At 64.2% G+C, this 115,343-nt stretch carries 96 protein-coding genes, 1 tRNA gene and 2 pseudogenes; 36 read left to right on the plus strand and 63 right to left on the minus strand.

Annotated features, from left to right (window positions below; all coding sequences use genetic code 11):
- Positions 1–139: 139 nt before the first annotated feature.
- Genes J2X54_RS23295 through J2X54_RS23320 form a run of 6 tightly spaced genes read right to left on the minus strand, consistent with a single transcriptional unit; the run spans position 140 to position 6,186 of the window.
- Positions 140–886, minus strand: coding sequence for a glycosyltransferase family 2 protein (locus J2X54_RS23295; protein WP_310184219.1), 747 nt, complete (start codon positions 884–886; stop codon positions 140–142).
- The gene (locus tag J2X54_RS23300; RefSeq protein ID WP_310184221.1) at positions 883–2,373 is read right to left on the minus strand and encodes a hypothetical protein; all 1,491 of its coding nucleotides are present in this window, start codon (positions 2,371–2,373) and stop codon (positions 883–885) included. The genes J2X54_RS23295 and J2X54_RS23300 overlap by 4 nt, the downstream gene beginning before the upstream one ends.
- A 1-nt stretch (position 2,374) precedes the next feature.
- Entirely contained in the window at positions 2,375–3,244 is an 870-nt protein-coding gene (locus J2X54_RS23305) for a lysylphosphatidylglycerol synthase domain-containing protein (RefSeq protein WP_310184222.1), read from the minus strand.
- Positions 3,241–4,059, minus strand: coding sequence for a glycosyltransferase family 2 protein (locus tag J2X54_RS23310; RefSeq protein ID WP_310184223.1), 819 nt, complete (start codon positions 4,057–4,059; stop codon positions 3,241–3,243). Before J2X54_RS23310 ends, J2X54_RS23305 begins: the two co-directional genes overlap by 4 nt.
- A gap of 4 nt (positions 4,060–4,063) precedes the next feature.
- Positions 4,064–4,516, minus strand: coding sequence for a GtrA family protein (locus tag J2X54_RS23315; RefSeq protein ID WP_310184224.1), 453 nt, complete (start codon positions 4,514–4,516; stop codon positions 4,064–4,066).
- Complete coding sequence (locus tag J2X54_RS23320; RefSeq protein ID WP_310184226.1) at positions 4,516–6,186, minus strand: hypothetical protein; 1,671 nt, start codon at positions 6,184–6,186, stop codon at positions 4,516–4,518. Before J2X54_RS23320 ends, J2X54_RS23315 begins: the two co-directional genes overlap by 1 nt.
- 139 nt (positions 6,187–6,325) lie before the next feature.
- On the opposite strand from J2X54_RS23320, the gene dnaE reads away from it, so the two are divergent.
- Positions 6,326–9,886: a DNA polymerase III subunit alpha gene (dnaE, locus tag J2X54_RS23325; RefSeq protein WP_310184227.1), complete on the plus strand. Its 3,561-nt coding sequence runs from the start codon at positions 6,326–6,328 to the stop codon at positions 9,884–9,886.
- A gap of 112 nt (positions 9,887–9,998) precedes the next feature.
- Here the strand turns inward: dnaE and J2X54_RS23330 are convergent, their stop codons facing one another.
- The 5 genes from J2X54_RS23330 to J2X54_RS23350 all read right to left on the minus strand — a co-directional run bounded on the left by J2X54_RS23330 (position 9,999) and on the right by J2X54_RS23350 (position 14,426).
- Positions 9,999–10,232, minus strand: a complete 234-nt coding sequence (locus J2X54_RS23330) for a DUF6139 family protein (RefSeq protein WP_070246054.1) — start codon at positions 10,230–10,232, stop codon at positions 9,999–10,001.
- Positions 10,233–10,317: 85 nt separating this feature from the next.
- Positions 10,318–11,406 (minus strand): glycosyltransferase family A protein, encoded by a 1,089-nt coding sequence (locus J2X54_RS23335; RefSeq protein ID WP_310184228.1) that lies wholly within the window; start codon positions 11,404–11,406, stop codon positions 10,318–10,320.
- Positions 11,407–11,408: 2 nt separating this feature from the next.
- Positions 11,409–12,503, minus strand: coding sequence for a glycosyltransferase (locus tag J2X54_RS23340; RefSeq protein WP_310184229.1), 1,095 nt, complete (start codon positions 12,501–12,503; stop codon positions 11,409–11,411).
- Between the two features lies 1 nt (position 12,504).
- Positions 12,505–13,614 carry a glycosyltransferase family A protein gene (locus tag J2X54_RS23345; RefSeq protein ID WP_310184230.1) on the minus strand — a complete coding sequence of 370 codons (1,110 nt, stop codon included), beginning with the start codon at positions 13,612–13,614 and terminating at the stop codon, positions 12,505–12,507.
- Complete coding sequence (locus J2X54_RS23350; RefSeq protein ID WP_310184231.1) at positions 13,611–14,426, minus strand: glycosyltransferase family 2 protein; 816 nt, start codon at positions 14,424–14,426, stop codon at positions 13,611–13,613. The genes J2X54_RS23345 and J2X54_RS23350 overlap by 4 nt, the downstream gene beginning before the upstream one ends.
- Before the next feature lie 51 nt (positions 14,427–14,477).
- On the opposite strand from J2X54_RS23350, the gene J2X54_RS23355 reads away from it, so the two are divergent.
- Positions 14,478–15,725: an O-antigen ligase family protein gene (locus tag J2X54_RS23355; protein WP_310184232.1), complete on the plus strand. Its 1,248-nt coding sequence runs from the start codon at positions 14,478–14,480 to the stop codon at positions 15,723–15,725.
- Here the strand turns inward: J2X54_RS23355 and J2X54_RS23360 are convergent.
- The 14 genes from J2X54_RS23360 to J2X54_RS23425 form a co-directional block, all read right to left on the minus strand.
- Entirely contained in the window at positions 15,707–18,637 is a 2,931-nt protein-coding gene (locus tag J2X54_RS23360; RefSeq protein WP_310184233.1) for a hypothetical protein, read from the minus strand. The genes J2X54_RS23355 and J2X54_RS23360 overlap by 19 nt on opposite strands.
- 51 nt (positions 18,638–18,688) lie before the next feature.
- Positions 18,689–19,618 (minus strand): type II secretion system F family protein, encoded by a 930-nt coding sequence (locus tag J2X54_RS23365; protein WP_310184234.1) that lies wholly within the window; start codon positions 19,616–19,618, stop codon positions 18,689–18,691.
- A 4-nt stretch (positions 19,619–19,622) separates the two neighbouring features.
- Positions 19,623–20,597 (minus strand): type II secretion system F family protein, encoded by a 975-nt coding sequence (locus J2X54_RS23370; protein ID WP_070246046.1) that lies wholly within the window; start codon positions 20,595–20,597, stop codon positions 19,623–19,625.
- Positions 20,598–20,604: 7 nt separating this feature from the next.
- Positions 20,605–21,948 carry a CpaF family protein gene (locus J2X54_RS23375; RefSeq protein ID WP_310184235.1) on the minus strand — a complete coding sequence of 448 codons (1,344 nt, stop codon included), beginning with the start codon at positions 21,946–21,948 and terminating at the stop codon, positions 20,605–20,607.
- A gap of 9 nt (positions 21,949–21,957) precedes the next feature.
- Positions 21,958–23,127, minus strand: a complete 1,170-nt coding sequence (locus J2X54_RS23380) for an AAA family ATPase (RefSeq protein ID WP_070246045.1) — start codon at positions 23,125–23,127, stop codon at positions 21,958–21,960.
- 20 nt (positions 23,128–23,147) lie between these two features.
- Positions 23,148–23,429: a hypothetical protein gene (locus tag J2X54_RS23385; RefSeq protein WP_070246044.1), complete on the minus strand. Its 282-nt coding sequence runs from the start codon at positions 23,427–23,429 to the stop codon at positions 23,148–23,150.
- A gap of 8 nt (positions 23,430–23,437) precedes the next feature.
- Entirely contained in the window at positions 23,438–25,102 is a 1,665-nt protein-coding gene (locus J2X54_RS23390; protein ID WP_310184236.1) for a type II and III secretion system protein family protein, read from the minus strand.
- 44 nt (positions 25,103–25,146) lie between these two features.
- On the minus strand, positions 25,147–26,046 hold the full coding sequence (cpaB, locus tag J2X54_RS23395; protein ID WP_070246042.1) for a Flp pilus assembly protein CpaB: 900 nt from the start codon (positions 26,044–26,046) through the stop codon (positions 25,147–25,149).
- Positions 26,043–27,479 (minus strand): ATP-binding protein, encoded by a 1,437-nt coding sequence (locus J2X54_RS23400; protein ID WP_310184237.1) that lies wholly within the window; start codon positions 27,477–27,479, stop codon positions 26,043–26,045. The genes cpaB and J2X54_RS23400 overlap by 4 nt, the downstream gene beginning before the upstream one ends.
- Positions 27,476–28,051 (minus strand): prepilin peptidase, encoded by a 576-nt coding sequence (locus J2X54_RS23405; RefSeq protein ID WP_070246041.1) that lies wholly within the window; start codon positions 28,049–28,051, stop codon positions 27,476–27,478. The genes J2X54_RS23400 and J2X54_RS23405 overlap by 4 nt, the downstream gene beginning before the upstream one ends.
- An 82-nt stretch (positions 28,052–28,133) precedes the next feature.
- Positions 28,134–28,295: a Flp family type IVb pilin gene (locus J2X54_RS23410; protein WP_310184238.1), complete on the minus strand. Its 162-nt coding sequence runs from the start codon at positions 28,293–28,295 to the stop codon at positions 28,134–28,136.
- Positions 28,296–28,357: 62 nt separating this feature from the next.
- Positions 28,358–28,519, minus strand: coding sequence for a Flp family type IVb pilin (locus J2X54_RS23415; RefSeq protein WP_019924821.1), 162 nt, complete (start codon positions 28,517–28,519; stop codon positions 28,358–28,360).
- A gap of 261 nt (positions 28,520–28,780) precedes the next feature.
- A complete protein-coding gene (locus J2X54_RS23420; RefSeq protein ID WP_229255209.1) occupies positions 28,781–29,455 on the minus strand; it encodes a response regulator transcription factor in 675 nt (224 codons plus the stop codon).
- A gap of 13 nt (positions 29,456–29,468) precedes the next feature.
- Positions 29,469–31,151: a histidine kinase gene (locus J2X54_RS23425; RefSeq protein ID WP_310184239.1), complete on the minus strand. Its 1,683-nt coding sequence runs from the start codon at positions 31,149–31,151 to the stop codon at positions 29,469–29,471.
- Positions 31,152–31,465: 314 nt separating this feature from the next.
- On the opposite strand from J2X54_RS23425, the gene J2X54_RS23430 reads away from it, so the two are divergent.
- The 3 genes from J2X54_RS23430 to J2X54_RS23440 are packed head-to-tail and all read left to right on the plus strand — an operon-like array spanning position 31,466 to position 34,012.
- Positions 31,466–31,987 carry a TadE family protein gene (locus tag J2X54_RS23430; RefSeq protein ID WP_070246037.1) on the plus strand — a complete coding sequence of 174 codons (522 nt, stop codon included), beginning with the start codon at positions 31,466–31,468 and terminating at the stop codon, positions 31,985–31,987.
- Complete coding sequence (locus J2X54_RS23435; protein WP_070246036.1) at positions 31,987–32,616, plus strand: TadE/TadG family type IV pilus assembly protein; 630 nt, start codon at positions 31,987–31,989, stop codon at positions 32,614–32,616. The genes J2X54_RS23430 and J2X54_RS23435 overlap by 1 nt, the downstream gene beginning before the upstream one ends.
- A gap of 1 nt (position 32,617) precedes the next feature.
- Entirely contained in the window at positions 32,618–34,012 is a 1,395-nt protein-coding gene (locus tag J2X54_RS23440) for a VWA domain-containing protein (protein ID WP_310184240.1), read from the plus strand.
- 22 nt (positions 34,013–34,034) lie between these two features.
- Here J2X54_RS23440 and J2X54_RS23445 read toward each other — a convergent pair whose 3' ends face one another.
- The 9 genes from J2X54_RS23445 to J2X54_RS23485 all read right to left on the minus strand — a co-directional run bounded on the left by J2X54_RS23445 (position 34,035) and on the right by J2X54_RS23485 (position 41,884).
- The gene (locus J2X54_RS23445; protein ID WP_310184241.1) at positions 34,035–34,799 is read right to left on the minus strand and encodes a hypothetical protein; all 765 of its coding nucleotides are present in this window, start codon (positions 34,797–34,799) and stop codon (positions 34,035–34,037) included.
- Between the two features lie 143 nt (positions 34,800–34,942).
- A complete protein-coding gene (gene rng / locus J2X54_RS23450; RefSeq protein WP_310184242.1) occupies positions 34,943–36,418 on the minus strand; it encodes a ribonuclease G in 1,476 nt (491 codons plus the stop codon).
- 62 nt (positions 36,419–36,480) lie between these two features.
- Complete coding sequence (locus tag J2X54_RS23455) at positions 36,481–37,107, minus strand: Maf family protein (RefSeq protein ID WP_310184243.1); 627 nt, start codon at positions 37,105–37,107, stop codon at positions 36,481–36,483.
- Between the two features lie 2 nt (positions 37,108–37,109).
- Positions 37,110–37,580: a 23S rRNA (pseudouridine(1915)-N(3))-methyltransferase RlmH gene (rlmH, locus tag J2X54_RS23460; RefSeq protein WP_070246028.1), complete on the minus strand. Its 471-nt coding sequence runs from the start codon at positions 37,578–37,580 to the stop codon at positions 37,110–37,112.
- Positions 37,581–37,586: 6 nt separating this feature from the next.
- Complete coding sequence (gene rsfS, locus J2X54_RS23465; RefSeq protein WP_310184244.1) at positions 37,587–38,270, minus strand: ribosome silencing factor; 684 nt, start codon at positions 38,268–38,270, stop codon at positions 37,587–37,589.
- The gene (nadD, locus tag J2X54_RS23470; RefSeq protein WP_310184245.1) at positions 38,270–38,941 is read right to left on the minus strand and encodes a nicotinate-nucleotide adenylyltransferase; all 672 of its coding nucleotides are present in this window, start codon (positions 38,939–38,941) and stop codon (positions 38,270–38,272) included. Before nadD ends, rsfS begins: the two co-directional genes overlap by 1 nt.
- The gene (gene hemF / locus J2X54_RS23475) at positions 38,938–39,864 is read right to left on the minus strand and encodes an oxygen-dependent coproporphyrinogen oxidase (RefSeq protein ID WP_310184246.1); all 927 of its coding nucleotides are present in this window, start codon (positions 39,862–39,864) and stop codon (positions 38,938–38,940) included. Before hemF ends, nadD begins: the two co-directional genes overlap by 4 nt.
- A gap of 1 nt (position 39,865) precedes the next feature.
- Positions 39,866–41,152, minus strand: a complete 1,287-nt coding sequence (gene purD / locus J2X54_RS23480; RefSeq protein WP_310184247.1) for a phosphoribosylamine--glycine ligase — start codon at positions 41,150–41,152, stop codon at positions 39,866–39,868.
- 6 nt (positions 41,153–41,158) lie between these two features.
- Positions 41,159–41,884 (minus strand): YebC/PmpR family DNA-binding transcriptional regulator, encoded by a 726-nt coding sequence (locus tag J2X54_RS23485; RefSeq protein WP_070246033.1) that lies wholly within the window; start codon positions 41,882–41,884, stop codon positions 41,159–41,161.
- 211 nt (positions 41,885–42,095) lie between these two features.
- Between J2X54_RS23485 and J2X54_RS23490 the strand changes: the two genes are divergently transcribed.
- The 5 genes from J2X54_RS23490 (at position 42,096) to J2X54_RS23510 (ending at position 46,857) form a co-directional block, all read left to right on the plus strand.
- Positions 42,096–44,621, plus strand: coding sequence for an alkaline phosphatase D family protein (locus tag J2X54_RS23490; protein WP_310184248.1), 2,526 nt, complete (start codon positions 42,096–42,098; stop codon positions 44,619–44,621).
- Positions 44,622–44,674: 53 nt separating this feature from the next.
- A complete protein-coding gene (locus tag J2X54_RS23495; protein WP_070250745.1) occupies positions 44,675–45,061 on the plus strand; it encodes a methylglyoxal synthase in 387 nt (128 codons plus the stop codon).
- Between the two features lie 39 nt (positions 45,062–45,100).
- On the plus strand, positions 45,101–46,087 hold the full coding sequence (locus J2X54_RS23500; RefSeq protein ID WP_310184249.1) for a quinone oxidoreductase: 987 nt from the start codon (positions 45,101–45,103) through the stop codon (positions 46,085–46,087).
- Entirely contained in the window at positions 46,084–46,575 is a 492-nt protein-coding gene (locus tag J2X54_RS23505; RefSeq protein ID WP_310184250.1) for a DUF6328 family protein, read from the plus strand. Before J2X54_RS23500 ends, J2X54_RS23505 begins: the two co-directional genes overlap by 4 nt.
- Before the next feature lie 102 nt (positions 46,576–46,677).
- Positions 46,678–46,857: a CsbD family protein gene (locus J2X54_RS23510; RefSeq protein WP_310184251.1), complete on the plus strand. Its 180-nt coding sequence runs from the start codon at positions 46,678–46,680 to the stop codon at positions 46,855–46,857.
- 117 nt (positions 46,858–46,974) lie between these two features.
- On the opposite strand, the gene J2X54_RS23515 is transcribed toward J2X54_RS23510, so the two are convergent.
- A complete protein-coding gene (locus tag J2X54_RS23515) occupies positions 46,975–47,661 on the minus strand; it encodes a DUF4136 domain-containing protein (protein ID WP_070250748.1) in 687 nt (228 codons plus the stop codon).
- Positions 47,662–47,871: 210 nt separating this feature from the next.
- Here J2X54_RS23515 and pepN point away from each other — a divergent pair, with 210 nt between their 5' ends.
- The 4 genes from pepN to J2X54_RS23535 all read left to right on the plus strand — a co-directional run bounded on the left by pepN (position 47,872) and on the right by J2X54_RS23535 (position 53,275).
- Positions 47,872–50,532, plus strand: a complete 2,661-nt coding sequence (pepN, locus tag J2X54_RS23520; RefSeq protein ID WP_310184252.1) for an aminopeptidase N — start codon at positions 47,872–47,874, stop codon at positions 50,530–50,532.
- 123 nt (positions 50,533–50,655) lie between these two features.
- Positions 50,656–51,657: a class 1 fructose-bisphosphatase gene (locus J2X54_RS23525; RefSeq protein WP_310184253.1), complete on the plus strand. Its 1,002-nt coding sequence runs from the start codon at positions 50,656–50,658 to the stop codon at positions 51,655–51,657.
- A 105-nt stretch (positions 51,658–51,762) separates the two neighbouring features.
- Positions 51,763–51,838 (plus strand) — tRNA-Thr (locus J2X54_RS23530).
- A 192-nt stretch (positions 51,839–52,030) separates the two neighbouring features.
- Complete coding sequence (locus tag J2X54_RS23535; RefSeq protein WP_310184254.1) at positions 52,031–53,275, plus strand: phage integrase central domain-containing protein; 1,245 nt, start codon at positions 52,031–52,033, stop codon at positions 53,273–53,275.
- On the opposite strand, the gene J2X54_RS23540 is transcribed toward J2X54_RS23535, so the two are convergent.
- Positions 53,229–53,543, minus strand: a complete 315-nt coding sequence (locus J2X54_RS23540) for an AlpA family transcriptional regulator (RefSeq protein WP_310184255.1) — start codon at positions 53,541–53,543, stop codon at positions 53,229–53,231. The genes J2X54_RS23535 and J2X54_RS23540 overlap by 47 nt on opposite strands.
- Positions 53,544–54,876: 1,333 nt before the next feature.
- Between J2X54_RS23540 and J2X54_RS23545 the strand changes: the two genes are divergently transcribed.
- The gene (locus J2X54_RS23545) at positions 54,877–56,538 is read left to right on the plus strand and encodes a DNA glycosylase AlkZ-like family protein (protein WP_310184256.1); all 1,662 of its coding nucleotides are present in this window, start codon (positions 54,877–54,879) and stop codon (positions 56,536–56,538) included.
- A gap of 558 nt (positions 56,539–57,096) precedes the next feature.
- On the opposite strand, the gene J2X54_RS23550 is transcribed toward J2X54_RS23545, so the two are convergent.
- The 5 genes and pseudogenes from J2X54_RS23550 to J2X54_RS23570 form a co-directional block, all read right to left on the minus strand.
- Positions 57,097–57,975: a restriction endonuclease gene (locus tag J2X54_RS23550; protein ID WP_310184257.1), complete on the minus strand. Its 879-nt coding sequence runs from the start codon at positions 57,973–57,975 to the stop codon at positions 57,097–57,099.
- A gap of 146 nt (positions 57,976–58,121) precedes the next feature.
- Positions 58,122–58,643, minus strand: a pseudogene (locus tag J2X54_RS23555) (IS110 family transposase); the annotation flags it as partial.
- A gap of 206 nt (positions 58,644–58,849) precedes the next feature.
- Positions 58,850–59,773: a DUF4145 domain-containing protein gene (locus J2X54_RS23560; protein WP_310184258.1), complete on the minus strand. Its 924-nt coding sequence runs from the start codon at positions 59,771–59,773 to the stop codon at positions 58,850–58,852.
- A 67-nt stretch (positions 59,774–59,840) separates the two neighbouring features.
- Positions 59,841–60,236 (minus strand): pentapeptide repeat-containing protein, encoded by a 396-nt coding sequence (locus tag J2X54_RS23565; protein ID WP_310184259.1) that lies wholly within the window; start codon positions 60,234–60,236, stop codon positions 59,841–59,843.
- A gap of 1,191 nt (positions 60,237–61,427) precedes the next feature.
- Positions 61,428–61,892, minus strand: a complete 465-nt coding sequence (locus tag J2X54_RS23570) for a GNAT family N-acetyltransferase (RefSeq protein WP_310184260.1) — start codon at positions 61,890–61,892, stop codon at positions 61,428–61,430.
- Between the two features lie 284 nt (positions 61,893–62,176).
- Between J2X54_RS23570 and J2X54_RS23575 the strand changes: the two genes are divergently transcribed.
- Positions 62,177–63,028, plus strand: a complete 852-nt coding sequence (locus J2X54_RS23575; protein WP_310184261.1) for an N-acyl homoserine lactonase family protein — start codon at positions 62,177–62,179, stop codon at positions 63,026–63,028.
- Between the two features lies 1 nt (position 63,029).
- Here the strand turns inward: J2X54_RS23575 and J2X54_RS23580 are convergent.
- Positions 63,030–63,932 (minus strand): annotated as a pseudogene (locus J2X54_RS23580) (LysR family transcriptional regulator).
- Between the two features lie 80 nt (positions 63,933–64,012).
- On the minus strand, positions 64,013–64,417 hold the full coding sequence (locus J2X54_RS23585; protein ID WP_310184262.1) for a hypothetical protein: 405 nt from the start codon (positions 64,415–64,417) through the stop codon (positions 64,013–64,015).
- Between the two features lie 422 nt (positions 64,418–64,839).
- On the opposite strand from J2X54_RS23585, the gene J2X54_RS23590 reads away from it, so the two are divergent.
- Positions 64,840–65,859: an alpha/beta fold hydrolase gene (locus J2X54_RS23590; protein WP_310184263.1), complete on the plus strand. Its 1,020-nt coding sequence runs from the start codon at positions 64,840–64,842 to the stop codon at positions 65,857–65,859.
- Between the two features lie 13 nt (positions 65,860–65,872).
- Here J2X54_RS23590 and J2X54_RS23595 read toward each other — a convergent pair whose 3' ends face one another.
- Positions 65,873–67,453, minus strand: coding sequence for a methyl-accepting chemotaxis protein (locus J2X54_RS23595; protein WP_310184264.1), 1,581 nt, complete (start codon positions 67,451–67,453; stop codon positions 65,873–65,875).
- Positions 67,454–67,606: 153 nt separating this feature from the next.
- Between J2X54_RS23595 and J2X54_RS23600 the strand changes: the two genes are divergently transcribed.
- The gene (locus tag J2X54_RS23600) at positions 67,607–70,648 is read left to right on the plus strand and encodes a triple tyrosine motif-containing protein (protein WP_310184265.1); all 3,042 of its coding nucleotides are present in this window, start codon (positions 67,607–67,609) and stop codon (positions 70,646–70,648) included.
- A gap of 15 nt (positions 70,649–70,663) precedes the next feature.
- Here J2X54_RS23600 and J2X54_RS23605 read toward each other — a convergent pair whose 3' ends face one another.
- Positions 70,664–70,891: a hypothetical protein gene (locus J2X54_RS23605; RefSeq protein ID WP_310184266.1), complete on the minus strand. Its 228-nt coding sequence runs from the start codon at positions 70,889–70,891 to the stop codon at positions 70,664–70,666.
- Between the two features lie 7 nt (positions 70,892–70,898).
- Complete coding sequence (locus tag J2X54_RS23610; protein WP_310184267.1) at positions 70,899–71,243, minus strand: response regulator; 345 nt, start codon at positions 71,241–71,243, stop codon at positions 70,899–70,901.
- A gap of 260 nt (positions 71,244–71,503) precedes the next feature.
- Here J2X54_RS23610 and msrA point away from each other — a divergent pair, with 260 nt between their 5' ends.
- The 4 genes from msrA to J2X54_RS23630 all read left to right on the plus strand — a co-directional run bounded on the left by msrA (position 71,504) and on the right by J2X54_RS23630 (position 75,331).
- Positions 71,504–72,004 carry a peptide-methionine (S)-S-oxide reductase MsrA gene (gene msrA / locus J2X54_RS23615; protein ID WP_310184268.1) on the plus strand — a complete coding sequence of 167 codons (501 nt, stop codon included), beginning with the start codon at positions 71,504–71,506 and terminating at the stop codon, positions 72,002–72,004.
- Between the two features lie 108 nt (positions 72,005–72,112).
- Positions 72,113–72,496 (plus strand): DUF1842 domain-containing protein, encoded by a 384-nt coding sequence (locus J2X54_RS23620; protein ID WP_310184269.1) that lies wholly within the window; start codon positions 72,113–72,115, stop codon positions 72,494–72,496.
- Positions 72,497–72,599: 103 nt separating this feature from the next.
- Complete coding sequence (locus tag J2X54_RS23625; RefSeq protein WP_310184270.1) at positions 72,600–74,861, plus strand: ATP-binding protein; 2,262 nt, start codon at positions 72,600–72,602, stop codon at positions 74,859–74,861.
- Positions 74,862–74,875: 14 nt separating this feature from the next.
- Positions 74,876–75,331, plus strand: a complete 456-nt coding sequence (locus J2X54_RS23630) for a response regulator (protein ID WP_070245875.1) — start codon at positions 74,876–74,878, stop codon at positions 75,329–75,331.
- On the opposite strand, the gene J2X54_RS23635 is transcribed toward J2X54_RS23630, so the two are convergent.
- Entirely contained in the window at positions 75,318–76,961 is a 1,644-nt protein-coding gene (locus J2X54_RS23635; RefSeq protein WP_310184271.1) for a response regulator, read from the minus strand. The two genes, J2X54_RS23630 and J2X54_RS23635, sit on opposite strands and share 14 nt — an antisense overlap.
- Positions 76,962–77,092: 131 nt before the next feature.
- On the opposite strand from J2X54_RS23635, the gene J2X54_RS23640 reads away from it, so the two are divergent.
- Positions 77,093–77,701: a biliverdin-producing heme oxygenase gene (locus tag J2X54_RS23640; RefSeq protein ID WP_310184272.1), complete on the plus strand. Its 609-nt coding sequence runs from the start codon at positions 77,093–77,095 to the stop codon at positions 77,699–77,701.
- Here J2X54_RS23640 and J2X54_RS23645 read toward each other — a convergent pair.
- Together J2X54_RS23645 and J2X54_RS23650 are read right to left on the minus strand one after the other, a co-directional pair.
- On the minus strand, positions 77,698–78,831 hold the full coding sequence (locus tag J2X54_RS23645; protein WP_310184273.1) for a branched-chain amino acid ABC transporter substrate-binding protein: 1,134 nt from the start codon (positions 78,829–78,831) through the stop codon (positions 77,698–77,700). The two genes, J2X54_RS23640 and J2X54_RS23645, sit on opposite strands and share 4 nt — an antisense overlap.
- A gap of 212 nt (positions 78,832–79,043) precedes the next feature.
- Positions 79,044–81,458: a hypothetical protein gene (locus J2X54_RS23650; RefSeq protein ID WP_310184274.1), complete on the minus strand. Its 2,415-nt coding sequence runs from the start codon at positions 81,456–81,458 to the stop codon at positions 79,044–79,046.
- A 183-nt stretch (positions 81,459–81,641) separates the two neighbouring features.
- Here J2X54_RS23650 and J2X54_RS23655 point away from each other — a divergent pair, with 183 nt between their 5' ends.
- The 5 genes from J2X54_RS23655 to J2X54_RS23675 all read left to right on the plus strand — a co-directional run bounded on the left by J2X54_RS23655 (position 81,642) and on the right by J2X54_RS23675 (position 88,996).
- Entirely contained in the window at positions 81,642–82,022 is a 381-nt protein-coding gene (locus J2X54_RS23655; protein ID WP_084640513.1) for a hypothetical protein, read from the plus strand.
- 75 nt (positions 82,023–82,097) lie between these two features.
- A complete protein-coding gene (locus tag J2X54_RS23660) occupies positions 82,098–84,527 on the plus strand; it encodes a catalase (protein ID WP_310184275.1) in 2,430 nt (809 codons plus the stop codon).
- 200 nt (positions 84,528–84,727) lie between these two features.
- Positions 84,728–86,401 carry an MFS transporter gene (locus J2X54_RS23665; RefSeq protein ID WP_310184276.1) on the plus strand — a complete coding sequence of 558 codons (1,674 nt, stop codon included), beginning with the start codon at positions 84,728–84,730 and terminating at the stop codon, positions 86,399–86,401.
- A gap of 10 nt (positions 86,402–86,411) precedes the next feature.
- Positions 86,412–87,590: an HlyD family secretion protein gene (locus J2X54_RS23670; protein ID WP_070246126.1), complete on the plus strand. Its 1,179-nt coding sequence runs from the start codon at positions 86,412–86,414 to the stop codon at positions 87,588–87,590.
- Positions 87,587–88,996, plus strand: a complete 1,410-nt coding sequence (locus tag J2X54_RS23675; protein WP_310184277.1) for an efflux transporter outer membrane subunit — start codon at positions 87,587–87,589, stop codon at positions 88,994–88,996. The genes J2X54_RS23670 and J2X54_RS23675 overlap by 4 nt, the downstream gene beginning before the upstream one ends.
- Before the next feature lie 96 nt (positions 88,997–89,092).
- Here the strand turns inward: J2X54_RS23675 and J2X54_RS23680 are convergent, their stop codons facing one another.
- From J2X54_RS23680 to J2X54_RS23710, 7 genes are all read right to left on the minus strand, one after another.
- Entirely contained in the window at positions 89,093–92,197 is a 3,105-nt protein-coding gene (locus J2X54_RS23680) for an efflux RND transporter permease subunit (protein ID WP_310184278.1), read from the minus strand.
- Positions 92,198–92,206: 9 nt separating this feature from the next.
- Positions 92,207–93,361: an efflux RND transporter periplasmic adaptor subunit gene (locus tag J2X54_RS23685; RefSeq protein ID WP_310184279.1), complete on the minus strand. Its 1,155-nt coding sequence runs from the start codon at positions 93,359–93,361 to the stop codon at positions 92,207–92,209.
- 31 nt (positions 93,362–93,392) lie between these two features.
- Entirely contained in the window at positions 93,393–94,805 is a 1,413-nt protein-coding gene (locus J2X54_RS23690) for an efflux transporter outer membrane subunit (RefSeq protein WP_310184280.1), read from the minus strand.
- The gene (locus J2X54_RS23695; protein WP_310184281.1) at positions 94,802–95,488 is read right to left on the minus strand and encodes a CerR family C-terminal domain-containing protein; all 687 of its coding nucleotides are present in this window, start codon (positions 95,486–95,488) and stop codon (positions 94,802–94,804) included. The genes J2X54_RS23690 and J2X54_RS23695 overlap by 4 nt, the downstream gene beginning before the upstream one ends.
- Positions 95,489–95,745: 257 nt before the next feature.
- The gene (locus J2X54_RS23700) at positions 95,746–97,098 is read right to left on the minus strand and encodes a response regulator (RefSeq protein WP_310184282.1); all 1,353 of its coding nucleotides are present in this window, start codon (positions 97,096–97,098) and stop codon (positions 95,746–95,748) included.
- A 56-nt stretch (positions 97,099–97,154) separates the two neighbouring features.
- Positions 97,155–97,901, minus strand: a complete 747-nt coding sequence (locus tag J2X54_RS23705; protein WP_070249576.1) for a 2OG-Fe dioxygenase family protein — start codon at positions 97,899–97,901, stop codon at positions 97,155–97,157.
- 34 nt (positions 97,902–97,935) lie between these two features.
- Complete coding sequence (locus tag J2X54_RS23710; RefSeq protein ID WP_229255405.1) at positions 97,936–98,424, minus strand: MarR family winged helix-turn-helix transcriptional regulator; 489 nt, start codon at positions 98,422–98,424, stop codon at positions 97,936–97,938.
- A 118-nt stretch (positions 98,425–98,542) separates the two neighbouring features.
- On the opposite strand from J2X54_RS23710, the gene J2X54_RS23715 reads away from it, so the two are divergent.
- Entirely contained in the window at positions 98,543–99,670 is a 1,128-nt protein-coding gene (locus J2X54_RS23715) for an HD domain-containing phosphohydrolase (protein ID WP_310184283.1), read from the plus strand.
- A gap of 3 nt (positions 99,671–99,673) precedes the next feature.
- Positions 99,674–100,732, plus strand: a complete 1,059-nt coding sequence (locus J2X54_RS23720) for a CHASE domain-containing protein (protein WP_310184284.1) — start codon at positions 99,674–99,676, stop codon at positions 100,730–100,732.
- Here the strand turns inward: J2X54_RS23720 and J2X54_RS23725 are convergent.
- Positions 100,723–101,538, minus strand: coding sequence for a TIM barrel protein (locus J2X54_RS23725; protein WP_310184285.1), 816 nt, complete (start codon positions 101,536–101,538; stop codon positions 100,723–100,725). The two genes, J2X54_RS23720 and J2X54_RS23725, sit on opposite strands and share 10 nt — an antisense overlap.
- Positions 101,538–102,377 carry a phytanoyl-CoA dioxygenase family protein gene (locus tag J2X54_RS23730; RefSeq protein WP_310184286.1) on the minus strand — a complete coding sequence of 280 codons (840 nt, stop codon included), beginning with the start codon at positions 102,375–102,377 and terminating at the stop codon, positions 101,538–101,540. The genes J2X54_RS23725 and J2X54_RS23730 overlap by 1 nt, the downstream gene beginning before the upstream one ends.
- Before the next feature lie 107 nt (positions 102,378–102,484).
- Here J2X54_RS23730 and J2X54_RS23735 point away from each other — a divergent pair, with 107 nt between their 5' ends.
- Positions 102,485–103,420, plus strand: coding sequence for a LysR family transcriptional regulator (locus J2X54_RS23735; RefSeq protein ID WP_310184287.1), 936 nt, complete (start codon positions 102,485–102,487; stop codon positions 103,418–103,420).
- A gap of 3 nt (positions 103,421–103,423) precedes the next feature.
- On the opposite strand, the gene J2X54_RS23740 is transcribed toward J2X54_RS23735, so the two are convergent.
- Positions 103,424–104,467 (minus strand): hypothetical protein, encoded by a 1,044-nt coding sequence (locus tag J2X54_RS23740; protein ID WP_310184309.1) that lies wholly within the window; start codon positions 104,465–104,467, stop codon positions 103,424–103,426.
- Between the two features lie 269 nt (positions 104,468–104,736).
- On the opposite strand from J2X54_RS23740, the gene J2X54_RS23745 reads away from it, so the two are divergent.
- Positions 104,737–105,189, plus strand: a complete 453-nt coding sequence (locus tag J2X54_RS23745; RefSeq protein ID WP_310184288.1) for a hypothetical protein — start codon at positions 104,737–104,739, stop codon at positions 105,187–105,189.
- A 76-nt stretch (positions 105,190–105,265) separates the two neighbouring features.
- A complete protein-coding gene (locus tag J2X54_RS23750) occupies positions 105,266–105,637 on the plus strand; it encodes an apolipophorin (RefSeq protein ID WP_310184289.1) in 372 nt (123 codons plus the stop codon).
- Here J2X54_RS23750 and J2X54_RS23755 read toward each other — a convergent pair whose 3' ends face one another.
- The 4 genes from J2X54_RS23755 to J2X54_RS23770 form a co-directional block, all read right to left on the minus strand.
- On the minus strand, positions 105,638–107,743 hold the full coding sequence (locus tag J2X54_RS23755) for a diguanylate cyclase (RefSeq protein WP_310184290.1): 2,106 nt from the start codon (positions 107,741–107,743) through the stop codon (positions 105,638–105,640).
- A 196-nt stretch (positions 107,744–107,939) separates the two neighbouring features.
- Positions 107,940–109,769 (minus strand): ATP-binding cassette domain-containing protein, encoded by a 1,830-nt coding sequence (locus J2X54_RS23760; RefSeq protein ID WP_310184291.1) that lies wholly within the window; start codon positions 109,767–109,769, stop codon positions 107,940–107,942.
- Entirely contained in the window at positions 109,759–111,513 is a 1,755-nt protein-coding gene (locus tag J2X54_RS23765; RefSeq protein WP_310184292.1) for an ABC transporter transmembrane domain-containing protein, read from the minus strand. Before J2X54_RS23765 ends, J2X54_RS23760 begins: the two co-directional genes overlap by 11 nt.
- Before the next feature lie 173 nt (positions 111,514–111,686).
- The gene (locus J2X54_RS23770; RefSeq protein ID WP_310184293.1) at positions 111,687–112,532 is read right to left on the minus strand and encodes a phasin family protein; all 846 of its coding nucleotides are present in this window, start codon (positions 112,530–112,532) and stop codon (positions 111,687–111,689) included.
- A gap of 260 nt (positions 112,533–112,792) precedes the next feature.
- Here J2X54_RS23770 and J2X54_RS23775 point away from each other — a divergent pair, with 260 nt between their 5' ends.
- The 3 genes from J2X54_RS23775 to J2X54_RS23785 all read left to right on the plus strand — a co-directional run bounded on the left by J2X54_RS23775 (position 112,793) and on the right by J2X54_RS23785 (position 115,176).
- Positions 112,793–114,067, plus strand: coding sequence for an amidohydrolase family protein (locus tag J2X54_RS23775; RefSeq protein ID WP_310184294.1), 1,275 nt, complete (start codon positions 112,793–112,795; stop codon positions 114,065–114,067).
- Positions 114,068–114,148: 81 nt separating this feature from the next.
- Positions 114,149–114,670: a GNAT family N-acetyltransferase gene (locus J2X54_RS23780; protein WP_070249563.1), complete on the plus strand. Its 522-nt coding sequence runs from the start codon at positions 114,149–114,151 to the stop codon at positions 114,668–114,670.
- Positions 114,667–115,176 carry a GNAT family N-acetyltransferase gene (locus J2X54_RS23785; RefSeq protein WP_310184295.1) on the plus strand — a complete coding sequence of 170 codons (510 nt, stop codon included), beginning with the start codon at positions 114,667–114,669 and terminating at the stop codon, positions 115,174–115,176. The genes J2X54_RS23780 and J2X54_RS23785 overlap by 4 nt, the downstream gene beginning before the upstream one ends.
- Positions 115,177–115,343 lie beyond the last annotated feature (167 nt).

Below are 115,343 nucleotides of genomic sequence, written 5' to 3' on the forward strand. Positions count from 1 at the left end.
TGGGGGGCAAGATCGGTAGCGATAGCGGCAGCGGCGACAGGAGCGCCAGCATGCGCTTCAGCTTGTAAAGCAGTATTAGCGGACATGGTGGTTAAAGTTCAAAAAGAGGGAAGGCGACATTATACGCATTCCCGCCGGCTTAGCCGGGAAGCTGGGGGGAAGCCGCCAAGAATACCGCCAGTTCTGCCGGTGTGCCAAGCACGTGCACATGCTCGGGTGGCAGGTCGGTGATGGCCACTTTCAGGCCGTCGCGCAGCAGTTGCTGGTACAGCGGCGCTACGTAGCGTTCGCCGCCTACGAGGTGCACCGGATCGGCAAAATAGCGGTCGTAGGCGGTGACGAAGTCGGCGCCCGAGCCAAACCAGTAGAGCCCGACGGATGCGTGGTCGGAAATGCGGCGTTTTTCCGCCACCTCCACCGCCCAGCCGTCATCCCCGAGCCGCACAAAGCTCCAGTGCGTGCCAGGCGCCTGGAAGCACGGCACCCAGCCGTCGGCGTTGGCGCGGATTGCATCCGGGCGCAATGCGTCCGGTTCCACGTAAGTGTCGATGTTATAGACCAGCAGCGGTCCATGTGTATGCCACAGTGTGCGCGACAGGTAGGCGCTGGTGGCCTGGCCGTCGGTCAGCTCGTCAAGTTCGACGATATGCACATCGCCGATACCCAGTACCTCGCACTGGCTGCGCACATAATCGCCAGAATCGTTCTCCTTCAAGCACACAAATATTAGCCGGGTATCGGCAGCGATGAAATGCCGGAGCGAGCACAAGGACCATTGGAACAGGCTGTGGCCGTGTGCCTCGATCTGGTACTTGGGGACCGTGTAACCGGCTGCAGTGAAGCGCGAGCCGCGCCCGGCCATGGTGATGACGATGGTGGTGCTCATGGTTGTCCTTTTGCTTGCAGGTCCGCCATGCCGAATTCCACTTCGTCCAAGATGGCATGGGCCTTGAGCAGGAAGGCCATCACCTTGTTAGGATGATCGAGGTGTAACGGCAACATGGAAAGGAACAGCGAAGCTTCACCCAGCCGCACCGTGCGTAACTGGAAGCCTGCGTGCGCCAGCTGGTGCACGAACATCGGCTTGAGCGCGGATTGGCGGCCCAGGGCCAGTTGCAGCCTCAGCCGGTTGTCGTCGTGAAATCCGACCTGATACAGGCCGTTATTGATGAAATCATAGTCGCCCAGCACGCTGTGCGAAATCTTGCACAGGTCGTACAGGGGGTGGGTCCACAGCGCGCTCTCGTCCAGTGCGCCCTTGGGGTCGATTAGCTTGAGCAACTGGCGCTGTTGGTCGTACAGGATGTTCGAGAAGCAAGGGTCGCCATGGCCCACCACCTGGTGGTCGGCACTGAAGTCCCCCTCATGCTGAGCGTACAGGCGCAGGTAGCGTTGCACCTGCGCAGCCAGCCCCAGTGCCGGTGTGGCGGCGATGGCCAGGGCGTCGATGCGGCGGCCCTCGGCGTGCGCCAGGAACGCTTGCGCGCGCTGCTCGACCTTGTCCACGAACAGCGCACGCGCTTGCGCCTGCGCGATGGCGACCGTGCACGCCCTGCGCGGTCGCCGCGCGATAAAGAACAGCAGGCGTGCGAGGAAAGGCTCGAATGTGTCGGCTTCGAAGGCGTCGTGTACCCATTGTAGCGCCGCGTCGGCCAGGTAGTAGCGCATCATTTTGTACGAGGCGCGACCGTCTTGCTCGCGATAGTCGAATGGCTGGACCAGCCACGACCGCATGGCTTCCGGCGCCAGGTCGTGGAACGCGTATTCGGCGCGTATTTTCTGTACGTCGTTGGAGCTCTTAGTATAAAAATAATCGTCGGCCTCCACCTGGTTGAAGTGACGCGAGGCGGTCGAGCCGTTGGTCAACGTCAGGAATTGCTGCAACCGGCCCAGGTCGAGCGGCCGCAGCGTCTGCAGGCGCTGGCATTGTTGCCAAGGGCTGGGCCAGGTATGAACCGGGGCCGCCTCCAGTTGCGGCCAGTGCGCGACCAGCCAGTGAGCGTTGCGAAGGAACACCAGCAGCGGTTGATACAGGCGGTCGCTGAAGCTGTCGTGCGCATACGGCAGGCGCTCTATCACCTGGGACAGCTGGCCGGTATCGGCAAAGCCGGCGCGTCCGGCGACCAGGCAGACGGCGGCGTCGTCGCCACTGGCTTCGAGGGTGGAGCGCACAGCTGCCAGTTGTTCGGTGGAGCGCACATGCACGAGGCGCGCCGCCGCCCACGCCGGCAAGCTGGCGCGAAAACGTTCGATCAGCGTCCGGCGCTGGAACACAATGTCGCCGTAGCGGCGCGCACCGACCACGCCGCGCACCTCGCCGGAGGCCAACTCACGGTCATCGACCATGATCAGGATATGTTGATGGGGCTGCATGTCAGGGCTTTCTGTGGTGGAGGCCGCGTGCCAGCGTCAGCGTCGCCAACGACAGCAGCGCCAGCGCGGCCAGGACCAGCGGCTGGTACTGGTGCACCGCTGCCGCTGCCTGTGCCGCGCCCAGGTTGGCCAGCAGGCCGTTGGCGAACATCGCGGCGAAGCTGTTGCCACTGGGCGCCAGGTGTTCGATGAATAGCGCAAGCGCCGAAATTTCCAGCAGCCAGATCAAGGCCGAGAGCAACAGCATGCCGGTCAGGCGCCCCTCCAGAGTACGCAGCAAGGCAAGTTCAAGCTGACGCAGCGCGTGGCTGGCGCGTAGCAGCGCCAGGCCGCGCGCGCTGCTGCTGTTAAGGACCAGGTGGCGGTTCAGGTACACCGAGGTTTTTGCCGCTGCAAACAGGCCCAGCAGCCCAAATACGCTCACCATCAGGAACAGCAGGAACACGGTGCGCGCCTGACCCGGCAATCTCACGTCGAACAGCGACACGGCCAGCATCAGCAAGGAGAGCACCAGCACGTCCGCGCAGCGCTCTGCCAGCCAAACGGCAAACGCCTTGCGGCGGTCGGCGTAGACCCGCATAAATGCCCCCAGACGTACGATTTCGCCGATCTTGAAGGGCAGCAGGCTGGCCGGAAAGGCGGTCAGGCCGTGCGCCAGCATCAAGGCCGGCACTCGTGCGCGCTGGTCCAGGCTCAGCATGGCCAGCCGCAGCAGGCGGCACAGGTGCGAGGCGCTGTACAGCGCCAATGCCGGCAGCAGCGCAGCCGCACCGATCTGGGGCAGCGCGTCGTAGGGATACAGCACCAGCCAGGCGGCCAGCAGCGCGGCCAGCAGGACCAGGCCCAGCTGCAGGCTCAGCACACGTCTCATGGCCGCTCACGCGCAGCCTGGTGCACGACGATCTTGCCGCTATACGCGGCAAACGGTTTGCCGCGCAACTCGCGCGCCAGAAATCGGCCCCGCTGCAGGCAATAAGCGCCGAGCAGCCCAAGCACCTTGAACGCCTGGCGCAACAGCCGCACATTGGAAACCTGGTCGTCCTCGCGCCAGCTGATCGGGAAGTAGCGCACCCGCTGGCCGGCATGGTAGCTGCCCAGCAACATCACGTAATTGAAGGTCAGGTCATCCGGAAATGTCTTGTAATAGAACGGCTTGAGCGGTGCCAGCCGGTAGAGATTCAGGCCCGAACCAAGATCGTGGATGCGGCGCCCTGTGCCGAGCGAGAACAGCAGGTTATACAAGCGGTTGCCGAAGGTGCGCAGCGCGGAGTAGCCGAGCAGGCGGCTGCCGGGCATGAAGCGCGCGCCGAGCAGACAATCGGCCTGGTGATGGTCACCGTGCGCCAGATGCGGCAGCAGATCGCGGATGTCGGCCTGGTCGTCGCCGTGCAACACCACCAGGTAATCGAAGCCCTGTTCCAGCGCGTAGCGCAGCGCCGCCTTGTGCGATCCGCCCAGGCCATAGTTGTCGTCGTTGGTCCAGGCGATGAAATGGCACTGCGTCAGACGCGTGGCGGCACGGTCGATGGCCGCTTGCAGGGTGTGGTCTGGCGAGCGGTTGTCAACCACCATCACGGTATCGACCAGACGTTGTACTGAGTCGTCGAACTGGTCGATCACGCGCACGATCTGGGGTGCGCAGCGGTAGGCGGGAATGAAGACAAGGATGCGTGAGGACTGGGCCATGGTATCAGGAGGCGCGTATGGCACGCGTCAGCACTTTCATAAACAGGAAGTTGGTCACCAGGTTGACGGGGGTGACAAGTAGCTTGGCAATGATCGCGCTGTGGCCGGCCACGCTGCCAGCACCTGCTGCCAGCGTGGTGGCGGCCAGGTGCAGCAGCTGCGAGTATGCCATGATCGAAAGAAATTGATAACACCAGTAAATCAGCAGGTAGCGCCCACCGTGCCTGGCGCCACCGGCGCTACCGTCGCCATCGTGTCGGAACAGGGTGCCGACCGCCGTCAACCAAACGAAGGTCACGCCCACGTAAGACGAGATGACGTTGGCGCCGAACGGCGACATGCCGGCCAGCCGTACCAGCGCTGTAAAGCTCAGCATGTCGCACAACCAGCCCAGCCCCGACAACAACACAAAGCCGAGGAATGTCCGCCAGTTGGACCGCACCTGGCTGGCGGCCATCAGCGGCGTTTCCGGCCGGCCAGGTAGGCTGCGCCAGCCTGTTTGACTGCGCGGTCCAGGCTGGCGTCCTGGTAGAGCCAGATCTCCAGCCGGCCATCGCCGCACGCTTCAATGCGGACCGGTGGCGGCAGCACATCGCGCATGGTCGCTGCCGTGTATTCGGGGTCGACCGGCTGCGCTGCACCGTAGAGGACGGCGAAGTTGTAGAAATGCCCAGGATAGTCCTGCGGCCGTTGCACCGGGCCGAGCGTGGCCATGTGGAAAAACGGCGCCAGGCGGTTGTCGGTCACCAGCATGGGATTGTGATGGGGCAGCGCATATTGCAAGCCGCGTCCATTCCAGAAGCTGGCGATGCCCGCGCGCAGGGGAAAGCCCGCGTGCCCGATGCGGGTCAGGCAGTTGGCGGCGATCGCCGAGGCATCGATGAACGGGGGGGGCGCGCGCAGCACCAGGCGCGCTCCATCGGCCACCAGCATGGTACCGAGCACGACCAATCCCCATGGTGCCAGCACTGCCAGCGGCCTCCGTCGCGTCGGTGCGGACGGGCCTGCGGACGCCGCAGCGGCCAGCGTGCGATCGCCATGTACCACGCACAGCAGCAATGCCAGCGCGAACGGGAACGCCAGGTAGCGCATGGCGTACTGGTCGGCGAAGCCGCCCGACAGGATCACGCCCGGCAAATGTACCAGCATGCCTGCCGCAAGGACGGCGGCGGCAGCGCCAAAGCGCCAGTCGGGTTTGGCGATCACCAGGCCGTTGTGGCCGAGTTTCGCAGCGCGCAGCAGCCGCCAGGCCAGCAACAGCAACGCCAACAGCACCAGCACGGCGCAAGCCAGCGTCAGCGGATTGTCGGGCGCAAACGCGGTCTTGATCGCCTGCAGGAAGTTGCGCAGCGCGGTGCCGGCAGTCTCGGGCGACGTTTGGACCTTGCCCTCACGGGCGACGTTGGCAACGAGCAACTTGCCCAGCAACCGGCCCAGCACCTGGGCACCCGCGACCATGGCCGCCAGGTGCAGCACGCGACGGCGCTGCTCACGCAGCGGACCATCGGCATCGCCCAGCGCCAGCCATGCTAGTCCCAGCAGGAGCAGCACCGGCACCGTAAAACTGAGCATGAACAGTCCGGTGGAGACCGCCCCGAAGGCACCACCGGCCACCAGCAGCGCAGCGCTGAGCTTCTGCGGTCGCGCCAAGTAGCGCAGTATCAGGCCCACGCCGGTCAAACCGAACAATACCGACGCCAGATGGTTGTTGGTGCTGTAAAAATAGAGCCACATTCTGGAATTGGCCGACGTGAGCGTAAACAGGGCCAGCAGCAGCAGGATGGCATTGGCACCGGTGACACTAAGCGTGGGGCGAATCTGGTGCGCGCACCACAGCAGCGCCCCTGCCAGCAGGAATACCTGGATAACCGAGACCGCAAGGATACGGCTGGCGGCATCGGGCAACAGCGGGAAGGCCAGCAGATACAGCAGCATGTCTGGCATGAAAGCTGGCGCGGTGGAAAATTTCCACTCGGCCCAGCGGCCACCCTGCGTAAACAGGTCGGTGAACAAATGATCGAGCAGCAAGGTATCACTGTTGAGATCAATGCGGAAACGCAGCAGCGTTGCTGTAAAGGCTAGTATCAGCCAGGCCGGCAAGGTTTTAAGGTGGCTTAGTTTTCCCATGATGAAATTATACGGCAATGGAAACCAGGTATTCCGGCAATCTCGGCATGTTGCCGCAGATCGGCACCGGTGCGCCGGCCACCGGCCGCCGCCGCAGCACTGTAAAATAGCAGGTTACTGAACCAGCATCGAGCAGCGTATGAACATGGTAGCAAACGAACAAGTGGCAGGAACTGTCATCTCGCCCGACGAAGGCGCGGTCGTACCGGTCGGGCCGGCTTTTGTCCACCTGCGGGTCCACTCCGAGTACTCGATCGTCGATGGCCTGGTGCGTATCGACGACCTGGTCAAGACGGCTGCCAAGGACAAGCAGGTGGCGCTGGCCGTCACCGACCTGTCCAATATGTTCGGCATGGTCAAGTTCTACAAGGCCGCGCGCGGCAAGGGCGTCAAGCCGGTGGTCGGCGTCGACGTGTGGATCACCAATGACGACAACCGCGACAAGCCATCGCGCCTGATGCTGCTGGCCAAGAACCGCATGGGCTACTTGCAGCTGTGCGAACTGCTGTCGCAGGCCTGGCTCACCAACCAGTACAAGGGCCGCGCCGAGATCCGCACCGAGTGGCTGGTCAACCTGGTCAACCAGCAATACGCGCTGCTGCCCAATGACTCGCCAGCCAACGGCCTGATTGCGCTGTCCGGCGCCCACTTCGGCGACGTCGGCCAGGCCATCGAAAACGGCAACCCGGAGCTGGCCGAGCAGAATGCGCAAAAATGGGCGGCGATTTTCCCCGGCCATTTTTATATCGAAATCCAGCGTGCCGGCCAGGCCAACCAGGAAGCGCAGGTGCGCCACGCGGTGTCGCTGGCGTCCAAGCTGGGCTTGCCCGTGGTGGCCACCCACCCGGTGCAGTTCATTTCCAAGGACGAGTTCATCGCCCACGAAGCGCGCGTGTGTATCGCCGAGGGCGAGATGCTCGCCAACGGCAAGCGCGTGCGCAAGTTCAACGAGCAGATGCGTTTTCTCACGCAGGCCGAGATGCGCGAGCTGTTCCACGATCTGCCGGCCGCGCTGCACAACTCGGTGGAAATCGCCAAGCGCTGCAACCTCACGCTCACGCTGGGCAAGCCGCAACTGCCCAACTTCCCCACGCCGGGCATGACCATCGACGAGTTCCTGATCGCCGAAACGAAAAAAGGCCTGGAAGAGCGGCTCGAGCAGCTGTACCCGGACCCGGTGCGGCGCGAGAAGGAGCGGCCGCGCTACGAAGAGCGGCTCGACTTCGAGAACAAGACCATCATCAACATGAAGTTCCCCGGCTACTTCCTGATCGTGGCCGAGTTCATCCAGTGGGGCAAGAACAACGACGTGCCGATCGGGCCGGGCCGGGGGTCGGGCGCCGGTTCGCTGGTCGCGTATGCACTGAAGATTACCGACCTTGATCCACTGAAATACAACCTGCTGTTCGAACGTTTTCTGAACCCGGAACGGGTTTCGATGCCCGACTTCGATATCGACTTTTGCCAGGAAAAGCGCGAGCTGGTGATCCAGCACGTGAAAGACCTGTACGGGCGCGACGCGGTCTCGCAGATCGCCACGTTCGGTACCATGGCGGCCAAGGGCGCGATCCGCGACGTGGGCCGCGTGATGGACTTCGGCTACAACTTCTGCGATGGCGTCTCCAAGCTGATTCCGTTCAAACCGGGCAAGCCGGTGTCGATCGCCGAGGCCATCGAAGAAGAACCGATGCTCAAGGAACGCCAGCAGAACGAGGAAGAAGTGTCGCAACTGCTGGACCTGGCGCAACAGGTCGAGGGCATCACCCGTAACATCGGCATGCACGCCGGTGGCGTGCTGATCGCCCCGGGCAAGCTCACCGACTTCTGCCCGCTGTACACCCAGGGCGGCGACGGCGGCGTGGTCTCCCAGTACGACAAGGACGACGTCGAGGCCGTGGGCCTGGTCAAGTTCGACTTCCTGGGCCTGACCACGCTGACCATTCTCGATCGCGCGGTACGCTACATCAAGGCGCTCGACCCGGTCGAAAAAGATTTCGATCTGTCCAAGCTGCCGCTGAACGACCGGCCGTCGTACGACCTGCTCACCAAGGCCAAGACGGTCGCGGTATTCCAGCTCGAGTCGCGCGGCATGCAGGGCATGTTGAAGGATGCGCGGCCCGACCGCTTCGAGGATATTATCGCGCTGGTGGCCTTGTATCGCCCGGGCCCGATGGACCTGATCCCGGACTTCTGCAAGCGCAAGCACGGCGAAAAATTCGACTATCCCGATCCGCGTACCGAGTCCATTTTGTCCGAAACCTACGGCATCATGGTGTACCAGGAGCAGGTGATGCAGATGGCGCAGATCGTCGGCGGCTACTCGCTGGGCGGCGCCGACATGCTGCGCCGCGCGATGGGTAAAAAGAAGGCCGAAGAGATGGCCGAGCACCGCGAGATTTTCCGCGCGGGCGCCGCCAAGGACGGCCTGTCGGCACAGAAGGCCGACGAGATCTTCGACTTGATGGAAAAGTTCGCGGGCTACGGTTTCAATAAATCGCACGCCGCCGCGTACGCGCTGCTGTCGTACCACACCGCATACCTGAAGGCGCACCATCCGGCCGCGTTCATGGCAGCCAATATGTCGCTGGCGATGGAAGACACGGAAAAGGTCAAAATCCTGGTCGAGGATGCGATCGACATCTGCGGTCTCACCATCCTGCCGCCCGATATCAACAAGTCCGAGTACCGCTTCGTGCCGGACGGCCCGGCGCCGTCGGTCACCGGCAAGAAAGTCACGCAGATCCGTTACGGCCTGGGCGCCTGCAAGGGCGCGGGCCAGAACGCCATCGAGGCAATTATTGCCGCGCGCAATGCCGACGGACCGTTTGTCAGCCTGTTCGACTTCTGCAAACGCGTCGACAAAAAACAGATCAACCGCCGCACCATCGAGTCCCTGATCCGCGCCGGCGCGTTCGACTGCCTGGGTGTCGACCGCGCGATCCTGCTGGCATCGGTCAGCTTCGCGATGGAATACGCCGACCAGCAACTCAAGTCCGCCAACCAGGTCAGCCTGTTCGGCGGCGACGACAGCGACCTCGAACCGCCACCGGACTACGTCAAAGCCGAAATCTTCACCGACCGCCAGCGCCTGGCCGAAGAGAAGATGGCGCTGGGCTTTTACCTGTCGGGCCACATGTTCGATTCGTTCGCACCCGAGGCACGGCGCTTCTCGCGCACCAAGCTCGCCGACCTCGAGCCGTCGCGCGATCCGCGCATCCTGTGCGGCGTCATCACCGGCATCCGCCCGCAGATGACACAGCGCGGTAAACTCCTGATCGTCACGCTCGACGACAAGAGCGCAGTGGTGGAAGTGACGGTGTACGCCGAGGTGTTCGAGGAGTGCAAGCACATGATCAAGGAAGACGAGTTTCTGGCCGTGATCGGCAAGGTCTCGGAAGACCGGTTCTCGGGCGGGCTGCGCATCTCGGCCGAAAAGGTGTTCGACATCGTCAGCGCCCGCGTCAAGCACGGCAAGCAACTGGCGATGGCGCTGCCCACCACGCTCGACGTGCGCAAGATGGCCGAAGTGCTGGCGCCATACCGCCATGCCGACGGCTTGCCGGTGTCGGCGCGCATCATGCCGCAGGGCGTGGCCTGCACGGTGCAACTGGGAGAAGGGTGGCGCGTGGCGCCGTCGGACGACTTGCAGCAAGCCCTGCGCCAACAGCTAGGAGCGCAGGACGTCCTTATCGAGTATTAACGGGCAAAGCCTACTGGGCGTCCCGCTACCGCCTCTCCGTTGCTCAGCGTACCTCCGTACGCTTGCGCTACTCAAGACGGTATCGGGCCGCTCGCTACGGCTTTAGTTAACGTTAGCACTGAGCGGCTACGCTCGTGATGGCATAGCCTTTTGCGCCGATCTGGGCAATCGGATCGGCGATATGGTAACGCGACAGGTCGCCGTTGTTGTCGTCGATTTCGACCTTGTGGGCTTCCACATGCCAGTCGGTGCTGGTCGCTTCTTCCGGAATGGTCTTGCCTTCCGGCACAGCCAGGTAGGTGTGCTTGCCAGCTGCTTCGTCTCGGTAATAAATATCTACACGCATGGGGTGCCTCCTTAAGCGAAAAACCCATGGTAACGGAATTCTCCTACCCGGCGCGCCCTCTTAAAGTATAGGTTCGCACAGGAAACTACGCTTTCCGCAGCGCCCGCACCTTGGCCTGGCGCTGCCACAGCTTGACCTTGCGGCTCAGCGTCTGCTTGAAGCGGAACATCAGGCTGTTGGCCAGCGCCTGCCGTACCTGGCGCGCTGCACGCAGGTCGTCGCGGCGGCTGGTCGAGCGCAGGCTGCCTTGTTCCATCTTGCCCAGCACATTGTCCGGCGTGCCGAACAGCGTGGCGCGGTAAATCTCTTGCAGCTCGCGCCGCACCGTGCGGCCGGTTGCCCCCGGCAGCTGGTACGAGTTCTTCACCGCGCCGATATAGAAATAGCTGACCACCGCATCGAAGTGGTCGCGCACGCTGGCGCTCACGCCGGCCTGTTCCAGGGCCGGCTTGGTCAACCCGAGCGCCGCCGTAAAATCGCGGCAATAGTCGGCGCTGACCGACTTGGTGATGCTGACCGGATGCTGGCGATAGGCCAGCAGCTGGTGCGGCAGGTAGTACAGCGAATGGCAGCGCGCCAGCAGGCGCGGCGTCACCGCCACGTCCTCGAACAGGCGGTTGGTGGGATACAGCGGCTGCTCGAAGCTGGCATAGATCTCGCGCCGTATCACGCGCGCCCACGCATACAGGTGGCGGTCGGCAAAAAACACGTCGAGAATGGTGTCGGCATCGGTCACCAGGGTGTCGGGCGCGTAGCCCATGTGTACGGCGCGATTCTTGTCGGGCCGGTCCGGGTGCCACATCGAAAAATCGAGCGCGATGGCGTCGGGCCGGTGGCTGGCGATCACCGCGTCCAGCCGCGCCAGGATGCCGGCTTGCAGCAGGTCGTCGCTGTCGATGAACAGGATGTAGTCGCCGCGCGCTTCCTGCAGACCCACGTTGCGCACCTGGGCCAGGCCCTGGTTGGCTTGCCGTATCAGCCGCAGCGCGCACTGCGGCGCTGCGGCCGCTTGCGCCTGCACGCGCGCGGCGGTGTCGTCGCGCGAGCCGTCGTCGATGACGATCAGTTCGTGGGCCGGTGTCATGTGCGGCAGGATGTGGGCCAGGCACTCGTCGATGAAGCCGCCCGCGTTATAGGCCGGAACGATGATGCTGATGGAAAACGGTGCAGGCATGGTCAGTTGCTTTTGCTAAGGCGTTTTTGCCTGGCCAGTTGCCAGGTTTCGTAGGCGCGGTTGATGGTCTGGCGGATCTGGAACACGGTGCTGTCGGTCAGCGCCTGTTTCACCTGGTACGCAACGCGGCGGCCGGAGCGCAGGTTGAGCGAGGTGATCTTGCCGCTTTCCAGGTTGTGCAGCGACTGTTCGATGCTCCCGAACAGGCCGCCGAGAAAAATCGCCCGTACCTCGGCGCGCAGCTGCCGGGTCTCGCTGCAGGTCGGCAGTCCGAACGAGGTCTTGATCGAACACAGGTAGAACAGGCAGGACGCGCCGTCGAACTCGGCGCGCACCATGGCGCTAACGCCGGCCCGCTCGAGGTGCGGTTTGAGCGAGGCCAGTGCCAGCACGTAATCGATACACCAGCTTGGCGAAGTCAGGTGCGTGATGCTGACCGCGTGCTGGCGGTAATGCAGCAGCACCAGCGGCAGGTACACCAGCGTGTTGCAGGCAGCGAGCACGCGTGGCACCGTCGCCATGTCCTCGAACAGGCGACCGGACGGGAACAGTGGCATGCCCAGGTCGAGGTAGATCTGGCGCCGAATGATCTTGCTCCACGCATACATGCGGCGGTCGGCGAAATAAGGCACCAGGATGGCGTCGTGGCCGTGCACGACCACGTCGGCGGGGTAGCTCAGGCGCGTAAGTTCGAGCGGCTGGTCGGTGCGGTGCGGATGCCAGAAACAAAAATCGGTGGCGATGGCATCGGGCGCGTGGGTGGCGATGGCCGCTTCGAGACATTCCAGCATGCCGGGTTGCAGCAGGTCGTCACTATCGACGAACAGGATGTAGTCGCCGCGTGCTTGCTGCAGTCCCGCGTTGCGCGCCACCGCCACGCCCTGGTTGGCTTGCCGGACCAGGCGCACCGCGCAATGTGGCGCAGCGGCGGCCTGGGCCTCTACGCGCGCGGCGGTATCGTCGTGCGAGCCATCGTCGATCACGATCAGCTCATGCGCCGTCCCCATTTGCCGCAAGATATGCGCCAGGCATTCGTCGATAAATTCGGTGGCATTGTGGGCCGGAACGATGATGCTGATGGCAAGCTGGGCGGGCATGTCAGCTAACACCACTGCGTTGTTGACGGCGTTGTTGCCTGCCTATTTGCCACACCTTGTAGGCCCGGTTGACGGTCTGGCGGATCCGGAAGATGGTGCTGTCGTTCAGGGCCTGGCGTATTTGGTGTGCAACGCGGCGGCCCTTGCGCACTGAGACCGAGGCGATTTGACCGGTTTCCAGTTGATGCAGCGTCTGCTCCACCGTGCCGAACAGGCTGGCCAGGAAGATGGTGCGCACCTCGGCGCGTACCTGGTCCGGTTGCGTCGAGGCAGGCAGCTCGAACGAGGTCTTGATTGCGCACAGGTAGAACAGGCTGGCGGCGGCGTCGAATTCGGTGCGCACGCTCGCGCTGGCACTGGCGCCGGCAGCTTCGAGGTACGGCCTGGCCGAGGCCAGCGCGCGCACGAAGTCGGTGCACCAGCGCGGCGTGATCACCCGCGTGATGCTGCGCGGATGCTGGCGGTAATGCAGCAGCACCAGTGGCACGTAGACCAGCGTGCGGCATGCCGCCAGCAGGCGCGGCACCACGGCCATGTCCTCGAACAGCCGGCCCGACGGGAACAGCGGCAGGCCCAGTTGCAGATAGATGTCGCGCCGGATGATCTTGCACCACACGTACATGTGGCGGTCGGCGAAATAGGTCGACAGGATCGCTTCCTGGCCCTGCACCAGCACGTTCTGCGGATAGCTCAGGTGGTGGTATTCGAGCGGCCTGGCGGTGCGGCCCGGGTACCAGATGCAGAAATCGGTGGCGATCACGTCCGGCGCATGGCTGGCAATGGCGGCGTCGATGCCATCCAGCGCGCCCGGTTGCAGCAGGTCGTCGCTGTCGACGAACAGGATGTAGTCGCCCTGCGCCTGCGCCACGCCGTTGTTGCGGGCGTCGGCCACGCCGGCATTGGTCTGCTCGATCACGCGCACCAGGCACTGCGGCCACGCGGCAAAGACCGCGCGGGCGCGGTCCACGGTGGCGTCGGTGGAACCGTCGTCGATCAGCACCAGTTCGTGGCCGTCGCGCATTTGCGGCAGGATGCAGTCGAGCGTCTGGGCGATGAAGTCCTGCACATTGTAGGCAGGCACCACGATGCTGAGCCGCAGCCCGCCGCTCATGGCGCCAGCCCCACGGTGGCGCGCACGGTCTTGTCGTGGATGCGCGCTTCCACCCGCGCCTTGTTGCTGCTGGCCTGGTCGCGCACCGCTTCGCGGTGCCACAGGTGCAGCACCTCGGTGGCGAATGCGCCATCCTTGCGCAGGACGCCGGCGTTAAACAGGCGCAGCACGATGTCGGCATCTTCGTGGCCCCAGCCGGTAAAGCTTTCATCGAAACCGTTGATGCGCTCGATGTCGCTGCGCCACGCCGCCATATTGCAGCCCTTGATGCGGCGCCAGGTAAACCGCTCGGATGTGCGTTTTACGTCCGGAAAGTGCCACCAAAGTTGTAACAATTTGTTCAATCCGCCGTTCAACCGCAGCTTCAATTGTCCCCACGGCGACAATTGCAACGGGTGGATCGCGCCGCTGAGCACCTGCGCAGTCAGCGCTTCGCTGAGCAAAATACGACTGCCAGTTACCATGCAGCCCGGCTCGGCCAGGCGCCTGTGCTGGCTGATAAAGCTGCTCTGCGGGATACAGTCGCCGTCGAGGAAGATCAGGTAGTCGCCGGTGGCCGCCGCAATGCCGAGGTTGCGCACCCGCGCCAGGCGGAAACCGAGGTCTTCCTGCCAGATGTGCCGCAGGGGCACGGGCGAGCGCGCTTGCAGCTCCGCCACGCAGGCACGTGTGTTGTCGGTCGAGCCGTCATCGGCGACAATGAGCTCGAAATTTTTCTCGTCCTGGAGAAAGAACGCCTCGATGACTGCGCGCAGTGCATCGGGGCGATTGTAGGTCGCAATGACGACTGAAATATTGATTGTTTGTTGCATGAATGGCGGCGGGAACGGTGACTTCTCGCGGAAAGAACCCCAAGAAGAATGATGCATAATACCCTATCGCAAAAGTCCCACGGCACTGTCTTTTTCAACAGCCTGTTGTTTGCTCCACCGTTCCTGTTCCTGATCGCGCGCGGCGGTACCGGCTTGTTCAGCCTGGTCTACTTGCTCGCTGCGATCACCTGCTGGCGCGCCGTCCGCGCGGCCGCCGCACCGCACTGGCGCGACATGGCGCCGCTGCTGCTGGCCTTCGCTTTTCCCTTGCTGCTGGCGCTCGGTTACTACCTGTTCGATCCCGAAGTGCGGCTGCGCGACCTCGAGCGCCCGGTACGCTCGCTGGCGGCCGTCGCCGCGCTGGTGGTGGTGGTGGCGATGCGGCCGTCGCGGCGCTTCCTGTGGTGGGGCCTGATCGCCGGCGCCGTGGCCGGCGCGCTGTTCATCAGCTACCAGCGCTGGGTGCTGGGCATGGACCGCCCCGGCGGCTTGATCAACGCGATTACTTTCGGCGATATCTCGCTGTGCATGGGCCTGATGTGCCTGGCCGCTTCGCGCGATTTCCACGGCCGCGCCGTGCTGTGGCCGGTGCTGGGGGCAGTGGCCGGCCTGGTGGGCTCAGTCGCTACCGGCACCCGTGGCGGCTGGGTGGCGGCAGTCCTGGCCGTGGTGCTGCTGCTGCGCTATGGCAATGTCCTCGGCGGCCGCTACCGCAAGGGCGCGGCGCTGCTGGTACCGGTGCTGCTGGCGCTGTCGTTCCTGGTGCCGCAAACCGGGGCGCGCGAACGGGCCATGCAGGGCGTGGCCGATGTCGAGCAATATTTCGCCGGAGGCAATACCTATACCAATATGGGCATACGGCTCGAGCTGTGGCACACCGCCACCGTACTGATCGCCGAGCGTCCTTGGCTGGGCCGCAGCGTGGCGGCCGTGGTGCGCGCCAAGCAGGCCATGGTGGACCGCGGCGAGGCGCCGGCCTACGTGCTCGAACTCGACCATTTCCATAACGACGCACTGCACGCCACCGTGTTCGGCGGCGTGGTCGGGCTACTGGCCTGGGCCGGCACGCTGCTGCTGCCGTTCCTGTTTTTCCGCCGTCAACTGCACCAGGGCAGGGCCCGGCGCCGCGACGTCACGGCGCCGGCGCTGGCCGGCATGTTGCTGGTGGTCTGCTACTTCGGCTTCGGCCTGACCGAAGTGATTTTCTGGACCATCCACAGCAGCGTGTTCTATGCGCTCACGGTGTTCATGCTGGCCGGGCTGTGCCTGACCGCGCCGCCTCAATCGGTGACCGGGTAAGCAACGCTGGTGGCCACGCCGTTCAGCGTGGTGACCGTGATGGTCAGGGCGCCGCTGGTGACCTCGTTGATGCAGGCGTTCGAGCCGAGCGCGCTGGACGCATCGCTGACCATCTGCACGCTGTAGATCCAGCCGGCCGCATCGGGCGACACGGTGTTCTGCACCACGGCGTTGGCGGCCGACAGCAGCCGGCCGTTGGACGTGGAGAAGTTGATGCGGGTACCGGCCGGCAGCGGATTGCCGGGCAGGTCGAACAGCCAGTCCGGGTGGGCCGCGCGCACGTTGGCAGCGAAGACGGTCGGATTGTTGTCGCGGATGGCGAAGCGGAAGGTGCGGGTCTGGTTGACGAACGGCTGGCCACTGACGCACTGGCTCAGCGCCAGCGTGCCGATGGTCGGCGCGCCATTCAATGCCTGGTCGAGCAGGCTCACCGCCGGTGTGCTGTTCGACAGTACCATCACCATCGCCTGGCGCAGGTGCACGGTGGCGCCGCTGCCCGCGCCCGGTGCACGCAGCACGCCGTTGTAGACGCCATTGCCGGCGGTGGTCCAGGCGCCGTTGCCATCGGTGTCGATGAACGGCTCACCGGCCACGCGGGTGGCGCTGTTGCTGGCGTAGGCGTCGTTGCTGCCGGCGGCGTTGGCGTCGGTGACGGCGCGGTCGTTGCGGAACGGCTCGCCCAGGTCGGTGAACACTTCGCCGGCGTCATAACGGTTGTTGCCGTTGGCATCGACAAAACTCTCTTCTCCCAGCGCATAGGCGAGCACCGTCACGCGGCCATCGACCGGCCGCGGGCTGGCTGCGCAGAAGCGTACCGTGCATTCGCCGGGCGTGCCTTTTTGCTTGATCACGGTGCCGTCGGTGAGCGTGGTCGAGGTTTCGCCGGTCAGGCACGAGGCATCGACCGTGCCGCCTTCGGCCGTGAAGCTCACTGCGGTGCCGTCCGGCGCCGGATTGTGGAAGCGGTCGGCCAGTCGCGCGGTCAGCGTGGTGCCCGCTGGCGCAGTACAACCGTTGAACGAGCCGCCTTCGACATTGCGCACCAGCGCGCTGAGCGAAAAACTCGCTTGCTCCGGCACACCGGTGGACACCACCAGCTGGTCCGAGACGGTGCTGATGCCACCGCCCGGCAACAGCGCCGACACCCGCACCGGCGTATTGATGGTACCGGAGGAGACGACGGTCGAGACGGTGCCGTCGGCGCCGGTGGTGGCGGTGGCCGGGCTCAGGGCCAGGCCGCCCACGCTGGTGTCCAACGCGAAGTTGACCACCTGGCCGGCGAACGGCTTGCCGGCGCCGTCGAGCACCTTGAAGGTGACGGTGGCGGTTTCCTGGCGGCCGGCGCCGCCGGTGCCCTTGAGCGCGATGTTCTGCGGCAGTGCCGAGACGAACAGCAACTGGCCGGCGGTAGCCAGGCGCACGGCCAGCGTGGCGCTGGTGGTGAGCGTGCTGCCGTTGTAGGCGACGCTGGCAGTGACCGGATCGCTGGCGCCGCAACCGAGGTCGGTGTACGACGTGGTGGCCACGCCGTTGACGGTGTTGACCGGCGTGACCAGGCGCGCCTTGCCGGCGGCAGCGCACGGCGAACTGAAGGCCACCGACTGCACCGGCAGGTACGGCGTGCCGCCGTTGAACAGGGTGGCGCTCACACTGGCGGTGCCGCCGGCGGCAAGCGAGGCAGGCGCCAGCGCTGGCGTGGACAAGGTCAGCGTCGGGAAGGTGACGGCGTAATTGGTGCTGGCGCTGAGTGACAGGCCGGCCACGGTGGCGCCGGCGGTGGCGCTGTAGCCGCCCGGGCTGGTGCCGGCGTTGACGGCCAGCGTGGCGCGGCCGTTGGCGTCGGTCAGGGCGGTGCCGCTGACCGGTGTGAGGCTGGCGGTGCGGTCGTTGCTGGTGAAGGTGACCAGCGCGTTGGCCACCGGCGCGCTGGCGGTGTCGCGCACGGTCGCCACCAGCGTGCCTGGGCTGTCCGGGGCCACGTTGATGGTGCTGGCGCCGGCCGGGTTGATGAGCGTGAGTGTCAGTGTTGGCGGCGGTGGCGTCGGCACCGGCGCCACCGGCGGAATGGTTGCCGTGTAATTGGCGCTGGCCGTCAGCGCGCGGCCACCGACCGTGATGCTGGCAGTGGCGGCATAGGCGCCGGTAACGCTGCCGGCCGGTACGGCCACCTGGGCCACCCCGGCTGCATTGGTCAGCGCGGTGCCGGTCGATGGCACCAGCGTGGCGGTGGTGTCGGTGGTCACGAAGCGTACCAGCGCATTCGGGATCACGGCGCCAGCGGCGTCGCGCACGGTGGCGGCCAGGCTGCCCGGCCCGGCCGGCGTGACCGCATTGGTGGGCACGCCGTTGACGTCACTCAAGGCCAGCACCAGCGAGGCGCTGCCCGCCGCTGGCGGCAAGCTGACGTTGTAGTTGACGGTGGCGGTGGCGGTTTTGCCATCGACGCTGGCGCTGGCCGTCACGCCGAAGGCGCCGGCCGTCGCGCCGATCTGCAGGCTGATGCTGGCCACGCCGGCGGCGTTGGTGATCGCCGTGCCGGCGCCGGGCAGGAACACGGCGGTGCGGTCGGTACTGGTGAAGGTGACCAGGGTGTTGGCGACAGCCACGTTGGCGCCGGTCTTGAACAGCGCCACCAGGGTGCCGGGACGCTCGCTGGTGATGGTGCTCAAGGCAGCGCCGGTGCTGTCGGTCAGCGCCAGCGTCATCACGGGGGCGGGGGCGACGGGCGTGACCGGCGCGGTGGTGGCGCAGCCGGGCAGCGCCGGATCGCGGTTCGGATCGAGCGTGGTGCAGCCCTTGTCGCCGCTGGCGCCGCCACCGCCGCAGGCGGCCAGCATGGCGGCCAGTGCGAATGCCAGGAACACCTGCAACAGGTAGCCGCTGGAACGTCGGCTGGACGTGGTTCGTTTCATGGAGACTCCTGGTTGAAAACTGGGCTGGCTTAATCGCATGCAGGTTTCCGTTTAAAGATTGGCGGCGCCCAGGCCCTGGTACAGCTGCAACAGCGCCGGGCCCAGCAACACCACCAGCAGGCTGGGGAAGATGAAGAAAATCAGCGGGAACAGCAGCTTCAGGGCGATCTTGGCGGCCTGCTCCTCGGCGCGCTGGCGGCGCTTGGTGCGCAGCAGTTCCGACTGCACCCGCAGCGAGTCGGCCACGCTGGTGCCGAAGCGGTCGGCCTGGATCAGCATCGTCACCAGCGCATCGACGTCTTCCACGCCGGTGCGCAGCGACAGGTTGCGCAGCGCCTTTTCCTTGGCGCTGCCGGCGCGCAGTTCCAGCGTCACCAGTTGCAGTTCCTCGGCCAGGATCACGCTTTTCAGGCCGATCTCCTGCGCCACCCGCGCCAGCGCCGCATCCATCGCCAGGCCCGCTTCCACGCACACCGTCATGAGGTCGAGCGCATCGGGAAAACTCTCGAAAATGTCGCGCTGGCGGCGCTTGATCACGTGGTTGAGCACCAGGCCGGGCACGTAGTAGCCGATGGCGGCGCCCACCAGCAGGTAACTGAGCTTGGTCATGCCCTCGGCCTGGCTGCCGGTGCTGCTCAGGTACAGGAATACCAGCAGCGGCAGCAGCAGCGCCAGTCCGGTCTTGGCGGCATAGAACAGGCCTGGTGCGGCCGGCGTGCGCCAGCCGGCGTTGATGAAGCGGCGCCGCACGGCCGAGGTTTCCCAGCCTTCGGCCGGCACCGACAGCTTGGCCAGCGGCGAAGCGATGTTGACCAGCTGCTGCAGCCAGCGGCCCTTGTCGAAGCTGGACTCGTGCTGCTCGGACAGGGCGTCGAGGCGGTCGCGCACGGCGTTGTTGGTCAGCAGGCGCGCGGCCACCAGCGCGGCGCCGAACACGCCGATGAAGATCACCGCCAGGAAAATCAGTTGAACCGGTGTCATGGGCTTAAATCCTGATCTTGGTGATCTTGCGGATCACCAGGAAACCGAGCAGCATCATTCCCGCCGCGCCCATCAACAGGCGCTGGCCCTGCGGATCGACGAACAGGATGGTGAGAAATTCGCGGTTGAGCGCGAACATGATGCCGCCCACGCCGAACGGCAAGAGGCCCAGCACCCAGGCCGACATCTTGCCCTCGGCCGACATCACGCGCACCTGCGCCAGCAGTCGCAGGCGGTCGCGGATGATGGCGCTGATCGACGCCAGCAGCTCGGTCAGATTGCCGCCGGTCTCGCGCTGGATCAGCACCGCCACCACGAAGTAGCGCAGGTCGGCGCTGGGCACGCGCTGCGCCATGCCCATCAGCGCATCCGGCATGCTGATGCCGAAATTGACTTCGTCGAACACGGCGCGAAACTCCGCCGACAGCGGCATCGGCATTTCGTCGGCCACCATCTTGAGCGCGGTGGGAAACGCGTGGCCGGCGCGCATGGCGCGGCTCATCATGTCGAGCGCCTCGGGCAGCAGCAGTTCGATGCGGGTGATGCGGCGGCGCTTGGCGCGATTGAGTTCCCACCACGGCAGGCCGGCGCCGCACAGGCCCAGCACCAGCGCCCCGCTGGTGGGCAGGCGCAGCACCATCGCCAGCACCACGCCGGTGGCCGCCGCTACGGCGATGATCGCCAGCATGCGCGCGGCGGTCCAGCTGCGGCCCGACTGCAGCAGCACCTGGTCGAGCAGCAGCATGCCGGGCACCCGCAGCAGCATGCGGTGGGTGGCGGGATCGCGGCTGAGCATGCGGTCCTTGGTGATGGACACAGCCAGTTCCACGCTGTCGTCGCCAATCGCAGTGCGCAGGCGCCGCGCCACGCGCTTGGCCTGCTCGCCCTTGACGTTATGCACGCTGCTGTAGATGCCCCATACGAGCAGCGCCACGGCGCCGAATACGCACAGACCGAAGACGATCAAACGGGTGTCCATGACGTCCTCAGGAAGGCTCGAACACGGTGTTCGACACCGTCACGCCGAAATTGCGCAGGCGGTCGATGAAGCGCGGCCGGATGCCGCTCGGGCTGTGGTGGCCGTGCACGGTGCCATCGTCGCCCAGGCCGGTCTGCTTGTAGCTGAAAATCTCCTGCATGGTGATCATCTCGCCCTCCATGCCGGTCACTTCCTGGATCGACATCACCTTGCGCTTGCCGTCGGGCAGGCGCGAGACCTGCACCACCACGCCCACAGCGGAACTGATCTGCTGGCGCATGGCCTTGGTGGGCAGGTTGGCGGCGGCCATGCTGATCATGTTTTCCAGGCGGGTGAGCGCGTCGCGCGGCGTGTTGGCGTGGATGGTCGCCATCGAGCCTTCGTGGCCGGTGTTCATCGCGCCCAGCATGTCGAGCGCTTCGGCGCCGCGCACCTCGCCGAGGATGATGCGGTCGGGACGCATGCGCAGCGCATTGCGCACCAGCGCGCGCTGGGTCACTTCGCCCTTGCCCTCGATATTCGGTGGCCGGGTTTCCAGCCGCACCACGTGCGGCTGTTGCAGTTGCAGCTCGGCCGCATCTTCCACCGTGACGATGCGCTCGGTCTGGCCGATGAAGCCGGAGATCACGTTGAGCATGGTGGTCTTGCCGGAGCCGGTACCGCCCGAGATCAGGATGTTGATTTTGGCGCGGCCCAGGCCTTGCAGCACCTCGGCCATGTCGGCCGTCATCGAACCGTAGGCCACCAGGTCGGCCAGGCGCAGCGGGTCGGCAGAAAAGCGCCGGATCGACACGATCGGACCGTCGATCGCCAGCGGCGGAATGATGGCGTTCACGCGCGAGCCGTCGGGCAGGCGGGCATCGACCATCGGACTCGATTCGTCGATGCGGCGGCCCACGCGCGAGACGATCTTGTCGATGATCTTCATCAGGTGGGCGCTGTCGGTAAAGGTGACGTCGGTCAGCTCCAGCTTGCCGCGCCGCTCGACGTAAATCTGGCGGTGGGTATTGACCAGGATGTCGGAGACGGTGGGGTCTTCCAGCAGCGGCTCCAGCGGGCCAAAGCCGAGCATCTCGTTCTGGATGTCGCGCGTGAGATTCTTGCGCTCGGCGTCGTTGATCACCACCGCTTCTTCTTCCAGCAGCCGTTCGACCAGCGTGCGCAACTCGAGCTTGATCTGGTCCTGGGTCAGGCGCTGGATGCTTTCCAGGTCCACCCGGTCGAGCAGGGTCTGGTGCAGCCGGTGCTTGAGGTCCTGGTAGGCGCGGTTGTCGATGCCGGTCACGCGCTGGGCCACCACGCGGGTGGTGCCGGTTTCGAGCCGCTCGCGCAGCGAGATAGGGGTGTTCATGGTGGCTCCTTATTCCTTGCGGCCGCGCAGCTTGTCGATCCAGCTGGCCGGTTTGACGGCAGCCGCTTCGCCACTGAGGCTGCGCGCGAATTCTTCCAGGGCTTTACTCAGTGGACTGACAGGCGCCAGCTTCATCACCGGCACGCCCTGGTTGACCGAGGCGGCAGCGGCATCGTAGTGGTTGGGAATGGTCTGCATCTGGTCGGTGTCGAACGCGGCCTCGAGGTCTTTCAAACGTATCTCTCCGCCCTTGTCGTGGCGGTTGACGATCAGCTGGATTTTCTCTTTCGCGTATTCGAGCGAACGGAATACCGTCAGCAGGCGCTTGCTGTCACGGATGTACGGCAAGGTGGTTTGCAGGATCGGGAAAATCAGGTCGGCGTGGTCGAGCGCGCGGATGGTTACCGCGTCCAGGCTGCGGCCGACGTCGAGGATGATGAAGTCGTACTGCTGGCGCGCCAGCTTGATGATGGCGTCGATATGATCGGGCTTGACGTCGCTGGTGTGGGCCGGGTCGGACGGCGCCGCCAGCACGCCGTAGTTGGGCAGGATGCTCAGCATGCTCGAGGCCAGGAACGACGGATCGAGCCGGTGGATCTGGCTGGCCACGTCCGACAGGGTGGCCAGCGGCTTGTGGTCGGAGACGAACAGCGAGGCATCGCCGAACTGCAGATTCATGTCGATCAGCGCGACCCGCTTGGCGCCGCTGGCGGCCAGCGCGTAGCCAAGGTTAGTTGCCAAAAACGTGGCGCCGCTGCCGCCCTTGCAGGAAATGAACGCCAGCACCTTGCCGCTGGCGTGGTGGCGCCGGCCCAGCTTTTCGGCGATACGGTCGAGCACCGGGTACAGCGTGGCGGACGTGACCGGGACCGGCAGCACTTCGCGCACGCCGGCGCGCATGGCGTGCAGCAGGAACTCGGACGAACTCTCGCTGCTCAGGGCGATGAAGGCCATGGCCGGATGCAGGCCGCTGAGGCGTTCGACCTGTACCAGGTCGCCGTCCTCGACCGAAGGCTGGTCGATGATCAGCACGTCGGGCAGCTGTTCGTCGGCCATGCCGGCCAGCCGTATCAGGCCGCCCGACAGCAGGTCCACTTCGTCGCCAGTCGGGCGCGCGCGCAGCAGGCGGCCCAGGTCCAGCAGGTGGCGTTCATCCTTGGAAATGACGGCGATTTTCAATGGTTGTCCTTGGCGTTGGTTCAGCGCGTGCCCGAGCTGGCGCCCGTGCCCGTGGTCAGCGAACTGCCCTGGGCTTCCGGCGTGCGGTACGACTTCTGATAGTTTTCATAGACCGACTCGGCGGCCTTGCCGTCCATGCCGTTGACCGGCGAGCGGTTGGCGCCGGCCTGCGGGTTCAGCGTCTGCTGCGCCAGTGCCTGCTGCACGCTGGCGCCGAACTGGCGGTCCAGCCGGGGCGACTGCGCGCAGCCGCCAAGCAGCAGCGTGGCGCAGAGCGTAGCGTAAAAAAGTATGCGGGCCATGCGGTCTCCTATTTGACGTCGAAGCCGGCAGCGGCGGGTTTCGGTTCAGCCGGTGCCGGTGCCGGTGCAGGCGCAGGCGCGCGGCCTTCCAGCTTGCCCATGCCGAAAAAGTCGAGACGGTTCGGCGGCACGTAGTCGTCGGTCGGCAGCTTGGGGTTTGGCGCCAGCGGGCGCGCCAGGTGCGGCGTGACGATGAATACCAGCTCGGTGCGGTCGCTCTGGAAATCGCTGCTGCGAAACAGCGCACCGAGGATCGGAATCTCGCCCAGGCCCGGGAAGGCCTTGATGCTGGTGGTGACGTTATTCTTGATCAGGCCACCGATGGCGAAACTCTGGCCGTCGTACAGCTGCACCGTGGTGCTGGCGCGGCGCGTGGTAAACGCCGGCAGGATGGCGGTGGCAGTGCTGCCGGTGGCGCTGATGCCGATGCCTTCGCGGTTGATCTCGGAGACCTCGGGCGCCACGCGCAGGTTGATGCGGCCGCCTTCGAGCACGGTGGGCGTGAATTTGACGGCCACGCCGTATTCCTTTTCCTCGAGCGTGATGCGGGTGGAGCCGCCGGAGCCGTCCTGCGCCACCGGGATGTAGATCTTGCCGCCAGCCAGGAAGCTGGCCTCCTGGCCGCTGATCGCCAGCAAGGTCGGCTCGGCCAGGATCTTGACCAGGCCATCGCGTTTCTGGGCGTCGAGCGTGGCGAAGTTGCCGTTCCTGCCGTTGAATGCATCGAGCTTGCCGCTGTTGCCGGTCAGCAGATTCGACAGCAGGCTGTAGGTCCAGTTGCCGGCGGTGCCGGCCACGCCGATGCTCGCGCCCAGCTGGTCCACCAGGCTTTTCGACACTTCGGCAATTTTCACTTCCAGCATCACCTGCTGCGGCGCCGCCACCGACAGCATGTTGACCACGCGGCTGGCGGCACTGCCGACGGCGCTGCCGCCCACCAGCAGGCTGGCGCCGGAATCTACCGCCGTCAACGGTGCGCCGGCAGTGCCGGGGCCGCCGTTGCCGGCGTTGTTGGCTGTACCCGCACCGGCACCGGCACCAGCCTGGACCGGCGCCTGGCTCATGGCGCCGCGCGCGCCGCGTTGCAGGTAGGCGGTGGCGACTGCCACCACCTGGCCGGCGCGGATGGTGTCGGCCACGCTGCCCGACAGGATCAGGGCATTGCCGGAGACGGTGACCACGATGTCGCGCTCGGTCGGGAACAGCGCGGCGAACTGCTGGCGCAAGGGCGCCGCGTCGATGCCCACGCTGATGTCGATGATGGTGGCCTGGTTGGCCTTGTTCCACAGGATCAGGTTGGTGGTGCCGGTGGCCTTGCCCAGCATGTACACCTCGCTGGGATTGATCAGGATGACGTCGGCCACGCGCGCATCGCCCACCGCCAGCCGCGCCGCCGGGTAGGGCAGGTGCATCAGCGTCGATTTGCCTTCGGACAGCTCGATCTGCTGCGCCATCTGCACGCTGCTGGCGTTGCCGGCCGGGGTGCCTGCCAGGCCCGGGGGCGTGGTGGCAATTGCGGCAGAGGCAGCGGGAGCGGCGGTAGCAGGCGCCTTGGCCTTGCCCTGCGCGTGGGCCACGGTTGCCGCAAGCGGCATTGCTGCCAGTGCGGCCAGCACGGCCAGCGTCATCATTGCAGCGGGCGCCGGCTTGGCAGTCATGCTAAAAACGGTCATCGATGGCATCCTTGTGCGTGGTTGAGCGAAGCGTAGCGCGGACATCAGAATTGCTGGATGCTGCGGTCGAGGCCCTTGATCACTTCCACCTTGTCGCCGTGCGGCGTGGCCGGGCGTGGCGCCGGCGCTGGTGCTGGGGCTTGTGTTGGCGCCGCTGCCGTGGCCTTGGCCACCGACTGCTGCGGCTGCGGGCGATTGCGGCCCAGCAGTGCGGCGCGCGCGCCGTCGGGGTCGAGCAGGGTGTCCTTGGTGGCGCCGGCGGTGTCGGCGGTCTTGGGATCGATCTGGTTGCGCAGCACCAGCGACAGCGTGCCCACGCTGCGCGCCAGGTCGAGCTTTTCCACCTGGTCCGGCGTCAGCTCCAGCGTGACGGCGTTGACCACCTTGGGCTTGGTGTCGTCGCGGTTCGATTCCTGCGCCACGGCCAGCACCAGTATCCGTTCCAGCACGATCTTGGAAATCGCCTGTTCGCGTGCGCGGTCGTTACCGAAGTCGCCGCGCGCTTCTTCCTGGGTGTTGACCAGGATGTCGACGAAATTGCCGGGCAGGGCGAAGCCGGCCACGCCGACCACGTCATTGACGCGCACCGTCATTGCGCGCTTGCCTTGCGCCACCACGGCCGACAGGCCGCCGGTGGTGCCGGCCGGCGCCAGCTTGCTTTCCATGATGGGTTCGCCGTGTTCGATGGCGCTGCGCGAGACACGGTTGTCGAGCTGCTTGATGTCGGTAATGGCGCCGGGCGGCATGGCGTTGCCGGGCCACTCGATCAGGTTGAGCATCTCGGGCGTGATGCGCGCGCCCATCGGAATATCGACCAGCGCCACCGCCACCTTCTTGTTGCCGGCGGCGCCCTGGTCGTTGATCCACTGCGCCGCCACCACCACCGCCACCAGCGCCAGTACCAGCGCAACGGCAATCATCACCAGGGCCCGTGTATTTCTCATGAATTCGCTTTCATCGGATTGAACGGCGCGCCGCTGTCACGGCGCTCCCGGTCGGCAGCGCCGGCGCCGGGTTGTTGCTGATGCTGTTGCTGGACTGCGGCCATGCGGCGCACGCCGGCGCCGGCGAAATAGTTATGCCAGGCCCAGTCGAGCGCGGCGCGCGTCATCACTGGCGGCGCTGATTCGTAGCGGGCCAGGTCCAGCAGTTGTCGTATCAGGTCGCGTGGATAGCATGCGAGGAGTGGCACATCTTCGCGGCGGTGTTTTTCCTGGAGCAGGTAGTGGTAGGTGTCGGGATCGAAGTCGAGGTCCGCTTGCTGACAGACTTGACGGAAAATGCGTTCATATTCAGCCTCTGTTTGCGGCGGCACTTCGATCTTGTAACCGAGGCGGCGCAGGAAAGCGCCATCGGACAAGCGCTCGGGTAAGAAGTTCGATGAGAATACCACGACTACATCAAACGGAACTTCGAAAACGTGGCCTGTATGCAACGAAAGATAGTCGATTCCACGATCCATCGGCACGATCCAGCGGTTCATCAGTTCCAGCGGCGAGCAGCGCTGCCGACCGAGGTCGTCGATGATGAAGATGCCGTTATTGGCTTTCAAATGGGGAGGCGCTTGGTACAGGCGCGTATTGGGATCGAAGCGCAGGTCGAGCATTTCCAGCGTCAGTTCGCCGCCGGTCAGGGTGGCCGGGCGCTGCACGCCGCGCACCCAGCGCAGGTCGATGCTGCGCAGCTTGTCGATGGCGGCGTGGTCCGCTGGCTCCTGGTTTTCGTGGCTGGCGCGGTGCTGTACCGGATCGTAAAACGGCACCACTTCGCCGTCGATCATGATGGCGTAGGGCAGGGCGATATCGCCGTGCAGCAGGCCGCGCAGGCGTTCGGCAAGATAGGTCTTGCCGCTGCCGGCCAGGCCGTGGATGAAGATCGCACGGCCCGAGTTCATGGCCGCACCCAGCTGGTCGAGCACGTGCTGGTTGACGACGATGTCGTCGAACACGCGCGTGACATCGGCGCGCGTGACATGCAGGTCAGCCACGCTTTGCAGCGCCACCTGGCGCCGGTAGTCGGCCAGCGTGACCGGCGCCGGACCGGCATAGGCATTGCGCGCCAGGCACTGCTGCGCGCGTTCGCGACCGAGTTCGGTCAGATGATATGCAAGGTCGGCGTCGGTGCCGCTGACGCCCCGGCGCGTGACTTCGCACAGTTTTTCCGTGCGCATGAAAGCGATGAGCGGATCGATCACGCCCACTGCCAGCTTGATGTGGCCCGCCAGTTCCGGCAGCTTGAGCTGGCCGCGCTGGGCCAGCACCTTGATCAGCAATTCGACCAGGAACAGGAACGGCAAACCGGTCTCGTCCACCGTGCGCGGCGCGCGCATGAAGGCTGGCGCCATCGCCGTGGCGTCGAGGGCGGCAGGCCCGCTCACGCGAACAGGCTCGCGCCGTTGAGCGCAGCGTAGACCAGGTAGGGCGCGGCCCCGGCCGCAATCGCAATCGCGTACGGCAGCTTGCCGCTGGGTGCGGCCGGCGCTTCGATTGCCGCCGACTGGCCGTTGAGGGCGCCGAACACGCTATGGGTGACCAGGTGCATGGAGTTGCCGAGCATGCGCTTAAGCGTGCCCAGGTACAGCGACACCACCAGCGCCAGCATGCCTCCAGCGAGCAAGGTGCAGGCGGCGATGCCGATCACCGCGCCGGGACCGACAAAGGCGCCGATCATGGCCAGCAGTTTTACATCACCGGCGCCCAGCGCACGCAGCGCATACATGGGCAACAGCAGCGCCAGCCCGGTTGCCACGCCTGCCAGCGACCACAGCAGACCAATGCTGCCGAACGGCGCCAGGAACAGGCCGTCACCTTCGGGCAGCACCGCCTGCAAGGCGAAAGCGAGGACCAGGCCCACCAGCACCAGCACGTTGGGAATGCGGCGGCTGCGCACGTCCTGCCAGACAGCGCCAGCGAGCAACAGCGACAACACGATGAAGGGCAACCATTTCATGGCCAGGGCTCGTCTCGGTGAGGAAATAAAAAAATGCCCGGCCGGTGTGAACCGTACCGGACATCCGGGGTAGAGCAGTTGCTTAGGCGGTGGCGGTAACGACTTTGCCGAACAGCGTCTGGATCTGGGTGCCCAGGGTTTTGACGGCGGTCAGGCCAACCACGGCGACCAGTGCGGCGATCATGGCGTATTCGATAGCGGTAACACCGGATTCGTCGTTGAAGAAGTTTTTGATGGCGTTCATGATGTTTTCCTTGAAAAATTATTCGTTAAGTATCAGGTGGAGCGTGTGCGATGCTGCAGTGATCAGGCGGTCGCGGTAACGACTTTGCCGAACAGCGTCTGGATCTGGGTGCCCAGGGTTTTCACGGCGGTCAGGCCGACCACGGCGACCAGCGCGGCGATCATGGCGTATTCGATAGCGGTGACACCGGATTCGTCGGCGATGAAGTTTTTGATGGCGTTCATGTTGGTTTCCTTGAGTGGGTTAATGTTGCCTGCCCTGGTGGGCTTCAGCTACTTAACAACACCTGAGCTGATGTAATGAATTATAGAGACGCGCCTTTCCCGCCACATCGGACAATGCTCCTGAAATGACTGTGACAAAGCGGTGGATTTGACCGTGACATTTGTCACGGTGGGGGAAAGGGGGAGCGCTTAACAAAGCCTGCAGGGCAAGGCGCGGCGAGGCGTTGCAACGCAGCCATGGAGGTTTTGTTGAGCGCTCTGTCAGCCCAGGCGGTTCTTGGTGGCGTAGACATAGAGCTCGAGCCGGTTGGCGACGTCGAGCTTCTGGTAGATCGAGGTGAGGTAGTTGCGCAGCGTGGGTTCGGCGATGAACAGCTGCTGGGCCAGGTCCTTGTTGGCGGCGCCGTTGCTGTGCACGACCGCCTGGACGATCTTGCGCTCCTTGAGCGTGAGCGAGGCGATCTTCTCCGCTTCGAGATTGCGGTAGTCGGCGGCAGCCGGGTTGATGAAGGCGCCCAGCATGGCCGACATCATGGTTTGCGACATCCACATCTCGCCGCCGTGGACCTTGCGCACGGCCGCCAGCACCACTTCGGCGTCGGCATCCTTGCCCACCACGCCGCGCGCGCCCAGCCGCATGGCCTGGCCCAGCAGGGCCTCGTCGCGGTTGCCGGACAGGATCAGCACGCGCGCGGCGCGTCCCGTCAGCAGGTCGGGCAGGATTTCAAGCGAGCTGCGCCCGCCCAGGTCGAGGTCGAGCAGCACGATGTCGGGCCGGGTGCGCGCCGCCTCGACCAGGGCCTGGTCGGGGTCGCCAGCGGTGGCCACCAGCTCCATCTCGGGCGCGGTACCCTCGATCAGCTTGCGCAAGCCCCAGAGCAGGGTGGCGTGGTCATCGACCAGCATCACGCGGATCGGTGCGGCGGGACTACTCACTGTGGTTCCTTTCTTACAAGGGAATGCTGACCCGGACCCGGGTGGTGCCGTCGGGATGCGTGATCTCGATTCCGCCACCGAGCGCGGCCGCCCGCTCGGCAATCGAACCAGGCAGGAATGCACCCGGCGTACCGTCCGGGTTCTCGTTGTCGATATCGATCTGCAGGCAACGGCTGACAGTCGCTAGTGTAACCGCACCGACCCGCGCACGTGTGTGCTTGCGGATATTGCTCATGCCTTCGTTAACAATCTGGAACACTTCCGCCGCCAGGCGATCGCTGATATCGACTTCGGGCACGATGCGCAGTTCGATGTCCAGACCATAGAATTCGCGGATTTGCCGTGCCTGGCGGCGCAGCGCGGTCATCAGCTCCGGTTCGCCGCTGCCGTCGTTCTTGCGCACGTTGCGGGCAAAGTTGCGCATGTCGCCGATCACTTCGCCGCTCATCGCGATCAGCTTGTCGAGGTCGTCGAGCAGCGGGTTGTCCGGGGTGGCGCCGTGGCGCATGGCGGACAAGGCGTGGCGCAGGCCGATGTACGGCTGAATCGTGGTGTCGTGCAGGTCGCGGGCGATTTTCTGGCGCTCGCGGAAGGCCGCCTCCGAGGCCATGCTGTCGAGCAGTGCGATATTTTCGATCACGGGAAAGGCCTGGCCCACCACCTGCGCCAGGAAGGCGGCGTCGCTGCGGTTGAAGCGGCGGCTGGCCGAGACCACGTAGATACGCCCGGCGCCGCGGCGCAGGGGCAGCGGCGCGCTGATGAACGAGCAGGCCTCGAACAGGTCGGCCAGCTGTTCACAAGGCGCGGCGTCGATGGTCTCCCACCGGCCGTCGCTGGCGCGCGAACGCGCTTCGCCGCTCCACGGCAGGCGCGCATCGAGCGGCTGGTTGTACAGCACCTTGTGGCCGGCCGGGAAACCCAGCAGCGGCGCAGCAGCCGCATCGGACATGCGCGCCACGGTGGCGGCGCGGCCCGCGTGCTGCGCGCTGACCGAGCGCAGCAGCCAGTTGGCGTCGTCGTCCTCGCGCATCAGGAGGATGCAGGTGCTGGCCTGGTAAAAGGCGCGGGTTTCCTCAAGCAGCGACGTCAGCGTTTGCGCCACGCCGAAGCGCGGATTGAACATCCGGCTCACGTGGCGCAGCAGGCCCAGCCGGCGGCGCTGGACGATGCCCATCTCGCCCCAGTAGGCGATCATGTAGCCGAGCACCAGCACGAAGGTGATGCGCAACAGCAGGTGAGCCAGGTCGGTATCGGGATTGACGGTCAGCGCGGCGACGGCCAGCACGGCGGCCGAGGCCAGCGACATGCGTGCGCCTTCCTCGAAGCCCCACTGGAACGACGTGGTCAGGATCACGAAGAAGAAAAACGGCACGAAGAAGCTGTTGTTGCCGCCGCTGAAATACACCATCAGCGCATACCAGCCCAGGTCCAGCCAGTACACCGTCCTGCCATGCCAGAACGGGTTGCGGTGCAGGCGCGCGGCCAGGTAGAGCATTGCGCTGTGGATCGCGTAAGCGGAGAAGATCACCGCGCCAAGCCCGGACTTGAAGTCGAGGTCGGCAGGTGCGATGTACAGCGTCAGCAATGCGGAAATGGCCAGCACCAGGCGCATGCCGAACACCATGGTCGCGCTGGTGGCGTCGGCAGCCGGGTCTGCCGTGCTGGAGCCTTTCGCTGGCTTGCTGGTTGTTACCACCGTGTCTCCCGGCTGTTAAGCAGTGTTGCATTGTACAAAAAAATACGTGACTTCAATAAGCTAAGCTGTTGTTTATTCACGCATCTTATCAGGCGGGAAATGTCAAATGGTCACAAGGTACGGTATCGTCATGGCGTGAGCTTGCCCGGATAATTACGCAACAAAAACATTAAATTGCTACCTGAAATATTTTGACCGGGCTACAATGCGGCCATCGGCACCCTCGATCCGTCGCCGATATCCCCGGGCCGCCCAAGCACAGCGCCATAGCAAGCATGCAACCGCCACAGTTGCTTTTTCACCCAGAAGATGACATGACAGCTTTTCGTTCGACAGACCGATTGCGCCAGTGCGTTCCTGCGCGCGTGGGGCAACGCCAGGGCGGCGCCACCGTGGTCGAAATGGCGCTGGTGATGCCGGTATTTTTGCTGCTGCTGGTCGGCGTGATCGAGCTGAGCCTGATGTTTTTCGCCAACCTCACCATGCAGTACGCGGTGCGCGAAGGCGGCCGCTACGCCATTACCGGCCTGTCCGACGCCGACCCCAATGTCTCCAACCAGCAACGCTATCAGGCCATCCTGGCGCGCATGAAAACCAGCTCGGTCGGCATGTACGCCAAGACGTCGCCGGTGATCACCACCAACAACGTCACCTATACCGACAGCAGCTCGTACAACGCCGCCATGTTCGGCCAGGCCGGCGACATCCTGGTGATCAAGCTCGACTGTTCGTGGCCGCTGGCCACGCCGTTGCTCAAGCCGTTCTTCAAGGACGGCAAATACCGGTTCACGGTGGCAGTCACCATGCTCAACGAAAATTATGCGGGGGTGAACTGATGCTGTCCGATTGCAAAGGCTGGCGCCAGCAGCGCGGCATCGCCGCCCTCGAATTCGCCTTATTGCTGCCGCTGCTGGTGTTCCTGATCATGGCGGTGACCGACTTCGCCCGTGGCCTGCAAGCGAGTTCCGTGCTGATCAACCTGAGCCGCGAGTCTGCCAACCTGGCCGCGCGCAGCAAGCTGCAACTGACCGACAACAGCCAGGCCATCATGCGCGCAGTGGCGGCCTCGGCGCCGCCATTGGACATGAATGCGCGCGGCATGCTCTACATCACCAAGCTGATGGGCTACAAGGACAGTTCCGGCGCCATCACCACCGTGGTGCTGGAACAGTACCGCTGGGACGACAGCGTCAACCGGCTTGGCTTCCGCGTGAGCGGCTATGCGCCGCCCAGCCGCCTGTGGAGCTGCCCCAGCTGGAACAGCACCACCGGCGCCTGCAACAACATCGCCACCGGCGCTGCCGCGCCGCGCATTGCGCTGATGAGCGGCGTGCTGTTCGAGGGCGAAATCATTTACGCAGCCGAGAGCTTTTATAAATTTAATGTGTTGTTCGGCAATGTTTCGCTGGGCCCGCTGACCGTGCCGAGTTTCGGCACCAATCTCTATTCGATGACGGTGTTCTGATATGGGTTATAAACGTTCCAGGCAACAGGGCAGCGTGGTGGTCATGATGGCGCTGTCGATGGCGGTGCTGGTGGCCGCGGTGGGCCTGGTGGTCGATACCGGCGTCACCTACATGGTGCGCGACAAGCTCAACGCGGCCACCGACGCCGCCAGCCTGGCGGCCGCGCGCGCGGTCTCGCAGGGCAAGGACGAAGCCACCCAGCGCGCCAATGCGCAGGCGGCGGCGATCCGCTTTTTCAATGCCAATTACCCGACCAACTACATGGGCTCCACAGCCAAGCTCAACGCCCCGAGCGTGGTGTTCAACAACGGCATGGTGACGGTGTCGGTGAGCGCCAGCGCGACGCTGCCGGTCTCGTTCCTGGGCTTGCTGGGCGTGTCGCCGCTGACGCCGGCCGTGGCCTCGCAGGCGGTACGCAAGGATCTCGACATGGCGGTGGTGCTCGATACCTCGGGCTCGCTTTACAACCAGGGCAACAACGTGATCGCCTCGGCCAAGACCTTTCTCAACCAGTTCAACGCCGACCAGGACCGCGTGGGGCTGATCCATTTTTCGTACGGCGCGGTGATCGATGATCCGATCCGGCCGGTGGCGCGCGGCTTCGACCGCGCCTCGATGGTCAGGCACATCAACGACTTCGACTTCAGCGGCTCCACGGCCTCGCCGGAAGGCATGTTCTGGGCGCGCCAGCAGCTCAACAGCGTACCGACCTCCAATAACAATCGCTCCAACCTGCGCGTGATCGTATTCTTCTCGGACGGTGCGCCGAACTCGTTTGCCAGCTACCTGACCTGGAAAACCCCGACCGATTGCACCAAGGCCGGCGTGATCACCACCGACGACGACAGTTCCGGCACCCCGGGCGGCATGTACCGCACCGACGTCCAGTCCGCCGTGCTGACCGAGCAGCGATGCAATCCCAACTACGCCTATGGTTACGACCGCTACGGCCGCTACTACTACGACCTCGACGACAAGGCCAGCACCTTGCCCGACTGGTACAACGGCCACAATCTTGAGAGCAAGCCCAACGATATCAATGCGCGCGAGTTCGCGGTGGTGACCGATACGCCGCGCAAGGTCACCAATGCCGTCACCTTCACCAACATCAATCGCGCCGCGCGCAACATCGTCGAAGCGATGGCGCGCAAGTCGCAGGACGAGGGGATTTACGTGTTTACGCTGGGACTCGGCGCGGCGCTCAAGTCGGGCACCGGCGTGGACGGGGAGAAGGGCGAAGACACCCTCAAGTGCATGGCCAATTCGACCGACGCCCCGGCGCGCTGCTTCAACGCAGCCAAGCCCGTCGGTCTGTACTGTTACGCTGCTACCACCAGTGACCTCACCCCCTGTTTTTCCAAGTTGGCGTCGGCCATCATGCGCATCTCCCGCTAGCGCTTGATACTGTAGTGGCTGGTTAGCGGGTGGTGCTGGCTACTGGCGGGGCTGCCAGCGGGGCCGGTGCTGCCGGGGCGGCAGGTGCTGCCGGGGGCATCGGGGCAGGTGGCTTGTGGCCGTACGATACCAATTCCCAGCCGTCGCGGTTGACGGTGCGGCCTTGCCAGTCGGTGTCGCGGTAGTCGAGCTTGACGAAGTTGTTGATCTCGGGGACGAACCACACGGTTTCCACCAGGTTGCCGTTGCCGCTGTCGGGGCCGGTATCCTTGCCGCGATATTCAGCTTCCACGATCACCTTGAGCGCGTGGAATTCGCCGGCCGGTACCTTCACTTTTTCCCAGTCCACCACCTTGCCACGGATGGCGTAGCGCCACTGCTTGCCGAGCTTGGTATTGTCGGCCACGGCTTCGCTGCTCCATTCCTTGCCGGGCGCCAGCGGGAAGGCGTAGCGCGCGAACGACGGCGCGAAGTGCATGCTGCCGCGGTCGATCGGATTCATGTCTGCGCTGAACAATTGCTTGCCGATCGGCGCGGTGTTGCCCGGCCGATGGATGTCCACGTGCACGCCGGCGTTATCGATGGCCGACACTTCTAGGCGGCTGATATTGCCTTTGACGCCGTTGCGGGCGTCGGTGTACTGGTAGGTCCAGTTGTCGCCGAGGGCGGGGGTGGGTGCGGTAGCGGGCGGGGGCTGCTCGGCGGCCAGGGCGGACGCGCCGGTGAAGGTGAAGGACAAGCTGAGTGCCAGGGGCAGGCAGCGGCGGGCAAGGCGAGTTTGGTACATTTCGTCTCCTTCTCGTTATATTTGCGATGTCAACATTATCACAACGATTCCGGAGTGCACGACTTCTGTCCAAATAGTCCCGGGTTTGCCCCGCTTTGTTGCGTAAACCTTGATTGCAAGCTGAAACTACGAATGTGCCCGCATCACATCAAAATGATGTCGTACTGCTCCTGGTGATACGCCGTCTCCACCTGCAGCGAAATCTTCTTGCCGATAAAATCGCCCAGCATCGCCAGGTGCTGCGACTCTTCTTCGAGGAACATATCGACCACCTCCTGCGACGCCAGGATGCGGAATTCGCGCGGGTTGAACTGCTTGGCTTCGCGCAGCAGTTCGCGCAGGATTTCGTAGCAGATGGTGCGCGAGGTTTTGACTTGTCCCTTGCCGCTGCACGCCGGGCACGGTTCGCACAGGATGTGGGCCAGCGACTCGCGGGTGCGCTTGCGCGTCATTTCCACCAGGCCCAGCGCCGAGAAGTTCGATACCGACACCTTGGTGCGGTCGCGTGACAGCGCCTTTTTCAATTCCGACAGCACGGCCGCGCGGTGCTCGGTGTTGTCCATGTCGATGAAGTCGAGGATGATGATGCCGCCCAGGTTGCGCAGGCGCAGCTGGCGGGCGATCGCGTGCGCCGCTTCCAGGTTGGTCTTGAAAATCGTGTCGGCGAAATTGCGGCCACCGACAAAACCGCCGGTGTTGACGTCGATGGTGGTCATCGCCTCGGTCTGGTCGACGATCAGGTAGCCGCCGGACTTGAGGTCCACGCGGCGGCCCAGCGCGCGCAGGATTTCTTCTTCCACGCCGTACAGGTCGAACAGCGGGCGCTCACCCGTGTAGTGCTGCAAGCGCGGCAGCACGCCGGGCGTGTAGGCTTGGCCGAATTCCTGCAGCATCAGGTGGTTCTCGCGCGAGTCCACCTGGATGGTGGCGGTGTGTTCGTGGACGAAGTCGCGCAGCACGCGCTGGGCCAGGCTCAAGTCCTGGTGCAGCAGCGTGGTGGCGGGCAGGGTGCGCGCGCCGTGCGTGATCGCGCCCCAGGTCTTGCGCAGGTACTCGACGTCGGCGGCGATGTCGGCGTCGGACGCGTCCTCGGCCTGGGTGCGGACGATGTAACCGCCTTTTTCGTCGGCAGGCAGCAGCTTTTGCAGGCGCGTGCGCAGCGCTTCGCGCTCGGACTCTTTTTCGATCTTTTGCGAGATGCCGATGTGGTTATCCTGCGGCAGGTACACCAGCATGCGGCCGGCGATGGAAATTTGCGTGGACAGCCGCGCGCCCTTGGTGCCGATCGGGTCCTTGATCACTTGTACCGTCAGCACCTGGCCGTCGAACAGGATTTTTTCGATCGGGGTAGGGACCACGCTGGCGGAACTGGCGGGGGCATCGTGCGGACGCGCTTCCCAGATGTCGGCCACGTGCAGGAACGCTGCGCGTTCCAGGCCGATGTCGACGAACGCCGACTGCATGCCGGGCAGTACCCGCACCACCTTGCCGGAATAGACATTGCCCGCCAGGCCGCGCGTGAGCGTGCGCTCGATGTGCAGTTCCTGCACTGCGCCCTGCAATATCAGGGCGACACGGGTCTCTTGCGGGGTGATGTTGATCAGGATGTCTTCGTTCATGTGTCTCCGCGGGTTGCGCTGGCTATTTGAACGCCGATCATACACGCCCATCTGGGCGCCCGCTAGGGCAGCGGCAAACCCGCCTGGCGCAGCAGTTGCGCGGTTTCGTACAGGGGCAGGCCCATGATGCCGGAGTGGCTGCCGGCGATGTGTTCGATGAATTGCGCGGCCGGGCCCTGGATGCCGTAGCCGCCGGCCTTGTCGTACGGTTCGGAGCTGGCGCAGTAGGCGGCAATCGCCTCGGGCGTGAGCACGCCGAAGCGCACTTCCGACACCTGCGTTACCTGGTCCTGGAAGCCGGCGCTGCACACCGCAATGGACGTGAGCACCTGGTGGGTGCGGCCCGACAGCTGTTCGAGCATGGCGGCCGCTTCCTGGGCGTTGGCGGGCTTGCCGAGAATGTGGCCGTCGATGGTGACGGTGGTGTCGGCGGTGAGCACGGGGCGCGGCGTCAGGTGGCGGCGTTTGACCAGGTTGTGCGCGAACACGGCCTTTTCCAGCGCCACGCGCGCCACGTAGTCGAGTGGCGCTTCGCCGGGCAGCACTGCTTCGGTGACGTCGGCGCCGCGCGGGCCGTCGGCGCGCAGCAGCAGCAGTTCGAAGTCGATGCCGATCTGGCGCAGCAGTTCGCGCCGGCGCGGACTCTTGGAGGCGAGGTAGATTTTTTTATCAGCCGGTTTGGTGGCCATGGTCACACCCGGTGGTAGGGATGGTTTTGCGTGATGGTCCAGGCGCGATACAGCTGCTCGGCGAGCAGCACGCGCACCATGCCGTGGGGGAGGGTCATGCTGGAGATGCGGATCAGGCCCTCGGCCCGCGCCTTGAGCGCGGGATCGAGGCCGTCGGCGCCGCCGATCAGGAAGGCCGTGTCGCGGCCATCCTGCTGCCATGCTTCGAGCTGCTGCGACAAACCCACCGAGGTGAGGTCCTTGCCGCGTTCGTCGAGCGCGATGATACGCACCGACTTCGGCAAGGCCGCTTCGATGCGTTCGCGCTCGAGCGCCATCGCGGTGGCGGCGGTCTTGCTGCCCGAACGTTCGACCGGCTTGATTTCCTTGAGCACGATCTTCAGTTCAGGCGGCATGCGCTTGACGTATTCGGCATAGCCGTTTTCGATCCAGGCCGGCATTTTGTGGCCGACCGCAGCGATGATCAGCTGCATACGGCGTTATTCCGCTGCTGGTTTCTTGATGCGCTTGATGACGGTCTTGGCCGGCGCTTCTTCGGCTTTCGGCTTGACGGCGCGTGGCTTCGGCGTGGCTTTCAACGCTTTCACGGCAGCGACGGTAGCTTTCGGCTGGGCGACCTTGATCTTCTTGCCGGCCGGGACGGCTGCCGGCTTGGCGGCTTTCTTCTCGCCGGTAGCGGAGGCTTTAGCAGCAGCAGGCTTGCGCGCAGGCGTCTTCTTCTCGACCACAGGCGACGCATCGACCGCTTTTTTGCCGGCGGCCAGGTGGCTGCTGACTTTCTTCGGTGCTGCCTCGTCGGCTTCGGCGGTACCCTTGCGCTTGGCGGCGCCCAGTTTCACCGGCTTGTCGCCCCAGATTTCTTCCAGGCGGTAGTAGGCGCGGATCGGCGCCTGCATGATGTGGACGATCATGTCGCCCAGGTCGACCAGCACCCATTCACCGGTGTCCTCGCCTTCCATGCCGTAGACGTCGCCGCCGGCGGCTTTGACCTTGTCGCGTACCGAAGCGGCCAGCGCCTTGGTCTGGCGGTTGGAAGTACCGGAGGCGATGGCGATGCGGTCGAACAGGCTGGTCAGGTGAACGGTGTCGAACACCGTGATGTCTTGTGCCTTGACGTCTTCGAGGGCGTCAACGACGAGGGCTTGCAGTTTTTTGATGTCCATTAGCTTCTGTATAAATTATGTTGTTCAATATAGTCTAGCACTAGCGGCGGGATAAGCGAATTTGCCTGCTCCCCCCGTTGTAATGCCGCACGTATCTGAGTGGCGGAAATATCCACCGCGAAGTCTTGTGCCAGATACGTCAGACCGTGCGGCGTGTTGCGGATGTTGTCGGGCGTTCCCAGTCGGCTGGAAAACGCTTCGGCGACGGCGGCTGGTAGCCCTGCGCCGTCAATACTGAAACCTGGTCGCGCGGCCACGCAGATATGGGCGTGGTCGAACAGCGCGTGCCATTGGTGCCAGGTGTCGAGCCGCTGCAACTGGTCGGCTCCCATCAGAAAAGTAATCGAGGCCTGCGGGCCCAGTTCTGCGCGCACGGCGCGCAGGGTGTCGATGGTGTAGGTCGGCTGGCCCAGTGCGGACCGCTCGATTTCCTGCAGGTCCACCACCACCGGGAACGGCTGTCCTGCAAACGCCAGCGTCACCATCTCGGCGCGCTGTTCGGGCGTGGCCTTGAGCGTGGATTTTTGCCACGGCAAACCGGCAGGCACCACGCGTAAGTGGTCCACTTGCAGCAACAGCGCGAAATGCGCGCCAAGTGCTACATGGCCCAAGTGAACCGGATCGTAGCTGCCGCCCAGCAGAGCGATCCGCTGTGCGTGCGGCCCGGTCACGCAGCGAGCCAGTCGCGATGCGGCAGGAAGTCGGTGTACAGCGCCGCCTCGGGCGTGCCGTCGGCCGGCTCCCAGCGATAGCGCCACTTGACCACCGGCGGCATCGACATCAGGATCGCCTCGGTACGGCCACCGGACTGCAGGCCGAACAGGGTGCCGCGGTCGAACACCAGGTTGAACTCCACGTACCGGCCGCGCCGGTACGCCTGGAAGTCGCGTTCGCGTTCGCCGTACGGCGTATCCTTGCGGCGTTCGAGCAGCGGCAGGTAGGCTGCCAGGAAGGCGTCGCCCACGCTGCGCTCCATGGCGAAGCATTCGTCGAAACTGCCTTCGTTGACATCGTCAAAGAAGATGCCGCCCACGCCGCGCGCTTCCTGGCGGTGCTTCAGGTAAAAATACTCGTCGCACCATTTCTTGAAGCGCGCATGCAGGTCGGCGCCAAAAGGCGCCAGCGCATCGTGGCAGGTCTGGTGGAAGTGTTTGGCGTCTTCCACGAAGCCGTAGTACGGCGTCAAATCCATGCCGCCGCCAAACCACCATACGGGCTCGCCTTCGGCGGTGGTGGTGCTGAAAAAGCGCACATTCATGTGCACGGTCGGTGCATACGGATTGCGCGGATGGATCACCAGCGACACGCCCATCGCCTGCCACGGCTGGCCGCCCAGGTGCGGACGCAGGGCGCTGGCCGAGGGCGGCAGCTTGGAACCCATCACGTGCGAAAAATTCACGCCGCCGCGCTCGATCACCGGACCGTCTTCCACCAGGCGCGAAATGCCGCCACCACCTTCGGGCCGGTCCCATGCGTCGCGCAGGAACGGCGTGCCGTCCACCGTCTCGAGCGCGGCAACGATGCGCTCCTGCAGGTCGAGCAGCCAGGCCTTGACGGCGGCGGTGTCGGGTGCGTCGGCGAGTATGGCAGACATATCAGTGCTTCAGGCCGCGCCAGCCGATGTCGCGGCGGCACTGCATGCCGTCAAACGAGATCTGGTCCACCACGTCGTACGCCTGGCGCTGCGCCAGCTTGACGCTGTCGCCCAGGCCCACGGAACACAGCACGCGGCCACCGGTGACCAACAGCTGGTTACCGCCGTTGTTACCTTCGCCACCCAACGCAGTACCGGCGTGGAAGGTGACCGACTCCGGCGTTTCGGCCGGAATTGCGCTGATCACGGCGCCTTTCACAGGCGCATCCGGGTAGCCGGCAGCGGCGAGCACCACGCCCACGGCGGTGCGGCGGTCCCATTCCAGTTCTACCTGGTTCAGGGTGCCGTTGACGGCATGTTCCATCACGGAGAGCAGGTCGGTTTTCAGGCGCGCCATGATCGGCTGGGTTTCCGGGTCGCCCATGCGGCAGTTGAATTCCAGCGTGCGCGGATTGCCTTCGGCGTCGATCATCAGGCCGGCGTAGAGGAAGCCGGTAAACACGATGCCGTCGCGGGTCATGCCGGCAATCGTCGGGTTGATGATCTCGCGCATCACGCGTGCATGCATGGCAGGGGTGACGATCGGCGCAGGGGAGTAGGCGCCCATGCCGCCCGTGTTCGGGCCTTCGTCGTGATCTTTCAGGCGCTTGTGGTCCTGGCTGGTGGCCAGCGGCAGCACGTTTTTACCGTCGCACATGACGATGAAGCTCGCTTCTTCGCCGGCCAGGAATTCTTCGATGACGATGCGCGCGCCGGCGTCGCCGAAGCGGTTATCAGCCAGCATGTCGTCCACGGCGCGGTGCGCTTCTTCGAGCGACAGGGCCACGACCACGCCTTTGCCGGCAGCCAGGCCGTCGGCCTTGATGACGATCGGCGCGCCGTTGGCGTCGATGTAGGCGTGCGCCTGCGCCAGGTCCGAGAAGGTCTGGTACTTGGCAGTCGGGATGCCGTGGCGCTGCATGAACGCCTTGGCGAAGTCTTTCGAGGACTCGAGCTGCGCCGCTTCCTTGGTAGGGCCGAAGATCTTCAGGCCACGGGCGCGGAACAGGTTGACGATGCCGCCGGCCAGCGGGGTTTCCGGGCCGACCACGGTGAGGCCGATGTGCTCTTTTTCGACGAAGTTGGCCAGCTCGTGCAGGTCGGTGATGTTGACATTGACCAGGCGCGAGTCGTGCGCGGTGCCGCCGTTACCGGGGGCCACGTACACCATCTGGATGCGTTCGGACTGCGCCAGTTTCCAGGCCAGCGCGTGCTCACGGCCACCGGAGCCGACTACCAAAATTTTCATAAGTCCTCAGTCTTCAATCAGTGCGTTGGAATACACTTCCTGCACGTCGTCCAGGTTTTCCAGGGCGTCGAGCAGCTTTTGCATCTTGAGCGCATCGTCGCCGGTGAATACCGTCTCGGTGGCAGGCTTCATGATGATTTCGGCCACTTCGGCCTTGAACCCGGCCGCTTCCAGCGCGTCTTTCACGCCGGCGAAGTCGTGCGGGCCGCACAGCACTTCGATACCGCCTTCGTCGTCGGTGAGCACGTCTTCGGCGCCGGCTTCCAGCGCCGCTTCCATCAGCGCATCTTCATTGGTGCCCGGTGCGAACAGGAATTGGCCGCAGTGCTTGAACATGAACGAGACCGAGTTCTCGGTGCCCATGTTGCCGCCGTTCTTGTTGAACGCGTGGCGTACTTCCGCCACCGTGCGCACGCGGTTGTCGGTCATGCAGTCAACGATGATGGCGGCGCCGCCGATGCCGTAGCCTTCGTAGCGGACTTCTTCGTAGCTGGCGCCGTCTTCGCCGCCGGTGCCGCGCGTGATCGCGCGTTGCACGTTATCTTTCGGCATATTGGCGTCGGCCGCCTTGTCGATGGCCAGGCGCAGGCGCGGGTTGGCCGCGATGTCGCCGCCGCCCATGCGGGCGGCAACGGTGATTTCCTTGATCAAGCGCGTCCAGATCTTGCCCCGTTTTGCGTCGGTGGCAGCCTTTTTATGCTTGATATTGGCCCATTTGCTGTGTCCAGCCATGTTCGGTCGTCCTTTGGCGGTAGATTTGAGGTATCCGGTGAGGGCGGTATTCTAGCACAAGACCCCTGGCCAAAACCGCCGGCAGGGCAGGGTAGCCGCCGCTGCCGTTTACTAATGGGAACCACGAAAAATCGTCAAGTTCTTGTAGAGATGCTGTCATATAACGGTGTTAGCCTTTATTTTTTAACACTGTTGTAGAGGCGGAGCGGACATGGACAGAAGGCGGTTTTTGAAGTGGGGCGGTTTTATTACGGCGTCGGTGGCGACCGGTGCGGGCCTGGCCGGCTGCGGCGGCAGCGATAACACGGTGGTAGTCGGCGACGCCGGCGCGTCGCTGGTCACGGGCGCCTGGAAGTTCCCGCAGAGCGTGGCGTCGGGCGATCCGCGCGCCGACAGCATCCTGCTGTGGACCCGCGCCGTGCCGTCCAGCGCCGACAACGTGGCCACCGCACCTGCGGGCCAGGACGGCGCCATCCGACTGCTGGTCACCGCTGCCGACAACAACGCTGCACTCGGTTCGAACGCCGTGCTGGCCGGCGCCCCGGTGGTGGACGTGCACCTGCCTTTGCTCAGCCAGTACGACAACACCGTGCGCCATAAGGTCAGTGGCCTGGCGCCCGGCGCCGTCTATTTCTACCAGTTCGTCGCCGGCGACACCCGCTCCAACGTGGGGCGCTTCAAGACCGCGCCTGCCGCCACCGCCGATGTGGCGCAACTGCAGTTTGCCTACATGACCTGCCAGGACTGGAGCGTGAACCACTGGGGTGCGATGACGTCGATCGCCGCCGAGCCGCTCGACTTCATCGTTCACCTGGGCGACTACATCTACGAGACCGTGGGCGAAGATTTTCAGTCGGGCGCAGTGGAAAGCCGCCACGGCGCGCTCACCCTGCCGGACGGCGCGGCCAAGGCCGGATCGAGCAAAGCCAAGTACGCCAACACCCTGGCCGACTATCGCTACCTGTATAAACAGTACCGCACCGACCCGCGTTTGCAGGCGCTGCACGAGCGCTTTGCCTTTATCGCCGTTTGGGATGACCACGAGTTCACCGACGACGCCTGGCAAGATGCGCAAACCTACGACGGCAGCACCAACGCCGACGGCACCGACCTGCACCAATCAAACCGCCGCCGCAATGCCAACCAGGCGTGGTTCGAGTTCATGCCGGCCGACGTGTCGTTCGACGCGGCCGACGCCTCGTTCCAGAACATCCGCATCTACCGCGATTTCCAGTTCGGCAAACTGATGCAGCTGGTGATGACTGACCAGCGCCTGTACCGCTCCGACCACATCATTCCCGAATCGACCATCAACCCGGCCACCGGCAAGCCGCTGGGGCGCATCGGCGCGCGCTACCTGGTGCCGCAGCAAACCCTGGCGGCCGTCGAAGCGCAAAAGATCGGCGCCACCACGGCTGCCGGCCAGCCGCCGCTGACCAACGTCTCCATCCTCGGCAACACCCAGCGCCAGTGGTGGATGGACAAGATGAAGGCTGCCACGTCCACCTGGAAGTTGTGGGGCAATGAAGTGTCCCTGCTGCGCATGGGCATGAACGGCATCGATGCGATTGCCACGCTGCTGGCGTTGAACGCCGTGCCCACGGTGGCCGCGCAGGTGGGCACGACCGCCGGCGCCACCGGCGGCAACGTGGCGCTGGCCGGGGCGATCGTCGCTGCCGCCGTTGCCGGTGCCGCGTCGGCCACCGCGCAAGCTGGCGCCAGCGCCATCGTGCGCACGGCTGCGGGTGGCGGCGCCGCGCAGGCGCAGGCGGCAGCCGGGGTAGGGGCGGGCCTGAGCGCTACGCAGGCGGGTCTGGCGGTGGCGGTGACGGCGGCAGTGTCCACGGCGCCCGCTGGCGCCACCACCACCGCGCTGGCCGGGGTGGCCGCGCAGACCATCGCCTTCGGCTTCATCAAGGCCGACGTGCAGACCAACGGCGCGGCGTCGAGCTTCGTGGCGGCATCGGGCAAGCAGCAGGCGCTGGCGCCGTTCTTTGCGCGCTTCCTGCTCAACTGCGACCAGTGGGACGGCTACAACGGCGAGCGCAAGGCCTTGATGGCGCACCTGAAGTCCAACAACATCGGCAACGTGGTGGCGCTCACCGGCGACATCCACGCTTTCTTTGCCGGCACCGTCAACGACGACTTCGACGCGGCCGGCGGCGGCACGCCGGTGATGGTGGACCTGGTCTCGGCCGGCATCAGCTCCGATTCGTTCTTCAGCTACCTGCGCGATGCGGCGTCCGCGCTGGGCGACATCGGCACGCTGGTGTCGTACCCGCTGGCCATCCCGGTGCCGGGCGTGGGCACGGTAAGCCTCAACTTCAACCTGCTCGACTACACCATGGGCAAGGCCGCGCCAACGCTGACGCAGTTGCTCGAACAGTTGCGGGTGCAGCTGCGCGGCGCGCTGGCCGCAAAAGGCGTGGCGGAAAGCGCGCTGGAGGCCACCGTCACCGCCGTGATGGCGGGCCTGCAGGCGAGCAGCGACTTCAATACCAGCTTGCTGGCGCTGGCGCAGCAGCTCTCCGCGCTGGGCAATAACAACTGGCTCAAGCACGTCAATACCGACGCGCAGGGCTACACGCTGGTGACGCTCACGCCGGGCAAGCTGGTGGCGCAGTTCCGCCAGGTGAACAAGCTGGTGGGCGCCAGCGCGCCGGCCACGCTGCTCGCACGCACCACCACCGCCACCGTGACGGCCGGCGTGGCAGCGGTGGTGGTCAGCCAAGTGTAAAAACGGGCAATGCGGGCTGGTATCATCCGTCCATCATATCAACGGATGAACTCATGAAAACCCGCATTGCCCTCATCGCGCACGACAAGAAAAAAGACGACATGATCCTGCTGGCCGGCCAGTACCGCGACTTTCTGGCCTCCTGCGACCTGGTCGCCACCGGCACCACCGGCGGGCGCCTGGCCAACGAACTGGGGCTTACCGTGGACCGCAAGCATTCGGGCCCGTTCGGCGGCGACCTGCAGATCGGCGCCATGCTGGTGCAGGGCGAGATCGACTGCGTGATCTTCCTGCGCGACCCGATGACGCCGCAGCCGCACGAGCCGGACATCAACGCCCTGGTACGCGCCTGCGACGTCCACAACACGCCGTGCGCGACCAACGTGTCGTCGGCGCACCTGGTACTGTCGCAATTGCAGTTGCGCGCTACGGCCGCCTGAGCCGCGCTACACTGAGCAATTATGTCACCGGAGGTAGCAATGACGCAGTCAACAACCAAGGCAATCCGCATCGCCCGCAACGGCGGCCCTGAAGTAATGGAACTGGTGGACGTGGACCTGCCAGCACCCGGCCCCGGCGAGGCGCAAGTGCGCCACGAAGCCATCGGCCTGAACTTCATCGATGTCTATCACCGCACCGGCCTGTATGCGCAGCCGTTGCCAGCCGGGCTGGGCATGGAAGGCGCCGGCGTGGTCGAAGCGGTGGGCGAGGGCGTGACCGAAGTCAAGGTCGGCGACCGCGTGGCCTATGCCGGCGGCCCGATCGGCGCTTACGCCCTGGCGCGCAATATGCCGGCATCCAAATTGCTGGTGCTGCCCGAGAACATCGCTTTCGACACCGCCGCCGCCATGATGCTGCAAGGCCTCACCGTGCAGTACCTGCTGCACCGCACGGTGGCGCTCAAGGCCGGCGACACCATCGTCTTCCACGCTGCTGCCGGCGGCGTGGGCCTGATTGCGTGCCAGTGGGCCAAGGTGCTGGGCGTCACGCTGATCGGTACGGTCGGATCAGGCGAAAAAGCCGCGCTGGCCCTCGAACACGGCGCCGCCCACGTCATCAACTACAACACCGAGAACTTTACCGAGCGGGTGCGCGAGATCACCGGTGGCAAGGGTGTGCGCGCCGTGTACGACTCGATCGGCAAGGACACCTTCATCGGCTCGCTCGACTGCCTGGCGCCGCTGGGCACCATGGTCAGCTTCGGCAATGCGTCCGGCCCGGTGGAATCGTTCGCGCTGGCCGAACTGGCCAAGCGCGGCTCGCTGTACGTCACCCGGCCGTCGATGGCGGCCTACCTGTCCACCCGCGAAGAGCTGGATGCGGCAGCCCGCTCGCTGTTCGGCGTGGTGTCCAGCGGCGAAGTGAAGGTGGACGTGCGCCAGCGCTATGCCCTGGCCGACGTGGCCCAGGCCCACCGCGACCTCGAAGGACGCAAGACCACGGGCTCGACCATCCTGCTGCCATGAGCAAGCAGATGTTCGACGAGCAGGAGCAGCGCCGCATCCAGGCCGACGAAGACCAGGACGACGGCGATTTCTCCGACATGCTCAGCGAAATGCGCATCCTGCTGCCGGGGGCGCAGATGCTCACGGCGTTCCTGATCATCCTGCCCTTCAACGGCGGTTTTGCGCGCATCGTGCATACCGAGAAGCTGCTGTTTCTAGCGACTTTTGTGTTCTCGCTTGCCAGTCTTGTGTTGCTGAGCGCACCGGCGGTGCAGCACCGCATTATTCGGCCATTAAAGGACCGCGCACGTTTCAAGCGCGTGGCCACCAAGCTCATGGTCAGTGGTTCGCTCACGCTGGCCATTGCCCTGGTGCTCGGCACCAACCTGGTGATCTCTGAAGTGTTTGGCGGCACCGTGGGGCTGGTTACGTCCGGCCTGGTGGCGCTGCTGATCCTGGTGGTGTGGTGGTGGATGCCGAGGTACCTGAAAAAGCATGCAGGTGTATAGCATGGATTTTTGTACGGAAGCGTACAGACGCGTTTGCTAGTGGGAAGTATTCTGATCTCAATGCAAAGCCATTCCGGCTGTTGCCCAGACAGGAGTCACATCATGAACAAAGACCAAATCGAAGGCAAACTGAAAAACGTTGGCGGCAAAATTCAAGAAGGCGTTGGCGATCTGATCGACAGCCCTGAGCAGGAAGCCAAAGGCCTGGCCAAGCAAGGCGAAGGCAAGGTCCAGGAAAAAGTGGGCGACCTGAAAGAAGCCGCCAAAATCGCTACCAAGTAATTGGTCGGCAAAAAGAAAAAGCGCCGGTGTGCAAACACCGGCGCTTTTTCTATTGTGGGCCCAAAACCGTCATCCCGCATCGGCGGACCGCCGCGCAGGCGGGGATCCAATCCAACCTCAATTCGCCTTGACCGCAGGCTGCCCCGCCACCACCGTATCCACCTTCGGATCGATGGTCACTTCCACCCGGCGCGGCACACCACTCTGGCCAGGGAAGCCAGTAAAGGCGCTCTGCACCAGCGCCGGCATCACGTGCGGTGTGGCAGCGACGGTGCTGGTGTTTTGCACCGTCACGTCATACAGCTTGCGCCCGCTGGTGGTGTTGATGGTTACGCGCAGCTGGCGCTGGTACTGGTGGCGAATCCGTTCTTCCACGCCGAACGTGTTGTAGCGGAACGGATCGTAGAACGGGCTGTAAGCCCAGCGCGAATAGCCCCAGCCGTAACGGCCATAGCCCGGACGGCCCCAGTACGGGCTGCCCCACGGCGCGCCCATGAACGGATCTTCGCGGATCACGCGCACAGGCTGGTCGATGGTCAGGTATTTCATGCCGACCAGGAGGTTGGGCTGCTGGCCTTCGTCGGCCTGCTGGAAGCCCAGCTTGCTCAATTCATTGCTCACCAGAACCTGGTAGCTGCGGTACTCCAGCGTATCGTCCACGCCGCGTGGCGCTTCGAAGGCATAGGTTTTGGCTTGCAGGTCCGCCGGCCAGGCGTTAAAAGCCGTAACGTCGCTGCGAATGGTGGTGGCGCAACCGGTCAACAGCATGACGGCGGCAGTCGCCAGGATGGCGAGATATCTCATGATAGGCCTCTTAGAAACAGGAAAAACGCGGGGAAGACGGTATGTCCAGAACTACAGTTTACGTCGCGCATACAGACTGCGCATCATTATTACAGAATGTTACGGCAGCGTGGAAATCAGCAACTTTCGACCTTCCTTGAGGAAAATCAAGCGTCGGCCTGGCGCTGGTATTGGTAAAATAGACTTTTGCCTAACGTCCAACACCATCCCATGCGCACCGATAGCAGCCCACTGAGCAGCCCACTGACGATTTACCGCAAAGATTACACCCCTCCGGCGTTCCTGGTCGATACGGTTGAACTGGGCTTCGACCTGGACCCGCACCGCACCATCGTGGCCAACCGCATCACCATGCAGCGCAACCCGGACGGCACCAATTGCGACATCGTGCTGCACGGCGAGGAAATTGAGCTGGTGCAACTGCGGATGAACGGCAAGGTGCTGCAAGCCGGCGAATATTCGATCGAGGGCGTGCTACTGACGATCAAGAATGCCCCGGACCAGGTCGTGCTGGAAATCGAAACCGTGTGCGTGCCGGTGGAAAACACCACCTTGTCGGGCTTGTACGTATCGAACGGCAACTTCTTCACCCAGTGCGAAGCCGAAGGCTTCCGCCGCATTACTTATTTCCCTGATCGCCCGGACGTGATGGCCAAGTACACCGTGATGCTGCGCGCCGACAAGGCGACGTACCCGGTGCTGCTGTCGAACGGCAACCTGATCGAAGAGGGCGACCTCGGCGATGGCCGCCATTACGCCAAGTGGGAAGATCCGTTCAAGAAGCCGTCGTACCTTTTCGCCCTGGTCGCGGCCAAGCTGGTGTGCCAGGAAGAGACCTATACCCTGAACTCGGGCCGCGACGTGCTGCTGCAAGTGTGGGTGGAAGACGGCAACCTCGACAAGACCGACTACGCCATGCAGTCGCTGAAAAACTCGATCCGCTGGGACGAGGAGCGCTTCGGCCTCGAGCTCGACCTGGACCGCTTCATGATCGTTGCCGTGGGCGACTTCAACATGGGCGCGATGGAAAACAAGGGTCTCAATATCTTCAACACCAAGTTCGTGCTGGCCAACCCGCGCGTGGCCACCGACATCGACTACGCCGGCATCGAAGCCGTGGTGGGCCACGAGTACTTCCACAACTGGACCGGCAACCGCGTGACGTGCCGCGACTGGTTCCAGCTGTCGCTCAAGGAAGGCCTGACCGTGTTCCGCGACCAGGAATTCTCGGCCGACATGATCGGCAGCGACAGCGGTCGCGCCGTCACCCGCATCGACCAGGTGCGCACCTTGCGCCAGGCGCAGTTCCCGGAAGACGCCGGCCCGATGTCGCACCCGGTGCGTCCCGACTCGTTCGTCGAGATCAATAATTTTTATACCGTGACCGTGTACGAAAAAGGCGCGGAAGTGGTGCGTATGTACCAGACCCTGGTGGGCCGCGACGGCTTCCGCAAGGGCATGGACCTGTACTTCGAGCGCCATGACGGCCAGGCCGTGACCTGCGACGACTTCCGCGCCGCCATGGCCGATGCCAACGGCCGCGACCTGCGCCAGTTCGAACGCTGGTACAGCCAGGCCGGCACGCCGGTAGTGACCGCGCGCACCCGCTACGACGCCGTCAAGCGCAACTTCGACATCATCCTGTCCCAGCGCAGCAACCACCCGGACCAGCTGCCGTTCCATATTCCCGTGGCCGTCGGCCTGCTGGGAGAAGATGGCCGCGACCTGCCGCTCACGCTCGACGGTGGAACCCAAGAACAGGGCGCCACCACCGTGGTGCTGGAACTGACCGAGCAGGAGCAGATTTTCCGCTTCCGCAATATCGACGAGCGCCCGACGCCGTCGATCCTGCGCGATTTTTCGGCGCCGGTGATCCTGGAGTACGACTACACCGACGACGAGCTGCTGCACCTGTTCCGCCACGACAGCGACCCGGTGAACCGCTGGGAAGCGGGCCAGCGCCTGGCCATGGCGCGCCTGCTCAAGCTCACCGCGCAGGTGGCGGCCAAGCAGGACAAGCCACTCAAGCTCGATACGACCTTCCTCGACGCCCAGCGCGCGCTGCTCATCGACGACACGCTCGATCCGGCCTTCCGCGAACTGGCCCTGATCCTGCCATCGGAAGGCATCATCGCCGAGCAGATGGATGTCGTCGATCCGCACGCGATCCACGCCGCGCGCCAGTTCATGCGCCGTACCATCGGCACCGAGTTGCGGGCCGAACTGCTGGCGCAGTACCACGCCAACCAGACCCCGGGCGAGTACAGCCCGGACGCTCTGTCGGCCGGCAAGCGCGCACTGAAAAACCTGTGCCTGTCGTACCTGCTGGTGACGCCCGACGCGGTCACGCTGTCGCTGGCGCAGCACCAGTGCGAACAGGCCGGTAACATGACCGACCGCTTCGCCGCGCTGGTGGCGCTGATCCACAGCGGCGCTGACGCCAGCGCCTACCTGCAGCGCTTCTACGATGATTTTTCCAGCGAAGCGCTGGTGATCGACAAGTGGTTCGCCATGCAGGCCGCCACGCCGGCCACCGACGTCGCCGCCGTGCGCAAGCTGATGGAGCACCCGGCCTTTACGCTGAAGAACCCGAACCGCGCGCGCAGCCTGCTGTTCAACTTCACCAACGCCAACCCGTCGCAGTTCCACGCGGCCGACGGCAGCGCCTACGCCTTCTGGGCCGAACACGTGATCAAGCTCGACGCCATCAACCCGCAAGTGGCCGCCCGCTTTGCGCGCAGCATGGACCGCTGGCGCCGTTACGCCCCGGCGCTGCAAGCGAAGATGAAGGCCGCGCTGGAGCAGGTAGCCGCCCAAACCAAACTCTCGAACGACGTGCTGGAAGTGATCACCAAGGCACTCGCCAATTAAACAAGAACCCGAAAGCCGGCCCGCGCCCGCCGCTCCGTCATCCTCGCGCACGCGGGGATCCATGGAGCGCCTGCGCAGCCCACACCCTCATCCAGTTTAGAATTTCCACCAAAAAGGAACCCCATGAAACGCATCAGCCTCACCCAATACCTGGTCGAAGAACAGCGCCAGAACAATTCCATCCCCGCCGAACTGCGCCTGCTGATCGAAGTCGTGGCCCGCGCCTGCAAGACCATCAGCCACGCCGTGGGCAAGGGCGCGCTCGGTGAAGTGCTGGGCACGGCCACCACCGAGAACGTGCAGGGCGAAGTCCAGAAAAAACTCGACATCATCTCCAACGAGATCCTGCTCGAAGCGAACGAATGGGGCGGTCACCTAGCCGCAATGGCGTCGGAAGAAATGGAAACCATCCATAAGATCCCGAACCGCTATCCGAAAGGCGAATACCTGCTGACGTTCGACCCGCTGGACGGCTCGTCGAACATCGACGTCAACGTTTCGATCGGCACCATCTTCTCGGTGCTGAAAGCACCGGAAGGCATGACCGAACCGACCGAACAGGACTTCCTGCAGCCAGGCAGCCGCCAGGTCGCCGCCGGCTACGCCGTGTACGGCCCGCAGACCATGCTGGTGCTCACCACCGGCAACGGCGTCAACTGTTTCACCCTGGACCGCGAAATGGGTTCGTGGGTACTGACCCAGCGCGACATGCAGATCCCGGTCAAGACCCGCGAGTTCTCGATCAACGCCTCCAACGCGCGCCACTGGCACGCACCGGTGCAGCGCTACGTGAACGAACTGCTGGCCGGCGAAACCGGCCCGCGCGGTTCGAACTTCAACATGCGCTGGGTCGCCTCGATGGTAGCCGACGTGCACCGCATCCTGAACCGCGGCGGCATCTTCATGTACCCGGCCGACACCCGCGACACCTCGATGCCAGGCAAGCTGCGCCTGATGTACGAAGCGAACCCGATGGCCTTCATCGTCGAGCAGGCAGGCGGCGTCGCCACCGACGGCCAGCAGCGCATCCTCGACATCCAGCCGACCAAGCTGCACCAGCGCGTGCCAGTCTTCCTCGGCTCGCGCGAGGAAGTGGAAGTGGTGACCGGCTACCACCAGGGCTGATAGCGCCTGATCCGTACATGGCAAGGCTATTTTTACATCACGGCCAAAATTTATTGGTTTTAGACTAGCGTGGTGCGAAGGTTCTTTGTTAGAATGCGGGTCGTCGCCGCTTTAGCTCAGTTGGTAGAGCAGTTCATTCGTAATGAAAAGGTCGCCAGTTCGATTCCGGCAAGCGGCACCAGAACTCAGCAGTAAAAAGTGTCAAGAAGTCTCGAAACCCGCCTCTCTCATAGGGAGCGCGGGTTTTTTGTTGTCTCGTGGTTTACCGAGGTGTAGCATGAAATCCAGGACCGGTGAGGGACAAATTGGCGCTTGTCCCTCACGAAAAAATTTGGTCCCTCAATCGGCGCCGCACTCGGAATGGGATTGCGACATGACACTCACCGACCTTTTTATCCGGAAACTCAAGCACTCCGGCAAGCCCAGTGGCGATAAATACAGCGACGGCCGCGCGCTGTACCTGCTGGTCAAGGAGTCCAACAAGTACTGGCGGATGAACTACCGCTTCGACGGCCGGCACAAGACGCTGGCCCTTGGCATCTACCCGGAGGTGTCGCTGGCCGAGGCGCGCGAATTATGCGCCGACGCCCGCAAGCTGCTGCGCGCCGGTGTCGATCCGAGGGCGCCGGCAATCGATCCGTACGAGCAGCAACGGCGCGAAGACGCGCAGAACACCTTTCGTGCACTGGCGCTCCTGTGGCTGGCGAAGATGGACGCCAGCCGCAGCACCGCCACCCAGGAGAAGGTGCTGGCGTGGCTCGAGCACGACGTCTTTCCCTACATCGGCAGTCTGCCCGTATCAAGCATCAAGCCGCGCGACGTGCTGGGCGTGCTGCAGCGGGTGGAGGCGCGCGGCGCCGTCGATTCGGCCCACCGCATCAAGCAGCTGTGCGGCCAGGTGCTGCGTCATGGCGTGGCGATCGGCTGGTCGGAGCGCGACGTGACGCCCGATTTGAAGGGCGCGCTGATCGCCGTCCCGCGCACCAATTTCGCCGCGATCACGGAGCCGAAGGAACTGGCGGTGCTGCTGCGCGCGATCCACGCCTACAACGGCCATATCGTGGCCGTGTCGGCGTTAAAACTGACGCCGCTGCTGTTTGTACGTCCCGGCGAATTGCGCGCCGCAGAATGGCGCGAATTCGATCTCGATGGCGCCGCGTGGCGCATCCCTGCCGCCAAGATGAAAATGCGCATGGAGCACATGGTGCCGCTGTCCACGCAGGCGCTGGAGATCCTGCGCCAGCTGCGCCGCATCACGGGCCACGGCAAATACGTGTTCCCCAGCCTGCGCACCGAGCAGGCCTGCATGAGCGAGAACACCATCAACGCGGCCTTGCGCGGCATGGGCTTTGCCAAAGAAGTGATGACGGCGCACGGCTTCCGCGCCACGGCGCGCACGATCATGGACGAAGTATTGGGCGAGCGGGTGGACCTGATCGAGCACCAGCTGGCGCACCGCGTAATCGACCCGAATGGCCGCGCCTACAACCGCACCGCGCACCTGCCGGCACGCGCCGCGATGATGCAGCGCTGGGCCGATTACCTCGACAAGCTGCGCACCGGCGCCGACGTCATTCCGCTTCGCGCCGCGACCGGTCCCGGTCCCGGTCCGCAGTAGCAGCAGTCTCCTTCGCCGCGCGCAGGTTACGGCGCGGCGCAGCGTCATACGCCGGTCCGCGCTGGGCAATGCGCGCCTCGAGCCACTGCGCCACATCCTCCTGCAACCACCCCACCGACCGCGCCGACAGCTTGACCGGGGCAGGGAAGGTGTGCAGCTTGATCTCGCGGTACAGCGTGGCGCGCGACAGTCCGCACAGTTGCAGCACCTCGCGGATGCGCAGCAGGCGCGAGGTGCTGGGCGGGCTATCGGTGTGGCTGGTGTTCATGCGGTGTCTCCTCGTCTCGGCAGGTCTAGCGACAAAGTAGGGCGCCGACCGCCAGCGGGGTTTGTCGCAGTGCCAGCTTGCGGCGACTTGCGCCGGAAAGATGACGCATGCTTGAGTTTGCCCAATGCTGCGGAAAGGAAACTGGTGTTTTAACCTCCTGCCTGAATCTTTTACGCGCGGCATGATTGGCTGACCTTCCTGCGCTGACGTCTTTACGGGACGTTGCGTTATCTTTCCGTGAGTCAGTCCTCAATGATCTTGCATCCATGCCTGCGGATTTATCGGTGGCCTGGGTTACGGCCAGAACACTGTCCAAACTGTGCTTAAAACCCGATCAAACCGGCCAACCTACCGGACACTTTCGTGAATCAATCGACGCTGAGAGCCGGGCAGGATAGGTGATGTAGGCCTACACGCGAGCGTGTATTCCTCCATCACAACTCCTTATTCGCACTTCGTGCTCAACGGAATCCTGCTCTGCGAGGCCAGGTGGCAGGAACGGCAGCAACGCTCAACGCTTGCGCGACTGGATGCCGATCGTCACCGGCATGGTGGGCGGTGATCAGCATGTACCGGCCAGTACCGATCGCGGCAAGGGGCTGTGACCACAGTAACTCCCGCGCCTTGCCGACGAAGGCCAGTGCGGTGCGTGACCAGTGCGGGCGGTTTGCTCGAGCAGCTGTAGGCCTGTAGCCGTCGCAGCTGATTTTCCGTGGCGTCAATCCGTTTCGTTGCGGACCGGTGCGTTTTAACGCTCAAATCTGCCGCAAAGCGAGTGCTGGTGCGGCTTTACGGTTCAATCGGGGGAGGCTTGTTTGACAGAGAGCTGAGACACGTAAACGCTCAAAGCCAGCGCTGGCGCGGCTTTGCGACCCAACCGGAGGTTGCGTGATGTGTGATAGATCGGCAGGGGCGCGGGGACTCCCCGCACCAGGCCAGGATGACGGTCACTAGCGGGTGTAATGCCTCCTGCGGCTTTTCGGCAGGGCACGAACGGGCTGCAAATGAGCTACGAACAGTCTACGAATGAGCTACGAATGAGCTACGAATGAGCTACGAACAGGATACGAGCAGGTTGCAAATAGAATATTTTGGCCGGGGAACCTCAGCTGTGGTCCTTTAATGTTGCCCCCCTTGGACCAAGCGCGCATCGCCCTGCGCCTGATGCTGCTGATTAATCACTCGCTGAGGATTTGACGGTTGCCGCCATGTCAACGATACTTGGGCATGTCTAAATGCTAAATTGCATAAGCCAAAAAAACGGATTGATGGATGACCTCTTGACCGGTCGCATCCGCATCGCCCCATCTGCCCGACTCCATAATGTGTAGCCATGACCCCAACCCTGCCCCAGCACGAATCCCTCATCGTCGAGTTCAAGAGCGACCGCAAGCGCCTGTCCGACAACGATCTGGTCGAGGCCATCATTTGCCTGGCTAACGCTGACGGTGGCGAACTGTGGCTGGGTGTGGAAGACGACGGCACGCCAACGGGCCTGCATGCCGAACATATGCAACTGGCAGGACTGGCTGGACTGGTGGCCGCGCGCACATCGCCGTCGCTGGCGGTCGTGGTCACGCCGGTCGCGCTGGGCGCTGTGCATGTGGCGCACATTGCCATACCTAAGTCGCATGGCGAAGTGGCGACCACCGGCGGCGTGTATCTGCGCCGGCGCCTGAAGGCCGACGGCCAGCCCGAATGCGTGGCGATGTTGCCGCATGAGCGTGCCAGCCGCGCCACCACCTTCGGTCTGGTGGATGCTTCCGCCCAGGCGGTGGCCGGCGCCAAGCTCAGTGACCTGGATCCGCTGGAGCGCGAACGGCTGCGCCAGAGCGTGCAGCAATATGGCGGCGACCGCGTGTTGCTTGAACTCGATGACGAAGCGCTCGATGGCGCGCTTGGATTGACCGCGCGCCAGAGCGATGGCACCCGCGTGCCCACGCTGACTGGGCTGCTGTTGCTGGGCAAGGAGCTGGCGCTGCGCGAACTGGTTGGCACGCATGAATTCGCGTTTCAGGTGCTGGCGCGCGAGGCGGTCGGCTTCAATGAATTTCGCCGCTTCCCGCTGCTCAAGGCGCTGGACTGGCTGGAGACGAATTTCCGCCCTTACAATCCCGAGCGTGAAATACAGGTCGGTCTGTTCCGCGTGCCCGTGCCCAAGGTGGACCTGGGCGCGTTCCGCGAGGCGGTCGCCAACGCGCTGGTGCATCGTGACTATCACCGCATGGGCGCGGTGCATGTGCGGATGGACGACGAAGGGCTGACGATCAGCAACCCGGGTGGCCTGATGGATGGCGTGACTCTGGCGAACTTGTTGACCACCGAACCGCGCCCGCGCAATCGCACACTGGCCGACGCGATGAAGCGCATCGGCGTGGTCGAGCGCTCGGGGCGTGGCGTCGATAAAATCTATCGCGGCATGTTGCGCTTCGGACGTCCCGAGCCGGACTACCGGCGCACCGATGCCACCAGCGTCATCCTGCGCCTGGCCACGACCGATGCCGACGAGGCTTTCCTGAAGCGCGTGGTCGAGGAAGAGGGGCGGCGCGGCAGTGCATTGCCGATCGACAGCCTGATCGCTCTGGCGGCGCTGCGTGGCCTGAAGCGCCTGACGACCGAGGAACTGGCCATCCATATCCAGCGCGAGCCGGCGCAAGCAAAGCGCACCCTGGAGGCTTTGGTTGAAGCTGGCCTTGCGCAAGCCCATGGCACGACGCGTAGCCGCACTTATACGCTTGCAGCCGGCGTTTATCAGGCTGAAGGGGACAAGGCTGCTTACACGCGGCAGATGGGTTTTAGCAATCTCCAGCATGAGCAGATGGTGCTGAGCTATGTACGACAGCATGGATCGGTGCGTCGTAGCGACGTAGCTGATTTATGTCGCCTGACCTCAATTCAGGCAAGGGATCTATTGAAGCGCCTCAGGCAGTCTGGGCGCCTGCAACAGCATGGCGAAAGGCGGGCTGCATTTTACGTTCTGGGTGAAGCTGAGTAGCTTGGATTTATAGACGGTTTAGACGTCTTTGGACGTGGTTTTGGACGTGCTTTAGATGTCTTCCAGTGATTTTTTTCATTGAAATCAACGAACTATAGAACTGAACGGATACCTATGCATTGGGAATTGGACGACTTTGAACGTCCGTTTGATGAGCAGTTGACCGCGATGGGCTGGCGCTATGGGGTATGTGACCTGGACTAGCCTGCCAAACCGGCCGTGCCAGTTTCGCCGAGGTGGTGCAGGAAGGCACGCTGCACCGCCAGTTCGACGCCCTGAATTTTCGCAATGTGGCCCGGAGGGGGGGGGGGGGGCAGACCTGGCTGGACGGCGAACGCCTTTCGCAAGCAGTCGGAGCCATTATGCGCATCCCCGCGCACCGCTTGATGGAGGCAAACCGCATGGCCACCTAGCTGCTGCATGGTGGTATCACTGTAGACGGCATGCCGGAATGGGGTGGCGGCGGCATCCAGACCATTCACTATTTGCTGGGCTACGCGCGAGCGATGAACTATGAGTAGGCTACAAACAAACTACGAACAAGAAAATGCTACTTGTTCAAATTGGGAAAAGATCCCTCACCCGAGAAAATGGATACCCGGTCTCGGCGGCCCTTCTAACCTTTCGGTCGAGGACATGATTTAGAGGTATTTCACGACTCATCACATCGTGAAGGTCAAGTCCGTCCATGCAGATTACTCGCTTGCCGCGCCCGAAAGCTGCCAGCCCATCCTCTGTGAAACCGCTGTTGCTGATGAATAGGCCGCGAGTCCAGGCCGCCTTTTGTTCGAGCTTGCCATGGAAAGTGTGTAGGTCGGCAACTCCAGTTTGCTCTCCCTGCCACTTCGCCTCAAGCAGGTAGGTTTCATTCGAGAGTTGGAAGCTGCCGTCGATTTGCTCTCCTCGCAGTCGGAACGGTTCACGAGCCTCCAGTCCATAGGCGTTGAAAACGTCGCAGAGCAGCTTTTCGAAAGCATAGCCGCGCGTCTGTGGAGCTAGCTGGTGAAGAGCCAGAAGTTCGGCTTTGAGCCGCATGAGGCGTGGGCGATCAAATGCTGGCGCTGGCGCTGGCGCCTGGCCGAGCGGAGTGGACATCTCTGGCTTTCCCTCCAGTCGATTGATCAACGCCAAAAGCCTTCTTTCGGCATTTTCGACTGTCTCAGGCTCATGATCGCGAGTCCGCACCGCCTCGCGGTATTCCCACAAAGCTTTGAGTGCGCGGACGACCATGGACATATCTACCGTCTGCAGGAAACATCGAAGCCGCTTACCCTTCGACCGGCCGCCCGACGCGTAAGACGGGTCGTCAATGTCGCAGTTGAGCTCTTCGGCAAAAAATTGCGAGAAGGTCCGGTCTGAGAAATTGAGAACATAACCACCGCCCATGGCAAACAAGTCGTCAAGGAAGAACATATCGACGGAACGAATATTTGGCATGATTGATTTTCCTCCCTTATCGCTTGTTGTTGCCGCCAACCTGCCGCCATGTAGATACTGCCCACGCGAACAGATCGGTACAATGCGTTTGGCGGCGTTTAAGCAAGCCTCGCCTACTTGAATATCTAAGCAGCGCATAGGCGATGCAGACTGGTCTCCAGATTATCCAGCCACAACGGAGTTGCCGCTCGCAGTTGAATCATTTCCCTTGGCGCCACCAGGCCATACGCACCGCACAGCCCACGGATGTGGTTGCCCTTGGCGGAGCGCTGACCGACCAGCTCAGCTCTGATCCGGTGGATCGCCTGCAGGTCCTGCTGCTCCACCGATTTGACCGCAACGAAACGCATACTCGGCCGGCTCATCGCCTCGCAAATCGCCTCGGCATCGTTGGCGTCGTTTTTATTGCTTTTCACGTAAGGCTTGACGAACTGCGGCGCGATGAGCTTTACCGTGAAGCCGCGTTTCTGCAATTGCCGGGCCCAATGATGCGCGCCGCCACAAGCTTCCATACCAATCTCGCAGCCAGGTTCTATTTTCTCCAGCAATGCCGGCAGCCATTCTGCCCGACTTAGCTTCTTGCGCCATACAAATTTTTCGCTGCGATCAACCCCGTGGACTTGAAAGACACTCTTGGCGAGATCAACGCCGACGCAGATAATCTTCATGGTGGACTACTTCTTTCAACTGGTTGTGTCGAAACTCCAGTTTAGGCGCTCAGACGCCGACAGGTGAGAAGGAGTCCATCCCATTGCTCCTGGCCGCTTGCTACCGTCAGCGGGTTCCGCCCATGCTCGGACCTTACTTTCATCATCGATTTACCACTACGCCTAGGCGAATGCAATAGTAAATATATTATTATATAAATTGGTAGCTAAAATAAATCATCGGTTGAGTCATCGTTCGGTTTTGTTTCGTCTACGTTCAGGGTGTAAAGCTGAACTTCTTTACCACCTACAGTTTCATTTTGAGCTAAAGAAAGCTTTGCAACCCTTCCTTCTTGAATATCACTTTTTAGTTGATTCTCAAAAGAATCAATATTACTGCTAACAAGACGACGTTTAGCTCCTAATAATGCGCCTAAGCTAATCGCTTGTGCTGAAGGAGCACTCCCAGCGCAGCTATTAATAAGTCTCAAGAATTCCGGATAACTTTCAACCACAGTTTCTAGGCGAGTTGCTTTCTTTTCTAGGATGAAAACAGAATTAATTAGGTGCTCTATTATCTCAAGCGCAACTCTAAGTTCAGCTTCCTTTGGTTCTTTTATATCATGAGCAGCATCGTTTCCTAAAAACCGAATAGCATGCAGACGCTTTTTATCTGCGTTGGAGATATAGCCTCCTTTAAAAAGAAGGTCAATCCGCTTTTCCAAATTATTGCCTGATATCTGCAAGTGATTACAAACCGCCTCAATATTTGCCCGTAGTCCGATACTAGCAAGAACGTAAGCTTGTTCTCCGTATGCGGCTAAAGTCTGCAAATACACCTTGCGAATAAGTGGAGGAATAAAATGGCGGAAAGATAGTCCTTGATGGTTCCGCAAAACACGCGGATATAGCTCTATCGAGACAGTATGTCTTACATCACCATCGCCAATCTCATAGACTTGCTCATAGTCATCATTGCGATGTCTAAAACCAGTAGTGAGACAGCCCATGCATTGAATAATTTGCCATGTGTCTTTCTCATGATAAGACTCTGGGTCGGTTTCCTCTTCCAGTTCCTGGATAACAGAATGTCTTGTACGACGTTTACAGGCTCTGCAATCGGACGTAATAATTTCTTCGGAGTCACTCATAATTTATTTTATTTAAAATTTTTTTGCGATAACGAATGGCGGCTAATTGCCGAACTCGGGCGTCAGCTTACCACTCCCAAGACGGAAGTTCATCGTTCTCGCTGAGTTCACAGCCGTAGAAGCTTGCGCCATGGACTTTAACTCCCTCTAATTTCGCGCCATTTGTCTTTATCGACTCGATTGTGGCAAGTTCGAGTATTGCGCCAGCTAGGTCGGCAGCTGAAAAATTAACGCATTTAAGATTGCATTCTCTAAAGCTCACGCCGCGCAAGCTCGCTCCGGAAAAATCAGCATCAAAAAACCAAGAATGCTTTTCGAAGTCAGCACCATCCAGTTTGATTCCAACAAGGTACTCACCGCTCAGGTCGGTATTCGGAAAGTGGCGTTCTCCAGCAGCATATCGCAGTTCAAGTTCGGCTCGGTTTTCAGGTGGCTTGTAGCCTTCGGTTGAACGTGAATTCATATAAGAAATTTCTACAACGACAGGCCGCTCTTGGCCGAACGCGGCCGTCGCTGTATACTGTAGCATCTTGCCTAAAATGCAAAACGCTCCAATTCCACAGCCGAACGATTTCGAGACAAAAGGGATCCTCGCCCATCAGTAGTGGTCGGCGATTCTGTCTAAGGCCGAAACCTTGCATCCCTTGGGACAAAATATTGTCAGAGTCTCCGAGTGTTGGTTCACCGAACCCCATTCACGCGTCATTTTCCAGCTTGGTAGTTCCTCGGAATCTTCGCTACCCGGACTGACAGCAAACGACCAGTGCCCTGAGTAAAATGCATGGAGTAAAAGAGCTGGTTCACTCTGAGCATTTTTAATTTCTAACGTGGCTACATATCCTTGCTGTGCCAACTTTGGATGACTGGTTGTGTTGAACTCAAGCGTCTCCCCTCCAATGCCTCTGCAGCAGATCATCCTGTCGCTTGCCCCCCAGAAGACTGCAGCAACGGTATCGTCGGACGATTCTACATTCTTGCTTTTCTTGAAAAACACTTCATTCCTCTCAAACTAGCAGCATTTCTGTGATGACCGCTGGTGGCAGGTCGTGGCCGACACCGGTCACGTCATACTTCGTAGTTATTTTTCTTTTGTTTGTGCCGTGCCCAGTATGCCCCAATCATCAAAATCGGAGTCTGCATTACACTCACAATCACAAACATCACAGCGTCAGGAAGCTGTACCCCTTCTGACGAAAAGGCCGTTAGGACAATTTTGGTGATTAGGTAGACTAATGCGCTTACGGGCAAGCAAAGGACGAAAGGACGCCATTTTCCGGTTACGAACATGCCCAACGCGTATCCCGCAGCAAATGCAAACAATAACGAAATCAAACAATTTCTCTCTTTTTTCTAGTTGTTAACCGACGACTCTTCGACGTCTGCGGCAGGTAGGAATGGGCTAGCTCTCAGGATATCATCTTTGCATCTAAGAAATATCCACCAAATGTCACACCATGTAAGCCCAGACGAAAAAGATTGAACTTTCCCTCAGTCCCCCAGTCCAACGCCCAAGCAGCTCGGGAATTGGCCACGTTCAATTGCTCCAGAGCACGCCGGGAACCATACTGGCGAACAAGAGTCCGCCTGAGGGACAAGCGAGGGACATTTGGTCTCTGGGAGAGGTGCGCCATAGAGGAATGTGATTCCGGCAAGCCTACGGCACCATGAGCATCCCAACGCGCCGATACAGCCGCACAGCCGGATTGTCCGCGTATACCTTCAGATCGATCGATGCATCACCGCGCTGGTGAAAATGCACGAAAGCCTGCTGCAGGAGGGCCTCGCCCAGGCCCTGCATTCGCCAATGCGGTGCCACCGCGAGATCTTTTACGAAGGGCAGGCGCCAGCACAAGGCAATGCCGACCAGTTTGCCGGTAGTGTCGGTAGCGGAAAAGATGGTGGCTGGGTCGTATTCCGGATCGCACGCTAGTGCGGGCCACCATTTGTCGAAATTGGTAACGCAGCCGCCGCCGGAACGGTAAGCCAGTTCCAGTAATTCCCACACGGCTCGCGCGTGCTTTGCAGCGACGAATGATACCGGCTGTATACCAGCCGGAAACTGCGGCTGTTTTGCAGGCACCGTTAGGTCTTTGCGCAAGCGGAGAGTCGATGGATGCATGATGATGCCGTCTTCAGTTAAATCCGGTCAGCGCAGATGCCTGTCTCACATGCCAGCCTTCCTACGAAGCGAATCACAGACCACTGTCCGCCGAGGCGAACTTCCATGGCCATCAGGATAACATTTTGGGCACATGAAACATAAAAAGCTGCGCCGCCGGCACACTGTCTCTCCTACAGCAACAAATAGTCGCCACGCAGGTGGTTTATCCGGGACCTTCTCACGGCAATACTGCCGAGTCGGTTTCCGACACTTTCACCTTACGCGTCTCCAGGAGAACAAACATGCAACGCTCACTTTCCGCACTCGCCTTTTCGCTTCTGGCAATGTCCGCCACCACGCCGTCGCAGGCGGCTGCGCCTGACGTCAGGATGTACCGGCTCGACTGCGGCCACATCACGCTCGGCGACAAGGCGGTGCTCTCCGACGCCGGCTTGTACCAGGGGCAGTCGCAGGATCTCGTCGTGTCGTGTTACCTGATCAAGCATGGTGGGGACTGGGTGTTGTGGGATGCCGGTCTGCCGAAAAAATATCTAGCCAATCCGGTCGCGGAAGGCAGTTCGACATTCAAGCTTGACCGCACGATCGTGGCGCAGCTTGCCGACCTCGGGCTGCGTGCCGACGACATCAAGTACATCGCTGTCTCGCATGCCCACTTCGACCATTCCGGCCAAGTCAACGATTTTCCAAATGCGACCCTGATCATCCAGCGCAGCGAACTCGTTGCCATGGCCGATACCGCAAAAGCGACGGCGAAAGGCATCGACGCGCTCCTGTTCAGCAGCCATATAACCGGTAACAAGCGGCAGCGGGTACGGGTGATCGATGGCGATGTGGACCTGTTTGGCGACGGCACACTGACGGCCGTCCAGACCCCCGGCCACACCCCGGGCAGCATGGCGCTGCTGCTCAGGCTTGGCAAGGCCGGCGCCTACGTGCTGTCCGGCGACCAGTGGCATCTGGCGGAAAACCATCAGCGGCGACAGGTCCCAACCTGGAACTACGATCATGACCAGACCATCACGTCCGGCAAAAAACTCGATGACGTGATCGCGGCCAACCGTGCCACCCTGGTCATCCAGCACGAGCCTGCCGACAATCAGAAGCTGCCGACGTTGCCGCGCTTTCTCGACTGAGTCATCGCTGCAGCGTCGCCACCAGGTGGTCGAGCACCACCCGGGTTTTTGCGGTCATCTTGCGGCCCACGGGTATCAGCGCATGGACCGGTGGCGCTGCGACGTCCGCCTGCGGCAGCACGTGCACCAGGCGGCCGCTTGCCACCAGGGGCGCGGCAAAGCCTTCGATGAGCTGCCCGAGGCCGAAGCCGCAAGCAGTTGCCTCCACCAGCGTGTGGCCGTCCGCCATGATCAGCACGGGGGAGGGCGCGAGCTCGCGTCGCACGCCGTTGTCGTTGAGGGACCAGCCATGCAGCTGCCCCGAACTGCTGCGAAACAGCACAGCGTCGTGTCCTTACAGATCTGCGACCGAGGCGATGGCAGGGCGCTTCTGCAGATACGATGGCGATGCGTAGAGGCCCATTTGCAGGTCGCAGATCTTCCGCACGGTCATGTCGCTGTCGACCGGCAGATGGCCGATCCGCACCACCAGATCCCAGCCGTCGCCCACCGGATCGGACCGGCGGTCGCTGAGCGACATTTCCACGACCACCTTCGGATAACGCTCTCGTAGCGCACCCAGGGTGGGCAGTACCACGCGTCCGAAGCCGGCCGGCAGATCGACGCGTACGCGTCCTATTGGTTCTGCGCGATTGACTGCCAGCGCCTGTTCGGCCTCGCGCAGGTGCTCGAGCGCGGTGCGCGCGGCCGCCAGGTAGATCTGGCCGTCCTCGGTGATGTGCACGGCGCGCGTGGTCCGCTGGAACAGCAGGGTGGCCAGGTGCTTTTCCAGGCGCTGGATGGCCTTGCCCACGCTCGACTTGTTGGTGCCGAGACGCTCGGCGGCCAGCGTAAAACTGCCTGTTTGCGCCACGGCGACGAACGCGGTGATGTCCTGCAGCGAGGCGCCTGTCATTTCCTGCATGGTGACTCCGGTGCGGCAAAGGTCCTAGTCTGCCACATGCGGCGCCACAGCACAGTGCCGCCAGCTGTGACGAACCCCGGCTATTCGTCGTACAGATCCTCTTCACTGATCCATTCTTCAACGTCGTCCATGACAATGTCACGCAGCCATGCGGTAAATCCTTGCGATACCTGTTCGTAGCGCAGGGGACTGGAGAGTTCGCGCTTGCTGGCAAAGCTCAGATGGATGGTAACGACCTTGTCCTCGATTTTTCCGTCGCGTACGACAAAGAAGGCAAAGTCATCCCTGTCCTGCCGGCGCGCGAACAGATACACGTCGAAATCGGCGCCGGTCTCCTGCTGGAAGGCGGTCTTGGCGAATTGATTGGCTGCGAAATCAGGTGTGGCTCGGGCGGTCACATCCGTATCCTGGAAATACCAGGGCTGCCAGTCGGTCAGGCCTTTGGCGAGGAACCAGCGGTAGGGGAGAGGGAGATGGTTTTTCATCGGGTATTCATTCTGGACGATCGCTTGTCATTAACACCTGCATCGGGACGAACCACTCGGGCGCCATCATTGCTGGTGAAGGAAACTCGTTTATTCTGGCTCAGGCATCAGGAAGAATGTAACTGAGCAGTACCAGGCACCAGACTATCGCTCCCAGAGCGATCCAGGTGTAGTTGTCAGCCCTAAATTTTGATGCTCGGAAAGGGCTTCCTGATTCATGTGGCTTCCAAAATAGCGGTTTCCCTCGTGCTTTCACAAAGATTGCTAACAGAATATCATCTTGCTTATATGAAATAAACAGTCGCCTAGCAAACTTTTACCAGCGGCTGCTTCTGGCACGCGGTCGTCGTCAACCTGGCCGCTACTTTGCCCCCACGGATGATTTTCCGGCAAAATGAACGTTTCGGCCAACAAAGACCTCGATGCCCAACTTTACAACGCGCGTCGCCATATCCTGCACCAGGCTGCTATTGGTCTGCACCCTGTCAGGTGGCGCAGCCAGCGCCGCTCCGGCGGCCGTCAAGGAAGAACACTTCAACTTCCAGACCTTCTCGTTCGCGCGCATCTCGCTGCAGGAAGTCGAGAGCGCCCCGGTGCGCTATTACCTCTCCAAACCCGCGCAAAAGGCGCCGCTGGTGCTGTACATCCAGGGCTCGGGGTGCGTGCCGCCGTTCTCCGGGCTGGGCACGGCCAACCGCTCGTCGAACATCTATTCGTGGATACCGCTCGCGGCCGAGAAGCGCTACGCCGTCATGGCCGTCGAGAAGCCATTCCAGTCGGAGCAGCCGCAACAGGGCGAACCCGGTTCGGCCGTGGGCTGCGCCGGTGACTTCAACCGGCACTTCTCCTACGATACGTGGCTTTCCACGCTCAAGCAGGCGGTGCGCCATGCCCTGGCGCGGCCCGAAGTCGATGCGCGGCGGGTGCTGGTGATCGGCATGTCGGAAGGCTCGCCGATGGCCGCCGGACTGGCGCGCGAACTGGCCGAAGTGACGGACGTGGTACTCATCGCGGCCAACGGTCCCACCCAGCTCTACGACTTCGCCGCCAACATCTACCGTGCCAACGGCAGCGACGACGACAAGCTCAAACTGCTGCAGGAGCTGGACCGGACCTACAGCGCAATCGCTGCCGATCCGGCCAGCACCAGCAAGTTCGCCTGGGGCCACTCGTACCTGCGCTGGAGCAGTTTCTTTGCGCAGTCCACGGCGACTAACCTGGCGCACTCGAAGGCGCGCGTGTACCTCGCCAGCGGCATGCAGGACGACAGCGTGCCGATCCTGTCGACCGAAGTGCTGTATGCCCAGCTGCGCACCCAGGGCCGGGACGTGACGTTCCGCCGCATTCCATTGGCTGGACACGAGTTGGTGCCGGAAGGCCGGCCGGTGCCCGAGGCGCAGCAGGAATACGACGCCTTCATGGCCTGGTTCGAACGGCGCTGACGGATCAAGCGCCTTAGCGCAGCAGCGCGACCTTGCGCTCGGCCTGGTCGAGCCGGAAGCGCAGCACCAGTTGCGCCAGCATGCCTGCCTGGTCCTGCATGCTGGCCGAGGCGGATGCCGCTTCTTCCACCAGCGCGGCGTTCTGCTGGGTCACCGCGTCCATCTCGGTAATGGCCTGGTTGACGTGGCCGATGCCGATGCTTTGCTCGTGCGAGGCGGCGGTAATCGCGGTCATGATGCTGGTCACGCGCGAAACGCTGGCCACGATCTGGTCCATCGTGGCGCCAGCTTCGGCCACCAGTTCGCTGCCTACCTTGATGCTTTCGACCGAATCGCCGATCAGGGTCTTGATCTCCTTGGCGGCGGCAGCGCTGCGCTGCGCCAGGTTGCGCACTTCGCTCGCAACCACTGCGAAGCCGCGGCCTTGCTCGCCGGCGCGGGCCGCTTCGACGGCTGCGTTCAGGGCCAGGATGTTGGTCTGGAAGGCGATGCCGTCGATCACGCTGATGATGTCGACGATGCGCGTGGCCGAGGTGTTGATGGCGTCCATGGTCTGCACCACCTTGGCGACCACGGCGCCACCCTTGCCGGCCACGTCGGCGGCCGAGATCACCATGTCGTTGGCCTGCCGGGCGTTGACGGCGTTCTGGTTGACGGTGGCGGTCAGCTCTTCCATCGAGGCGGCGGTCTGTTCGAGCGAACTGGCTTGCGACTCGGTGCGGGCCGACAGGTCCATATTGCCGCTGGCGATTTCGGAGGAGGCCAGGGCGATGGTGTCGGCGCTGCGGCGGATTTCGCCGATGGTGTTGGCCAACTGGGTTTGCATGCTCTTCATGCCGAAGAAGATGCTGCTGTCGTCGCGCGCATCGACGTGAATCGGCACGCTGAAGTCGCCGCTGGCGATGCGGCCGGCCGCCTCGCGCACCAGTGCCGGTTCGCCGCCGATGGTGTGGCGCAGGCTCTGGTTGATGCGGGTGACGATAAAGCCCAGCAGCAGCGTCACGCCCAGCAGCACGCTGCCCGACTTGAGCAGCTCGGCCTTGAAGGCGCGGTCGATGTCGTCCATGTACACGCCGGTAATCAGGTCCCAGCCCCACGGGCCGTAGCGGTCCACGCGGCTGGTTTTCGGCAGCGGCTCCTTGCCGCCCGGACGCGGCCATACGTAGCGCACGTAGCCCGACCCGGCGCTGCTGGCGCCGGCGGCGGCGATTTCGCGGTACAGGTAGTAGTTGTTGACGTCCTTGAAGCCGCTCATGTCCTTGCCGTTGTTTTTCGGCGCGAAGGGATTCATCAGCGAGATCATGTCCTTGCTGGCGATGGCGGTGTAGCCGTCCTCGCCGAAACGCAGCGCGCTCACGACGTCGATGGCGCGGCGCTGGGCTTCTTCTTTGGTGATCTGGCCGGCAGTAACCTGCGCGTCAAAATGCTTGACGATGCTCAGGCCCACCTGGTTCACGTTGGTGAGGTCCTTCTGCCGCTCTTCCAGCCGCAGGTCGCGCGTCTGGATCGCGCCGTGAACGAAAATCACCAAGATGCAGAGCAGGCTCAGGATCAGGGGCAGCCATAGTTTTTGCTTGAACGATAAATTCTTCATTGATTATATTTTTTGTACATTTTTCGGGAAACTAATAGTAATTGAATATTTATTATTGGAAAAGTAATTTCCATGTGGAATTTATTAATTAGAGGATGGATTCTAATTTCCCTTCCGGTCTATAATGCATAGCCTTCCCCGTCACAACATCACATGCTTCACATCACACTACGCGCACTGCGGCTGGCCGCTCGCCCCGTGCTGCTCCTGCTGGCGCTCGCGCCGGCCATCGGCCGCTCAGCTCCTGCTCCAACACCACCGCCACCGCAGGTCTTCGAACGATCGCAGGTGGAAGTGCAAGTCGCGCCGTATCGGCAGAGCACCTTGCAGCATGTCGCTTGGCGCAAGCGCGATGGGGCGCCGTCGGCGGCGATCGCGATCACCCAGGACAGTCGGGGCATGCTGTGGTTTGCCAATTACGAAGGGCTCCATCGCTTCGACGGAGCGCGCTTCGACCGTGTCGATGCGATCGATGGTAACAAGCTGCTCGCCATCGATGTGTCGGCGGTAGCTGCCTATGGCGAGGCGTTATGGGTGGGTTACCGCTTCGGTGGCGTGAGCGTGTTCGAGCACGGCGCGGTGACGCATTACCGCGAGGCGCAGGGCCTGCCGGCGCGTACCACGCAGGAACTGGCACGTACCCAGGACGGCGTGATGTGGGCGGCGACCTTTGTCGGGTTGTTTCGCCGCGATGGCCAGCGGTGGACTGCGGTGGGGCCCAGCGACGGCGTCGAGCGGGGGAGTTTCAACCACTTTACCGTGGCGCCCAATGGCGCGTTGCTGGCCTATGGAGACTCGGGGCTGTATATCAAGCAAGCGGTCAGCCAGCGGTTCCGGCGCCTGTCCGGCATCCCTGGCTTGCAAAGCATCGATAGCGGCGACATCCGCCCGGACGGCACCATCCTGCTCAAGACAGCTGACCGGGAGCTATTCGTGCTGGACCCCGTGACCGAAGTGGTGCGGCCGCTGGCACTGCCACATTTCAAGCAGCAGCGGCTCGACGTTTACCAGGAAAAGCAGGGCCGGTTGTGGATCATGACGCCGCAGGGTTTGTACCTGGTCGATCCGTCGCATGCGACCGGCAGCGCGTACTCGATTGAAGGCGGCTTCAGTGGCCGTAATGTGCATACCCAGCTGACCGATCGTGAAGGTAACGCATGGTTCAGCACGGAGGCGGGCGTGGATCGCCTCAGCCATGGCCGCATCAATACGCTGGAGTCGGATGGCGCCCAGGCCATGTACATGAGCGTATTGGCCGGCACGGATGGCGAGATCTGGGTGGGCAGTAACGCCGCGCCGATGATCGGCTATGACGAAACCCTGTACCGCGTCAGCAAGGACGGCAATCGCATTGCCACGCCTGTCCGCAATCCCACTGCCAGTACCCGCGCAGCCGATGACAGCCTGTGGTTTGCCGGTAGCGGCATGCTGTGGCAGGTGCAGGGGGCACAATACCGGCGCTGGACATTACCGGCCGAGGTGTCCGGCGCGGCGGTCCAGGCCATGGCCACCGATGCCAGCGGCAAGCTGTGGCTATCGATTATCGGCAAAGGCATCCACACTTTCAGCGGCGGTGTCTGGGGCCGGCCGGCGTTGCCGAAACTGGCAGCGCGCACCGCGATCTCGCTGCACCGCGACGTTCAGGACAGGCTCTGGTTCGGTTACCCGGAAAACGCTGTCGCCATACTGTCAGCCGATGGCGTGCTGCGGCAGTTGGGAACCGCCGAGGGTCTCGCCGCCGGTAATATTTTGGCGATCAAGAGCCACGGCGGTCATGTATGGATTGGTGGCGACTACGGCCTGGCATGGTGGAACGGTGAGCGCTTTCGCAGTCTGCGCGATGCGGATGGCGCCGATACCGTCGGCGTATCGGGCATCGTGGAAAATGCCGCCGGCGAGCTCTGGCTGCACGGCGCCGGTGGCCTGACGCACATTGCGGCATCCGACGTGGCCGCTGTAATCGAGCACGGCGTCCAGTCGGTGCGCATGGAGCGCTTCAATCACCTCGATGGCTACGGTGGAGTGGCCGCCCAATTGCGCCCGATCCCCACGCTCACCGAAAGCAGCGATGGCCATATCTGGTATGCGTCGAGCGCGTACGTCGGCTGGATCGATCCCAGGAACATCACCCATAACCCGCTGATGCCCACGCCGCAGATCACCGGCCTGCGCGCCGAGGGCCGGCCACACCTGGCCAACGGCGCCGTGCGTCTGCCTGCCGGCACCGAAAACATCGAACTCGATTTCACCGCCGCCGTGCTGACCATCCCCGAACGCGCGCGCTTCCGCTATCGCCTGGCGGGGTTCGAAGATGGCTGGCGCGACGCCGGCACCCGGCGCCAGGCCTTCTATACCAACATGGGACCCGGCGATTACCGCTTCGAGGTGCTGGCCTCGAACGAAGACGGCGTGTGGAGCACGCAGCCGGCCACGCTTGATGTATCGATCGCGCCCGCCTTCGTGCAGACGCTGTGGTTCAAGCTGCTGTGTGCGCTGGTGCTGGCGCTGGCCGGCTATGGCCTGTTCCGCTGGCGCGTGCAGCTGGCCACGGCGCGCGTGGCCGAGCGCATGCAGGAGCGCCTCGACGAGCGCACCCGCATCGCCCGCACCCTGCACGACAGCTTCCTGCAAAGTGTGCAGGCGCTGATCATGCGTTTCGATCGCATCAAGCGCGGCATTGCCGCCGACGATCCGCTGCAACGCGAAATCGACAGCGCGCTCGATACCGCCGACGCGGTGCTGCTGGAAGGCCGCGAGCAAGTGTGGGCGCTGCGCTCGGGCGATGAAGCGCAGACCGGCCTGCAACCGGCGCTGGAAGAGGCGGCCGCCGCCTGCGGCCAGCAGTACGGTATAGCCGTGCGCGTGGAGCAGAACGGTCTGCCTGTACCGCTGCCCGACAGCGTGCAGCGCGAGGTGCACGCCATCGCGCTCGAAGCGCTGCACAACGCCTGCCGCCATTCCGGCGCGGCGTCTGTGCAGGTCGCGCTGCGCTATGCGAAAGACGGCGTGGAATTGCGCGTGCTCGATGGCGGTTGCGGCATCGACGACCAGGTACTGGCCCACGGCGCGCCGCACGGCCACTGGGGACTGGCCGGCATGCGCGAGCGCGCACACCTGATCAACGCCAGCCTGCGCATCAGCCGCCCCGCTGGTGGCGGCACCGAGGTACGTCTGCACGTGCCCCTGAGCTCATAGAAATGAGAACTGGCGTCAGCCGCCAGGCAGCTCGTCCGCGGCCGGCAGCCGTCGCCGTTCCGGCTCGTTGAGCACGCGGGCGATCACCGCCAGCGGTACGCCGGCGTCCTCCATGAAGGCGGCGGCGGCTGCCCGGCCCTCGGTTTTCAGCAGGTCGAGCCCCGCTTCGACGGCGATGGCCTTGCTGCGGTCTGGTCGTGAACCTGCGTCCGGGTCGGTCATGGGGGCTCCAGGTGGCGTCAAGGATACGTCAGGCGTGGCAAGCGGCGATGGTGGTGACGATTTCGTCCAGGCTGGCCGGCTTGGTCAGGTGATCGTTGAAGCCGGCGGCGTGGGTGCGCTGGCGGGTGCCCTTGTCGCCCCAGGCGGAAAACGCCACGATCGCCACGTCGCGCAAGTCGGGTCGTGCGCGCAGCGCGGCAGCGACCTGGAAGCCATCCATGCCGGGCATGCCCAGGTCGAGCAGGATCACATCGGGTGCGAACACCTCGGCTGCTTGCAGACCCTGCGCGCCGCCGTAGGCGACTGCGGTCTGGTAGCCGTAGAGTTCGAGCAGCTCCGAGGCGACATCGGCGGCTTGTTCGTTGTCATCCACGATCAAGATGCGTTTATTAATTGGTACAAGGGACGGTTCCATGGCGGGCATTCGAAGCGTTGGCGACCTGCGAGGTCGCTTCTTTCGGCTGGGTCCGGGCCAAAATGGTGGAAGCGGGCGGGGTAGTGGCGCGCAAACTGTTAAATTTTTCCTGTTGGCAAATTATAGTTGGGAATGGATTTGTTTGCCGGCTCCTGTTGATAAAACACCACAGCGTCGCCACATGGGTGACCTGACCCGAACAACGAAAAGGAATGATGATGAGCGCAACTGACAAGGCAATCCTGGCTGGCGGCTGTTTCTGGGGCATGCAGGATCTGATCCGCAAAATGCCCGGCGTGGTGGCCACCCGCGTGGGCTACAGCGGCGGCGACGTGCCCAACGCCACCTACCGCAACCACGGCACCCATGCCGAGGCGATCGAGATCGAATACGATCCGGCGGTCATTTCTTATCGCCAACTGCTGGAATTTTTCTTCCAGATTCACGATCCGAGCACCGCCAACCGCCAGGGCAATGACCTCGGCACGAGTTATCGTTCCGCCATTTACTATGCTGATGAGCAACAGAAGGCGGTGGCGCTCGAGACCATCGCCGATGTCGATGCGTCCGGCCTGTGGCCCGGCAAAGTGGTCACCGAACTGGCGCCGGCCGGCCCGTTCTGGCAGGCCGAGCCCGAACACCAGGACTACCTCGAGCGCATTCCCAACGGCTACACCTGCCATTATGTGCGGCCCGGCTGGCAATTGCCCAAGCGTTAACTTGTTATAAATCAGTCACTTGCCGCTCGGAAGGTATACGGAAGGACGGCAGTGATGTGCACGACTACAGTTCGATCCTGTTTTAAGCATACTAAAAAAGGAAAGAACATGAGTCAGCTCTTCACCGCCGTCTACGACATCAGCAGCGCCATCGAAGGCCATCCCAACCTGCGCCTGAACCTGGTCGTTGACGGCTGCAACGATACTGTCGTCGGCAACGCCCAGCTCGACGGTGAGCGCGGTATCGCGGTGCGCGGCCACCATGTTCAAATTGATGGAGAGCAACCCATGCAGGCCATTTTGCTGGCAGGCACTACGCCGGTCTTCGTTACCGAAGGGCAACCCTCGGCGTTCCAGTTGCTGATGGTCCTGCCCACCGCGTGGAAGGCCGGCCAGGTGTGTTACAAGATGAGCTTTGGCCAGCGCCAGGCGCGTGTGCTCGAAATCCGCGACGGCGTGGCGCACGCGGTGCTGCCTGCATTGATGCACTGAAGTCGCAGCAAGTCATAAAATATCACCCAAGTGGGCCGTGCCGGGCGTCGGCGGCAGGTAAAAGTTGCTATCATGCGCTTTTGCGCAACCATGTTCGTTCACCATGCCTGAGGCCACCTCCGCCGACATCGCCACCTGCGAAAGCGAGCCGATCCGCATACCCGGGGCGGTGCAGCCGCACGGTTTCCTGCTGTCGCTCGATTTATCGGACGTCCCCGACGCAGCGGACGCTTCCGCCGCGCGGGTGGTGCAGGTGAGCGACAACCTGGCCGACTTTACCGGCATGGCGCCCGCCGCCGCGCTGGGCCAGCAGTTGCGCGCCGTGATCGGCGCCGCTGCCGACCAGCTGGCGCCGCTGTTGCGCCTCGATCCTGCGCGCGACCGCGCCAGCTTTTTGACCACGCTAACGCTGGAGTCCGGACCCACCCAGTACGACGTGTTGGCCCACGTGTGCGACGGCTTGCTGGTGCTCGAGTTCGAACCGGCCGCCGGCAACCTGGAGGCCAGCCTGCACCGCCTGTACCCGGTGGTGGGCGACTTCCTCAACAAGATCAACGATGCCGACTCGATTACCGAGATGGGCCAGCTGGCGGTCAACGAGATCGCCGCACTCACCGGTTTCGGTCGGGTGATGATCTACAGTTTCGACAAGGATGGTCACGGCACGGTGCTGGCCGAGGCGCTGCAAGACGGCTACGAGGGCTATGTCGGCCAGCGCTTCCCGGCCAGCGACATTCCGCGCCAGGCGCGCGAACTGTACCTGCTCAACCGCATCCGCCTGATCCAGGACGCCAACTACACCCCGGCCGCACTGTTGCCGGTCAATCATCCACTGACCGGCCGGCCCACCGACCTGTCACTGGCGGCGCTGCGCAGCGTCTCGCCCGTGCACCTGCAATACATGCGCAACATGGGCACGCTGGCGTCGATGTCGATCTCGCTGGTGGTGGAGGGCAAGCTGTGGGGGCTGGTGTCGTGCCACCACGCCACGTCGCGCCGGTTGAGCTACCACCAGCGCACCGTCTGTGAACAGCTGGGACAAATCCTGGCGCTGCGCATCCGCAACCGCGCCGACGCCGACGAACTGCAATTCCGGCTCGAGGTGCGGCGCGTGATGGTCAATCTGCTCGGTGGCCTTACCCAGGGATCCGACTTTATCGAAAACCTGCGCAGCGTGATGCCGGAACTGCTGCGCTTCGCGCGCGCCGGCGGCGTGGCGATCGTCATCGACGACCGCCTGATCAGTTTTGGCGACACCCCCGGCGACGACCAGATCCGCGACCTGGCCGACTGGATCAGCCTGCATTCGCACGAAGACCTGTTCCATACAGCCAACCTGGGCGCGCTCTATCCGCCGGCAGCCGCCTATGCCGACCGCGCCAGCGGCTTGCTGGCGATGCCGATTTCGCGTATCCACCAGCATTATTTGCTGTGGTTCCGGCCCGAACGCGTGTACACCATCGACTGGGCCGGCCGTCCGCAGGACAAGCAGGGCGCAGGTGCGCTGTCGCCGCGCACCAGTTTCGAGACCTGGCGCGAGGCCGTGCACGGCACCAGCGCCCCCTGGCACGATGCCGAACTGGAGCTGGCGCTGGAATTTCGCACCACCTTGCTCGGCATTGCGCTTGAACGCGCCGAGCAGATGGCTGACCTGGCCGGCGAACTGGGCCGCGCCAACAAGGAACTGGAAGCGTTTTCGTATTCGGTCTCGCACGACCTGCGCGCGCCGCTGCGCCACATTGTCGGTTTTTCCGACCTGTTGATGGAAACCGCCGGCAACGACAACCCCGAGCGGCGCCTGCGCTTCCTCACCAATATCAAGACCTCGGCCCGGCTGGCCGGCAAGCTGGTCGACGATTTGCTCAGTTTTTCGCAAATGGGCAGGTCTGCGCTGCGCCCCGTGCGCATCCGCATGGGCGAGATGGTCAACGGCTGCATCGAACGGCTGGCCACGGAAACAGCGGGCCGCAAGCTGGAGTGGAAGGTGGAAACCTTGCCCGATGTGATCGCCGATCCGGCGTTCCTGCAGCTGGCGTTGTACAATCTGCTCTCGAACGCGGTGAAATTCACGGCGCAGAGCGATCCTGCCGTGATCCGTGTTACCAGCGAGACATTGCGCGACGAAGTGCTGTTCCATATCGCTGACAATGGCGTCGGCTTCAACATGGAATACGTCCACAAGCTGTTTGGCGTGTTCCAGCGCCTGCACCGCATGGAAGACTTCAGCGGCACCGGCATCGGCCTGGCCAATGTGCGCCGCATTGTCGAGCGCCATGGCGGCCGGGTCTGGGCCCGTTCCGCCCCCGGCGAAGGCGCGACGTTCTCTTTCAGTATTCCCAACACTCCCCCACCTGATAAAGAATGACAGAGGTACCCCGCATGCTAAAACCCATCCTGCTCGTCGAAGACAATCCGCACGACCTGGAACTGACCTTGATTGCGCTCGAGCGCAGCCAGCTGGCCAACGAAGTGATCGTGGTACGGGATGGCGCCGACGCGCTCGACTACCTGCACGTGCGCGGCGCGTTTGCCGAGCGCGAACACGGCAACCCGGCGGTGGTGCTGCTGGACCTGAAATTGCCGAAGGTGGACGGGCTGGAAGTGCTGGGATCGATCCGCGAGAATCCGTCACTGAAGAGCTTGCCGGTGGTCATGCTGACGTCGTCGCGGGAAGAGCAGGACCTGGTCCGCAGCTACGAGCTGGGCGTGAATGCCTACGTGGTCAAGCCGGTCGATTTCAAGGAATTCGTGCGCGCCATTTCCGACCTGGGCATTTTCTGGGCGGTCCTCAACGAACCGCCCCCAGGTTCGCAGCGCTACATCAAGCCGCAGTAATCGTGGTTGCTGCGCGCTGGCGCAGCATCTGGCGGATGCGGGTACTCAGGGTTTCCACCGTATAGGGCTTGGCCAGCAGGTTGACCCCTTGCGGCAGCTTGCCGTCGTGGGTCAGTACGCCTTCGGCGTAGCCGGAGGTAAACAGGACCTGGGCGTGCGGCTGATCGCGTTTGACCAGCTCGGACAGTTCCAGGCTGGTGAGCTTGCCCGGCATGATCACATCGGTAAACAGCAGGTCGATGCGCGCGCCGCCCTCGAGCAATTGGGCGGCATGGTCGGCGTCGGGACTGGCCAGCACCTGGTAGCCGAGGTCGGCCAGCATGGCCACGGTGGCCGTGCGGACCGCTTCCTCGTCTTCCACCACCAGGATCGTTTCGGCGCCACCGGCCATGGTGTCGGATTCGGACGGACTGTCGGCTGCCGCCACGGCTTCGTTGCGCGGCAGGTAGATTTGCACGCAAGTGCCTTCGCCGGGGCGGCTTTGCAGGGTGATCTCGCCACCGGACTGCTTGACGAAGCCATACGCCATCGACAGCCCCAGTCCGGTGCCCTGGCCGGTGGGCTTGGTGGTGAAGAACGGCTCGAAGGCGCGCTGCATCACCGCCTCGCTCATGCCCACGCCGGTATCGGCGATTTCGATCAGCACGTAGTCGGCATGCGGCACGTGCTCGCCGGCAGCAGCGTTGACCTGGTGCAGGCGCGCAGCGTCGGCGTCGAGGTTGCGGGCGCGGATGGTGAGCGTGCCTTCGCCGTTCATGGCGTCGCGCGCGTTGATGGCCAGGTTGAGGATCACGTTGTTGAGCTGGCCAACGTCGACTTCGATATTCCACAGCTGCGGGCCGATGTCGGTGACCACCTGCGCGCGCGGACCGAGCACGTGGCCCAGCATGTCGTCCATGTCGGTCAACATCGGCGTGAGATCGACCACCGCGCTTTGCAGCGGCTGGCGGCGCGCGAATGCCAGCAAGTGCGAGGCGAGGCGGGCGCCGCGTTCCACGCCGGCCAGGGCATTTTCGACCCGGACCAGGCCTTGCGGGCTGACCAGCGCCAGCATCTTGAGCAGGTGCAGGTTGCCGCTGATAATTTGCAGCACGTTGTTGAAGTCGTGCGCCACGCCGCCGGTAAGCTGGCCGATCGCTTCCATTTTTTGCGCCTGGTGCAGCGCGGCCTGGCTGGCGCGCAGTTCTTCCTCGCGCTGGCGCAGTTCGACAAATGCGGCATCGCGCTGGCGGCGTGCGTGATAGGCGGCGCAGTGGTAGCGGATGCGCGCTTCGAGCTCGCGCGCTTCGGGCCACTTGACCAGGTAATCGTTGGCGCCCAGCGCAAACGCGCGCGCCTTGGTCTCGGCATCGTCTTCGGACGACAGCAGGATGATGGGGACGTGGGCGGTATCGGCGTTGGCGCGCAACATGCGGATCACGTCGAAGCCGTCGGCGCCGGGCATGCGCAAATCGACCAGGACCACGTTGGCTTCGGTTTCCTGGCACAGGTCGACCGCGCGCTCGGCGTGCTGGTCGTAGCGCAGGCGAATGCCGGGTTGGCGGCTGAGATGGTCTCCGATCAGGTCTTGCGCGATGAGCTCGTCATCAATCAGCAGCACGGAACAGTTGTGGGAAAGGTTGTCGCTCATGGGGCACGGTAGGACGTCAGTTGGCAGATTCTACCTCAGCACAAGACGTGCCACTACGGCAATTCCTACAGTGTGCGTGTTGCCGCACGCCTGTGTAAAATCATTGCATCACACAAAAGGGAGTTGATTTGTTGGAAACCCAGGAACAAGACGTACTGGCCGCCCTGCGCGCCGCCACTGCGGCCCGCCACGCCGAGCTCGATGCGAACACGCCGCTGGCCGCGCCGCACGTCGATCTGGCCGCCTATGGCGCGCACCTGCGCCTGCTCGAGCGCTGGCTGGCGCCCGTGCCCGCCTGGCTCGCCGGTTTTGACGATGGCCCGCACTTGCCCGATTACCTCGGCGCGATCCGCGCCGACCTGGCGCATGGCGCGCTGGCGGCGGCAGCGGCCAGGCTGGAGCGGGCCACGGCGGGGCCGGCGGACCAGGCGGGACAGGCGGAGCAGCCATTTTCCTGGCCGGCGCAGGCCGGTGCCGCCTATCGCTGGGGCGTGTGCTACGTGGTGGAAGGATCGCAACTGGGCGGCGCGGTGCTGTACAAGCGGCTGGCGCCGGCGCTGGCGCCGCATCCGCTCGCTTACCTGCGCGGCAACGGTTCACCCGGGCCGCGCTGGCAGCAGTTTCTCGCCGCGCTGCGCACGCACGTGGTGGAACCAGCCCAGATCGAGGACGCCTGCGCCGGCGCGCGCGACGCCTTCGACCGGCTGATCGCGCTCAACCGGGCCGAAGCGCGCGGTTAGTAGCTGCTCAGCGGCACCGGCTGGCCACCTTTGAAGGTATAGATGGTGACCGGCGATTCTTTCATGTCGCCGCGCGCATCGAAGGCGTAATTGCCGGCCACGCCCTGGTACGTGCCGGCGCTGATCGCCGCTGCCACTTTTTGCGGATCGACCGAGCCCGACTTCTGCATGCCCTGGGCGTACAGCATGGTGGCGTCGTAGTAGGCTGCTGCGTACACGTCCGGGTCTTTCTTGAAACGGGCCTTGAAGCGGGCCTTGAAGGCCGGACCGGCGCTGGCTTTGTCGAGCACGGCGCCGCCTTGCGAGCACAGCACGTTGTCGCCCACCGACTCGCCGCCCAGCTTGCCCATTTCGGCGGTGCAGATGGTGTCGCCGCCCAGCAGCTTGGCGGTGATGCCCAGCTGTTTCATCTGGCGCGCCATCGGTGCGGCCTGCGGCGCATAGCCGCCGAAGAAAATCGCCTCGACCTTCTTGTTTTTCAGCTTGGTGAGGATGGCGTTGAAGTCGAACGCGCGGTCGGTGGTGAATTCGTGGCCGGCCACGGTCATGCCCGAGGCGCGCGCCTGCTTCTTGAATTCCTCGGCCACGCCCTGGCCGAAGGCGGTGCGGTCGTCGATGACGGCGACATTTTTAAATTTCAGCACATTGGCTGCGTACAACGCCATCTTCGAGCCCAGCTGGCTGTCGCTGGCATTCACGCGGAACAGGCCCTTGTAACCCTGCTGGGTAATCTTGGGATTGGTGGCGACCGTGGCCACCAGCGCACCGGCGTCGTTGTAGGCGCGCGAAGCGGGAATGGTTACGCCTGAATTATAGGGGCCGACGATGAAGCGCACCCCGTTGTCGATCAGTTTCTGGGCCGCTGCCACGCCGGCCTTGGGATCGCCCTGGTCGTCTTCGGACAACAGTTCGAACTTGAGTTTTTTGCCGGCCACGGTGATCGGCTTGGCGTTCAGTTCCTCGACCGCCAGGCGGGCGCCGCTTTCGTTGTCCTTGCCCGAAAACGCCTGGGCGCCGGAGAGCGGGCCGCTATGGCCGATTTTTATCACGGTGTCCTGCGCCTGCGCTGCGGTGGCTGCCATGACGGCGATGGCGACTGCCACGAACTTCACGTTGTGCTTCAAACCCATGCGAACTCCCGATGTAGTGATCAAAAAGCGATCGCTGATTATCGCCAATTACCGGGCATATTATCGTGCGAGTTGTGCCGTGATGCGGCGGGTTTTGATGCCAAGGCAGGCGCAGCCACGCCCCAGACCCGAATTTAATTCGGGCTGCACCGTAGCGATGCAGGTGTGCAGGCCGGCCGGCAGCGTGCACCACTGCCGGCGCGGCCGCTCAATTATGCGCCGATGCCACGCGCGCGGTCAGCCGCCGTTACCGCCGTCACCCGGCCCACGGCGGGGGCATTGGACTGGACGGCGCGGGGCGTGTTGTTGCCCAGCGTGGGGTCGTTGATGTTGTAGGCGGCAATCGCCGCTGCCAGCGCCGGGTTGCCTTGCAGCGGATTGGCCTGCATGGCGGCGGCCTGCGCCGCTGCTGCCTGGGCGGCGCGCGCCTGCTGGGCGGCATCGGCCGCTGCCGCGTTGGCTGCCGCCGAGTTGGCGGCGGCGGTGTCGGCCGCAGCGCTTTGTTGCGCCGCTGCTGCCGCTGCGGCTGGCGAGTTGCCGCCCTGGGCCAGCACGGCGCGGGCCGCATCGGCGGCGGCTGCTGCCTCGGCGCTTTGCGCGGCCAGGGCGTCGGCCGAACTTTGCGCCGCCTGGGCCTGGGCCAGCGCGCTCGATGCGGCCGATGTGGCGGCGGCCAGGCTGGCTGCTGCCACTTGCGCCGCCTGCTCCGGGTTGGCCGCAGTGGCAGGATTGTTGGCGGCTGCCGTGGCAGCAGCGTTTTGCGCTGCCTGGGCCTGCGCCGCTGCCTGGGTGCTGGCGGCGGTGGCAGCATTCAGGCCGGCGGTGGTTTGCTGGCGGGCAGCCTGGGCCTGGGCGCTGGTCTGTGCCGCCTCGGCAGCGGCCTGGCTGGCGCTGGTCTGCTGGGCCGCCTCGGTATCCTGGTCGGCCTGCTGCGTTGCTTGCAGCTGGTTGGCCTGCTGCGCTTGTGCAGCTGCCGATGTCTCGGTGGCTTGCTCAGTTGCTTGCTGAGTTGCCTGCTCGGTGGCCTGACGTGCGGCCTCGGCGGCAGCCAGTTGCGCTTGCAGCAGGTTGGCCGATTGCACATCCTGCTGCACCTGGGCCGCATTGACGGTCTGGGTGTTCTGCTGCGCCTGCGCCAGCTGGGCGTCGGCGACTTGCTGCTGTGCTTGCAGCGCCTGTTGGGCCAGGGCTTGCTGCGCCTGCGCGCCCTGCTGTGATTGCACGGTGTTGTCGGACTGCAGGTCTTGCTGGGTACGAGCCGCTTGCTGCGCCTGCGCGGCCTGCTGCGCTTGCACGGTGTTGTCGGTTTGCGGGTCTTGCTGCGCCTGCGTGGTTTGGCGGGCGCTCAGATTGGCGGCCTCGGCCAGTGCTGCCTGTTGTAGCTGCGCGTAGTTGAGACCGTCCAGCGACTGCTGTGGCTGCGCCGCGTTGATGGCTTGCGCAGCCTGTTGCGCTTGCAGTGTCCGCTGCGCCTGGTCTGCCTGCTGCGCTTGTTGTGCTTGCAACGCATTGGCGGCCTGTGCTGCCTGTGTTGCCTGCTGTGCCTGCGTGGCGTTCTGGCCGAGGGCCAGGTTGTTGGCCTGGATCTCGCTGGCTTGCTGTGCCGCCAGCGCGGCCTGGTCCAGGCGGGTGGCCTGGGTGTTCAGGTTGGCTTGGTTGGCTTGCTGCAATTGTGCAGCGGCTTGCACGTCTTGCGCCGGCTGTTGCGCGGCCACCAGGTTCGCTTGCAGCGTTTGCGCATTCTGGGCGTTTTGCGCCGCGATGGCGTCGGTGGTCGAAGTAAACAGCGGGTTGACGATGGGCGAGGGCGGCACGAGGGACGTTGGCGTCAGTGGCTGCTCCAGCGCTGCGCGCTGCGCCGCCAGGCGGTCGGCGGCGGTGTCGGACAGCGGGTTTTGCGACAGCAGGTCGAGCTGGGCGCGGGCGAAATCGAGGCGGGCATTTTGCGCCAGGTCGGCCGGCGTGAGCGCGGCCTGGTCGCCGGGCAGCAGCTGGCTGAACGAGGTGGTGGCGGTGGCGCTCAGTTGCTCGGCGTATTCGGTGGCCAGGTTGCGGAAATTGGTCAGCGTGTCCTGCAAGGTGCTGGTGGTGTTTTGCTCGTTGGTATTGAAAGCGGCGCGCAGGATCTCATTGTCGAGCGACAGGCCGCCGGTGGGATCGGACAGCAGCGCCGGCTGCAGTGTGACGCCCAGCCGGGCCAGGCTCTCGGCACCCGTTTGCTGGCCCTGCACCTGCTGGTTCAGGTTGTTGACCAGGTTGTTGAGCAGGGTGGAGCCCAGCGGCTGCGACTGGTTGAAATCCACGCCCGGCAACAGGTTGAAAGCATCGACCACTTGCTGGGTGGCGTCGTTGAGCAGGTTGGCGCGCAAGGCGCCTTCCTGCGTGGCCTGGCTGCCCCCGCTGCCCCCTGCTTGCAGCTGGGCGATTTGCTGTTGCGAGCGTGACACCGCCAACAGAAAACCGGCCACCGGCGACAGGTCGATGGTGACGGACGCCAGCGGCGCATCGGTGGCGGTGCCGACGGCCTGGGTGGACGAGTTGACCGAATTGACCGCCGAGGTTTGCAGCGTGGGGTTTACCGTCGGGAAGTTGACCGGCGTGGTCAGTGCAGACGAGATCGGAAACATGGCGCGCTCCTGGAGACAAAACAATACGGGGAGAGTCTAGCATCCTCCTGCGCAGCCCGCCCGTCCGTGTGCCAGTACACATAAGGCCGCAAATTCGCCGATGGTTAGATTCCGCACGGTGGCGTGTCACAAATTAACATATCGTTCACTTCGCAGCTTCGCAAACTAACGAAAGGAACGATCATGGATAACAATATGCAGAACAAGGTTGAGAACAAAATCGACAGCGCCCGTGACGGTATCACCAAGATCAACCGTGACGTACGTGCCGATGCTCATGCAACCATCGACCGCGTGGCCGACAAGGTGCCGCCAACCGCTGACCGCCTGGCGCAAAGCGCCCACAACGGCGTCGATAAAGTGGCCGACACCGTCAACCGCGTCAACACCAAGTGGGACGGCACCGTTGAGCGCCTGTCCACCGGCACCAAGCAACTGAGCGAAAACGCCAAGGTCTGGGCAGAAACCGGCCGCACCCAGGTGCGTTCGCATCCAGCGCTGTCGGTGCTGATCGCCGCTGCCGCCGGCTATGGCATTTCCAAGCTGCTGAGCTCGCGCAAGTAAAACCAGGCTGCCTTGCCGGTTTGCTGCCGGTATGTCCGGCAGCCCGCGCGGGCGCCACACACCAAGGGACATACAATGAGCAATGCTAAAAAAACGCCGGCTTCCGTCATGGGAGCCGGTTCCGTTTTGAGTACCGTGTCAACACCATCATCCGCGCCGCCGCCAGGAAGTCTCGGTGGCGCGCCTCAGGAAGCAGCTTTGCTCGACAAGGTGGCTGGCGCCCAGGAAGTGGCTGCCGGCATGCCATTCAATCCCAACAAGGCCGGTGAACACGGGGACGCCTCGCGCACTCCGCAAGCGGGCGCCACCTGCCCGATGAAACACCTGTTCGGCGGCGCCAGCACCACTGGCGAAACCACTGCGTCTGACAAAGTCGGCGCCGGTATCCAACCGCAGGGCGTCAACCCTACCGTCGATCCGCTCGACCGGGTACGGGTAGACGCCACCGGCCAGCGCCTGACCTCCAACCAGGGCGTGCCGGTAGCCGACAACCAGAATTCGCTCAAGGTGGGCCTGCGCGGACCGACCGCGATGGAAGACTTCATCCTGCGCGAAAAGATCACGCACTTCGACCACGAGCGCATTCCGGAACGCGTGGTCCATGCGCGCGGTTCGGCCGCCCACGGCTACTTCGAAAGCTACGACAATTACTCGGACCTCACGCGCGCTGCGCCGTTTGCCGACAAGGGCAAACGCACGCCGGTGTTCGTGCGCTTCTCCACTGTCGCCGGCGAACGCGGTTCGGCCGACACCGTGCGCGATGTGCGCGGCTTTGCCGTCAAGTTCTATACCGACGAAGGCAACTGGGACCTGGTGGGTAACAACATGCCGGTGTTCTTCATCCAGGACGCCATGAAGTTCCCGGACCTGATCCACGCCGTCAAACCGGAGCCGCATAACGGCATTCCGCAGGCGGCCAGTGCGCACGACACCTTCTGGGATTTCGTCACGCTGATGCCGGAATCGACCCACATGCTGATGTGGCACCTGTCCGACCGCGCCATTCCGCGCAGCTACCGCACCATGCAGGGCTTCGGTGTGCACACGTTCCGCCTGGTGAACGCCGAGGGCAAATCGGTATTCTGCAAATTCCACTGGAATCCGGTCGGTGGCACGCACTCGCTGGTGTGGGACGAAGCGGCCAAGATTGCCGGTGCCGACGCCGACTTCCATCGCCGCGACCTGTGGGAAGCGATCGAAGCGGGCAACTACCCGGAATGGGAACTCGGTGTGCAGGTCTTCACCGAAGAACAGGCCGACCAGTTCCCGTTCGACGTGCTCGATGCGACCAAGATCGTCCCCGAAGAACTGGTACCGGTTCAACCGATCGGCAAGATGGTCCTGAACCGCAATCCGGACAACTTCTTTGCCGAGACCGAGCAGGTGGCCTTCTGCACCGCGCACGTGGTGCCGGGCATCGACTTCACCAATGACCCGCTGCTGCAAGGCCGCATCCACTCGTACGTCGACACCCAGATCAGCCGCTTGGGTGGCCCGAACTTCCACGAACTGCCGATCAATGCGCCGGTGGCGCCCGTGCACAACAACCAGCGCGACGGCATGCACCGCCAGGCCATCCACCGTGGCCGCGTGGCGTACGAGCCCAATTCGCTGGCGGGTGGCTGCCCGTTCCAGGCTGGCATGGCCGGCTTTACCACGGCGTTTTCCAGCATCGACCAGAAGCTGCAAAAGCCCGAGGATAAAGTGCGCGGCAAGCCGGAACTGTTCGCCGACCACTACTCGCAGGCGCGCCTGTTCTGGATCAGCCAGACGCCGTCCGAGCAAACCCACATCATCAACGCCTACCGCTTCGAATTGAGCCGGGTGACGGTGCCCGCCATTCGCGTGCGCCTGCTGTCGATGCTGGCCAACGTCGATGCCGCACTGGCAGAAGGCGTGGCCAAGGGCCTGGGCCTGGACGTGCCAGCGCCGATGCCGCTGGCGACCGACGCCAAGGCGCCGGAGTACGCACCATCGCCAGCGCTGTCGCTGCTGGCGCGTCCCGGTTCGGCCGGCGTGAAGGGCCGCAAGGTCGCGATCATCGCCTCGCACGGCGTCGATGCGGCCGGGGTGCAGGCCGTGTATGCAGACCTGCTCAAGGCGGGTGCGGTGCCACGCGTGGTCGGTCCTTACCTCGGTCAGCTGAAAGGTGTTGACGGCGCCATGCTCGACGTGGAAATCTCGTTCGAGGCCGGTCCGGCCGTGCTGTACGACGCAGTCGTCATTGCCGACGGCGAGGACAGCGCCAAGTCGCTGCAGATGGAAGCGATCGCGCTCGACTTCGTGCGCCAGCAGTACAACCACTGCAAGCCGATCCTGGCGATTGGCGCCGGCGCCAGTGTGCTGAAAAAGCTGGGCGTGCAGGACAAGCTGCCAAGCGGCCAGGGCGATCCGTCGCTGTGGCTCGTCGATGCCGGTGGCGTGACCGCTGCGCTGGCCGAGTTCAAGGGCGCGCTGGCTGCGCACCGCAACTTCCAGCGTGAAGCCGAAGGTTCGATGGTCTAAGCGCGTGTGACCCACGAGGCGCCGCCGCAGCGATGTGGCGGCGCCTTTTTTTGTACCTTGTTTTTGTGTAGCCCCTCACTTCCGGCCAGTCCCCAAATCGCGCGCGAGCGGCCATCATAGTAATATGCAAAATACTGGGCTGCTGCTGTTGAGCGGCAGTTCAACATATTCCGTCAAAAATACTAAAAGAACTGGCCCCGATGGACGTTTACGCCCCTCAAGTCTGGCAACCGCATGAGCGTCCCACCTTGCCCGGGTCGCCTTCCAGCCCGCACCATTCGTTCCCGCGCCGGGTGGCGTTTTTCGTCATCGGCTTCATCGTCGCCATCACCGGTGGCTTGGGCAACGCGCTGGTGATCGTCAACCTGCCATACCTGCAAGGCTCGCTGGGCGTGTTCTCGGCCGAAATCCAATGGCTGCCGGCCGCCTACGTGATGACCAACGTCTCGATGAACCTGCTGCTGGTGAAGTTCCGCCAGCAGTACGGCCTGCGGCTGTTTACCGAGTTGTTCCTGGTGCTGTACGCGCTGGCCACGGTTGCCCACCTGTTCGTGCACGGGCTGGCGTCGGCCATTTTTGTGCGCGCTGCCCACGGCATGAGCGGCGCGGCGCTGACCACTTTGGGCCTGTACTACGTGCTGCAGGCATTCCCCGCCCAGCATCGCCTGAAAGGCGTGGTGCTCGGTATCGGCTTCTCGCAACTGGCCACGCCCATGGCGCGGCTGTTTTCCACCAACCTGATGGAAATCGCCGAATGGCGCGGCCTGTACTTTTTCGAACTGGGCATGGCGCTGCTGTCGCTCGGCTGCGTGTTGTACCTCAAGCTGCCGCCGGGTGACCGTTACAAGGTGTTCGAGAAAATGGACTTCGTCACCTTCAGCCTGTTCGCGCCGGGCGTGGCGCTGCTGTCGGCCGTGCTGGCGCTGGGGCGCACCGTGTGGTGGTTCGAGTCGCGCTGGCTGGGCCTGTGCCTGGCGGGCGCCATCGTGCTCATTTCGGCCGCGCTGCTCATCGAGCATAACCGCAAGCGGCCCTTGATCAATACGCGCTGGCTCACTACCGGCAACATGACGCGCCTGGCGCTGTCGGTACTGCTGATCCGCATCGTGCAGTCGGAGGCCAATGGCACGGTGGGCTTTTTGCAGACCTTGGGTCTGAACAACGACCAGATGCAGATGCTGTGGATCGTGGTGATGGCCGGCGCGGTGTCGGGCATGCTGGTGAGCGCATGGACCATCACGCCGGCGCGCATCCCGTTCCAGCTGATGTTCTCGCTGGTGGTGATGGCGATCGGCGCGTACATGGATTCGCGCGCCACCAACCTCACGCGGCCGGCCGAGATGTACGTGAGCCAGTTTTTGCTGGGCTTTGGCGGGGCGTTCTTCATCGGCCCCACCTTCGTCTCCGGCTTCGGGGCGGTGGTGGCCGCGCCCAACAACCTGGTGAGTTTTGCGGTTATGTTCTCGATCACGCAAACCCTGGGCAGCCTGCTGGGCAGCGCCATCGTGGGCACGTTCCAGGTGGTGCGCGAAAAATACCATTCCAGTTTGCTGACCGAGCACCTGACCCTGTTGAATCCGCTGGTGGCCGCGCGCATCCAGAACGGCGGCGCGACGCTTGGCGGCGTGCTGGGAGACCCGGCGCTGCGCAGTGCGCAGGGCGTGGCTTCGCTGGCCGCCGCCGCCACGCGCGAGGCCAATATCCTCGCCTACAACGACGTGTTCCTGATGGTGACCGTGGTCGCGCTGCTCACGCTGGCGTGGATGCTGGGGCGCTACCTGTGGAGCATTTGCGTGATATGCCCGCCCAACCTGTTCCAGGGCGCCCAGACCGGCATTGCCGCTGTTTCTCTGACCAATTCCGAATCTCGATGAACTAAACACCATGGCCGACAATACTCCCGACAATCCAACGCCTTCCGACAAACACGTGGCAGAAGTCGCGGCTGCTGCCGCCACGGCCGCCGTGGCCAGCACCAGGGCCGAACCGGTGCCGGACCGGCGCATCCAGATCTTTTCCACCATCGCCTTTGCCCTGATCGCCCTGGTTGGCGTGCTGGTGGTGCTGTACGCGTGGCGCCTGCCGCCGTTTACCACGCCGATCGTCTCGACCGAGAATGCGCTCGTGCGCGGCCAGGTCACCTTGATCGGCACCCAGATTGCCGGCTATGTCACGGAAGTGAACGTGCAGGATTTCCAGTTCGTCAAGAAGGACGACCTGCTGGCGAAGATCGACGACCGCATCTACCAGCAGCGCTACGACCAGGCGCAGGCGCAACTGGCCGCGCAAAAGGCCGCGCTGGCCAACTGGGAGCAGTCGCACCGCACCGCCGAAGCGGGCGTGGTACTGAACCAGGCGGTGCTGGCCAACGCCCAGGCCCAGGCCATGAAGTCGCTGGCCGACGTCAGGCGGGTGGACTCGCTGGCCGAAGACGGCTCGCTGTCGCTGCGCGAGCAGGACGCCTCGCGCGCGGCGCAGGCGCAAACTGCCGCTGCCGTGGCGCAGGCGCGCGCCAATCTCGACATCGCCAAACAGCAGGTGCGCTCGGTCACCGTCAACAAGCAGTCGCTGGAAGCTGCCGTGGACAACGCCGCCGCCGCACTCAAGGCAGCCAAGGTGGACCTGGAGAATACCCGCATCGTCGCGCCGGAAGACGGCCAGCTGGGCCAGGTCACGGTGCGCAAGGGCGCCTACGTGAACACCGGCGCCCAGCTGATGGGACTTGTGCCGCGCCAGCTGTGGGTGATCGCCAACCTCAAGGAAACCCAGATGAACCACGTGCGCGTGGGCCAGAGCGTGACCTTCAAGGTCGATGCGCTCGACGGCGCGCAGTTGACCGGGCAGGTGGAACGGATCTCGCCGGCGACCGGCTCCGAATTCTCGGTGCTGCCGGCCGATAACGCCACCGGCAACTACGTCAAGATCGCCCAGCGCATCCCGGTGCGCATCCGCATCGATGCCGGCCAGGCCCGCGCCCAGCGGCTGGCGCCCGGCATGTCGGTGATCGTCAGCATCGACACCTCGGCGGTGCTCAACGATGCCGACGAGGGAGGGCAGCCATGAGGCGCAGTGTTTTGCGGCCGCCGGCGCTCGCCTCTGTCCTGACGGTAGCACTGGTGCTGGCCGGCTGCGCGGCCACCGTCACACCGCCACCGGCATCGACCCTGCAGACGCCGGCGGCCTGGCGCACGCCTGCTGCGGGGCCGGGCCAGCATGCTGGCCCGGTGGAACAGCAGTGGTGGCAGGCGTTCGGCGATCCGGTCCTGAGCACGCTGGTAACCCAAGCGCTGGAACACAACGGCGACGTGCGCGTGGCACGCGCCCGCGTGGCGCAGTACCGCGCGCTGGTGGGCGTGGCTGGCGCCGGGCAGAAGCCGGTGGTGTCGGTCGATACCGCGCCTACCCGCGCGCGCCAGTTGTCGAGCGCCGGCGTGCCGTACGTGACCAATATCTACCAGGCCGAATTCCAGGCCAGCTACGAGGTGGACCTGTGGGGCCGGCTGGCCGCCGCCACCGACGCTGCTACCGCAACTTACCAGGCGGAGCAGGCCAATGCCGACGCGGTGGCCCTGTCGATTGCCGCCACCGTGGCGACCGGATACCTGAACCTGCGCGGGCTCGACGCCCAGCTGGCGCTGACCGAAGCGACGCTCAAACTGCGCGAACAATCGCGCGACCTGGCCAAGCGCCAGTTCGACGTCGGCTACAGCTCGCGCCTGGAATGGTTGCAGGCGCAGGCCGAGTACCAGACCACGGCCGAGACCATCCCGCAACTGAAACGCCAGATCTTCGAGCAGGAAAACGCGTTATCGATTCTCGCTGGCGGCAACCCGGGACCGGTCGCGCGCGGCGAGGAACTGACGGCCTTGCAGTCACCGGCCGTGCCGGAAGGCTTGCCGTCGGAGCTGCTGCGCCGGCGCCCGGACATCGCCCGTGCCGAATACAACCTGGTGGCGATCAACGCCAACTTGCAGGCCACGCGCGACCAGCTGCTGCCGTCGTTCAAGCTCACTGCCGTCGGTGGCATACAAAGCCTGAAGATGCATGATTTTCTGAACGCGCCCACGCGGCTGTGGCATCTGACCGGCGCGCTGGCCGCGCCCATCTTCGATGGCGGCAGGGTACAGAGCCAGACCGACTCGGTGGCGGCGCAGCGCGATCAGGTGATCGTGGCGTACGAAAGCGCGGTGCGCAATGCGTTTGCCGAAACCGACAACGGCCTGGGTGCGATCGCCCGGTTGAAAGAGCAGGCGGTGCAAAACGACGCACGCCGGGCGACAGCAGCGGAAACCCTGCGTATCGCCCACAACCGCTACCGCAACGGTTACGCGTCATACCTGGAAGAACTCGATGCGCAGCGCACGCTGTACAGCGCCGACGTGGGAAGCCTGCAACTGCGCACGCGCATCCTCACCGCCTCGGTGGACCTGTACCGCGCCATGGGCGGCGGCTGGAGTGCTGGTCGCTAACCCCACTTCGCACTTCGGGGTCAGTGCCGACATTCGGACAGGAACTCATCCGTAAGTAGTTGAGCTCGTGTCCAAATGTCGGCACTGACCCTGAACTTACGGTAGCGCTTTAACTGCGTCGGGTTCGGGCTCGGGGGGCGATTTTCGCATCATATTCCGCAACCAGTGCTCGAAATCGTCCACGTACGTAAACACCGCCGGCACCACCAGCAAGCTCAGTAACGTCGAGGTGATCAAGCCGCCGATCACGGTGATCGCCATCGGCGAGCGGAAGCTCGGGTCGGCGCCCCAGCCCAGCGCCAGCGGCATCATGCCGGCGCCCATGGCGATGGTCGTCATCAGGATCGGGCGGCTGCGCTTGTGGCAGGCGTCCACCAGCGCGTCAAAGCGGTTCATGCCGGCCTGGCGCGCCAGGATGGCGTAATCGACCAGCAGGATCGAGTTCTTGGTGACGATCCCCATCAGCATGATCAGGCCGATCATCGACGGCATCGACAAAGCGCGGCCCGTGATCAAGAGCGCGACAAACGCGCCGCCGATCGACAGCGGCAAGGCTGCCAGAATCGTCAATGGCTGCATGAAGTCCTTGAACAGCAGCACCAGCACGCAGTAGATGCACAGCACCCCGATCAGCATGGCGATGCCGAAGCTGTTGAACAGCGCCGCCATCTCCTGGGCGTCGCCCAGTTCCGCGATCTTGACCGACTTGGGCAGGTTCTGCATGGTAGGCAGGGCGCGCGCCTCGGCGTTGACCTCCCCGAGGGTGCGCCTGCCCAGTTCCACTTCGAACGTCACGTTGCGGCTGCGATTCAAACGGTTGATCTGCGCCGGGCCGCTTTCCATGGTGATGGTGGCCACCGTGGCCAGCAGCACCGGGCCGTTCTTGCCCGGCACCGTCAGGCGGCCGATGGCGTCGAGGTCGGCGCGCACGGCGTCGGGCAGCTTGACGCGGATCGGCACCTGGCGCTCGGGCAGGTTCATCTTGGTCAGATCGGTGTCATAGTCGCCGGCCGTGGCCACGCGCACGGTCTGTCCGATCGATGACGCGGTGACGCCCAGGTCGGCCGCCTTGGCGAAGTCCGGCGTGACGATGATTTCGGGGCGCACCAGCGACGCGGTGGAGCGTACATTGCCCACGCCTTGCAGCGTGCGCATTTCGCGCTCGACCTTTTGCGCGGTCTCGCGCAAGGCGACCGGGTCGTCGCTGCGCAGCACCAGCTGCATCTTGACGCCGCTGTCGGGCGGGCCCACCTTGAAGCGGGCGCCAGGCACGTTGTTCAACTGTTCGCGGATATGCGACTCCAGGTCGGCCATCGATTCCTTGCGGTCGGTGCGGTGCACGGTGGTGAGGGTGAGTACCGCGCTACGCGCCTCGGCCGCCGCGCCGGGAGCAAAGGCGTCGCCGCTGGAGCCCCCGCCGATCGAGCTGAATACTGCCTTGATGCCGGGGACCTTCATTGCCGCGACGCGTGCGCGCTCGGCCACCACGAGCGTCTCCGCCAGCGTGGAGCCGGGCGGCAGTTCCAGGTTGATCTGGGTTTGCGAGCGGTCGGCCGCCGGCACGAAGCCGGTCGGCAGCAGCCCCACCAGCGCGATGGAACCGGCAAAGAACACCAGCGAGGCAATCGCCGTAATGCCGCGATTGGTGAGACACCAGCGCATGGTGTTCATGTACCGCGTCATGAGCCAGCCGTCCTGTTCCTCCTTGTGGACGGCGGGTTTCAACAGGTATGCCGCCATCATCGGCGTCAACAACCGCGCCACCACCAGCGAGGCCAGCACCGCGATCACGGCGGTCCAGCCGAACTGCTTGAAGAACAGGCCCGGCACGCCGCTCATGAACGCGGTGGGCAGGAATACCGCCACCAGCGCGAACGTGGTGGCGATCACCGCCATGCCGATTTCGTCGGCCGCTTCCAGCGCCGCTTCCATCGGCGTTTTACCCATGCGCAGGTGGCGCTCGATGTTTTCGATTTCGACGATGGCGTCATCGACCAGCACGCCCACGACCAGCGCCAGCGAGAGCAGGGTGACGATGTTGAGCGTGTAGCCGAACAGCCAGATGCCGAGGAACGCCGGCATCACCGACAGCGGCAGCGCGGCGGCGGCCACCAGCGTGGCGCGCCAGTCGCGCAGGAACCACCACACCACCAGTACCGCCAGCAGCGCGCCTTCGTACAGCAGGTGCATCGAGCCGTCGAAGTCATCTTCGACCGGGATCGCATTATCGATCACCTGTTGCAGCACCACCTTCGGGTTGTCGAGGTTGAGCTGTTTGATCGCCTCGCGCGCGCCGCGCGCCACGGCCACTTCGCTGGCGCCCTTGGTGCGGAAGATTTCAAAACCCACCACCTCGCGCCCGTCCTGCATGGCGATCGCGCGCGGTTCGGCGACGGTGTCGGTAATGGTGGCCACCTGGTCGAGGCGCACGCGGCGCCCGTCGGTCAGCGGCAGTTCGATGGCGGCCAGTTCGGCCGCGCTCTTGACGGTGGCAATGGTGCGTACCGACTGCTCGGCGCCACTGACATCGCCGCGCCCACCCGGCGCCTCGCGCTGCACCAGCCGCAGCTGGCGCGAGACGTCGAGCGCCGAAACCCGCAATGCCGCCATGCGCGCATCGTCGAGTTCCACCCGGATCTCGCGGTACACGCCGCCCACGCGCTTGACCGCACCGAGGCCCGGCACCGCCAGCAGGCGCTTGGCCACGGTGTTGTCGACGAACCAGCTCAGCTCCTGTTTGTCCATCTTCTCGCCGGGGACATTGGCTGCCGTCGCGGTGAAGGTCTGCACCACCCGCCCGGCGGTGGCAGCCTTGGTCACCGACGGATCGCGCAGCTCGGCCGGCATGTCGGCTTTCACCCGCGCGACCGCATCGCGCACGTCGTTGACGGCGTCCGAGAGCGGCTTTTCCAGGATGAATTCGACGGTGGTGGTCGAGACGCCGTCGAGCACCGTGGAATAGATGTTTTTCACGCCCTGCAGCGTGGCCACCGAATCCTCGATCTTGCGCGTGACTTCGGTTTCCAGCTGCGCCGGCGCCGTGCCTTCGAGCGTGGCGGTGACGGTGACGATGGGCAGCTCGATGTCCGGGAAGTCCTGCACCGGGTTGGCTTTATAGGCCATCAGGCCCGCCAGCGAGAGCAGCACGAACAGCATGATCGCCGGGATCGGGTTCTTGATCGATAACGCGGAAAAATTCATGGTGTTCCCTTACTTGGCCGCAGCCGCAGCGGCAGCGGCGGGCTGCTCGGCCACCACGTGCACCAGGTCGCCATCATTGAGGAAGCCGGCGCCGCGCAGCACCACCGGCGTGTCGGCCTGCAGGCCGCCCACCACTTCGATGCGGTCGCCCGCGCGCCGGCCCGGCTGCACCTTGACTTGCGCCACGTGGTTGTCTGGCGTGAGGCGGAACACGAAGCTGAAGCCGTCGCGCACCACGATCGACTGCTGCGGCACGGTCAATGCCTGCGACGCACCGAGTTCGAATTTGCCGCTGGCGAACATGCCGGCCTTGAACGGCGCCTCTTTCGAGCCGGCGTTCTGCGGCAGGTCCACGTACACCAGCGCCGAGCGGGTTTGCTGGTCCACGGTCGGCGCGATCATGCGCACCTTGCCGGTGGTCTCGCTGCCGTTGGCCGCTTTCACCAGCGCGGTGGCGCCGGGCACGATGCTGCGCAGGTCCTGCGCTACCACCTCGGCGCGCCATTCCAGGCGGCCCTGGCGGATCATGCGGAACAGCTCCGTGCCGGGCGCCGATACCGCGCCCACGGTGGCCGTGCGCGCTGAGATCACGCCGCTGTCGGGCGCCACCACTTTGGTGTACTTCAGGCGCAGCTGCTGGGTGGCCAGCGCTGCCTGGGCCGAGGCAATGCGCGCATTGGCGGTCTGCTCGGCGGTGTTGTACTGGCTGATCTGCTGGGCGCTCAGCGCTCCCGAGTCCTTGAGCGTACGCGCGCGCGCGGCGTTGGCTACCGCGTCGGCGGCGGTGGCTTGCGCTTCGAGCAGGGCGGCCCTGGCTTGCGCCACGTCGGCGTTGACGGTATCGGCCGAGAACACCGCCAGCACGTCGCCGGCCTTGACGGTGTCGCCGACGTTGACGCGCACTTCGGTCAGGCGCAAGCCGTTCGATTCGCTGCTCACGCTGGCCTCCTGCCAGGCCGCCACGTTACCGTTGGCGGTGAGCGTGAGCGGCAGGCTGGCGGTGGAGGGCTTGACCACGGTGACGGTCAGCGCCGGCTTGGGGGCGGCGGTCTTCTTGTCGTCGACCGCTTTGTGGGACGTGGCGTACCAGGCGATGCCGCCGATGACCAATACCGCCAACAGGGCCAGGGCGACAGGCTTCAGATTCGATTTCAGAGTTTTCATAAGTCCGGGATCAGGTATCAGGTATCAGGTATCAGTTATTCGTCGCGGGAGCGGTCCAGCCGCCACCGGCAGCGCGGTACAGCGCCACCCAGGCTGCGTTACGTTCGCGCGCCAGCGTGACTTGGTTCTGCTCTGCGGCCAGCCGGGTGCGGCGCGCGTCTTCCAGCTCGAACAGGCTGGCCATGCCGTTCTGGTAGCGCTGCTCGACGGCGTTGAAATTGGCGCGGTAGCCTTGCGTGGCGGTGCTGGCGTCGGTCGCGCGCTGTGCGGTGCTGTCGAGGTTGACCATCGCCTGCTCGACGTCGCTTACGGCCTGGCGCACGGTGGCGCGGTAGCTGACCACGGCGGCGTCGTAGCGGGCGCTGGCCGCATCTTCGTTGGCGCGGCGGCGGCCGGCATCGAAGATCGGCACCGAGACCGAGACCGGGCCGATATTCCAGGTGTCGGTCTTGGTGTTGACGCCGCCGCTGTGGAAATTGGCGATGCCGACCGCGCCGGAAATGGTCAGGCGCGGATACCGTTGCGCCCTGGCGCTGCCCACTTCCGCGCTGGCGGCAGCCACTTCGCGTTCGGCGGTGAACACGTCCGGCCGCTGGGCCAGCGTTTGCGCCGGCAGTTCGGTCACGCTGAACGCTGGCATGACGGCCGGTGCACCGGCCCCCGGATTTGCATTGCCGGCCAGCCGTCGCCGCAGTTCCGGCTCCGCCATCGCAGTCAACGCCACCAGCGCCTTGACGTTGACGTCGCAGCTGGCGCGCTGGGCCAGGTAACGGCTGTTGCCGTCGGCGGCGCTGGCGCGCGCCAGCGCCAGGTTGGCGGGCGACTCGAAGCCGGCGCCAGCCGACAGTTCGGTCAGGCGCGCGGTGTCGGCGCGCGAGGCGGCGTCCTGCCGGGCCACCTCCATCAACTGCTCGCAGGCGCGCAGGGCGAAATACTGGTTGGCGGTTTCCGCCGCCACCGACACGCGGGCGTCGTGCCAGCCGGCCTGCGCGCTCTGGTAGCGCGCCTGCGCGGCGTCGCGCGCGGCGCGGTTGGCGCCGAACAGGTCCACTTCCCACGACGCCTGCAGCGCTACCTGCGAGGTGGTGCCCATCGGCGTCAGCGACTGCTGGTTGGCGCGGCTGACGCTGCCGGTGCCGTCCAGGTTGGGCACCAGCGCGGCGCCGGCCGCCACCTGGTCGGCGCGCGACTGGGCAATGCGCGAGGCGGCCGACGACACGGTGGGGCTCACCGTCTGCGCCGCGTCGATCAGGTCGGCCAGCAGTGTGTCGGTCTGCTCGCGCCACCAGGTGGCGAGGTTGGCGCGGCTGCCGTTGTGGGGCAGGGGCGCCTGCCACTGCGCGGGCGCTTGCGCAGCGACCTGCGGCGCCGGCGCCTTGACCGCACACGCACCCAAGCCCGCAGCCATGGCGCACGCCACGGCAACCCGTAAAGTCCTGTTCATGCTGTCCTTTGTTGAAGTTTGATTTGTTCGACCTGCACCAGCGCCTCGGCATAATCGACCAGCTGTTCGGCCCATGCGGCAAAGGCGGCGGGCGACGCCACCAGCTGCGGCGAGACGGCCGCAATCACGTCGCGCCCGATCATCAGCGTGACCGCCAGGCTCGGAATCGCGTGGGCCAGGCGCTGCAGGTCATCGGTGACGTCTCGCGTGCCCAGGTGGCGGCACAGCACCCGCAGCAGCGCTGCGTGTTCGGGCTTGATGTTGTCCTCGATCTCGCGCTGCCACAGGCCGGTGGGTTCGAGCATTTCGCGGTAAAACAGGCGCAGCAGAATCTCGGCGTCCTCGTGCTGCAACAGGGGCGCCAGCATTTGCCGGTAATAGCCCTGCAGCGACTCGCGCAGCGAGAAGTGCGGCTGCTCGAACGCGGCGACGTTGCCGCCGGGCGTGGCGCACATGAAGCCGAAACAGGCCTGGTACAGCCCGGACTTGTCGCCGAAGTAGTAGCTGATGGCAGCGACATTGGCGCCGGCCGCGTTGGCGATCTCGCGGGTGGAGGTCTTGGAATAGCCCTGCTGGCCGAACAGGCGCATGGCCGCGTGCAGCAGCCGCTCGCGCGACTGCTCGCCGTCCGAGCGCGGCTTGCGGGCGTCGTCAGGGGAGGGGGTGGTGGCTTTGGCGTTCATGCTGCGATTACAGCACATAATTCAAACGATTGATATAACTAAATCAGGCGTTTAGTTTAATCCGGGGATCTGTGCTGCACGGCACAATCAAATCCGTGATTATTTCAGCGTCGCCGTACGGGCAAAAAAAATGCCCGCGACCGGTTAAGGTGGCGGGCTTAATTCCAATGTTCAGCGAACGGTTGGAGGAGACAGTTCCAATATATCCTCTTTTATGTTGCGCTGCAATACCGTAGAACTACGATGTTCAACTATTTTCAGCTGCGGCGCGGCAGCGCCAGCGTAAACGTGCTGCCCTGGCCGAAATCGCTCTTGAAGAACAGCGAGCCGCCGATCAGGTTGGCGAGGTTCTGGCACAGGTACAGCCCCAGACCGGCGCCTTCGGCATGACGGGTGGACGTGGAGTCGAGCTGCGAGAACGCCTGGAACAGCTTGTTCTGGTCTTCTTCGCGGATGCCGGCGCCGCTGTCGGCCACCGAGAATTCGACCATCTGCTGGCCTTCGCCGGCGCGTTGCGCCAGCGAGACACGCACCGAGCCGGTCTCGGTGAACTTGATGGCGTTATTGCCAAGGTTGAGCAGGATTTGCGTCAGTGCGCGCTGGTCGGTTTCGAGCACGATCGCTTCGTCGGCCAGGTCGATCTCCAGCGATAAGCCTTTTTGCAGCGCCAGCGGGCGCAGCGTATCGACCACGTCGCGCACCAGGTTCTGGCACTGCACCTTCTGCACTTCGAGCGTGACCTTGCCGGCCTCGATCTTGGCGACGTCGAGGATGTCGTTGATCAGGGAGAGCAGGTGGCGCGCGCTGGTGCGGATGGTGTTGAGCTGCTTGTCCTGTTCCCCGGTCAGCGGGCCGGGGAGCTTCATCAGCAGCGCGCCGGTAAAGCCGATGATGGCGTTGAGCGGCGTGCGCAGCTCGTGCGACATATTGGCGATGAAGGCCGACTTCATGCGGCTCGCCTCGGCCAGTTCGAGGTTTTTCAGGGCGATTTCGCGGTTGATGGTTTCCAGCTCGCCGGCGTGGTTGGCCAGGCGCATATTGAGCTCGATCACCTGCCGTTCACGCGCCTGCAGTTCGCCATTGACCTGCACCGCCTGCTCGTAGGTGGAGATCAGCAGGTCGAGGATTTGCTGGCGCTCGGCGTTGATGAAATGCTTTTGCTCGCCCAAGTACAGGGCAATGCCGATTTCCATGTTCTGGTTGCGGCGCAGCTTCTGGTTCATCAGCATGTGGCCGATGCGGTTGAGCAGGTAGTCTTCCGCGTACGGCTTGCGAATGAAATTATCTGCGCCGCATTCGATGCCGCGAATGATGTCCTTGGGGTCCATCAGCGACGTCACCAGGATGACCGGGATGTCGCGCAGTTCGGGGTCGGACTTGATGGCGCGGCACAGCGTGTAGCCGTCCATTTCGGGCATGACGATGTCGGACAGGACCAGGTGCGGCTTGCTGTCGCGGATGGCTTCGAGCGCCAGGCGGCCGTTGCCGGCCACGCGGGCGCGGTAGCGCATCGACTGGATCAGCCGGCGCAAACGCTCGGCCTGGGTAGGACTATCTTCGACGATCAGTATTTCGATTTCATCGGGCTGTATCTCATAGCTGGCGTCCACTGACCACCCTCCTGAATGCTGGAATTTTGTGTGATGACTATAGCGGATTTAATCCGCTACAGGGGTTTTTCCTCGCCCTGGAACGCGCCGGCGCGCCAGGTGAGCACCAGCGTGTCGCGGTGCCCGTAGACGTGCAGCGGCTGGATCGGCGTCGATTCGTGGATCACGGTGGCGTCGTCGAGCAGCAGCAAGGTCCAGGGTTCGGTCATGGTGAAGCGTTTGCCGTTGGGGCCATCTGCCTCGAATACCCGGGTTTCGCCGCCCTTGACCTGGTCGCGCGCCACCAGGATCACGGCGACGAAATCGACGCCGTCGCGGTGCGCGCCTTCCGGGGTAGGGCGGCCGATGCCGTCGGCGGTGTCGATGCGGAACTGGTGCGCTTCCACGTACCACGGCGCGCTGACGTCCCGGGCGGCGCTGCACAGCTGGCCGATGGCGGTAATCAGGGCCGGCCATGCCGGCTGCGCCACGGTGGCCGGCATCACTGGCTCGAACAAGCGGTGCATGCCGCCGTGCAGGGCGTTGTATTCGAGCGGCTGCCAGTGCGCGCGGTGCGCGGTTTGCGTGAGGCGCGCGCCTTGCTGCACGAAGCAGGAGTGGCGCCGGCGCCGGTATCGGCCACCATCCTTGAGATACTGGTCGGGAGACAGTTCGTTCCAGCTCGGGGCCAGGGCGTCGAGACTATCGCGGGGTACACCTGCCAGCGCGGCCACGTCCTGCGGCGACAGCAGCGCGTAGCCCTGGGTACGCAGTGCTTCGGCCGCCTGCGCGCGCGGCGTGTAGATCGGGTTGAATGGCTTCATGACGATAGTGGTATGGCGGTAGGTATCAGTATGTTTAGCCGGCGTCCATCAGGCTGGCGCGCAGGGAGTCGAGTTGCTGTTTCATGTCCACCACCTGCCCGATCGTGCAGCGCGTGGCTTGCAGGATGGACGGCGGCAGCTTGGCCGCCTGCTCGCGCAGGGCGTCGCCGCGCGCGGTGAGCTTGATGATCACTTGCCGTTCGTCGACGGCGGCGCGGGTGCGGGTAAGCAGCTCGGCTGCCTCCATGCGCTTGAGCAGCGGCGTGAGCGTGGCCGAATCGAGGAATAGCCGCTCGCCCACTTCGGAGACGGTCTGCTCGTCCTTTTCCCACAACACCATCATGACCAGGTATTGCGAGTAGGTGAGGCCCAGGCCGCGCAACAGCTTGCGATAGATTTTGCTCATCGCCAGCGACGTCGAATACAGCGCAAAGCACAGCTGCTGGTCCAGTTGCGGCGCCTGGGCGACTGCGGCCGCATCCGCAGTGGCGTCGATGTTAGCGGGGGAAGTTTTGGTGTTCATGGTCCCATTATGGGTAGCGCGCTATACAATTGCAAGCGATGACCTGCAAATTGTCTGCCTTGACAGGGTATGATGTGGTCATATGTTGCCAATAGCTAATTTTCAGGGAGTGCGGTAGATGAATGCCAAAAGAGCCATCGTGCTGATCGTCGACGAGGCTTCGGAGAATCTGATCCAGATGAACAGCCTGCTCCAGGACCGCTACGAGGTCCGCCTGGCCAACAGCGGCCGTGCCGCGCTGATGGTGATGGAGCACGTGCCCCGGCCCGACCTGGTGGTGCTCGACGCCGCGCTGCCCGATATCGACGGCTACCGCGTGTGCCAGCAGCTCAAGTCCAGTCCCGACACGGCCGATATCCCGCTGATATTCCTGCAGGCCGAGCCCGACGAGGCGCGCGCCCTCGCTGCGGGGGCGGTGGACGTGATTGCCCGGCCCTTCGCGCACGAAGTGCTGCGCGCACGCGTGGGCACCCATTTGCAGCTGCGTCACGCGCGTGAACTGCTCAAGCAGCAGCGCAACCTGCTCGAACACGTGGTGGAAGAAGTCACCGCGGAACTGAGCCAGATGCTCGACGCCATGATCTGGGCGCTGGCTTCGCTGGCCGAGACGCGCGAATACGAAACCGCCAACCACTTGCGCCGCGTGCAGCACTACGTCGTGGCCCTGGCGCGCCGGCTGCAGGGCAACCCGCGCTTTGCCGAAGAGCTCAGCGACGCCAACATCAAGTCGCTGTACAAGGCTGCGCCGCTGCACGATATCGGCAAGGTGTCGATTCCCGACGCCATCCTGCTCAAGCCGGGCGCACTGACGCCGGCCGAGTTTTCGGTGATGAAGATGCATACCGTGTACGGCCGCGATGCCATCGTCAACGTGGAAAACCACCTGGGCTACACCAATACCTTCCTGCGCTACGCGCGCGAGATCACCTACTCGCACCAGGAAAAATACGACGGCACCGGCTACCCGGAAGGCCTCAAGGGCGACGCCATTCCGCTGGCGGCGCGCCTGATGGCGGTGGCCGACGTGTACGACGCGCTCATTTCCAAGCGCGTGTACAAGCCTGCCTTCACCCACGAAACCGCGATGGAAATGGTGCGCCAGGCCAGCGGCGAGCATTTCGATCCGGACGTGGTCGATGCCATGCTGGTGGCTGAAGAAGAGTTCCGCGACATCGCCGAGCGTTACGCCGACAATGTGCAGGACCTCGAGCACGGCATCGGCCCGCTGTTGTCGCTGCACGTGTAGGCCATGTCACCGATGCGCACGCGCGGTCTCGCTGCCCTGGCCGTCGGCCTGACCCTGACCGGAACGCTCTGCTACCTGGTGCACGCCGACCAGCGCGCGCAGATGGAGACGCGCTTCCAGCGCGACACCGACAAGGTCGCGCGCGATACCGAGGCGCGCCTGCAAACCTGTTTCGATGTCCTGCTGGGATTCAAGGGCATCTATGCGCTCGACGACCGCATCGACCGCGCGCGCTTTCACCGTTTCAGCGCGGAGCTCAAGCTCGAACGCCGCTATCCCGGCTTCCAGGCGGTGCAGTTCGTGCGCGCCGTGCCCGAGGACCGGCTCGACGCCTTTGCCGCCGCCGTGCGCGCCGACACCAGCGTGGATGCGGGCGGCTATCCGAATTTCCGCGTGCATCCGGTTACCCACGCACCGGTCCATTACGTGATCGAATACACGGCGCCGGACAAGGGTAACGAGAACGCTTTCGGCCTGGACCTGGCCGCGCTGCCGCCGCACCTGCGCGCGGCGATGCTGGCGCGCGACAGCGGCGAGATCGTCTCCACCGAACCGATCACGCTGGTGCAGGATGTGACGGGCGAGCCGGGTTTTATCGCCCGCGCGCCGGTGTACCGCAATGGCGCGCCGGTCGGCAGCGAAGCGCAGCGGCGTGACGCGCTGGTCGGTTTCGTCGCCCTCGTATTCCGGGTCAATGCGCTAATGCGCGAAGTGATCGATGGCGCACTGCTCGAGCACCTGCACGTGCGCATCGAGGACGGCGGCTACGTCAACGGCGCGATGACGCCGCGCGCCGCGGGCGGCAACTCGGGCAGTCTTCTGTACGACAGCGCCGGTAAGCTGGCGCCGCAGCGTGCAGACAATGTGGGACTGGTGGCGGAAAAAGTGCTGGAAGTGGGCCAGCGGCGCTGGCTGCTGCGCTTCGAGGGCAAGCCCGGTGCGCGCTACGGCGGCGCGTCGGCAGCGGTGCTGGCGGTGGCGCTGGCCGGCGCCATCATCAGCGTGCTGGCGGCCGGGATCCTGATGCTGCGCCCAGCAAAGCCGGGCGCGGTTCAGCCATAACGCTGGCGCAGCACGCCCAGCATCGCCACGTTCAATTGCCACGCATTCGATACTGCCGCCCCCGTGTACGGCAAGGTCTGGGTGTACGGTACCGGGCCGAATTCCGGCGTGATGGTCAAACGCTCGGCGCCGGCCGCGCGGCGCAGCCGCACCACTTCGTCCCACCATGCCAGGTGTGCAGCCAGTGCCGCCTGCGACTCCGGCGCGCGGAAGTCGGCCACCTGCGGGCCCTGCTCGTGGCCCACGCGGGCGTGGATGTGGCGCACGCGCGGCAGCGTTTCGGCCAGCAGCTGCGGTTGGTCGCCCAGCAGCGACTCGCACGCGCAGCACCAGTGCGACAGGTCGGCTGTCAGCTGCAGGTCGGGCAGCTGGCGCAGGTAGGGCAGGGCCAGCGCCGGGTGCGCGCTCCAGCGGCTGCGGTGGGTCTCGTGATAAATCGGCACGCCGTGCTCGCGCGCGATGGCCGCCGCCATGTCCAGCAGTTCGCGGTTTTGCTCGAACGTGAAGTAGTCCTTGCCGGTCTGCGAATTGACGAGCAGCGGACGCGCCGCGCAGGCGTTGTGCAGCAGCTCGGCCAGCGCCGCGCGGTGGGCGGTGAACTCTGGCGCCAGCGCGGTTTCCCACTGGCCCACGATCAGCGCCAGGCCGGCATCGGCAATGCGCCCGGTCCAGTCGTCGCGCGCGGCCGCGTCCAGCGGCAAGGACAGTTCGATGCCGTCGAAGCCGGCCGCTTTGACCCGTTCGATGAAGACGTCGGCCGGCAGTTCGTTGTTGCCCCAGTGGGCGGCAAAAATCTCGACTTTCATTAAACGAAGCCCCGCACCGGCAGGCGTTCGTCGCGCTGGATCCAGTTTTGCGGCGAGTAGGCGGTCGCGCCATCGGTCACGTGCAGCGTGTAGGCGTGGCGCGAGACGGCCGAGCGGTTCGGTGCGCTGTAGTGCGGCAGCAGGCCGTGGAATACCACCAGGCTGCCGGCCTTGCAAGGCAGCGGCACCGCGGTGCTGTTATCGGGCCAGGGCAGGTCGCTCAGCTTTTCCATGCGGACCTGGTCGCCATTGCGCAAAAAGCGCTCGCGCATCGGGCCGCGATGGCCGCCCGGTTCGGCCCACATGCAGCCGTTGTCGAGGGTGGCGTCTTCCAGCGCGAACCAGAACGTGGTCACGCTCACCGGGTCGGTGTCGAAATAGGTGGCGTCCTGGTGCCAGCGCACTTCGCCGCCGATGCCGGGCTGCTTGAAGATGTACATCGATTGCCACACTTTCGGGTCCATCAGGCCGATGTCGCGGGCCACCGCGTTCAGGCGCTCGTCGGCGGTAAACGCGCGGAAGGTGGGATCGAGATCGTGCATGGCGTGGCCGATCTTGTTGATCGACAGCGACTTGTCCTGTTTGAGCTGGCCGTCGGCGCCAAACGCTTCTTCCTCGAAGAAGCAGCGCACGGTGTTGTCGGAGCCGAGGAAGTAGTCGTCGGTGGTCTTTTCCTGCTCGATGGTGCTGAAGATGCCCGACTGCGCGCCCGGATCGAACTGGTTGACAATCTGCGCCGCGCGCTCGCGCAGCACGGCGATCTCGGCGGCGCTTTTAAAGTCCGGCACCACCAGGTAACCATCGCGTTGGTATTGCTGTTTTTGCGCGTCTGTCAACATGTTGCGGCTCCAGGCTGAATAAATAAAGGCCGATTGTAAGCGCGGCCGCGTGCCACAACAATCCACAAAGCATTGACACATTGTCGTCAAACTGGCGACAATCGTTGATGGACCAATTACGCGCAATGGAGATTTTTGTCGAGGTGGCGCGCCAGCGCAGCTTCAGCGAGGCCGGCCGGCGGCTGGGGCTCACGCGTGCCATGGTCAGCAAGCACGTGCTGCAACTGGAAGAGCGCCTGCAGGCGCGCCTGCTGCACCGCTCCACCCGCGAAGTGAGCTTGACCGATGCCGGCCAGGCCTACCTGGCACCTTGCGCGGCCGCCGTGGCGCAGGCGCACGAGGCCGCGCGCGCGGTGGTCAGCGCCGCCGCCGGTGCCGAACTGGCCGGGCCGCTGCGCATCCAGGCGCCGTCGAGCTTTGGCAGCGAATGGCTGGCCGGTTCGGTCGCCCGTTTCAACCTGCTGCACCCGCAGCTGGCGCCGTCGCTGCACGTCGACGATGCGCTGCTCGACCCGATCGAGCACGGTTTCGATCTGACCATACGGGTGGGCGGCATCCCGGACGTGCACGCGCTGGCCATGCGGCCGCTGGCGCCGTGCCGCGCGGTGCTGTGCGCCAGCCCGGCCTACCTGGCGCGCCACGGCACGCCGCGCACGCCGCACGACCTGCACGATCACCGCTGCCTGCACTTCAGCCACCTGACCGCCGGCACGGCGTGGCATTTTTCAAAAGGGGCGCAGCGCGAGACGGTGCGGGTGCAGGCGGCGTTCACCGCCAACAACGGCCTGGTGCTGCACCAGGCGGCGCAGCAGGGGCTGGGCATCGTGTACCACACCACCTTCCTGGCCTGGCGCGCGCTGCGCGAGGGCACGCTGGTGCCGGTGCTCACCGACTGGGAACTGCCGCTCAACCACCTGTCGGCGCTGTACCCGGCCAGCCGCCAGCCGTCGCCCAAGGTGCGCGCCCTGATCGATCACCTGGTGGCCGAGTACCAGCCGGTGCCGCCGTGGGAACGCGTGTTGCACGAACAGGAAGAAGTGTAAAAGTCAGGGCTGCCAGGCGCCGTCCGCGTACACCTGCTGGCCGTCCAGGTACACGCCGTCGGTCACCGCGAACACGTCGACGTGGTAGCGCGCATCCTTGCGCTTGAATTGCGGCTTGGTGTACACGCCATGCTTGGCGCCCAGCGACAGGTGGATGCCGCACATGCGCTCGTAGGTGCCGATATCGTCCACCATGCGCGTGCGCGAGAAGGCGCGGTTCATGCCGAAGCCCAGTTCGCGCAACCACACGTCGCCTTCGTGGGCGCGGATGATGGCCAGCATGTTGTCGAATTCCGGCGTGCTGTTCTCGGCGCTCACCACGCGGCCTTTCTCGACGACGATCGTGACCGGCACCGTCGGCTGGTTGACGTGGAACGAGGTGTCGCCGAACACGAAGATGCGCGCGCGGCCGTTGACCGCTTCCAGGTCGCGCGCCTCGGTAAACACTTCACCGAGCGGGAACTGGCCGCCGATATTGTTCATGCCGGTGTAGTCGCCGATATTGAGTTTGGCCGCTTCGAACTTTGAGCCGAACACCAGTTGCGCGCCGTCGCCGCTGTCCACCATGCCATGGCTGGCGCCATCGATGCGCGCCTTCAGTGCGTGGCCCACGCCGCGATAATAGGCGGGGTCGTAGGCCAGCGATTCGATGTAATGCAGCCCCTGCACGCCAGGCATGCGCGCCAGGTGCACATGTTCGATCACTTTCAGGCCGCGCTTGAACAGCTCGATGCGGATGCGGAAGGCCTCGAGCCGGAAGCTGGTCGATTGCACCAGCACCACCAGGTCGCCGGCGGCCAGCTGCGCAAAGGCGGCCAGCACGTCGTCGGGGGACACCGCGTCGAAGTCGATGAAACGCGCATCGGGCACCACGCGGCGGTAGGCTTCGGTCAGCGCCAGGTTGAGCTCGGTGCGGGTGTCGTGGACGATCAGCGCCGCGTGCGGCGGCGCGTGGCCGATGGCGATCGCCAGGGTGTCGCGCAGGTGGCGCTCGGCGGCATCGACGGCGGCAGCGGCCAAAGGAGTGTTCAAAGCGGGGGAGGGCATCGTGACGGGGCTGAAATGGTCGCTGGAGCCGGCATTATAGGACACCGTCAGGCCATGACCGAGCCAAGACTGGGCCAATACAGGGTCAATACAGGGCCAATACGGGGGCACCCCCGCCGCGCAGATTCGCGTGCGCGCCACGCTGCAGGACGTTCTATCGGCTTTAGCGGGCGCTGTGCTGCCTTTCTTCTTGTCTTGCGCCATGACCGCGATATAAAATCCAGAATATAGCCTAGCAGCAACTCCATGGCGACCACAACAGGATGCGTATGACCGTATTAATGGGACAGGATTTGCCGCTGGAACGACCCGACAGCGCCACCGCGCGTGCCGCCTTGTTCGTGCCTACGGCCAACATCAAGGAAGATGTGCTGGACACCGTCCGCCGGGGTGCGGCGATTGTCGGTTATGGCAACCATGACCGTACGCTCACGATTTATTACGAGAGCAACCGCTTCAACGAACCGAACCTGGTCAAGTGGGAGCAAAAGGCGCGCAAGGCGTTCGACCGCCTGGCCGACAACCTGCCCACCGTCTCCAAGATGATCAGCAAGCCGGAAAACTTCGAGCAGGTCGGCTACATCAACAGCAAGGGCATCCTGATCCGCCGCATGGAAAAACTGATGCAGTGGCTGGAAACCTCGGACGCGCTGGCGACGGCGCCCGAGTCGGAAAACATCGTTTTCGCGCCGCCGCCGCCACCGAAGAAAATCAATACCTGAAACTCGTTGAAGCGTGCGCTGCATCTGCGCAACTCCTTGTATGCTAATGGCAACACCATTCCTTGAGGAGATACACATGACGACGATCACGACATTGGGCAAAACTGCAGCTGCGGTACTGGTCATGGCCGCACTGCTGGGCGGTTGCCAGAAGAAGGAAGACACGGTCGGCGCCGGTCCGGCAGAAACCGCGGGCCGCCAGATCGACCAGGCCAGCGAGCGCGCCAGCGCCGAGATGAAACAGGCGTCGCGCGAAGCGGACCAGAAAATGACCGAAGCGGGCCACAAGATGGACCAGGCTGCCAAGGAAACTGGCGCCAAGCTCGACCGCGCAGCGGACACCGCCGGCGCCAAGCTCAATCAGGCCACCGATGCTGCAGGCCGCAAGCTGGAACAGGCCGGCGAAAACATGCAGCAAAAGGCTGCAGAACGCGAAGCCGGCAAGTAATCAGGTACCCGCGCGCTGGAGCCGCACCACGTTGTCTTGCGACGGCGGCGGCGCCTCCGGTGCGCCACTGAGCACCACGCTCAAATCCACGTAGCCATCGCGCCAGGCGCGTTCCAGGTCCTGTTCGATCGCCTCCATCGAGGTCCGCTCGAAAAGGGCGAAGCCGCGCACGCCGTAAGCGCGGTTGCGGCCGTGGGCCTTGGCCAGGTACAGCGCCATGTCCACCAGGTTCACCGCCCGCTCCCATGGCAGCGGCGTGGCGCCCGGCGCCAGCGGATACGGCGCAAACCCCACCGACACATTGACCGCGATCTCCTGCTCCTGGTAGGACACGCGCTGCGCCGAGATGCCGTGCAGGATGCGCCGCGCGATGTCGTCGAGGTCGTCGCGCGCCACGGCCGGCAGGAAGGCCAGGAACTCCTCGCCGCCCCAGCGCACGATCATGTCGGTTTCGCGCAGCACGATCCGCAGGTTGTCGGCGATCGCCGTGAGCACGGCGTCGCCGGCGGCGTGGCCGTAGCTGTCGTTGATATGCTTGAAGTGATCGACGTCGAGCAGGAACAGTGCGCCCACCACGTCGTCGCCGCGCTGCCCGTGCCGATCTGACGGCACCGGCGCCAGCGTGCGCATATAGTCCTGGAAGTGGCGGCGGTTGTAGAGCGACGTCAGTGGATCGAGGGTGGACTGGGCTTTCAGTTCCAGGTTCTTTTCTTCGAGCCGGGCGTAGCTGTGACGCACCTTGCGGTACAACAGTCCCACCACCACGGCCGCCAGCGCGAATACCAGCGCCAGCAGCCACCACAGGCGCTGCTGCAGCGCGCGGTTGTCCAGTTCCGCCGTTTGCAGCTGGTTCTCGCGGCTGAGCAGTTCGATCTGGCGTTCCTTCTTGTCGGTCTCGTATTTTTCCTGCAGTTCCAGCATCGACTTCTGGCGCTGGCGTTCGAACAGCTCGTCCGAGAGCGCGCGTTCGCGGTGGTAGGCCGCCAGGGCGCCAGCGAGGTCGCCGGCGTTTTCCAGCGCCACGCCGTACTCGCGCATGACCAGTTGCAGCTCCGGCTTGTTGTTTTCCTTTTCGTAGCGCGCCATGCCCGCTTCGAACTGGCGCTTGCCCTCGGCGATGCGGCCCATTGCCAGCAGCGCGTTGCCCAGGTTGACACGCGCGGTAGCCTCGGTCGATTGATCGTTGTTGCGCTGGGTGACCTGCAGCGCTTCATGCGCATACTGGGCGGCGCGCGGGTAGTCGCGCAGCTTTAGGTGCAGGTCGGCCAGGTTGACCAGCGTGGTGGTGGCCATGCGCTCGGCGCCCATCTTGCGCTCGAGCTCCAGCTCTGCGCGCAGCGCGCGCATGGCGCGCTGCATTTGCCCGGTGTCGCTGGTCAGCCAGTATTCGGCGTTTTTGGCGATCGACATGCGGCCCGGCGAATTGAGTTTTGCCGATTCGGCCAGCAGTTCGTCGAGGCTGGCGGCAGCCTGGTCGAACTCCTTCATCTGCACCAGCAGCCGGGTCAGCGCATTGAGCGCCGCCGCCAGCGTCGGCGGATCGCTGGTGACGCCGCGCGCAATTTCCACCGCCTGCTGCAACTTGACCAGGGCGGCCGGGAAGTTGCCCTGTTCGGCGTGGGTCTGGCCGGCGGTAATGGTCGCCTGGGCGCGCACGGCGGCGTTATTGGTGCGCATGGCCAGCTTCTCGGCCTCGAACGCCAGCTGGTGAGCGGCCTCGACATCGGCGCGCGCAAACAGCACGTAGACCTTGGTCAGCTGGGCCTTGGCGACGATGGCGTCGTCATGCAGTTCGCGGCCGAGCGCGATGGCTTTTTCGGCGGCGACCATGGCGTCGTCGTAGCGGCCCTGGCGCATGCGGCCGTCCGCTTCGATGGTCAGCAGGTCGGCCTGCAAGGCACCCGGCCGGCCGGCCAGCTCGGGCGCGATCTGCGCGAGCGCGGCCAGCGCCTTTTCGGGCAGGAAGCGGCATTGTTCACGGATCTCGATCAGGCGCGCGCGCAGCGCCTCGTTCTCTGCCTGGGTGGAGGTTTGAGTTGGTGCCGGCGTTTGCGCGCCAGCCGGACCGGCGGTGAGCGCCAGTGCGGTTGCCAACGCGGTTGCCAATGCTAGCGCCAGGGCGCGCCTGCGCACCTTGCCGCTTGTTCCGCGATATCCCGATCCCGCCAACGCCACCCCTTCGCTTTTGTCCTGTTTTAGCGCAGTCAATTATAGGGGTATTGCAACCGAGAAATGGGCACGCGCCGCGCAATTGTGCGCGTAAACCCACACTATGGCAGCAGCGCGCAACAGATTCGCCGGCTCAGCTGGTGCTCAGTTGCTGCAACAGGTACAGGCGCTGGTACAAGCCGCCCTCGATCTGCATCAGTTCCTCGTGCGGGCCGGTCTCGGTGATGCGGCCGTGGTTGAGCACAATGATGCGGTCGGCGTCGCGGATGGTGGACAGGCGGTGGGCAATCGCGATCACCGTGACCTTGCCGCGCAACTCGTCGAGCGCCAGCTGCACCACCTGCTCGGTCTGCGAATCGATGTGCGACGTCGCTTCGTCGAGCAGCAGGATGCGCGGCTGGCCGGCCAGCGCACGGGCGATCGCGATCAGCTGCTTCTGGCCCACGGCCAGGCGCGAACCGCCTTCGCCCAGTTCGGTGTCGTAGCCGCGCTCGAGCGCCATGATGAAGTCGTGCGCGTGCGCCGCGCGCGCAGCGGTCTCGATCTGCGCCTGCGTCAGGCCCCGGCCCATGTCGATGTTTTCGCGCGCGGACGCCGCCAGCAGGAACGGGTCTTGCGGCACCAGGCCGACTTCGGCGCGGAAGCGTTCGTTGTCGATATCGTCGAGCGCCACGCCGTGCAGCGTGATGCTGCCGTGCGGCGCCGGATAAAAGCGCAGCAGCAGCGAGAGCAGGGTGGACTTGCCGCTGCCCGTATGGCCGACGATGCCGATGAAGGCGCCGGCGGGAATCTCCAGCGACAGGTCGTGCAGCACCGGCTGGCCCGGGTTGTAGGCGAAGTCCAGGTGGCGGATCGCCACCGCCGGCTGCGGCCCTGCCGAGTGTTGATCGGCGGCGGCCGCCTGGCCGATGGCGGCGGCCGTGTGTTCCTTCGCTTCCGCTTCATCGAGCAGCGTGGCCACGCGGGCGCTGGCCACCACGGCCTGCTGCAGCTGGCTGAACTGCATGGTGATCTGGATCAGCGGTTCGATCACGCGCGCCAGGTAGCTGATGAACGCATACAGCACGCCCACCTCGGTGGCGGTCATCTGGCGCTGGCCGAACACGTAGATGACCACCGCCAGCAGGATCACGTTGAACAGGTCGAGCGCGGGACGCAGCAGCCAGGCATTGGCGCGCAGCTCGGCCTGGCGCGCGGTGTAGTGGGCCTGGTTGGTGGCGGCAAAGCGGGCGCCGAAACGCTCTTGCGCATTGTTCGCCTGCAGCACGCTCATGCCGCCGATCGACTCGGCCATCTGGCCGTTGATGTCGCTGCGCAGGGCGCGCGCACGGGTGACGGCCGGCGCGCTCCAGCGCTGGTACAGGAACACGATCACCAGCACCGCCGGCAGCAGCGCCAGCACCATGCCCATCAGGCGGATATCGAGCCACGCCATGGCGGCCATGGTCCCCACCAGCACGATGGTGCTGTCGAGGATCACGAACAGCACCTGGATGTACAGATTCTTGACCGCCTCGGTGTCGTTGGTCACGCGCGAGACCAGCTGTCCGGTGATGGCGCGGTCGAAAAACGACATCGGCAGCAGCAGCACGTGGGTGTACACCATTTCGCGCAGCCGCATCACCGAGCGCATGGCCAGGCCGGACAGGCGTACCAGTTGCAGGTAACGCAGGCCGCTGGCGATCCAGCCCGACAGCAGCAGGCCGGCCAGCAGCATGGCCATGCGCGGCCAGTCCAGGTGGTGCGGCAGCAGGTGTTCGTCGATCAGCGCCTTGCCCATGATGGGGCCCATCACTTCGAACAGGGCAGCGAGCATCAGCCACAGCACGGCCCAGCCCAGGTGGTGCTGGTCGGGACGGGCGGCGCGGCGCAGCAGCGCAAAGGCCTGGCGCGTCTGGGCGCCGATCGAGGTGGTGTCGGGATTGGTCAGCTTCGCTTCGGGCGACGTGGTATCAAGCGGCATCGAGGCTGGCCTCCAGTTGTTGGTAGCGCCACTGGCTGGCGTACCAGCCATCTTGCGCCAGCAGTTGTTCGTGGCTGCCCGACTCGCTGATGCGGCCGTCGCGCAGCACCAGGATCAGGTCGGCGTTGACCACTGCGCTCAGGCGGTGGCTGGCGATTACCGCGCTGCGGCCCGCGCGCGCCTGGCGCAGTTCTTCCAGGTGTTCGAGGATGCGCGTCTCGGTGCCGGTATCGACCGCCGACAAGGCGTCGTCGAGCAGCAGCAGGTCATTATCGGCCAGCAGCGCGCGGGCGATCGCCACGCGCTGGCGCTGGCCGCCGGACAGGGTAATGCCTTTTTCGCCCACCTCGGTCTCGTACCCCTGCGCGAATTTCAGGATGTCGTCGTGCACCGCCGCCAGGTTGGCCGCGTGTTCCACCTGCGCGCGGGTAGCCTCAGGCCGCGCCAGCGCGATATTGTCGGCAATCGAGGCCGAGAACAGGAACGACTCCTGCGGCACCCAGCTGATGCCGGCGCGCAGCGTGTGCAAGGTGTATGCGTCGAGCGCGTGGCCGCTCCAGCTGACGGTGCCCGCCTGCGGCGTGATCTGACGCATCAGCACCCGCAGCAGGGTGGACTTGCCACTGCCGGTCGGTCCCACCAGGCCAAGCGTCTGGCCCGGCGCCAGGGTGAGCGAGATGTCCTGCAACGCCGGCGCCGACTGGTCGGCATAGGCGTACCGCACATGGTCGAGCACCAGTGCGCCGGGGGCGATGGCCGTGAGCGTGCCGTGGTCGTCGATGGCCAGCGGCGCGGCCAGCATCGGCTGCAGGCGCTGCCAGGCGGCGCGTCCGCGTTCGATCAACGACAGCACCCAGCCGGCGGCAAACATCGGCCAGATCAACTGCCCCAGGTACATGGTGAACGCGGTGAGCGAGCCGATGGTGAGCTGGTCGTGCCACACCAGGTAGCCGCCCAGGCCCAGCGTGAGCGTGCTGGCGGCGGCCAGCGTGAGGCCCACGGCCGGCTCGTACGCCGCTTCCCATACCTGCGCGCGCAGGCTGGCGTTGGACGCATGCTGCGCCAGCTCGGAAAACTGCTTGGCGCTGCGCTGTTCCAGGCCCAGCGCGCGCAGCGTGCGCACGCCCGACAGGGTTTCCTGCACATGGTCGTTCAGGTCCGAAAAACGCTTGAGCGAATCGGTGGAGGCGGTGTGGATGTGGCCCGAGATATACCAGAACGCCCACGCCATCAGCGGGAACGGCAGCAGCGCAATGCAGGCCAGGCGCCAGTCCACGCCGAGCAGCATCACGCCCAGCACCATCACCAGTGTAATGGCGCCGTCGAAACCGGCCAGCATCGCCTCGCCGGCCACCATTTCGATGGCGTCGATATCGTTGGTGGCCAGGGCCATCAGGTCGCCGGTGCGCTGGCGCTGGTAGAAGGCGGAGCCTTGCTCGGACAGGCGCGCGTACAGGCGCGTGCGCAGCGACACGCCGAGTTTATAGGCGGCGCCGAACAGCAGCTGGCGCCACGCCACGCGCAGGAAATAGATCGCCAGGCCGATCAGCAGCAGCGAACCGATTTCCAGCAGCAGGGCGTTGCCGGACAGGGTGTGGGCAGCCAGCCCGTCGATCATGGCGCCGACCTTGCGCGGCACCCAGATACTGAGCGCGGCCACCCCCGCCAGCATCAGGCCGGACAGGGCATAGGCGCGCTTGTGCTGGCGGACGAAGCCGCCCAGCAGCGCGGAAAGAGTCAACATGTAGCCTCGGAGTAGCGTTGGGCTGGCAGCGTACTGCCAGCGCGTAGTCCGTTAGGATACAGCAAGGCAAACAATCAGGTGGCGCGGCGCTGTCCGGTGAAGCACCGAACAGGCGGTATGCATAAGCACCGTCGTACCCGCGCAGGCGGGTACCCAGTGTTCACTGGAAAGAATTACTTCTTGTGCTTGCCGGCAGGCGCGTCGGCGGTCCTGGCTTTCGGCGCAACTGCTTTCAGCTTGGCAGTTTTGGTGTCGGCGGCCAGCGCGATCGGCTTGGCGGCCGGGAAGGCCGGCTTGGCTGCTGCCGGTGGCGTGGTGTCGGCAGCAGGTTTGAGTGCCGGCTTGATCGCTTCCGGCGCGGTCGGCGCCACGGCAGCGGCCAGCGGCGCCGGCGCGACCTTGGCAGGGTTGTCCACCGCAGGCGGTTCGTCAGCGTGCACCGCTGCCGAGACAGCGGCCTTGAGCGTGGTGGCAGGCGGCGCCGGTTCGGCAACGGTGGCGGTCGGGACTGCCACAGGCGCCGACACCGGTGCTGCGGCTGCCGGCGGCGCGGATGGCTGTGAAGCTGCCGCCGACACGGCAGGCGTTGCCGCCGACACGGCAGGCGTTGCCGCCTGGAGCGCCTCGGCTGCCGGCGCTACGGCCTTCACCGTCTCGGCGACCGGCGTCGCCAACGGTGCAGCCAGCTGCGGCAAGGCTGCGCCGCGCGTGCTCTTGATCAGCTCGGCCTGGGCGCCGCTGGCGATGGCGAACAGTTGGCGGCTATAGGCCAGCAGGCTGTCGATGCCGGTCGGGGTCTCGCGGCTGGCGCTGAACAATTCCCTGGCGTCCTTGACTTCCAGCAGCTTTCTCGCGGCAGCCGACGACTGCTCCATCGAGGCCTTGGTCGTGCTGAGATTGAGCGCAATCAGCTTTTCCGCGCTCTCGACGGCGGTGTGGGCCAGGCTGTTGAAGATCTGGAACTGGGCTTCCAGTTGCGATTTGGTAACGGCGGAAAACTGTTCGGTAATCGAAGACATGGTTTCTCCTGGCGACGGGTCTGTTGCGCTGCAATATGGGAACATTCTAGCCACGAACACCGGGCTTGAATAGTTATTTTTTGTGCTATGTGGGCAGAAGAGTGCCACACGGAAAAATGCTGTGTCCACACTTATTCTCGCACATTTGATCTAGCGCAAAATTAAAGGAAAAAAATCGCTGAGCGATACCGCAATGCAACAATTAGTAGAAACCATTGAAACTGTCTACAATCGACGCCATCACTACTGAGGGGATGTTCATGGATGTGGTCATACGCAACGCCAACCTTGCCGACGGCCAGACCGGCGTCGATATTGCCATCGAGCATGGCCGAATTGCCGCCATTGGCCCGGCCCTGGCCGTCACGGCCGGACGCGAGATCGACGCCGGCGGCGACCTGGTCAGTGCGCCGTTCGTCGACGCCCACTTTCACATGGACGCCACGCTCAGCTACGGCCTGCCGCGCGTCAACGCGTCCGGCACGCTGCTCGAAGGGATTGCGCTGTGGGGCGAGCTCAAGCCGGAGCTGACGCAGCAGGCGCTGGTCGATCGCGCCTTGCAATATTGCGACTGGGCGGTGGCGCGCGGCCTGCTGGCGATCCGCTCGCACGTGGACGTGTGCGACGACCGGCTGCTGGCGGTGGAGGCGCTGCTTGACGTCAAGCGCCGGGTGGCGCCTTACCTCGACCTGCAACTGGTGGCGTTTCCGCAGGACGGCGTGCTGCGCAGTCCCACCGCGTTCGCCAACCTCAAGCGCGCGATCGCCATGGGCGTGGACGTGGTGGGCGGCATTCCGCACTTCGAGCGCACCATGGCCGATGGCGCCGAGTCGGTGCGCCTGCTGTGCGAGTTTGCCGCCGACCAGGGCTTGCGGGTGGACATGCATTGCGACGAGTCGGACGACCCCATGTCGCGCCATATCGAAACCCTGGCTTACCACAGCAACCGGCTGGGCCTGCACGGCCGCGTGACCGGCTCGCACCTGACCTCCATGCATTCGATGGACAACTATTATGTGAGCAAGCTGCTGCCGCTGATCCGCGAAGGCGGGGTGGCGGCGATCGCCAATCCGCTCATCAACATCACGTTGCAAGGCCGCCACGACAGCTACCCCAAGCGGCGTGGCATGACGCGAGTGCCGGAAATGCTGGCGGCCGGCATCGATGTCGCCTTCGGCCACGACTGCGTGATGGACCCGTGGTACAGCCTGGGTTCGGGCGATATGCTGGAAGTGGCGCACATGGGTTTGCACGTGGCGCAGATGACCGGGCAGGACGCCATGCGCGCCTGTTTCACCGCCGTGACCGACACCCCGGCGCGCATCCTCGGCCTGGACGGGTACGGCGTGGCGGTCGGCTGCCATGCCGACCTGGTACTGCTCGATGCTGCCGACCCGGTGGAGGCGATCCGCCTGCGTGCGGCGCGCCGGCTGGTGATGCGGCGCGGCGTGATCGTGGCCGAGTCGCCGCGCGCCCGGGCCAGGTTGAATTTGCCGGGACGGCCGGACGGCGTCGATTTCCGTCTGGGCCGCTAAGTCGGACGCGGTGGCGGCGCGCTGGACTTGCCGGCGGAAATCCATGACAATAAAACACTGTCGCCACCGCATGGAGTCGTCTTGAAAGAAATCGCGATCCGCCCCGCCACGGCAGCCGACTTCGGCGCCATGTGGACCATCTTCCAGGAACTCATCGCCACCGGCGACACGTATTATTTTGCCGCCGACACCAGCCGCGATGATTGCCACGCCTACTGGTTCGGCCCCGGCATCGAGAGTTTTGTGGCCGAACTCAACGGCGACCGCCTGCTGGGCATGTATCGCCTCACCGCCAACCAGCGCGACCGTGGCGCCCACGTGGCCAATGCCTCGTTCATGGTGGGTCCTGCGGCGCAGGGCGTGGGGGTGGGCGCCATGCTGGGGCGCGACTGCCTAGCCCGCGCACACCGCCAGGGTTACCTGGCGATGCAGTTCAACTACGTGGTCAGCTCCAACGTCGCCGCCGTGCTGCTGTGGAAAAAGCTGGGCTTTTCCATCATCGGCACGCTGCCGCGCGCCTATCACCACCGCTACCTCGGCTATGTCGATGTGTACGTCATGTACCAGCTGCTGGCAGATCCATCCCACTGGCCCGACGCATGATCATCCTGGACACCGCGCGCCTGCGCCTGCGCACCATCGACACCGATGATGCTGCCTTCTATTACGAACTGGTCAACGACCCCACCTGGCTGCAATTCATCGGCGACAAGGGCATCCGCAGCGTCGAGCAGGCCCGCGCCGCCATCATCGAGGGCCCGATGGCGATGCAGCAGCGCCACGGTCATTCGCTGTACGTGATGGAGCGCAAGGAAGACGGCCGGGCGCTGGGGATGTGCGGGTTGATCCGGCGCGATTTCCTGCCCGACGTCGATATCGGCTACGCCATCCGCCCGGAGCACTTCGGCCGCGGTTATACCTACGAGGCAGCGCAGGCGGTGCTGGAACTGGCGCGGGGGCCGCTGGGCATCGGCCGGGTGCTGGGCATTACCGACCCGGGTAACGCCAACTCGATCCGGCTGCTGCACAAGCTCGGACTGCGGTTTCAGGAAATAAAGTTGTTGCCACCGGGTGAGCGGATGACGAATATTTATGCGATTGATTTTTAGTCTTAACAGACGTATATCACTGTGGTTTTGATGCCCCAGTTGCTGTTCGCCTAGAGCTTATAGGCAATAAACTGGGGTACTTATTTACTAACGATGGTAAAATGTTTGGGATTGACTGCTGACGTTTGTTAAAAATCAAAGCCGTCGGTGAAACTCTTGGCCCGGTC

The sequence above is a fragment of the Duganella sp. 3397 genome (assembly GCF_031456625.1).
GTDB classification, from domain to species: Bacteria; Pseudomonadota; Gammaproteobacteria; order Burkholderiales; family Burkholderiaceae_D; genus Rugamonas; species Rugamonas phyllosphaerae.

Bases quoted from the DNA above. Each gene is read 5' to 3' on its own strand.
- J2X54_RS23340 (WP_310184229.1), bottom strand. From the start codon at position 12,503: ATGCCCGCCCAGCTTGCCATCAGCATCATCGTTCCGGCCCACAATGCC.
- J2X54_RS23375 (WP_310184235.1), bottom strand. From the start codon at position 21,948: ATGAACACCCCTATCTCGCTGCGCGAGCGGCTCGAAACCGGCACCACC.
- J2X54_RS23490 (WP_310184248.1), top strand. From the start codon at position 42,096: ATGGACAGAAGGCGGTTTTTGAAGTGGGGCGGTTTTATTACGGCGTCG.
- J2X54_RS23310 (WP_310184223.1), bottom strand. From the start codon at position 4,059: ATGGCCCAGTCCTCACGCATCCTTGTCTTCATTCCCGCCTACCGCTGC.
- rsfS (WP_310184244.1), bottom strand. From the start codon at position 38,270: ATGGACATCAAAAAACTGCAAGCCCTCGTCGTTGACGCCCTCGAAGAC.
- J2X54_RS23385 (WP_070246044.1), bottom strand. From the start codon at position 23,429: ATGGCCCGCATACTTTTTTACGCTACGCTCTGCGCCACGCTGCTGCTT.
- J2X54_RS23585 (WP_310184262.1), bottom strand. From the start codon at position 64,417: ATGAAAAACCATCTCCCTCTCCCCTACCGCTGGTTCCTCGCCAAAGGC.
- J2X54_RS23360 (WP_310184233.1), bottom strand. From the start codon at position 18,637: ATGAAACGAACCACGTCCAGCCGACGTTCCAGCGGCTACCTGTTGCAG.
- hemF (WP_310184246.1), bottom strand. From the start codon at position 39,864: ATGTCTGCCATACTCGCCGACGCACCCGACACCGCCGCCGTCAAGGCC.
- J2X54_RS23295 (WP_310184219.1), bottom strand. From the start codon at position 886: ATGAGCACCACCATCGTCATCACCATGGCCGGGCGCGGCTCGCGCTTC.
- J2X54_RS23545 (WP_310184256.1), top strand. From the start codon at position 54,877: ATGACCCCAACCCTGCCCCAGCACGAATCCCTCATCGTCGAGTTCAAG.
- J2X54_RS23710 (WP_229255405.1), bottom strand. From the start codon at position 98,424: ATGAACACCAAAACTTCCCCCGCTAACATCGACGCCACTGCGGATGCG.
- J2X54_RS23355 (WP_310184232.1), top strand. From the start codon at position 14,478: ATGCATAATACCCTATCGCAAAAGTCCCACGGCACTGTCTTTTTCAAC.
- J2X54_RS23335 (WP_310184228.1), bottom strand. From the start codon at position 11,406: ATGCCTGCACCGTTTTCCATCAGCATCATCGTTCCGGCCTATAACGCG.
- J2X54_RS23650 (WP_310184274.1), bottom strand. From the start codon at position 81,458: ATGTTTCCGATCTCGTCTGCACTGACCACGCCGGTCAACTTCCCGACG.
- J2X54_RS23540 (WP_310184255.1), bottom strand. From the start codon at position 53,543: ATGAACACCAGCCACACCGATAGCCCGCCCAGCACCTCGCGCCTGCTG.
- J2X54_RS23300 (WP_310184221.1), bottom strand. From the start codon at position 2,373: ATGCAGCCCCATCAACATATCCTGATCATGGTCGATGACCGTGAGTTG.
- J2X54_RS23735 (WP_310184287.1), top strand. From the start codon at position 102,485: ATGGACCAATTACGCGCAATGGAGATTTTTGTCGAGGTGGCGCGCCAG.
- J2X54_RS23730 (WP_310184286.1), bottom strand. From the start codon at position 102,377: ATGTTGACAGACGCGCAAAAACAGCAATACCAACGCGATGGTTACCTG.
- rng (WP_310184242.1), bottom strand. From the start codon at position 36,418: ATGAACGAAGACATCCTGATCAACATCACCCCGCAAGAGACCCGTGTC.
- J2X54_RS23495 (WP_070250745.1), top strand. From the start codon at position 44,675: ATGAAAACCCGCATTGCCCTCATCGCGCACGACAAGAAAAAAGACGAC.
- J2X54_RS23645 (WP_310184273.1), bottom strand. From the start codon at position 78,831: ATGGGTTTGAAGCACAACGTGAAGTTCGTGGCAGTCGCCATCGCCGTC.
- J2X54_RS23570 (WP_310184260.1), bottom strand. From the start codon at position 61,892: ATGCATCCATCGACTCTCCGCTTGCGCAAAGACCTAACGGTGCCTGCA.
- J2X54_RS23690 (WP_310184280.1), bottom strand. From the start codon at position 94,805: ATGAACAGGACTTTACGGGTTGCCGTGGCGTGCGCCATGGCTGCGGGC.
- J2X54_RS23680 (WP_310184278.1), bottom strand. From the start codon at position 92,197: ATGAATTTTTCCGCGTTATCGATCAAGAACCCGATCCCGGCGATCATG.
- J2X54_RS23765 (WP_310184292.1), bottom strand. From the start codon at position 111,513: ATGTTGACTCTTTCCGCGCTGCTGGGCGGCTTCGTCCGCCAGCACAAG.
- J2X54_RS23670 (WP_070246126.1), top strand. From the start codon at position 86,412: ATGGCCGACAATACTCCCGACAATCCAACGCCTTCCGACAAACACGTG.
- J2X54_RS23455 (WP_310184243.1), bottom strand. From the start codon at position 37,107: ATGGCCACCAAACCGGCTGATAAAAAAATCTACCTCGCCTCCAAGAGT.
- J2X54_RS23785 (WP_310184295.1), top strand. From the start codon at position 114,667: ATGATCATCCTGGACACCGCGCGCCTGCGCCTGCGCACCATCGACACC.
- J2X54_RS23330 (WP_070246054.1), bottom strand. From the start codon at position 10,232: ATGCGTGTAGATATTTATTACCGAGACGAAGCAGCTGGCAAGCACACC.
- J2X54_RS23500 (WP_310184249.1), top strand. From the start codon at position 45,101: ATGACGCAGTCAACAACCAAGGCAATCCGCATCGCCCGCAACGGCGGC.
- J2X54_RS23405 (WP_070246041.1), bottom strand. From the start codon at position 28,051: ATGAAATGGTTGCCCTTCATCGTGTTGTCGCTGTTGCTCGCTGGCGCT.
- J2X54_RS23560 (WP_310184258.1), bottom strand. From the start codon at position 59,773: ATGAGTGACTCCGAAGAAATTATTACGTCCGATTGCAGAGCCTGTAAA.
- J2X54_RS23745 (WP_310184288.1), top strand. From the start codon at position 104,737: ATGACCGTATTAATGGGACAGGATTTGCCGCTGGAACGACCCGACAGC.
- J2X54_RS23665 (WP_310184276.1), top strand. From the start codon at position 84,728: ATGGACGTTTACGCCCCTCAAGTCTGGCAACCGCATGAGCGTCCCACC.
- J2X54_RS23630 (WP_070245875.1), top strand. From the start codon at position 74,876: ATGCTAAAACCCATCCTGCTCGTCGAAGACAATCCGCACGACCTGGAA.
- J2X54_RS23740 (WP_310184309.1), bottom strand. From the start codon at position 104,467: ATGCCCTCCCCCGCTTTGAACACTCCTTTGGCCGCTGCCGCCGTCGAT.
- J2X54_RS23515 (WP_070250748.1), bottom strand. From the start codon at position 47,661: ATGAGATATCTCGCCATCCTGGCGACTGCCGCCGTCATGCTGTTGACC.
- J2X54_RS23345 (WP_310184230.1), bottom strand. From the start codon at position 13,614: ATGAGCGGCGGGCTGCGGCTCAGCATCGTGGTGCCTGCCTACAATGTG.
- J2X54_RS23320 (WP_310184226.1), bottom strand. From the start codon at position 6,186: ATGGGAAAACTAAGCCACCTTAAAACCTTGCCGGCCTGGCTGATACTA.
- J2X54_RS23390 (WP_310184236.1), bottom strand. From the start codon at position 25,102: ATGACCGTTTTTAGCATGACTGCCAAGCCGGCGCCCGCTGCAATGATG.
- J2X54_RS23625 (WP_310184270.1), top strand. From the start codon at position 72,600: ATGCCTGAGGCCACCTCCGCCGACATCGCCACCTGCGAAAGCGAGCCG.
- J2X54_RS23315 (WP_310184224.1), bottom strand. From the start codon at position 4,516: ATGGCCGCCAGCCAGGTGCGGTCCAACTGGCGGACATTCCTCGGCTTT.
- J2X54_RS23775 (WP_310184294.1), top strand. From the start codon at position 112,793: ATGGATGTGGTCATACGCAACGCCAACCTTGCCGACGGCCAGACCGGC.
- J2X54_RS23695 (WP_310184281.1), bottom strand. From the start codon at position 95,488: ATGAACGCCAAAGCCACCACCCCCTCCCCTGACGACGCCCGCAAGCCG.
- purD (WP_310184247.1), bottom strand. From the start codon at position 41,152: ATGAAAATTTTGGTAGTCGGCTCCGGTGGCCGTGAGCACGCGCTGGCC.
- J2X54_RS23600 (WP_310184265.1), top strand. From the start codon at position 67,607: ATGCTTCACATCACACTACGCGCACTGCGGCTGGCCGCTCGCCCCGTG.
- J2X54_RS23760 (WP_310184291.1), bottom strand. From the start codon at position 109,769: ATGCCGCTTGATACCACGTCGCCCGAAGCGAAGCTGACCAATCCCGAC.
- J2X54_RS23440 (WP_310184240.1), top strand. From the start codon at position 32,618: ATGGGTTATAAACGTTCCAGGCAACAGGGCAGCGTGGTGGTCATGATG.
- J2X54_RS23415 (WP_019924821.1), bottom strand. From the start codon at position 28,519: ATGAACGCCATCAAAAACTTCATCGCCGACGAATCCGGTGTCACCGCT.
- J2X54_RS23430 (WP_070246037.1), top strand. From the start codon at position 31,466: ATGACAGCTTTTCGTTCGACAGACCGATTGCGCCAGTGCGTTCCTGCG.
- J2X54_RS23350 (WP_310184231.1), bottom strand. From the start codon at position 14,426: ATGCAACAAACAATCAATATTTCAGTCGTCATTGCGACCTACAATCGC.
- J2X54_RS23660 (WP_310184275.1), top strand. From the start codon at position 82,098: ATGAGCAATGCTAAAAAAACGCCGGCTTCCGTCATGGGAGCCGGTTCC.
- cpaB (WP_070246042.1), bottom strand. From the start codon at position 26,046: ATGAGAAATACACGGGCCCTGGTGATGATTGCCGTTGCGCTGGTACTG.
- J2X54_RS23595 (WP_310184264.1), bottom strand. From the start codon at position 67,453: ATGAAGAATTTATCGTTCAAGCAAAAACTATGGCTGCCCCTGATCCTG.
- J2X54_RS23435 (WP_070246036.1), top strand. From the start codon at position 31,987: ATGCTGTCCGATTGCAAAGGCTGGCGCCAGCAGCGCGGCATCGCCGCC.
- J2X54_RS23365 (WP_310184234.1), bottom strand. From the start codon at position 19,618: ATGACACCGGTTCAACTGATTTTCCTGGCGGTGATCTTCATCGGCGTG.
- J2X54_RS23525 (WP_310184253.1), top strand. From the start codon at position 50,656: ATGAAACGCATCAGCCTCACCCAATACCTGGTCGAAGAACAGCGCCAG.
- J2X54_RS23620 (WP_310184269.1), top strand. From the start codon at position 72,113: ATGAGTCAGCTCTTCACCGCCGTCTACGACATCAGCAGCGCCATCGAA.
- rlmH (WP_070246028.1), bottom strand. From the start codon at position 37,580: ATGCAGCTGATCATCGCTGCGGTCGGCCACAAAATGCCGGCCTGGATC.
- J2X54_RS23305 (WP_310184222.1), bottom strand. From the start codon at position 3,244: ATGAGACGTGTGCTGAGCCTGCAGCTGGGCCTGGTCCTGCTGGCCGCG.
- J2X54_RS23550 (WP_310184257.1), bottom strand. From the start codon at position 57,975: ATGCCAAATATTCGTTCCGTCGATATGTTCTTCCTTGACGACTTGTTT.
- pepN (WP_310184252.1), top strand. From the start codon at position 47,872: ATGCGCACCGATAGCAGCCCACTGAGCAGCCCACTGACGATTTACCGC.
- J2X54_RS23725 (WP_310184285.1), bottom strand. From the start codon at position 101,538: ATGAAAGTCGAGATTTTTGCCGCCCACTGGGGCAACAACGAACTGCCG.
- J2X54_RS23485 (WP_070246033.1), bottom strand. From the start codon at position 41,884: ATGGCTGGACACAGCAAATGGGCCAATATCAAGCATAAAAAGGCTGCC.
- J2X54_RS23715 (WP_310184283.1), top strand. From the start codon at position 98,543: ATGAATGCCAAAAGAGCCATCGTGCTGATCGTCGACGAGGCTTCGGAG.
- J2X54_RS23575 (WP_310184261.1), top strand. From the start codon at position 62,177: ATGCAACGCTCACTTTCCGCACTCGCCTTTTCGCTTCTGGCAATGTCC.
- J2X54_RS23705 (WP_070249576.1), bottom strand. From the start codon at position 97,901: ATGAAGCCATTCAACCCGATCTACACGCCGCGCGCGCAGGCGGCCGAA.
- J2X54_RS23505 (WP_310184250.1), top strand. From the start codon at position 46,084: ATGAGCAAGCAGATGTTCGACGAGCAGGAGCAGCGCCGCATCCAGGCC.
- J2X54_RS23675 (WP_310184277.1), top strand. From the start codon at position 87,587: ATGAGGCGCAGTGTTTTGCGGCCGCCGGCGCTCGCCTCTGTCCTGACG.
- J2X54_RS23655 (WP_084640513.1), top strand. From the start codon at position 81,642: ATGGATAACAATATGCAGAACAAGGTTGAGAACAAAATCGACAGCGCC.
- J2X54_RS23590 (WP_310184263.1), top strand. From the start codon at position 64,840: ATGCCCAACTTTACAACGCGCGTCGCCATATCCTGCACCAGGCTGCTA.
- J2X54_RS23535 (WP_310184254.1), top strand. From the start codon at position 52,031: ATGACACTCACCGACCTTTTTATCCGGAAACTCAAGCACTCCGGCAAG.
- J2X54_RS23720 (WP_310184284.1), top strand. From the start codon at position 99,674: ATGTCACCGATGCGCACGCGCGGTCTCGCTGCCCTGGCCGTCGGCCTG.
- J2X54_RS23750 (WP_310184289.1), top strand. From the start codon at position 105,266: ATGACGACGATCACGACATTGGGCAAAACTGCAGCTGCGGTACTGGTC.
- J2X54_RS23565 (WP_310184259.1), bottom strand. From the start codon at position 60,236: ATGAATTCACGTTCAACCGAAGGCTACAAGCCACCTGAAAACCGAGCC.
- J2X54_RS23510 (WP_310184251.1), top strand. From the start codon at position 46,678: ATGAACAAAGACCAAATCGAAGGCAAACTGAAAAACGTTGGCGGCAAA.
- msrA (WP_310184268.1), top strand. From the start codon at position 71,504: ATGAGCGCAACTGACAAGGCAATCCTGGCTGGCGGCTGTTTCTGGGGC.
- J2X54_RS23770 (WP_310184293.1), bottom strand. From the start codon at position 112,532: ATGTCTTCGATTACCGAACAGTTTTCCGCCGTTACCAAATCGCAACTG.
- J2X54_RS23410 (WP_310184238.1), bottom strand. From the start codon at position 28,295: ATGAACGCCATCAAAAACTTCTTCAACGACGAATCCGGTGTTACCGCT.
- J2X54_RS23370 (WP_070246046.1), bottom strand. From the start codon at position 20,597: ATGGACACCCGTTTGATCGTCTTCGGTCTGTGCGTATTCGGCGCCGTG.
- J2X54_RS23445 (WP_310184241.1), bottom strand. From the start codon at position 34,799: ATGTACCAAACTCGCCTTGCCCGCCGCTGCCTGCCCCTGGCACTCAGC.
- J2X54_RS23635 (WP_310184271.1), bottom strand. From the start codon at position 76,961: ATGAGCGACAACCTTTCCCACAACTGTTCCGTGCTGCTGATTGATGAC.
- dnaE (WP_310184227.1), top strand. From the start codon at position 6,326: ATGAACATGGTAGCAAACGAACAAGTGGCAGGAACTGTCATCTCGCCC.
- J2X54_RS23685 (WP_310184279.1), bottom strand. From the start codon at position 93,361: ATGAAAACTCTGAAATCGAATCTGAAGCCTGTCGCCCTGGCCCTGTTG.